At 32.7% G+C, this 115343-nt stretch carries 102 protein-coding genes (1 of these 102 running past the window's edge); 22 read left to right on the top strand and 80 right to left on the bottom strand.

The genetic code is table 11. The features are described from left to right. The 4 genes from PW52_RS14215 to PW52_RS14200 form a co-directional block, all read right to left on the bottom strand. A protein-coding gene (locus PW52_RS14215) for a glycoside hydrolase family 3 N-terminal domain-containing protein (protein WP_044633638.1) crosses the window boundary here: on the bottom strand, positions 1-2764 show its 5' portion. 146 nt of this gene lie to the left of the window's left edge; only the first 2764 of its 2910 coding nucleotides appear in the window; the start codon lies at positions 2762-2764; its stop codon lies off the left edge, out of view. A gap of 194 nt (positions 2765-2958) precedes the next feature. Continuing rightward, the gene (locus tag PW52_RS14210) at positions 2959-4143 is read right to left on the bottom strand and encodes an exo-beta-N-acetylmuramidase NamZ family protein (protein WP_044633637.1); all 1185 of its coding nucleotides are present in this window, start codon (positions 4141-4143) and stop codon (positions 2959-2961) included. A gap of 99 nt (positions 4144-4242) precedes the next feature. Further along, complete coding sequence (locus PW52_RS14205; RefSeq protein WP_044633636.1) at positions 4243-5589, bottom strand: RagB/SusD family nutrient uptake outer membrane protein; 1347 nt, start codon at positions 5587-5589, stop codon at positions 4243-4245. A gap of 25 nt (positions 5590-5614) precedes the next feature. Further along, positions 5615-8587, bottom strand: coding sequence for a SusC/RagA family TonB-linked outer membrane protein (locus tag PW52_RS14200; RefSeq protein ID WP_165586780.1), 2973 nt, complete (start codon positions 8585-8587; stop codon positions 5615-5617). A 457-nt stretch (positions 8588-9044) separates the two neighbouring features. Here PW52_RS14200 and PW52_RS14195 point away from each other — a divergent pair, with 457 nt between their 5' ends. Then, complete coding sequence (locus tag PW52_RS14195) at positions 9045-9794, top strand: DeoR/GlpR family DNA-binding transcription regulator (protein WP_044633634.1); 750 nt, start codon at positions 9045-9047, stop codon at positions 9792-9794. 11 nt (positions 9795-9805) lie between these two features. On the opposite strand, the gene PW52_RS14190 is transcribed toward PW52_RS14195, so the two are convergent. The 31 genes from PW52_RS14190 to PW52_RS14040 form a co-directional block, all read right to left on the bottom strand. Then, entirely contained in the window at positions 9806-11098 is a 1293-nt protein-coding gene (locus PW52_RS14190; protein ID WP_044633633.1) for a phenylacetate--CoA ligase family protein, read from the bottom strand. Then, positions 11099-12772: an acyl-CoA--6-aminopenicillanic acid acyl-transferase gene (locus tag PW52_RS14185; protein ID WP_044633632.1), complete on the bottom strand. Its 1674-nt coding sequence runs from the start codon at positions 12770-12772 to the stop codon at positions 11099-11101. Positions 12773-12780: 8 nt separating this feature from the next. After that, complete coding sequence (locus tag PW52_RS14180; protein ID WP_044633631.1) at positions 12781-14316, bottom strand: phytoene desaturase family protein; 1536 nt, start codon at positions 14314-14316, stop codon at positions 12781-12783. Positions 14317-14326: 10 nt separating this feature from the next. Next, complete coding sequence (locus tag PW52_RS14175; RefSeq protein ID WP_240475191.1) at positions 14327-17908, bottom strand: MMPL family transporter; 3582 nt, start codon at positions 17906-17908, stop codon at positions 14327-14329. Positions 17909-17996: 88 nt separating this feature from the next. Next, on the bottom strand, positions 17997-19181 hold the full coding sequence (locus tag PW52_RS14170; protein WP_044633629.1) for a DUF2062 domain-containing protein: 1185 nt from the start codon (positions 19179-19181) through the stop codon (positions 17997-17999). A 37-nt stretch (positions 19182-19218) separates the two neighbouring features. After that, positions 19219-19713, bottom strand: a complete 495-nt coding sequence (locus tag PW52_RS14165; RefSeq protein ID WP_044633628.1) for a hypothetical protein — start codon at positions 19711-19713, stop codon at positions 19219-19221. Position 19714: 1 nt separating this feature from the next. Next, entirely contained in the window at positions 19715-20080 is a 366-nt protein-coding gene (locus PW52_RS14160) for a hotdog family protein (RefSeq protein WP_044633627.1), read from the bottom strand. Next, positions 20080-20694 (bottom strand): porin family protein, encoded by a 615-nt coding sequence (locus PW52_RS14155; protein WP_044633626.1) that lies wholly within the window; start codon positions 20692-20694, stop codon positions 20080-20082. The genes PW52_RS14160 and PW52_RS14155 overlap by 1 nt, the downstream gene beginning before the upstream one ends. Before the next feature lie 3 nt (positions 20695-20697). Beyond that, a complete protein-coding gene (locus PW52_RS14150; protein ID WP_044633625.1) occupies positions 20698-21309 on the bottom strand; it encodes a hypothetical protein in 612 nt (203 codons plus the stop codon). Continuing rightward, positions 21290-21907 (bottom strand): LolA family protein, encoded by a 618-nt coding sequence (locus PW52_RS14145; protein WP_044633624.1) that lies wholly within the window; start codon positions 21905-21907, stop codon positions 21290-21292. Before PW52_RS14145 ends, PW52_RS14150 begins: the two co-directional genes overlap by 20 nt. Then, the gene (locus PW52_RS14140; RefSeq protein ID WP_044633623.1) at positions 21900-22664 is read right to left on the bottom strand and encodes a polysaccharide deacetylase family protein; all 765 of its coding nucleotides are present in this window, start codon (positions 22662-22664) and stop codon (positions 21900-21902) included. Before PW52_RS14140 ends, PW52_RS14145 begins: the two co-directional genes overlap by 8 nt. Further along, the gene (locus PW52_RS14135; RefSeq protein ID WP_044633622.1) at positions 22658-23722 is read right to left on the bottom strand and encodes a beta-ketoacyl synthase N-terminal-like domain-containing protein; all 1065 of its coding nucleotides are present in this window, start codon (positions 23720-23722) and stop codon (positions 22658-22660) included. Before PW52_RS14135 ends, PW52_RS14140 begins: the two co-directional genes overlap by 7 nt. Before the next feature lie 2 nt (positions 23723-23724). Then, entirely contained in the window at positions 23725-24924 is a 1200-nt protein-coding gene (locus tag PW52_RS14130) for a beta-ketoacyl-[acyl-carrier-protein] synthase family protein (RefSeq protein ID WP_044633621.1), read from the bottom strand. Between the two features lie 8 nt (positions 24925-24932). Further along, positions 24933-25190, bottom strand: coding sequence for a phosphopantetheine-binding protein (locus tag PW52_RS14125; RefSeq protein WP_044633620.1), 258 nt, complete (start codon positions 25188-25190; stop codon positions 24933-24935). Next, positions 25178-25804 carry a beta-ketoacyl-[acyl-carrier-protein] synthase family protein gene (locus tag PW52_RS14120; RefSeq protein ID WP_117584386.1) on the bottom strand — a complete coding sequence of 209 codons (627 nt, stop codon included), beginning with the start codon at positions 25802-25804 and terminating at the stop codon, positions 25178-25180. The genes PW52_RS14125 and PW52_RS14120 overlap by 13 nt, the downstream gene beginning before the upstream one ends. A gap of 15 nt (positions 25805-25819) precedes the next feature. Beyond that, the gene (locus PW52_RS14115; protein ID WP_044633618.1) at positions 25820-26962 is read right to left on the bottom strand and encodes a beta-ketoacyl-[acyl-carrier-protein] synthase family protein; all 1143 of its coding nucleotides are present in this window, start codon (positions 26960-26962) and stop codon (positions 25820-25822) included. Further along, positions 26955-27395 carry an acyl-CoA thioesterase gene (locus PW52_RS14110; protein WP_044633617.1) on the bottom strand — a complete coding sequence of 147 codons (441 nt, stop codon included), beginning with the start codon at positions 27393-27395 and terminating at the stop codon, positions 26955-26957. Before PW52_RS14110 ends, PW52_RS14115 begins: the two co-directional genes overlap by 8 nt. Further along, complete coding sequence (locus PW52_RS14105; protein ID WP_044633616.1) at positions 27385-28653, bottom strand: ABC transporter permease; 1269 nt, start codon at positions 28651-28653, stop codon at positions 27385-27387. The genes PW52_RS14110 and PW52_RS14105 overlap by 11 nt, the downstream gene beginning before the upstream one ends. Continuing rightward, positions 28646-29389, bottom strand: coding sequence for an ABC transporter ATP-binding protein (locus tag PW52_RS14100; RefSeq protein WP_044633615.1), 744 nt, complete (start codon positions 29387-29389; stop codon positions 28646-28648). Before PW52_RS14100 ends, PW52_RS14105 begins: the two co-directional genes overlap by 8 nt. Positions 29390-29392: 3 nt before the next feature. Next, on the bottom strand, positions 29393-30397 hold the full coding sequence (locus tag PW52_RS14095; protein ID WP_044633614.1) for a BtrH N-terminal domain-containing protein: 1005 nt from the start codon (positions 30395-30397) through the stop codon (positions 29393-29395). Beyond that, positions 30387-30797 carry a hypothetical protein gene (locus tag PW52_RS14090; protein WP_044633613.1) on the bottom strand — a complete coding sequence of 137 codons (411 nt, stop codon included), beginning with the start codon at positions 30795-30797 and terminating at the stop codon, positions 30387-30389. Before PW52_RS14090 ends, PW52_RS14095 begins: the two co-directional genes overlap by 11 nt. A 7-nt stretch (positions 30798-30804) precedes the next feature. Then, positions 30805-31242 (bottom strand): ABC transporter permease, encoded by a 438-nt coding sequence (locus tag PW52_RS14085; protein WP_044633612.1) that lies wholly within the window; start codon positions 31240-31242, stop codon positions 30805-30807. Further along, complete coding sequence (locus PW52_RS14080) at positions 31242-31670, bottom strand: hypothetical protein (protein WP_044633611.1); 429 nt, start codon at positions 31668-31670, stop codon at positions 31242-31244. The genes PW52_RS14085 and PW52_RS14080 overlap by 1 nt, the downstream gene beginning before the upstream one ends. Before the next feature lie 4 nt (positions 31671-31674). Next, positions 31675-32808: a beta-ketoacyl-ACP synthase III gene (locus PW52_RS14075; RefSeq protein ID WP_044633610.1), complete on the bottom strand. Its 1134-nt coding sequence runs from the start codon at positions 32806-32808 to the stop codon at positions 31675-31677. Between the two features lie 3 nt (positions 32809-32811). Beyond that, complete coding sequence (locus PW52_RS14070; RefSeq protein WP_044633609.1) at positions 32812-33747, bottom strand: hypothetical protein; 936 nt, start codon at positions 33745-33747, stop codon at positions 32812-32814. 91 nt (positions 33748-33838) lie between these two features. Continuing rightward, positions 33839-34723 (bottom strand): LpxL/LpxP family acyltransferase, encoded by an 885-nt coding sequence (locus PW52_RS14065; RefSeq protein ID WP_044633608.1) that lies wholly within the window; start codon positions 34721-34723, stop codon positions 33839-33841. Between the two features lie 26 nt (positions 34724-34749). Beyond that, entirely contained in the window at positions 34750-34992 is a 243-nt protein-coding gene (locus PW52_RS14060; RefSeq protein WP_044633607.1) for a phosphopantetheine-binding protein, read from the bottom strand. Positions 34993-34999: 7 nt separating this feature from the next. Beyond that, entirely contained in the window at positions 35000-36217 is a 1218-nt protein-coding gene (locus PW52_RS14055; protein ID WP_044633606.1) for a beta-ketoacyl-[acyl-carrier-protein] synthase family protein, read from the bottom strand. Positions 36218-36227: 10 nt separating this feature from the next. Next, complete coding sequence (gene fabG / locus PW52_RS14050; RefSeq protein ID WP_044633647.1) at positions 36228-36959, bottom strand: 3-oxoacyl-ACP reductase FabG; 732 nt, start codon at positions 36957-36959, stop codon at positions 36228-36230. 29 nt (positions 36960-36988) lie between these two features. Continuing rightward, positions 36989-38116 carry a WG repeat-containing protein gene (locus PW52_RS14045; RefSeq protein ID WP_044633605.1) on the bottom strand — a complete coding sequence of 376 codons (1128 nt, stop codon included), beginning with the start codon at positions 38114-38116 and terminating at the stop codon, positions 36989-36991. An 18-nt stretch (positions 38117-38134) separates the two neighbouring features. Beyond that, on the bottom strand, positions 38135-39658 hold the full coding sequence (locus PW52_RS14040) for an HAL/PAL/TAL family ammonia-lyase (protein WP_044633604.1): 1524 nt from the start codon (positions 39656-39658) through the stop codon (positions 38135-38137). A gap of 100 nt (positions 39659-39758) precedes the next feature. On the opposite strand from PW52_RS14040, the gene PW52_RS14035 reads away from it, so the two are divergent. Continuing rightward, positions 39759-41009 (top strand): NAD(P)/FAD-dependent oxidoreductase, encoded by a 1251-nt coding sequence (locus PW52_RS14035; RefSeq protein WP_044633603.1) that lies wholly within the window; start codon positions 39759-39761, stop codon positions 41007-41009. 57 nt (positions 41010-41066) lie between these two features. Here the strand turns inward: PW52_RS14035 and PW52_RS14030 are convergent, their stop codons facing one another. From PW52_RS14030 to PW52_RS17215, 9 genes are all read right to left on the bottom strand, one after another. Beyond that, entirely contained in the window at positions 41067-41777 is a 711-nt protein-coding gene (locus PW52_RS14030; protein ID WP_044633602.1) for a FadR/GntR family transcriptional regulator, read from the bottom strand. Between the two features lie 152 nt (positions 41778-41929). After that, positions 41930-42841 (bottom strand): polysaccharide lyase family 7 protein, encoded by a 912-nt coding sequence (locus PW52_RS14025; RefSeq protein ID WP_044633601.1) that lies wholly within the window; start codon positions 42839-42841, stop codon positions 41930-41932. Between the two features lie 131 nt (positions 42842-42972). Further along, entirely contained in the window at positions 42973-44448 is a 1476-nt protein-coding gene (locus tag PW52_RS17805) for a PKD domain-containing protein (RefSeq protein WP_052823515.1), read from the bottom strand. 21 nt (positions 44449-44469) lie between these two features. Continuing rightward, positions 44470-45678, bottom strand: a complete 1209-nt coding sequence (locus tag PW52_RS14015) for a hypothetical protein (protein WP_240475190.1) — start codon at positions 45676-45678, stop codon at positions 44470-44472. A 13-nt stretch (positions 45679-45691) separates the two neighbouring features. Further along, a complete protein-coding gene (locus tag PW52_RS14010) occupies positions 45692-47245 on the bottom strand; it encodes a RagB/SusD family nutrient uptake outer membrane protein (protein WP_044633599.1) in 1554 nt (517 codons plus the stop codon). Positions 47246-47251: 6 nt separating this feature from the next. Continuing rightward, complete coding sequence (locus PW52_RS14005; protein WP_044633598.1) at positions 47252-50476, bottom strand: SusC/RagA family TonB-linked outer membrane protein; 3225 nt, start codon at positions 50474-50476, stop codon at positions 47252-47254. Between the two features lie 400 nt (positions 50477-50876). Continuing rightward, positions 50877-53162, bottom strand: a complete 2286-nt coding sequence (locus PW52_RS14000) for a heparinase II/III domain-containing protein (RefSeq protein WP_044633597.1) — start codon at positions 53160-53162, stop codon at positions 50877-50879. 94 nt (positions 53163-53256) lie between these two features. Next, positions 53257-54171 carry a T9SS type A sorting domain-containing protein gene (locus PW52_RS17220; protein WP_052823514.1) on the bottom strand — a complete coding sequence of 305 codons (915 nt, stop codon included), beginning with the start codon at positions 54169-54171 and terminating at the stop codon, positions 53257-53259. A gap of 155 nt (positions 54172-54326) precedes the next feature. Beyond that, positions 54327-56954, bottom strand: a complete 2628-nt coding sequence (locus PW52_RS17215; protein ID WP_082050921.1) for a chondroitinase-B domain-containing protein — start codon at positions 56952-56954, stop codon at positions 54327-54329. A 268-nt stretch (positions 56955-57222) separates the two neighbouring features. Between PW52_RS17215 and PW52_RS13985 the strand changes: the two genes are divergently transcribed. From PW52_RS13985 to PW52_RS13955, 7 genes are all read left to right on the top strand, one after another. Beyond that, positions 57223-57987, top strand: coding sequence for a ParA family protein (locus tag PW52_RS13985; RefSeq protein WP_044633596.1), 765 nt, complete (start codon positions 57223-57225; stop codon positions 57985-57987). A 4-nt stretch (positions 57988-57991) separates the two neighbouring features. Continuing rightward, complete coding sequence (locus tag PW52_RS13980) at positions 57992-58897, top strand: ParB/RepB/Spo0J family partition protein (RefSeq protein WP_044633595.1); 906 nt, start codon at positions 57992-57994, stop codon at positions 58895-58897. Continuing rightward, positions 58887-59513 carry a DUF5683 domain-containing protein gene (locus PW52_RS13975; protein WP_044633643.1) on the top strand — a complete coding sequence of 209 codons (627 nt, stop codon included), beginning with the start codon at positions 58887-58889 and terminating at the stop codon, positions 59511-59513. Before PW52_RS13980 ends, PW52_RS13975 begins: the two co-directional genes overlap by 11 nt. A gap of 32 nt (positions 59514-59545) precedes the next feature. After that, entirely contained in the window at positions 59546-60250 is a 705-nt protein-coding gene (dapB, locus tag PW52_RS13970; RefSeq protein WP_044633594.1) for a 4-hydroxy-tetrahydrodipicolinate reductase, read from the top strand. Positions 60251-60315: 65 nt separating this feature from the next. Continuing rightward, positions 60316-61887: a signal peptidase I gene (lepB, locus tag PW52_RS13965; protein ID WP_044633593.1), complete on the top strand. Its 1572-nt coding sequence runs from the start codon at positions 60316-60318 to the stop codon at positions 61885-61887. Between the two features lie 92 nt (positions 61888-61979). Then, positions 61980-62603 carry a WbqC family protein gene (locus PW52_RS13960; RefSeq protein WP_205618142.1) on the top strand — a complete coding sequence of 208 codons (624 nt, stop codon included), beginning with the start codon at positions 61980-61982 and terminating at the stop codon, positions 62601-62603. Next, positions 62603-62911, top strand: coding sequence for a DUF6122 family protein (locus PW52_RS13955; protein WP_044633591.1), 309 nt, complete (start codon positions 62603-62605; stop codon positions 62909-62911). The genes PW52_RS13960 and PW52_RS13955 overlap by 1 nt, the downstream gene beginning before the upstream one ends. Before the next feature lies 1 nt (position 62912). Here the strand turns inward: PW52_RS13955 and PW52_RS13950 are convergent, their stop codons facing one another. The 9 genes from PW52_RS13950 to PW52_RS13910 form a co-directional block, all read right to left on the bottom strand. Next, positions 62913-63809, bottom strand: a complete 897-nt coding sequence (locus PW52_RS13950; RefSeq protein WP_044633590.1) for a hypothetical protein — start codon at positions 63807-63809, stop codon at positions 62913-62915. 116 nt (positions 63810-63925) lie between these two features. Next, a complete protein-coding gene (locus PW52_RS13945) occupies positions 63926-64951 on the bottom strand; it encodes an endonuclease/exonuclease/phosphatase family protein (protein ID WP_044633589.1) in 1026 nt (341 codons plus the stop codon). A gap of 54 nt (positions 64952-65005) precedes the next feature. Further along, positions 65006-65854: a rhomboid family protein gene (locus PW52_RS13940; RefSeq protein WP_044633588.1), complete on the bottom strand. Its 849-nt coding sequence runs from the start codon at positions 65852-65854 to the stop codon at positions 65006-65008. Further along, on the bottom strand, positions 65854-66582 hold the full coding sequence (locus tag PW52_RS13935) for a rhomboid family intramembrane serine protease (protein WP_044633587.1): 729 nt from the start codon (positions 66580-66582) through the stop codon (positions 65854-65856). Before PW52_RS13935 ends, PW52_RS13940 begins: the two co-directional genes overlap by 1 nt. Positions 66583-66625: 43 nt before the next feature. Continuing rightward, a complete protein-coding gene (gene mutL, locus PW52_RS13930; RefSeq protein ID WP_044633586.1) occupies positions 66626-68506 on the bottom strand; it encodes a DNA mismatch repair endonuclease MutL in 1881 nt (626 codons plus the stop codon). A gap of 6 nt (positions 68507-68512) precedes the next feature. Continuing rightward, complete coding sequence (locus tag PW52_RS13925; protein WP_044633585.1) at positions 68513-68794, bottom strand: hypothetical protein; 282 nt, start codon at positions 68792-68794, stop codon at positions 68513-68515. 16 nt (positions 68795-68810) lie between these two features. Then, positions 68811-69041, bottom strand: a complete 231-nt coding sequence (locus PW52_RS13920) for a hypothetical protein (protein WP_044633584.1) — start codon at positions 69039-69041, stop codon at positions 68811-68813. 124 nt (positions 69042-69165) lie between these two features. Next, positions 69166-69651 carry a 6,7-dimethyl-8-ribityllumazine synthase gene (gene ribH / locus PW52_RS13915; protein ID WP_044633583.1) on the bottom strand — a complete coding sequence of 162 codons (486 nt, stop codon included), beginning with the start codon at positions 69649-69651 and terminating at the stop codon, positions 69166-69168. Between the two features lie 3 nt (positions 69652-69654). Then, positions 69655-70431 (bottom strand): tetratricopeptide repeat protein, encoded by a 777-nt coding sequence (locus PW52_RS13910; protein WP_044633582.1) that lies wholly within the window; start codon positions 70429-70431, stop codon positions 69655-69657. Between the two features lie 138 nt (positions 70432-70569). Between PW52_RS13910 and recF the strand changes: the two genes are divergently transcribed. The 4 genes from recF to PW52_RS13890 all read left to right on the top strand — a co-directional run bounded on the left by recF (position 70570) and on the right by PW52_RS13890 (position 72595). Next, the gene (gene recF, locus PW52_RS13905) at positions 70570-71649 is read left to right on the top strand and encodes a DNA replication/repair protein RecF (RefSeq protein WP_044633581.1); all 1080 of its coding nucleotides are present in this window, start codon (positions 70570-70572) and stop codon (positions 71647-71649) included. A gap of 5 nt (positions 71650-71654) precedes the next feature. Beyond that, the gene (locus PW52_RS13900) at positions 71655-71951 is read left to right on the top strand and encodes a DUF721 domain-containing protein (RefSeq protein ID WP_044633580.1); all 297 of its coding nucleotides are present in this window, start codon (positions 71655-71657) and stop codon (positions 71949-71951) included. 93 nt (positions 71952-72044) lie between these two features. After that, positions 72045-72236, top strand: coding sequence for a cold-shock protein (locus PW52_RS13895; protein ID WP_044633579.1), 192 nt, complete (start codon positions 72045-72047; stop codon positions 72234-72236). A 170-nt stretch (positions 72237-72406) separates the two neighbouring features. Then, entirely contained in the window at positions 72407-72595 is a 189-nt protein-coding gene (locus PW52_RS13890) for a cold-shock protein (RefSeq protein WP_044633578.1), read from the top strand. Between the two features lie 90 nt (positions 72596-72685). On the opposite strand, the gene PW52_RS13885 is transcribed toward PW52_RS13890, so the two are convergent. Next, the gene (locus PW52_RS13885; protein WP_044633577.1) at positions 72686-73105 is read right to left on the bottom strand and encodes a nucleoside-diphosphate kinase; all 420 of its coding nucleotides are present in this window, start codon (positions 73103-73105) and stop codon (positions 72686-72688) included. A gap of 86 nt (positions 73106-73191) precedes the next feature. Here PW52_RS13885 and PW52_RS13880 point away from each other — a divergent pair, with 86 nt between their 5' ends. The 5 genes from PW52_RS13880 to PW52_RS13860 are packed head-to-tail and all read left to right on the top strand — an operon-like array spanning position 73192 to position 77329. Next, a complete protein-coding gene (locus PW52_RS13880; RefSeq protein WP_044633576.1) occupies positions 73192-74211 on the top strand; it encodes a DHH family phosphoesterase in 1020 nt (339 codons plus the stop codon). Next, the gene (gene gldI / locus PW52_RS13875; protein ID WP_044633575.1) at positions 74204-74740 is read left to right on the top strand and encodes a gliding motility-associated peptidyl-prolyl isomerase GldI; all 537 of its coding nucleotides are present in this window, start codon (positions 74204-74206) and stop codon (positions 74738-74740) included. Before PW52_RS13880 ends, gldI begins: the two co-directional genes overlap by 8 nt. Before the next feature lie 2 nt (positions 74741-74742). After that, positions 74743-75870, top strand: a complete 1128-nt coding sequence (locus PW52_RS13870) for a peptidylprolyl isomerase (RefSeq protein ID WP_044633574.1) — start codon at positions 74743-74745, stop codon at positions 75868-75870. 53 nt (positions 75871-75923) lie between these two features. Then, on the top strand, positions 75924-76847 hold the full coding sequence (gene lgt / locus PW52_RS13865; RefSeq protein WP_044633573.1) for a prolipoprotein diacylglyceryl transferase: 924 nt from the start codon (positions 75924-75926) through the stop codon (positions 76845-76847). Further along, entirely contained in the window at positions 76847-77329 is a 483-nt protein-coding gene (locus PW52_RS13860; protein ID WP_044633572.1) for a DUF192 domain-containing protein, read from the top strand. Before lgt ends, PW52_RS13860 begins: the two co-directional genes overlap by 1 nt. A gap of 165 nt (positions 77330-77494) precedes the next feature. Here the strand turns inward: PW52_RS13860 and era are convergent, their stop codons facing one another. The 3 genes from era to PW52_RS13845 form a co-directional block, all read right to left on the bottom strand. Further along, complete coding sequence (gene era / locus PW52_RS13855) at positions 77495-78376, bottom strand: GTPase Era (RefSeq protein ID WP_044633571.1); 882 nt, start codon at positions 78374-78376, stop codon at positions 77495-77497. Between the two features lie 107 nt (positions 78377-78483). Continuing rightward, positions 78484-79179, bottom strand: coding sequence for an FKBP-type peptidyl-prolyl cis-trans isomerase (locus PW52_RS13850; RefSeq protein ID WP_316930150.1), 696 nt, complete (start codon positions 79177-79179; stop codon positions 78484-78486). Between the two features lie 119 nt (positions 79180-79298). After that, positions 79299-80486, bottom strand: a complete 1188-nt coding sequence (locus PW52_RS13845; protein ID WP_044633569.1) for a glycosyltransferase — start codon at positions 80484-80486, stop codon at positions 79299-79301. A gap of 175 nt (positions 80487-80661) precedes the next feature. Here PW52_RS13845 and PW52_RS13840 point away from each other — a divergent pair, with 175 nt between their 5' ends. Genes PW52_RS13840 through PW52_RS13830 form a run of 3 tightly spaced genes read left to right on the top strand, consistent with a single transcriptional unit; the run spans position 80662 to position 86471 of the window. Further along, positions 80662-83754 (top strand): glycosyltransferase family protein, encoded by a 3093-nt coding sequence (locus PW52_RS13840; RefSeq protein ID WP_044633568.1) that lies wholly within the window; start codon positions 80662-80664, stop codon positions 83752-83754. After that, positions 83755-84960, top strand: a complete 1206-nt coding sequence (locus PW52_RS13835; protein WP_044633567.1) for a hypothetical protein — start codon at positions 83755-83757, stop codon at positions 84958-84960. It abuts the gene before it with no gap. Beyond that, complete coding sequence (locus PW52_RS13830) at positions 84954-86471, top strand: glycoside hydrolase family 2 TIM barrel-domain containing protein (protein ID WP_044633566.1); 1518 nt, start codon at positions 84954-84956, stop codon at positions 86469-86471. Before PW52_RS13835 ends, PW52_RS13830 begins: the two co-directional genes overlap by 7 nt. Here the strand turns inward: PW52_RS13830 and PW52_RS13825 are convergent. The 3 genes from PW52_RS13825 to PW52_RS13815 all read right to left on the bottom strand — a co-directional run bounded on the left by PW52_RS13825 (position 86461) and on the right by PW52_RS13815 (position 89342). Next, the gene (locus tag PW52_RS13825) at positions 86461-87681 is read right to left on the bottom strand and encodes a glycosyltransferase (RefSeq protein WP_044633565.1); all 1221 of its coding nucleotides are present in this window, start codon (positions 87679-87681) and stop codon (positions 86461-86463) included. The genes PW52_RS13830 and PW52_RS13825 overlap by 11 nt on opposite strands. A 115-nt stretch (positions 87682-87796) precedes the next feature. After that, on the bottom strand, positions 87797-89035 hold the full coding sequence (locus PW52_RS13820; RefSeq protein ID WP_044633564.1) for an oligosaccharide flippase family protein: 1239 nt from the start codon (positions 89033-89035) through the stop codon (positions 87797-87799). Positions 89036-89078: 43 nt separating this feature from the next. Next, positions 89079-89342, bottom strand: a complete 264-nt coding sequence (locus PW52_RS13815) for an STAS domain-containing protein (RefSeq protein ID WP_165586779.1) — start codon at positions 89340-89342, stop codon at positions 89079-89081. Positions 89343-89504: 162 nt separating this feature from the next. Here PW52_RS13815 and PW52_RS13810 point away from each other — a divergent pair, with 162 nt between their 5' ends. Next, positions 89505-91565 carry a tetratricopeptide repeat protein gene (locus PW52_RS13810; RefSeq protein WP_044633562.1) on the top strand — a complete coding sequence of 687 codons (2061 nt, stop codon included), beginning with the start codon at positions 89505-89507 and terminating at the stop codon, positions 91563-91565. Positions 91566-92118: 553 nt separating this feature from the next. Here the strand turns inward: PW52_RS13810 and PW52_RS13805 are convergent. The 20 genes from PW52_RS13805 to PW52_RS13710 form a co-directional block, all read right to left on the bottom strand. Continuing rightward, positions 92119-94698, bottom strand: a complete 2580-nt coding sequence (locus PW52_RS13805) for a T9SS type A sorting domain-containing protein (protein WP_044633561.1) — start codon at positions 94696-94698, stop codon at positions 92119-92121. A gap of 113 nt (positions 94699-94811) precedes the next feature. After that, the gene (locus PW52_RS13800) at positions 94812-95531 is read right to left on the bottom strand and encodes a LytR/AlgR family response regulator transcription factor (RefSeq protein WP_044633560.1); all 720 of its coding nucleotides are present in this window, start codon (positions 95529-95531) and stop codon (positions 94812-94814) included. A gap of 9 nt (positions 95532-95540) precedes the next feature. After that, positions 95541-95858 carry a hypothetical protein gene (locus PW52_RS13795; RefSeq protein WP_044633559.1) on the bottom strand — a complete coding sequence of 106 codons (318 nt, stop codon included), beginning with the start codon at positions 95856-95858 and terminating at the stop codon, positions 95541-95543. Between the two features lie 4 nt (positions 95859-95862). Then, positions 95863-96912, bottom strand: coding sequence for a sensor histidine kinase (locus PW52_RS13790; protein WP_044633558.1), 1050 nt, complete (start codon positions 96910-96912; stop codon positions 95863-95865). Then, entirely contained in the window at positions 96912-98045 is a 1134-nt protein-coding gene (locus tag PW52_RS13785) for an FIST signal transduction protein (protein WP_044633557.1), read from the bottom strand. Before PW52_RS13785 ends, PW52_RS13790 begins: the two co-directional genes overlap by 1 nt. A 4-nt stretch (positions 98046-98049) precedes the next feature. Beyond that, positions 98050-100029, bottom strand: a complete 1980-nt coding sequence (locus PW52_RS13780; RefSeq protein WP_044633556.1) for a PAS domain S-box protein — start codon at positions 100027-100029, stop codon at positions 98050-98052. Beyond that, complete coding sequence (locus PW52_RS13775) at positions 100030-100569, bottom strand: heme NO-binding domain-containing protein (RefSeq protein WP_044633555.1); 540 nt, start codon at positions 100567-100569, stop codon at positions 100030-100032. Continuing rightward, positions 100569-100982 carry a response regulator gene (locus PW52_RS13770; protein WP_044633554.1) on the bottom strand — a complete coding sequence of 138 codons (414 nt, stop codon included), beginning with the start codon at positions 100980-100982 and terminating at the stop codon, positions 100569-100571. Before PW52_RS13770 ends, PW52_RS13775 begins: the two co-directional genes overlap by 1 nt. 313 nt (positions 100983-101295) lie before the next feature. Further along, positions 101296-102381 (bottom strand): formylglycine-generating enzyme family protein, encoded by a 1086-nt coding sequence (locus tag PW52_RS13765; RefSeq protein WP_082050920.1) that lies wholly within the window; start codon positions 102379-102381, stop codon positions 101296-101298. Positions 102382-102480: 99 nt separating this feature from the next. Further along, positions 102481-102939 carry an RNA methyltransferase gene (locus tag PW52_RS13760; RefSeq protein ID WP_044633553.1) on the bottom strand — a complete coding sequence of 153 codons (459 nt, stop codon included), beginning with the start codon at positions 102937-102939 and terminating at the stop codon, positions 102481-102483. Between the two features lie 70 nt (positions 102940-103009). Next, on the bottom strand, positions 103010-104158 hold the full coding sequence (locus tag PW52_RS13755; RefSeq protein ID WP_044633552.1) for an alpha-hydroxy acid oxidase: 1149 nt from the start codon (positions 104156-104158) through the stop codon (positions 103010-103012). A gap of 123 nt (positions 104159-104281) precedes the next feature. Beyond that, positions 104282-105067: an SDR family oxidoreductase gene (locus PW52_RS13750; RefSeq protein WP_044633551.1), complete on the bottom strand. Its 786-nt coding sequence runs from the start codon at positions 105065-105067 to the stop codon at positions 104282-104284. Positions 105068-105083: 16 nt separating this feature from the next. Then, positions 105084-105920 carry an amidohydrolase family protein gene (locus tag PW52_RS13745; RefSeq protein WP_044633550.1) on the bottom strand — a complete coding sequence of 279 codons (837 nt, stop codon included), beginning with the start codon at positions 105918-105920 and terminating at the stop codon, positions 105084-105086. After that, the gene (locus PW52_RS13740; protein ID WP_044633549.1) at positions 105920-106774 is read right to left on the bottom strand and encodes a fumarylacetoacetate hydrolase family protein; all 855 of its coding nucleotides are present in this window, start codon (positions 106772-106774) and stop codon (positions 105920-105922) included. Before PW52_RS13740 ends, PW52_RS13745 begins: the two co-directional genes overlap by 1 nt. Before the next feature lie 25 nt (positions 106775-106799). After that, entirely contained in the window at positions 106800-107582 is a 783-nt protein-coding gene (locus PW52_RS13735; RefSeq protein WP_044633548.1) for an SDR family NAD(P)-dependent oxidoreductase, read from the bottom strand. A 23-nt stretch (positions 107583-107605) separates the two neighbouring features. After that, the gene (locus PW52_RS13730) at positions 107606-109267 is read right to left on the bottom strand and encodes a UxaA family hydrolase (RefSeq protein ID WP_044633547.1); all 1662 of its coding nucleotides are present in this window, start codon (positions 109265-109267) and stop codon (positions 107606-107608) included. 144 nt (positions 109268-109411) lie between these two features. Further along, a complete protein-coding gene (locus PW52_RS13725) occupies positions 109412-110299 on the bottom strand; it encodes an AraC family transcriptional regulator (RefSeq protein ID WP_044633546.1) in 888 nt (295 codons plus the stop codon). A 64-nt stretch (positions 110300-110363) separates the two neighbouring features. Beyond that, the gene (locus PW52_RS13720; protein ID WP_205618141.1) at positions 110364-112715 is read right to left on the bottom strand and encodes a glycoside hydrolase family 3 N-terminal domain-containing protein; all 2352 of its coding nucleotides are present in this window, start codon (positions 112713-112715) and stop codon (positions 110364-110366) included. 76 nt (positions 112716-112791) lie between these two features. Further along, complete coding sequence (locus PW52_RS13715) at positions 112792-113535, bottom strand: DUF6250 domain-containing protein (RefSeq protein WP_052823512.1); 744 nt, start codon at positions 113533-113535, stop codon at positions 112792-112794. A gap of 10 nt (positions 113536-113545) precedes the next feature. Beyond that, positions 113546-115183 carry a GH39 family glycosyl hydrolase gene (locus PW52_RS13710; protein ID WP_082050919.1) on the bottom strand — a complete coding sequence of 546 codons (1638 nt, stop codon included), beginning with the start codon at positions 115181-115183 and terminating at the stop codon, positions 113546-113548. Positions 115184-115343: the final 160 nt, after the last annotated feature.

Below are 115343 nucleotides of genomic sequence, written 5' to 3'. Positions count from 1 at the left end.
TACCAGTAAAACCAGAATGCCCAAAACTATTGGCTGAGGCATACCTACTACTCGCATTTTCTTTTGAGTTTAGTTGTGGTTTATCGAAGCCCAAACCGCGCCTTACTCCGTCGGTTTCAAAATACCTTTTATTGAATTTATGTAACGTTTTTGCTTTTAAATAACGAACTCCTCCATAATAGCCATCTTGCAAATACATTTGCATCATTTTAGCAACGTCGTTAGCGTTTCCAAACAATCCAGCATTACCGCTAACACCATTCATCATGGCAGCGCCCATATCGTGAACATAACCATGAAGTAATTGATGCCTAAAATAGGTATCGTATTCTGTAGGTACAATATCAGATTTTGCAAACTTGTTTAACGGATTATAGGTTAATGTATTTGCTCCTAAAGGCGCATAAAAATTTCTGTTATTTAAAACCGACATATCCTCGCCATAAGTATTATTGAGATATTTTTTAATCAAATAAAACACTAAACCGCTATACTTATAACCAGACTTTGGTTCTTGTGGGACTTCCGCGATTTTATTATAAATAGAATCTGCATACGTACTCATTAAATACAACTGCGAAGCCACTGGCATTGAAAATTCTTCAGTTTTTGTTTTATTATAATATTTGTCGGTTGGTTTTTTAGTTACGCTATCGATAGTTTCGAGATAATACGGAATCCAAGGTTTCATTTTTCCTGTATGAGAAAGTGCTTCTTTTAAGGTAATTGTGTCTTTATTAGAACCTTTTAAATACGGCAAAAATTCACCAAGAGTTGTATTTATATTAAACAGTCCTTGCTCTTCGCTTTTCATAATCATAGGTAGTCCTCCTAGAATTTTAGTAACCGAAGCTAAATCGTAAAGATCTGTTATTTTAACTTTCTGCTTTTTTTCATAGGTGTGATATCCAAAATTTTTATGATAAATCACTTTACCATATCGCGCCACCAGAACTTGTCCGCCTGGTGCAACCTTAGAATCGACAACCTTTTTAGTAATAGCATCTATTTGAGCGAGTTTTTCACTATCCATATCAACCTCTTCGGGAATAGTATAAGACAACCTTGATAAATTTGGTGTTGTTAAACCCGTTCCTTCTGGGAAGGTATTTTTAATAGAAACCGGCAACTTTCCTTTAATTTCTAATGCACCAAAAATCATTTGAGCTGAAATTTCCTGAGCTACCTTACTATTTTGATAGGACACAACAAGCGCATCGATATTAGTAAAATCTTCAATATCTAAAAGTGCATAAGGACTCGCAAAAACATCTAAAATGACCCGGTTTGTTTTTGAAATTTCTTGTAACCAACTCAATTCCTTTTGAGACATTTTAAAAGATTTCCAAGGGTTTTTATTGGATTTATGATACCCTATTATGACCGTATTATAAGGTTTTAATTTATTAATCAATCCTGAAATATTATCATCTGAAACAACATCTACCGAAGTATATTTTTTAAGTGTATTTACAAAGTTATCATTATCTGAATCGCCCAATTTTACATAAACTACTTTAGATGCTTCCAGATTTTGAATAGGAAGTATTTTGTCGTCATTTTTAATTAAAGTAACAGCTTCCTGCATTAAAGCGCGATATAAAACCTCATCTTTTGCTGTTATTATATCGTCTGCAATATTATCTTCTTTAATTGGGCTAAAATCGTGTAATCCTGCCCAGTATTTTGCATTCAAAATTTTTAATACCGAAGCGTCTAAACGAGTTTCAGTTAGCACACCTGTTTTTAATGCTTGTTTAATTTTATTTACTGCAGCTTCCACATTTTCTGGAATAAGCAACATATCATTCCCTGCAATAAACGCAGCCAAATCTATATCGCCAGGTTGTGCATAATTTGCTGCTCCTTTCATATTTAATGCATCGGTAAAAACTAAACCTTTAAAATTCATTCTCTCTTTTAAAAGTTCGGTTACCACTTTATATGAAATAGATGTTGGCACAGCATTTTCAGGCTCCAAAACAGGCACATTTAAATGCGCAACCATAACACTTGCCAAATCTGTTTTAAATAATTTTTTATACGGATATAACTCAATGGAATCTAACCTAGACATACTAAAATCTAAATAAGGCAGGGTTTTATGAGAATCGGTTGATGTATCACCGTGACCGGGAAAATGTTTCGCATTAGCCAAAACACCAACGCTTTGCATACCTTTTGTAAACGCTATGGCTTTTTGAGTGACGTTGTATTTGTTTTCTCCAAAAGACCGATTTCCAATAATCGGATTTTTTGGATTTGTATTTATATCTACAACGGGAGCAAAATTTATATGAATTCCAACGCGTTTACTATGCAACCCCAACTGTACACCAAATTGCTCGATTAAAGTATTGTTTTGCACTGCACCCAAAGTCATATTCCAAGGATAGCGAAAGGTGTTTTTTAACCGCATATTTAATCCCCATTCGCCATCAAACCCAATAAGAAGTGGAATATGTGATTGGGATTGATATTGATTTGTTAACGCCACCTGCTTCTCTGGTGTACCCTGCATAAAAATAAGACCTCCTATTTGAAACTGATTTATCATTTTTTTGATAAAATTAGTTTCGGTTTCACCTCTATTGGAATAGGCTTGCACCATAAAAAGCTGACCAATTTTTTGGTCTAAACTTAGGGTTGAAAACACACTATCTACCCATTTTTTTTGATGCTCAACATTTTTAGTTTGTAATGGTGCTTGTGCGAATAATTGAATGCTTATTAAAATCGCAATAAGACTTACTATTTTTTTCATTTAATTTAGTTTTTTATCTAACTAAGGAAAGCTCGTTAATTTTATAATTGGTTTTATTAAAACCGATGGTATTATTTACAATTGATGCTTAAATATAATTCGAATAAAATTAATACTGAAGTCTTAAAAATCATATAAGGATTCGTCGTTTTTACTTCACCCAAGCTAGATAACTACATTTCTATCAAGAAGTCTTAATAAATTATAATTTCTTTTAATTGCGACTTATAAACCTCTAAATCTTCTAAAGCGTTTAACTTATCTATACTATCGTTATTAACAATCCAATGTCTTATTTTTTCAGAGCCATTAATTATATCGATAGGTTTTTGATCGAAAACATACTCATATGGCGGTTCTTTCCAACCAAAATCATCGCCTAAGTAGTGATATAGCTTTTGCATTAATAATTGCCCAACTCGCCAAGGTTTATAGGTTGATTTATCGGTTACATGAATTTGAACACCGCCACAAACACTATTACCATGTTTTTGAAACGTTGGTAAAAAAGTAATAGGTCGGAACTCAAACCCTGTTAATTTCGATTCTTTTTTAGCTACAGAAAGCACCTCTTCAAAAAACTTATAAGGTTCTATTTTAGGATGACCAACAATCTCTAAAGCCTGAGTTGTACCACGACCTTCACTTAAGGTTGTACCTTCAAACATAACGGTTGCAGGAAACGTGTAAGCACTTTCTATTCTCGCTAAATTTGGCGATGGTAATAACCATGGCAACTTGGTATCTTCAAAATACATACCGCGCTGCCAATTTTTCATTTTAATAACTTTAACTTTGGCTTTCTCTGTTGCCCAAAATTTTTGATGCATTAAGGCTACTTCGCCCATGGTCATGCCATGACGCATTGGTATTGGGTGTCGTCCAACAAAAGACTCGAAACCAGCTTCTAAAATATTTCCTTCTAGTTCCAACCCATTTAATGGATTTGGACGATCTAAAACCACTATTTCTATAGGTTTTGATGCGCATTTCTCTAACAAATGTGTTAAGGTATAAATGTAGGTATACACTCTACAACCAACATCTTGTAAATCGACAAATAAATGATCTATACCAGAAAGCATCTCGTCTGTAGGAATGCGTGTTTCGGAATATAATGAGTAAACAGGTATTTTAAAAAATGGATGCATAACATGATCGGTTTCTACCATATTATCTTGCACATCTGTTGAAAATCCGTGTTGCGGACCAAATAACTTTACAAATCGGTCTCCAAATACAGTTTTAAACTTTAAAGCAGCATGTGTATACGTTGCATCTATTGAAGCATTATGACAAAGTAATGCAACATTTCCCTTAAATTGTTTTTGAATTTCTTTATCGTTTAGCAACACCTCTAAACCTGTTTGTACTTTCATAAATTTTTATTTTAAATATAACCTATTCTTTTTAGTTTTTAAGGGCAGCAATAATGCTACCCTCAAAAAAAACTAAAAAAAAAAATTAACTTTACGCTATTAAATTGTTGGGTCGTCGGGGGTATTAGGATTATTTTCTCGCTCTATACTTGGGTAAGGATAATAATTTCTATTACGCTCATTCGTTGTATTTGCTTCTAAAGGCACATTAAAGTCTGGGTGAAATCTTTTACTATCGCCAAACCTTAAACCTGTTAAAAACAATTCGATACTTCTATTTTTATATATTTCTTCTAAAATATCATCTTTACTTGTTTCATCGCCTGTCCAAGCTGGGAGATTTGCGTTTACCCCAAGTGGATCGGTAGTTTTTTCTCTTACCAAGTTTAATTGAATAACCGCATCATCTAAATCTTCTAATCTAGCATAGGCCTCAGCTTTATTAAGCATCATTTCACCTGGAAGATAAACCGGAATTGAAGCGGTACTTGAACTAAAAAAACCAAGCATTTCGCTAAGCGCCTGTCCTCCAGCATCGGCATTTGCAAAACCGGCATCGGCACCTAAATAAAAATCTATTCGACCATCACCAGCTTCCGGAATATAATCGCCAGTTAAGCCAAAATTAGTTTGAGGATTTAAATCGGCAGAATTAACGGTTCTATTCCAAATAGGGTTTTCGTTATTTGCATCGTAAACCCACATAGAATTTGTTGCATCACTTGAATTTAATACAGCATTAGCAGATGCAATAGACTCGGTATAAAGTCCCGCCATTAATTGATATCTCGATAAAAACGCATTAATCGTTTTTTCTAAACTAAAGCTAGACCAAAGCACAGAGGTTTCAAAATCATCAGACATTGGATCTGCTGCTAAGGCATCATTAGCGTCTTCTAACAACATAATACATTCGGCTAAAACCGTGGCTTTATCGCTAAATGCAGCTGCACCATCGGAAGCATTATCAATTGGAGCTTCTTCAAACATTTCAATTAAAGCACCAAGACACATGGCTTTTATTAAATTACCATAGGCCAAAAGACCACTTTTAGTTCCGCTGGCAAGCTCAACGGTATTTGCACCATCTATTAAAGACTCTGCCATACCTTTTGCTTTTAAAATGGTAGTCCATGGGTTTGTAATCCCTCCACTTTCCGAAGGTAATTCGGCACCACCTTTTGCTAATTCATTAATATTTAAAAATGTATTTGTAACACCTAACTCTCGTGTAGTTATACCTGGAGCCTCAATAACTTGCCTTAAAACAGTAACAGAATAATACTGCCTAATACCTGTAGCTAATGCAAAAAGGCCTTCTTTTGTTCCTAAAACAACATCTTCGGTTGGATTATTTGGGTTTTCAAATTCTGTATCGCAGGCAGTAAACAAACCACTGCTAAGCAGAATCGCCCCAATTATTGTATATATTTTTATATTTTTCATCTTTTATTATTTTTTGTTAATACGCTTAAAAAGTAGCAACTACACCAAATTTAACAACTCTAGGAATTGGTACTAACCCCATAACACCACCACGAGAACCGTTACTTTGTGCATCCATATTTACTTCTGGATCGTAACCAGAATAATTATCGATAGACAACAAGTTTCGTCCTGTTAATGTAAATTTCACACTGTCTACACCTTGAATAGGTTCTCTTAATAAATATGATGTAGATAACTCACGCAGTTTAATATAAGATCCATCTTCTATATAAGATTCTGCAATACTAAAATTAGCAGTTCCTGTGCCTCTTACACTTTCACCTCTTAATTCTTTAGCGGTTTGCTCTCCACCTCCAAATCTATAAAGCATTCGCGTATCCCAACTTAATAAATCGACACCTTGAACAGCATCAAATTGCATTCTAAAAGAGAAGTTTTTATACTTAAATTCATTAATAAGAGAAGCAATAAAATCTGGATTAGGATCTCCAATTACTTTACTTAAATTGGCACCACTAGGTTGCCCATTCGCGTCTCTTTCGGCTACTGGGTTACCATCTGCATCATACGATCCTTTTTCTCTTTGCGGAAGACCAGCATCGGTTAACAACAAGCTACCATCTTCATTTCTGGCATAATATCCTTGATAAAACACACCTAATGCTTCACCATTTTTAGCTACCGAAAAACCAAAATTTCCAATACCAAATTGATCGCCTTCAATATTATTCACTTCATTTTTATTGGTTGAAAAAGTACCAGTAACCGACCAACTAAAATCGTTTGATTGTATTGGTGTTGCTGTTACCAAGGCTTCAAAACCTTTATTGGTCATGGTTCCAACATTTTCTACTCTAGAACCAAAACCTGTAGAAGGCGATAATGTTCTAGCTAATAATAAATCTTCAATATCTTGTTTATAATAGGTAAGCTCAACACCAACTCTATCGTTTAATAAACTCATATCTACCCCAAACTCTATTTCAGTTTGTCTTTCCGGTCTTAGGTTTTCATTTCCTAATTCAGTAGGAGCAATTAACCCCGACGTACCATCTATACTAATAGCTGCATAATTAGACAATCTATCGAATGGGCCAATTGCGGTAAGGTTACCTGCTTGCCCCCAAGCGGCTCTAACTTTAAAACTATTTAGTGTTTCACCAAAGGTATCTTTCCAAAAACTTTCTTCTGAAACTAAATACGACATACTCGCTTTTGGGTAAAATTGATTTCTTTCGTCTGCTCCAAAAACTGACGAACCATCTAACCTAATAGCTCCAGTAACAAAAAGCTTATCGCTTATACCAAATGTTTGTTGTAAAAACCCGCCCCAAAAAGAACGTTCGCTTCTACTTTCGTTTGTTGTAATTGAAGCTGCTCCATTAGTTGTTTTAACACCCAAGGCCAATCCAGAGCCAGATATAGAACTTAAATTAGTTTTATCGGCTTGCCATGAAAACCCTGTAGTTGTTGTTGACGTGAAAATATCATTGATATCAAATTTATAAGATCCATTTAAATCACTATTAAATTGTGAGGTTGTAACTGTAGTATTACTTGCTCGACCTAAATCGATAGTCGTTGTTCCAATTGGCACATACGTGTTTCCCGTTGATTCCGAATTATCGTAACCCAAAATATAACTTACTTTAAGTCCATCGATAGGTTTTAACGTTAATTGTAAATCACTAATATTTCTGTTGTTTTTTTGACTGTAATCGAAAGTTTCTATATACTCTAAAATATTTGGATAAAATGTCATTGTTGGATAATTACCATCTGCATCTGGTGTTGGGTCGATAGTATTATCTGAAAACAAAATAGTTGGCAAAACGCCCGCTACATAACCACCGTTAGGTTGGTCTTTACTTTTACTTGTAGAAAAATAAGTTCCAAATGAAGCCGAAATCCAATCGTTTATTTCTTGATTTACTCTAATTCTTCCCGATTGTCTTTGATAACTCGTGCTTTTTAGAATTCCATCGTTTTCTAAATATGAAAATGACCCGAAATAATCGGTTTTACCTTTACCACCAGACATAGACACATAATGATCGGTTCCTGTAGAATTATTAAATATCATGTCTTGATAATTGTATCGTGTTGCTTCCACTTTATCAAGTACAGTAATATCGGTCGACGCCCATTCGAAAGGCTCGTCGTTATAAGCACGTTCTTTCCTTAATGAATTAAAATTAACACTAGAAGAAACCGTAATAACTGGTTCTCCAGATTGTCCTTTTTTAGTGAAAATTTGCACAACACCATTACTCGCTCTCGATCCATAAATAGCTGCTGCTGCTGCACCTTTTATAACCTCTATCCTATCGATATCTTGTGGACTTATATCGGATAATCTATTTTGAACAACACTCGTTGTACCCAAAACATCCACAGAATTATTGTTTACAATAATGCCATCTACAATATATAAAGGATCGGAACTACCGTTAACCGTACTCGAACTTCTTAAACGCACACTAATTCCTCCAGCAGGATCTCCAGAGTTTTGAGTTACCTGAATACCAGCTAATTTACCCGAAAGCGCTCCAGTTATATCGACCGTGGCCGACTGAGATATATCACCACCTTTAATACTAGAAATTGTATTTCCTAATTGCTTTTTCGACGTTAAAGCTCCTGCCCCTGTAATAACAATTTGGTCTAAGCCTAAAATATCCATGGCCATTTCAACATCGTTTACAACTTCGGTTTGATTAGCTAAAGAAACTTTAACCTCTTGGGTAGACAAGCCCAATTGTCTAAAAACAAGCACATAATCACCTGGCTCTAAACTAACGTTTAATTCGTAATTTCCATCAAAATCTGTAATAGCACCTTGATTCGTGTTTTTTATTTGAACAGTGACACCTGTTGCCGGAGTACCTAAATAATCTTTTACAATACCTTTTAAGGTATAAAGTGATTGACCTTGCACACCAAAACCAAACAATATAAATAGCGAAAAGCTACATATAAGTTTGATTCTCCTCAAAGAAGAGATCGGTTTATTCGTTTTTTTCATAAGGATTAAGATTTTAGTTATTTAGTTAAAAATATAAAAAACAAGCTCAAAAACCGCAATTTACATGCAAAAAAATGCAAGTTTTAACAGTTTTAATTGAAAAAACCTTCAAATAGAGGGTAAAATATTACAAATACCTTTATTTTTATGAATAGTAAAATTTAAAAAAGCAGAAAAAACGATTTTTATAGCAGTGTTCTTTAAGAAAAAAAAGGAGATTAAAGGTAAAACACATTAATACGTCTAAAAAAAGTCTATAAAAGATTATTTATATTTTACATTTTTCTTAAAATTTAACTAAAAGTCATAAATTATATACAATTTTTAATAAAATTGCATATATGAAAATCGGAACATGCATTTTTTTGCTTATTTTAAAAACCTTAACTAAAGTTTTATCATATTCTTATTTTAAGAAGCTATTTCTATGAAGAAAAAAGAGAGGCAACAAAAAGTTATTGACGAAGTTAGTATAAACCGGAAAGTAAGCTCAAGTTATTTATCTGAGAAATTAAATGTTTCGGAAGATACCATTAGGCGTGATATTAAAGAATTAGACAATAAAGGTTTAATAACTAAAGTACACGGTGGCGCTATATCTAACATACAAAAATTGTATCATTATAATGAAGATGTTATTTATAATAGAGAAAGTAAAATTCGAATTGCACAAAAGGCCATTTCTCTATTAGAAGACAATATGGTTATCATTATTAGTGGAGGAACTACTAACTTAATGTTAGCTAAACTTTTACCAAAAAACCTAAAACTTACCGTTTTCACCTATAGCTTACCACTTGCCATGCAATTAACAGAACACCCGTTGGTGGAAACCATTTTTATTGGTGGTAAAATTTATAAAAACTCCATGGTTACTATTGGAATTGATGTTATTCAATACCTATCTAAAATAAGAGCCGATGTTTGTTTTATGGGTGTTAGCGGACTTGATGTAGAATCTGGCATTACAGACGAAGGTTATGAAGTGTCACTTATAAAAAAAGCAATGATTGATGCTTCGGACAAAATCGTTTTCCTTACCACATCTAACAAGTTAAATGTAAGACATAGTTACGATGTTTGCAGCCTGAAACAAATTGACACCATTGTTACAGACCTAGATATTACCGACCCAAGCCTAAATCCGTATATTTCTGCTGGGGTAAGCCTTATTTAACTAAAGTAAAACTAAGCTTTTCTATTATCAATAACCAAAACAGGCTTTCTGCTCATTTTTGGGAAGCGTATTTTTTCTATTATTTCCTTTGGATGCAATTCTATTTTTGGAGTCACTCGAAGTTTGGCTCTAAAATGATCTTTTATAGCGTTTAAAAAATGTTTAGAATTATTAGTAGTCGCTATTTTTATGCAAATCTCATCGGTACCAATACTGTTATGGCTTATCTCGATAACGTAACTTTCAACCTCGGTAAAATCGTTTAAAATATTATCCATTGCTGGCGGATACAACGTAGTGCCTTTGTATTTTATCATTTGTTTTTTTCGACCAACAACAGGACCAAGCCTTGTGGTAGTCCGCCCACATAAACAAGCTTCGGTGTGCGCTTTTACCATATCGCCAGTTTTAAAACGCAATAATGGCATACCTTCTACCCCAAGAGTTGTAATGGTTAATTCGCCAACCTCGCCTGTTGGCACAGGCTTGTTATTATCATCTAAAATTTCTGTAATAATTAATTCTGGATGTTGATGTCCACCTTTGGAATGTTCGCACTCGGTAAATGCCGTATTCATTTCCGTTGAAGCATAAGTGGAATACAAATTAATATCCCATTTTGCCGTAATTTTTTCGGCTAAAGTATTTAAGGTAAAATCTTGATTTCGCAACGATTCACCTATACAAATTGCTCCTTTTACTCCTGATTTATTAACATCGATACCGTGTGATTCGGCATATTCAATAAGTTTTAATAAAAACGATGGCACCACAATTAAATAGGTAGGATTGAATTTTAAAATAGAATCCCATTGCAATTCTGGAACACCAGCGCCTACACGAATTATGGTTGCTCCTAATTTTCTAACACCTAAAAAATAGGCTAAACCTGCCATAAATCGGCGGTCGATGGTGGTCATAAGTTGCACGACATCACCTTCTTTTACACCTGCGCAAGCAAAGGAAATGGCTTCATTATAAGCCAAACGATCTAGATCTTTATCGGTTAAACCAAAAATTACAGGATCGCCCAAAGTACCCGAGGTGGTTACATAATCGCGAATTTTATGTTTTGGCACACATAAAAAATCGTCGTTATACTTTTGTAACTCGTCCTTTGTTGTAACTGGTATTTTTATTAAATCTTCTAAGGTTTTTATATTGGAAACATCGATATTATTTGCAGCAAAAACACGCTGATAATAAGCCGAATTTTCGTTTAAATAAACTAACAACGCTTTTAATTTTTCTTCTTGAAAAACTTTTATTTCCTGTGGAAATGCTTTTTCTATATCGGGAATCATTTACAACTTCCTTTTTATTTTTTTAATATACGTTTTTATACGCTCCTGGTCTGGAACCGTTGTAACTTCTTTAGTTAAGGCCGCTTCAAAATTAAGCAATGCAGCCGTATAATATTTCTTTTCATAAAAATACTTTCCTACTAAATAATACGCTTCCCAAAAATTGGGGTTTAACTGCTTAAAAGCTTCTAAATCGTTCGTGTTAATATGTGTGTTATTTGATATTGCTTCGGATAAATTTCTACTTTCAACACGATAATTTTCATAATTTTTATAAGCTTCAGAATATAAAAACGGGTCGATTTCAATATTTAATTTTGAAGTTTGATGCGACTGAAAACTTGAATCCGCTTCAGTAAAAACTTCATTTAAATTATAAGCTACAAATTCACCTAAATTATAAGGGTTTGAAGACACCCAAACCAAACCTTGTTCCGGTTTAAACACAACGCCATGATGCGCAAGCAATTGGTTTAATGCCTTCTCGTTACCATAACCTAATGCCAAATTATTTAAACCATCGCGATTACGCAACATATTAACAGCCTTTTCTGGCGTTAATTTATCGGTTTCATTTATAAGCTCTTGTAAACGTTCGTACCTATATTTTGAGTGGCTTTCTTGAATATGTTCGGCATTACGCTCATCGGTTTTATAAGCGTTACTTTGAAAATGATTAGTACAAATTAACTGATTAGAATTTGGCACTTGATACACTCCGAAATTTTTAGGTGAAACCTCGATGGTTACCGCATTTTTATCTGCAGCACTGCCTATAAAAATAGATTCTGAAACAAAAACTTGACGTTTTTTAGCAATAGCCACAGCCTCTTCAATGTTTGAAGCATACTGCAAAATTTCGCGTGTTAAAATAGAAATTGGTGTTTTTGCCACCAGAGGAATTTTAGACTTTCCGGCATTTATTGTTACGGTTAAGCCTTTTTCGTTCATTCCAGAAACAACACCAATCATTCCTGGCCAAGTTACAGACATAAAATTGTAACCACTTTCGGGTTTAACAAAGGCTATTATTTTTTGTTTTGCAAAATCGTCGCCTGCATAAAAATCTAAATTCCGCGCTATTAGCATACTGCCATCGCTGGTTTTATCGCCCCAAACCGCAAACGACGAACAACCAACTAAAGCTAAATCTTGAAAGGCATGACCAATATCGTGTGCTCCTTGCAAGTACAAAATGCGCAAATAATCGTCGGCAATATAATCGTAATCATCACCAGCGTATTGGGCTAATCCATAAATTTCGGTTTTAAATTCTTCAGGAATATGCAAATACATTTTACGGTTGTACCATGCCATTAATTTGCGCAATAATTTCTGCTTAAATTTTGAGGGTACCATCGTTTCTACTTTTCCTAAAAAATAAGCTTCTTGTTTAGCAAATAACTCTTGGGTTAGCCGCCCCGTTTTTAAACCTAACTGCAACGGATTTCCGCTAACCAACAACTCCCATTGGCCTTGTTTGTTTTTAGTTAGATAGTTATCGACTAAAGCAAAAGTTGAATCGTTTACAGTTTTTCGAGTTGGTATTTCCGAATTAAACTGAGACACATTTGGCTTATCGTGAAGTGATTTTGATACACCACAAGAAACCAAAAGCACAAGTACTGCTAATATGCAAAACGCTTTATTTATTTGCCCGAATAGCAATTTCATGCCAACAACTAGTTTACAGTTTTAGATATTTGTGTTTCTTCGTTAATTTTATCGACCAAATAATCCATTCCTAAAATTTCCGAACAGGTTATAACACCTCCAATAGTAACGCCTAAAATGCCATGCATATTTAAACTTTGCCCTGTAAAATACAGGTTTTTTATTTTTGTTTTAGGCGAAACGATAGATTGTAATGGCTTGTTTATATCTTTTACATAACCGTACATAGACCCGTTATGACTGCCAATATAATCCCGGTACGACAGCGGTGTGGACGTGTAATATTCTGCAATACAACTTCTAATATTTGGGAATTTTTTCTCTAATTCGTCTATTAATTTTTCAGCTTTTTTAGTTTTAAAAGCTTCATAACTTTCACCTCGGTCGTTTTTCTCTTTTACCGTATTAAAGGTATCGCTCCAGCTTTCAACTTCATCAAAACGCATGTAGGTCATAACCGTTACGCATTCGGCAAATTCCTCGGTATTTTTACCAACACCAAAAGACATCATATAACCTTCTGGCCAAGTTTCCTGAGTATAATCTTGAGAATCCCACATTTTATTTACATCGCGAAAATGATAAAAATTATGGTTATAATATTTAAAACTATCTGGTTTAAAAACAATATACAAACTAAAAGGCGCTATGGTGTTTTCTATTGAATTTATTCTGTTTACATAAGCCTTTTTTAAAGGGCTATCGCCCAACATTTGCAAGGTTAACTTAGGCTCTATGTTAGAAATAAATGTATCTCCGCTTACTACTTTTCCGTTTGCGCAAATCACCTCTGTAACTCTGCCTTCTTCAGTTTTAAAATGACTTACTTTATGGTTTTTATACGCTTCTCCTCCAAACGATTTTAACTGCTTAATAAGCAATTTAGTTATTTGACTTCCTCCATTTACGCAACGGTAAGCGCTTTCTATATACGAATTAACCGATAGCGCATGCACATACAATGGTGTGTTTTCTTTATAGCCTGCATACAAATAATTTGTTCCTGCAAGAACACCTTTTAGCTTTTCGTTATCTGTTAAAGCATCAATAAATCCTTTTGCAGATTCTTGATAAATTTCTATGTCATACGGATTTCCTTTTTTTACCGAATACAAAGGGAACTTTTGGCAAACCTCTATCATTTTATCACAATAGGCTATAATTGCTTTTTCTTCTTCTGGAAATTTTTCAATAAGTTTTTCTCTAAAATTATCGTAGCCTTGTGCATAAGGAAATTCGCCATCGTAATTATCAAAACTAACCACATCGAAACCATCAATATCTAAACGCTTAAGCTTTAAACCATCCATGATACCTATGTACGAGAAATACTTGTGTAAATTTTGTCCTTCAGCCAAACCTCCAATATAATGCACACCTGTATCGAAAATGGTTTTATCTCTTACAAAGGTTTGCAAATTACCACCAAACTGTTGATTTTTTTCTAGAACACATACGCTTTTGCCTTCTTTAGCCAAAATAATAGCACTAACAAGGCCTCCTAATCCGCTTCCAACAATAACTACATCGTAGTGTTCTTTCATTTAAATTTGATTATTTTTTTAATATAACGAGCTCTTTTTCTTGTAAAAACAAGTTAAAACCATGTGTTTTAATTAACATTTGGCTTAATGTACAACTTTCTTTAAGCAGTACCAATGTTTTAATATTTTCTAATGATTTTAATTGATGAATATCAATTTCTGAATCAATTATTAACACCTCTGAAGTGCTTAGTTTTTCTTTGAAGGCATCAAAAGTACCAGAATAATTAATTTTATAATGTGTATTCGATAAATATGAATTTTCTAGAATTTTTCTAACGCTTACATCTTCAATAAAGCTTTCTATTTTTAGTGAAGCATTATTTAATGCCATTAAAAAATCTAACTGACCGTTTTTATCTGAAATATGAGAAACTTGTTTGCTTTCGTGAAGCTGTTGTAAAATTTTATAATACTGATTTTTATAGATTTTTAAATCTGTTTTAACCCATTTGTAAAGCGCATCGCCTTTATATCTAAAATCGCATAACACCAAATGATGAAAATAGGTTGCATCTTCGCTTTCCTTTCTAAACTTAAAAAATTCTGTTTTAAAATGCTGACTAATCAACTTCGTTCTTGCTCTGGTTGTTTCACCGAAAGAAATATTATTAGCCTTTATTCGTTCTAGTACTTTAATGGTAATTTTTCCTTTTCTAATAATAAAATCGCCTTTGGAATTTACTTCAGAATTCCCATGAATCATAATAGGCAACACATCTAAATTAAATTGTTCTGCTAAATAAAATGCGCCCTTATGAAACCTATTTATTTTATTTGTAAACGAGCGAGATCCCTCTGGAAACACCATAATACTGTAACCTTGTGCTACTTTTTCTTTTAATTGTTCGAGTCCATTATCTATACCATCGGACACAGGAAAATAACCCGCTAATTTCATTGCACGAGCATAAACAGGCGAATTATAAACCCAATCGTTAACCAAAAATATAATTTTTGATGATACCATTTCGATTGTTAAAGTATCTAAAAACGACGTATGATTTGCTATAATTACAGCAGGTTTTTCAAAATCTTCACCTACATTATTAATGATTCGCTTTGGCACGAAAGGATTGGATTTTAGCACCGAGGTTAAAAAGCGAGACGTAAATTTATGAAACCCTAACATATAGGCTTCTCTTTTCCCTGGACGTAATTTTATAATAATTGTGGCTACAAACGACAGCAAAATTGTGCCCAACCCATAATACGTAAACGACATGGTGCTGTGCAGTAACTCGAACACCGTTTTTGGTCTAGAAGTTTTACTTCCTATTAATAGTTTAAACAATAGCGGCTGTATAGTAAATGCCATAATCATGGCCGATAAAATACCAATTAAAGACACTACCGAAATGGTATATAAAGCAGGGTGTTTAGCAAAAATAAGCACACCAACACCTAAAATAGTGGTAATTACAGATAAAATTATAGATGTTTTGTGGGTGTTTAACACCGGTTCTCCAGTACGATATTCATGCAATAATCCATTGGTTATAAATATGCCATAATCGATGCCTAAACCAAAAATAAACGAGGAAATTATTATATTAAAAATATTAAATTTAATACCCAAAAGCCCCATTAAGCCAATGGTTACAAACCATGTTAAAGCAATTGGAACAACAGTTATAAAGGTTAAAGAAAAACTCTTGTAAGCCAGCAATAGAATGATAACAACTACTATTAAAGAATATAAAACTAAATGATTAAAATCGGTTTTAAGGTTACCTAAAAATTGTTCGTTTATGCCTTTTCTATCTATAACTACAACATTTTCAATAGTTTTAAATTGATTTGAAAACGCTTCTACATTAGTTTCATCGAGTTTTACTAAAGATGATACGGTATAGAAGTTTTCGCTTTCGCTGATAAAATCATCAACATTTAAAACATTTAATTCTGAAAATTTCGAAGGTTGAATAGCTTGAAAGTCTTCATTAATTAAATTATAAAATTTCTGATGCGTTTCAGGCTTAAATCCTAAAGTTTTACCGCTTTCTATTAAATTTAATTTTACTGAATCTTTATCGTTTTCATTCCAAAATTGCTGCCATTGTTTTATTTTTTCATTCTGATTTTTTTTAGATTGTACCAAAGCTGCAACCGAACTAAAATCTATAATTTCTTTATTTTTCTTTAATCCATTTAATAGATTAAAAACGGAATCGTTTACTCGTAAAGCCTCTTCTAATGTATTACCATGAGCCGCTACATAAACCGATTTTGACGCCACATTTGTAATTTGCTCTAAATTACTTTGCGCTTTCATTAATTTAGGCGGCTCAAAATTTAGCTTACTTAAATCTTTATTAAAACCAACCTTATTATAGGTAAATAACGATACCATTATTGCCAAAGCAATAACTATAAAAGCAAATTTATTTTTATGAAAATTTATGCTTGCAAAAGCATCAATAACCGTATTGGAATATTTTTTTGATTGAGATTTTTTATATAAATGCGGAATTAACAACAAAGCAAAAACAGAAGCTCCTAAAGCGCTCACACCTGCAAATAAGCCTAAATCTTGAAGCGCCTGCGAATCTAAAAACAACAAACAGAAAAAAGCCAACGAGGTGGTTACACTACTCATTAAAACTGGTTTTGTTATTTCTTTGTAAAGCGATTTTATATTGTTATTATCGCGAATATGAGTAAGAATATGCAATGCATAATCTAGCGTTACACCTAATAAAACCGAACCTATACCTAAAGAAATAGCCGATATTTTTTCACGGAACAAAAACAATACGGTAATTGCCAAAAGTCCGCCAAAAATGGTTGGAACAAACAAAATAATTGGCAGCAAGAGCTTACGATAAAATATTATGAGTATTACCAAAAGTATAGTTAAGGTAATGCTAACCGTAAACTGTATATCGTGTTTTATTTGTTTCGCGTTTTCTACAGCTACTAATGCACCCCCAAAATAATCGACACTAACTTTACTTTTAAAACTTGAATTTAAGGTATTTGCTATAGCATATAAATTTTCGGAAAGTTTAGCATTTTGTGCCGTTTCACTCGATTTTAACTTTGGCGAAATAAATAACAAAATATGTTTTTTATCGGCGGTAAGTAAATAACCATTAGACAAATTAAAATCGTTTCCAAGACTTAAACTTTGTAGTTTTTTCAATCCTAAAAAAGATAAACCTAAAGGATCTTTTACTATGGTTTTCTTTAAAACAATTCCCGAAGGCGACACCAAGGTTTTGTAGTTATTTTTAGTAATGGCCGCTAAACTATCTTGTCTTAATTTGTTTTCAATAGTTTTATAATCTTCAGCATTTAAAAAAAGTGGTAAATTGTTGTAAACAAAGTCGAGTGTGTTTACGGTGGCTTCATCATCAATTTTACCCTGAATATTATCAACATATTGACTAGAAGTTGCATTTAAACTATCTAAAAAAGCATCGGCAAATGCGGTTAAATCATTTACATTGCCTTCATTTTCTAAAGCTATATTTACTATAATTTTATCGGCAAACTTCATCGACTTAAACACTTTACTAGCGTTTTCGTTGCCTTTATTTATTGGAATAAGTTTGGTAATATCTTCTTCAAACTCAATTTTAGTTGACACAAAAATTAAGCCTAACAACAGTATTAAAAAACCCGTAAAACCAAGAGTTTTATTTTTTTGGATCGTATTATATATGCCGAAAAAAATCTTAGCCATTATTTACAATTACGTTTTTATTTCTAACTAAATTAAACAATAAAAAACTGAGTGCAGTTAACACTAACGAAGCTATAGTTGCTAAAACGAAACTTCCAACAATGTAGGTTTCCAGGTGTTCTAGAATCACGAAATCTTTAGTTAAATCGTTTAACTTATAACTAAATTCTACACCGTAAATGTACTGCCCTATTTTAGAGCTAGAATAAATTATAAAAGGTATAAACGGAGGTAAACTAACATTGGAAAATGCAAACGCAATGGTTTTATTCAACTTAAAAAGCATGGCTAAAAAGATAACTGTAACCGTATGAAATCCCCAAAGCGGCGATAAACCAATAAAAACACCTAAACCAACCGAAAGTGCCTTCTTTTTTGGAGAATCTTGGCTTCCCAAAAAGTCTTCTAAAAAAAAACGTTTAATGCCTTTTTTTTTTAATCTTCGAAATAAATCTCGAGGTTTTATATAAAGTAAAGTTATAAGAACCAACACCGTATTAAGCACACTAATTCGGGCAAAATCTATTGTTGGCCTGAAATGCGAAACCCGTTCACTCATATCATACAACACTTTTACTGGCATGTTTTTAACTTTAATACCTGCCCAAGCTAAACGTACAATAACTTCAATTTCGAACTCGAATTTATTAGTGAAAAATTTACGTTTTTTTATAGCGTGTAATGGATAAAGTCGGTAACCAGATTGTGTGTCTTCTAATTTTATTCCCGTTTCAAACCAAAACCAAAAATTAGAAAATTTATTACCAAAACTACTTTTTTTAGGCACACCTTCTTGACTCATATTTCTTGAACCAATAAGCAATAAATTCTTATCTGGATGCGCTTCTAAAGCATTAATAAAACTAGGAATATCTTCAGGAAAATGTTGCCCATCAGAATCTATAGTAATGGCAAAATCGTAACCGTTAGTAATGGCAAATTTAAAACCTTCGCGTAGCGCCTTTCCTTTTCCTTTATTTTTTTCAAAGGCTATAACATCAACCTTTTCGGTGTAATTTTTAAGAATATTTGGCGTGCTGTCTGTAGAACCATCATTTACAACAATTATGTTGTTAGTATAGTTTAAAACGCCATCAATAACCCGAACCAATGTTTTTTCATTGTTGTAGGTTGGAATGATTACGCAAATGCTGGTTTTGGTTGATTGGTTTTTCATTTGCTTTTATTTTACTGAAAGTGCTTATTTTTTCAAATTACATTGAAATTTCGGCCTTTTCTTCATCAGTAAAAACTTTCGATTGCAAGATATAATCTTCTATATAATTTTTCAAATGGCTATTGGAAATACTTTTTAAACCATTTAAAAGTTTCGTTTTATCTTCAGTAATATTCTTTTTATATCCTAAAATTTTAGGTGAATTTTCTTGAATACTTAACCGAATTAATCGCGACTCTAAATCGTTTGGGCTTTTTTCAATAGCATGTTCTACCCACGAAACGCCTTCAATAAATCCTTCTTTTTTATCTTTAATTTTCTCGGCATTTTTTGCTTTTAAGGCAATAACCGCGCCTTTATAAGCAACCAACGCTGGTTTATCGTTTTTTGTTACAGCCGTTAAGATCTTATCGAGTTGCTCTGTTTTTTCTTGGCTTGCGGCCGATTGTTTGTACGTTTCTCTAACCGATTTTAAATCGATTTTTTGTGGTACAACAACCAAAAACAATAAAAAAGAAATTAATAGTTTCATTTTAAACCACTTTTAAATTCATGCTAAGTTTTAGTGCAATAGTATCATTAAACTTGGTTACGTTTTTTACTTTATAAACGCCTTCAACTTCGATAATATTCAAAATAAACTCTAAATCTGGAGTAACTTCTGGATTAATAATTTCCATGAATTTTACATTGCTCGACGATTCCATAAAAAGGGATTTCTCAACCACTTTACTCGTAATATCTTTTACAATTTGCATAATACAAACACCCGGAGTAACTGGATTTCCTGGAAAATGTCCTTTAAAAACCTCATGGTTTTTATTAATAGTTACGGCAGCAATAGTTTGCCCGTTTTCGGTTTGTATACTGTTTATTTTATAGAAATCTTGTAATAGCATTAGCGAAATTTAAATTTATAAATTAAACCCAGTTGAAATACTTTATTTAATTTGTTATCGTCGTCGTTATAATATGGGTCATTATTATTGTTGTAATCGTATTCGTTAAACAAATCTAAATCGATTAAACCTTGTTTTATACGAGCTTCTACAGTTAAACCAAACGGAAACTCGTAACCAACGCCACCCAACAGCGAAATATCTATTGGAGAAATGTCGTAATCTGTATCGCCGTTTATAACACTTACCCAATTATAATCTACATTAAAATCTAAACTAGGCCCTAAAATTAAATGTAAACCGGTGCCCTTGGAAATAAAAAATTTATTCGCCAAAGCCACAGTAACGTAATTTAAATCTATATCGCCTTGACTTGAATATGAAGATTTACCGCCTTGGTTGCTATAAACTACTTCCGGTTGTAAAGCGTAAAATTCGGTGAATTTAATTTCGCCAAACAATCCTGCGTAAAAGCTCACTTTCGTGTCTAAAGTCTCCAAATTGGTAACATTCGCAAAATTAGCTCCAAAACGAAGTCCTGGTTTAAAGGTTACTTGCGCAAAACTTATTGAAACCAGTAAAAAAAGCAGCAAACTAAGTAGTTTATTTTTCATTATTTATTGATTTAAGGCGTTTAGTTTAATGTGTAATTTTATAGATTGATGCACAATCTCAATTTGTTGTGCAATATTATTCTTTATTTCGCTGAATAAAAAAATTGTTTTAGCCTTTTGATGTTTTACTTTTTCAATTTTAGATAAATCTGAATTTAAAAAATAATAGTACAAATCGGTTTTAGTACTTTCAGATTTTAAAACATTAAAGTTATCTTTTTTGAAAGCTGCCGTTACCGGAAGATTGGACTTTATTAACGTTGAAAAATCTTCTTGCAAAATATTAATCAGCATTTTTTTATTTAAATCTTCTAAAATAAAGTTTATTTTGAAGTCATCATCAACAAAAGAAAAATCGAAAATTTTATTACCAAACTCGGTAGTAAACGCCATACGATGATTGTTTTCTGCTAGTTTTTTTACAATTAACAAACCACCAAAATTATTACCATAAACCGTTATGTTAGATTTGTAAACATAATCGGTTACTTTGGAGTCGAAATACTTATTTTCAATTGATTTTGTTACAACGGGTTCACTTTGCAACTCGTATTTTTTACTATACGAACCACATGAAACCAACACGAAACAAAAACTAATTATTAAAAATCGCATTGCTAATTGTTGAGTTTAATACACGGTTTGTGAATTCAATTTTTGTATAATCGCCAGAAGGCTCAATCATTTTTATAGTTTCAACATCGCCTTTTTCGCTAAAAACAATATGAAAACTTTTTATGAACTCATTTAGTTTTGGATCTTTAGGCTCAAACTGAACTAAACTACCTTCTTCAATATTAAAATAAGTAATAGCAAACTGCACATCATCAAACATATCGCCTTTTACACTTTTAACGATTAAATTATTAAGCTCTGTAAACATTTTACTTGAGCCAACATCTACTTCACTTTTACTGCCTTCGTTATTTATAAATAGGGTTTTATTTTTAAAAATAACACTGTATTGAAACGGCTTTACATAAGCCCACTTTACAAAATCGGGCGATTTAAAATGTAATTTTCCTTGTGTTACTATATCATTCGATAAAAAATCGAGATGCTTATATTGGGTAAAATCGCTAACAATGGTTTTAGTTTTCGACGCTCTATTTTTCACTAAAGCTTTTAATGTTTCGGCTTCGGTATTTGTCATTTTTTGCTGTGCACCAACTAAAGATGACATAAACAAAAAGACCAATAAAATTTTATTCATAAGGTTGTAAATCGCATAAAGCATCAATAGTTACCGATGCTAAATTTTTCTTTTGTAAAAATAACAATAATTGTTCCAAAACGATGAGCGATTTCTCGCTAGTGTCGTGCAACAGAATAATATCGCCTGCTTTTAAGCGCTTTGTTATTCTATTTAAAACAGATTCCGCACTTCTTGAAGTCGTATCGAGCGAACGTACATTCCAACCTACCGAGGTTACACCTAAAACCTTTACCGCTTTAGCTATGTTAGGATTTGTTACTCCAAATGCAGGTCTGTACAATTTCATTTTTAGTCCTGTAATTTCTTCAATCACTGCATTCGTTTTCTTTAATTCTGAAATGACTTTTTTGGTAGAAAAAAATCCGAAGTTATTCGCATGAGAAAACGTATGATTGCCAATTGTATGACCTTCAGCAATAATTTGTTTTAAAATTTCTGGATGATTTTTAGCCTGTTTACCAATACAAAAAAAAGTGGCTTTTGCATTAAACTGATTTAAGAGCGATAATACTTTAGGCGTGAACTCGGTGTTTGGGCCATCATCAAAAGTAATTGAAACTGCATTTTTAGATATTTCTGCATTTGAAAGCACTGATTTTAAATGATAATTCCAACCAATTAAACCAGAGCCTAAACCTGTAATTACAAACCAAATTACAACTACCAAAACCATGAAAATCCAACTGCTATTACAAATAATTAAACCAAGTAAAGCAATACAACTAACAATGCTTATGGTTTTAAAATTTAGCATGATTTTAATAAATTAAAACTATGATTTTGCCCGCGATACTGGTTGTAAAGTAAAATATATTTTATTTCTGATGGTATACCGCCTTTTAAAACCACAGCTTCTGGAATGGTTTGCGATTTTAATACACCAGCAGCCAACCAAAACGCAAAAGAGGATGCGGTATGAAACTCACCAGACAAATGTTTGTAATATAATTGCGGCGTGTCTTTTAAGCTATTTTCGGCTAAAACATCGTAAAACCCATCGAATTCTACATCGCCATTACAACCTAAAATAACGGCACTTAAATCTTGAATGCTGAGATTTTGTTCTTCTAGAAAAGTATTAAGTTCTGTATTTAATTCATCGGTTTGCAAAGTGTTAATTAATTTCACATCAACAACCTCAGCATAGCTCGTTTCAGATTTTTCATTTGAAACCACAAAGAAATTGGCGCCTTCACTAAACACAGCGCCTTTTGTTTTATTCTCTAATAATTTTGAAGCTTCAACAACTTCAGATTTTATATGATTTACCGCTTTATGAATTTCTATAGTATGTGGTGCCAATTCATCTACTCCACCTATTAAAATAGAATGGCTTTCGTGTGTTTTTATTTGTAAAAGCGCATCTAATAAAGCCGACTCAAACGATACTGAACCATGCACATAGGTAAAATTATAACCTTTGCAACCTATATCTAAAGCTATTTGGCCACCAACTGTATTGTGTGTAGATTGTATAAATGGTGTTGGTGTTAAATATTGCTCGTCATTATCTAAAATAGCACTTAAAAACTTTTCGGAATCTCGAACACAGCCCATACCCGTTCCGGTAATAATGGCGTCCACATTTTCTAAATTCGCTTCTTCTAAAGCTGTTCTTGATGCTGCAATTCCCATTTTAATGCCTTTAGCCATACGTCGTGCAGCTGCTGGCGAAATAAATGCTTTGTAATTAACATCTATTGCCGGAATAACGTTTTCTGTATAAAATTCAACTCTGTTTAAAAACTCAGAATTATCAAACGTATTTTGCGCCGAAATACTTCCTAAACCATTTATGTAAACCTTTTCCATAACTACGCTTGTTTTGAAAATATTAAGGTTGAACAATTCCCTCCAAAACCTAAAGAATTTGATAAAATGTTTGTTATCGGTATTTCCTTTAACTCTAATTCTGGAACAAGATTAAATGCCGTCATCGGTGTTTTATAATTTAAATTTGGATACAACACATTATGTAGTAAAGCCAATACCGAAAACACAGCTTCAATACCACCAGCAGCGGCTAAAGTGTGTCCTGTAAATGGTTTTGTAGAACTAAACGGCGGCATTGTATTAAACACGCGTAAAAAAGCTTTTCCTTCAGATAAATCGTTATTTCCCGTAGCTGTTCCATGAGCATTTACATAATCTATCGCTTCTGCATTTAAATTTGCCACTTTTAAGGCTTGTTGCATAGCTAAAGTAGCACCATCGCCATTCTCTGATGATGCGGTTTGATGAAACGCATCGTTGGCATTACCATAACCTTTTAAATAAGCCAATACGTTTTTATTTTCAGCTTTTACAACAGCATCAGATTCTAACACCAAAAAGGCAGCAGCTTCACCTAAATTTAAACCTTTTCGGTTTTCATCGAAAGGTGTATTATAGGTATCTGATAAAATCATTAAACTTTTAAATCCGTTAATCGTGAATTTCGATAAGCAATCGGCCCCACCAACAATAACACGATCTAATTTACCAGATTTTATAAGTCTTGCTCCCAACATAATGGCATTTGCAGCCGAAGAACAAGCGGTGCTAATAGTTGTTACCAAACTATTTTTAAGCCCCAATTGTTCAGCTATTTTTTGAGTAGAGTCGCCCGCATGATGAGCTTCAATATATTTTTGAACCGTTTTATCTTCTAAATATTCGTAGTAGTATTTCTCGGTCATGTCCATACCACCAACACTGGTTGCCGATATTAAACCGGTTTTGTATTCATTTATATCAGAGATTCGAGCACTTTCAACCGCTTCTTTAGCAGCGACAGCACCTAGCAAAGCGGTTCTTGAATAATTATTAGTTTCGGGTAATTGTAACAGGCTTTCTAGCTGGCTATTGGTATAAGCAATTTCACCAACCATAATTTCGTTTTTATGATTGGTGTTAATTTTAACCACGCGACCAATGCCCGTTTTACCAGCAAAAAGTGCTTCGCGATTTTCGTCTACATTGTTTCCAATAGCAGATATAATACCCATACCTGTAATTGCAACGCCTTTACCCATTTTTGTAATTATTTTGTACGGTGTTCTGCAATGTATGCAGACATGGTGTTAATCGATTCGAAAATAGCGCGACCTTGTTTTGGGTCGGTTAATTTTATGCCGTAAGTTTTATCGAGCATTACAATAAGCTCTAAAGCATCAATAGAATCTAACCCTAAACCATCTCCAAATAACATATCGTCATCAGCAATTTCAGCAGGTGTTATATCTTCTAAATTTAATTGTTCTACAAGGCTTTCTTTCAATTCTTGTTTTAAAGCTTCCATAATTCGTTATATAATGTATTTATTTGTTGTTCTGTATGTTGTAAATTTCCGTTGGGTGTTACAAGATATAAAAAGGCTTCATAATCTTCATCATCTACATTTACCCAACCACATAAAATTTTATCGGCCTTTTTATCGTCAATTAAACTTTGCGTGTAATTATAAAAATAGTTGGTTTTAAAATTTTCGAATACAAAGAAACTGTTTTCTGAGTACAATTTGTATTTAATACTAATTTCTCCCAACATAATATTTGGCAAGGTATACACAAACACCGCAGGACTTGGGTAATAACTTGCTTTATCTTGAATGCTGTCTTGGTGTTTTCTATCGGTATCTAAACTCGATGCTTTATTTCCCATAACCAAGGCTATATTTTCTTGGTTTTCTTCGGAAATATTTTCGTGTTGCAACAAAACATCGGCTGCTAAAAAGGCTAACTGACTTAATTTATCCATTTTAAAAAACTTGGAATAATTAATATCTAAGTCTTTATAAGCTTTCTTTAAAAATTTTGATTCTTCAGCTTCAGCTGAAAAGAAAATAGTTCCGTTAAGGCTAATTTTATTTTGCTTTACATGGCAATAAGACGATATTTTAAACTGATTTTTCATTATTAATTATCAATCTTATTTTACTTTTTTAAAAATAACCGCTGTGTTGCAACCGCCAAAACCCGAAGCTGTTTTTAAAAATTTTGATAACGGCTTTTCTACAGTGTTTTCAATAACATTTATAGGTTGTGTTACACCCATTTCTGCAAAACCTAAGGTTTTTATTAGCACATTTTGATTTAAGGCGTACATACCTATTATGGTTTCCAGTAAACCTGATGCGCCTAGTGTATGTCCAAAATACCCTTTTAAACTATTCATTGGTGTTTTTTCTAAACTTAAACGGTTTAATGCAATCGCTTCCATTTCGTCGTTATACATGGTTGCCGTACCGTGGGCGGAAATATAATCGATGTCTTCTGAAGTTAAATTTGATTGCGCTAAAGCCGATTCTATACTTCTGTACAAGCCTTCGCCAGTACGCGATGGTCCTGAAATATGATTGGCATCGTTACAAGATGCTTCACCTAAAATTTCAACGGCTTCGTCACTTAAATTTTCTTCATTTTTAGTGACTAGAGCGCTCACGGCTACTTCGCCAATGTTAATGCCTATTCTATTTTTATCGTAAGGTTTACAAATTTCTGAGCTTAATGCTTGAAAGGAATTGAAACCCGATAAAATAAACTCGGTAACCAAATCGCCCGCCACAATAAACACTTGATCGAACATATTACTTTTTATGTAACGTTTAGCCACCGCAACCGCCAAAACTCCCGAAACACAAGCATTTGATAACACTATAGGTTCCGATTTAAAATCAAAATAATGGGCTACATTTTTAGCTAAAACATCGAGATAAGCACGTTCTTTTGGGAAATCGTTTTCAGCATCTAAAGCATCTATATTGCCTTTTGTTGTTGAAATAATGAGACCAACACGATCGGTTAACGCAATGTTAGATTGACCTAAAGTATCTTGAAGCGATGTAATAAACATCTTTTCAAGTTTGGTATATTTTTTTTCCGTCTTATTTTTGAAAGCTGCCGTTAACACATCATCATCTATTAAAGATGACATAAAAGGTTCTGGCATTACCGAAGTATCCTTAATTTGTTTCAATCCGGAATTACCAAGCATCACTTCTTTCGCAACCGAAGCGCTATTGAAGCCTAAAGATGAGATGATATTGTTATATGACAGATATACTTTACTCATCTAGCAAACCTACTTTTTTCTTCCAATCTGTAAAAAAATCTGGTGGTGTTAACCACAATTCACCTTGCCCAATATTATCCACAAAAACCTGAACGGTTTCTCCGGTGCAAACCAACTCGTTTTCTTGGTTGTAAATTTCGTATCGAAAAATCATTTTTGCGGCCGAACTATCTACAAAAATGGTTTTTATAGTGGCTACATCGCCATATTTTAAAGGACGTTTATGTTTGGTTTTCGATTCTATTATTGGTGTTGCAAAACCGTATTCTTTTTGATCTAAATATGAAATACCATGATGCCTTCCAAAGTTTTCTCTACCATCTTCGAAATACTGAATGTAATTTCCGTGCCATACAATACCTAACGGATCGGTTTCTACAAACCTTACCCGCACTTTACTTGTATGTTCTATTTCTTTTGGTTTAGACCGCATGTTTCTTCTCGTTAAAAAATATTGATAGCAACGTAGTTACTATAAAAAACAATAACAACAATGCTAATTCTGGCAAAATACTGGCTAAACTGCCGTTGCGTAAAAACACATCGTAATAAGCATTTAATCCCCAGTTCATAGGCGAAATATTCGATAACACTTGCATAAACTTTGGCATTATAAAAACTGGCACCCAAACACCACCAATCGCTGCTAAAATAACCACAAAGGTAGCTCCAAATGGCGCCGACTGTTCCTGGGTTTTTGCAATAGTACCAATTAAAACACCTAAGCCAATTGCTGCTAAGCCAGCAAAAATACTAACTACAAACAACAATGGCAACCTGCCAGAAACATCGAGTGTTGGCAACCCTATTTTTGGAAATACGAATACACCAACAGCGAGCATTAATGCAAATTGAATAAGGCAAACCGCTAAATAAACAACCGTTTTACCACCTAAAACCGTGGCATAACTTACCGGATTTGTACGCAACCTAACAAAGGTACCTTGACTTTTTTCTTTTACAATATTTATTGATAAAGGTACAATTATGAAGAAAATGGCAAATAACGACCAAGCAGGAACGTTATGTTGTGCCGAGTTTGGCATAAATTCTTCATTATCCTTTTTTGGAAGTATTTCTTTAAAGGTTACAAAATTATCGGTTTTAAAAACGACATCGTCTGGATTATCACTTAATTGCTTTTGAAAACTAGTGTAAATGGTTTTCATTTCAATTTTTGAAATCATTTTATCGATACCATTTTTAACCGAATTTTTAAACGATACTTGTGTTGCAGGATCGAAATACAAACGCACTTCTTTACTTGTAACTTCTGGTTGTACTGAAGCTTTAGTTTCTGAATCTATTCCGAAATTTTGCAGTAAATTATCGACGTTGTTATTTACTTTTTTATTTAAATCTGAAGTTAAATAAGATGGAATTATTACTGCTAGTTGATAATCGCCACCAAAGACCAAATCTTTCGCTTCAGCTTCAGTAGCACTCATAATAATTTCAAAAGCTTCCGAAGATTGCAAACCTTCTAACATGGTTTTTGCGACTTCACCTTTATCATTATCTACCACCAAAATAGGAATTTGAGTATTTTCGATGGTTTTAAAGGTGCTATCTTGAATTAAAGTAATGGTAATTATTAACACCAAAGGCATTACAAACAAGATGATAACACTACCAAAATCTCGTTTTAACAATAAAAACTCCTTGTATGCCGATGCGAACAATTTATGCATAATCGCGAAGTTCTTTACCAGTTAAACTTATAAATACATCTTCAAGGTTATGTAAATCATCAGATTTATTAATTAAATCCTTTGGCTTTCCTTCAATAATTATTTTTCCGTGATCTATAATTGCCACTTTTGTACAAAACTGCTCCGCTTCATTAAGATGATGCGAGGTATAAATTATAGTTGTTCCGTTTGCGTTAAGCTCTTTTAAAAAATTAATTATCACGTTTTTAGACTGCACATCTACCCCAACCGTAGGTTCATCTAAAATTAAAACTTTAGGATTATGCAAAATACTCGCTAATAAATTAACGCGACGTTTCATACCTCCCGAAAACGTATCAATTTTCTTGTTTGCAAATTTCTCTAGACCTAAAATTTCTAGGTGACTTAATATTTTTTGGTTTAGCGCTTTTCCTTTTAAACCATACATGCTGCCGAAATATTTTAAATTCTCGAACGCAGTTAAGGTTGGGTACAGCGCATATTCCTGTGGCACAATACCTATAAGTTTTTTTATTTCGGTTTTATGCTGTTTATAGTTTAAATTATTGATGGTAAAATGCCCCGAAGTTGGTTTTACCAAAGCACACAACATAGAAATTAAAGTGGTTTTTCCGGCGCCATTTGGCCCTAAAAGCCCAAAAATTTCTTGATCTTTTATAGACAGACTCAAATTAGACACCGAATAATTATCGGCACCTACATATTTTTTTGAGATTTTATCTATTACTATCATTTTCTATTTTATGGCTTTTTTTAATGCTTTAAAAAACACTTCTTCTTTATCTGCTAACTCAAATAACATTTCTGAAACCTTATCGTACGATCCTGTTGTTGCCTTACGGTTTTTGTATAAACGAGAGGCTTCTAAAGCAAAATCTCTCCATAAATCGCCAATTACAGTCATCTCCTTAGAGAGTTCCATGAGTTTTTCATTATTTAAAATGGCACTAGATTCTTGTAAAAAAGCCGCAAAAATATAACGAAAGCCACCACCACCGGTACCTATTTCTTCTTGCATACGAACAATTTGCCCCAAATAATGATTGGCTACTTTTATACCTTTTTTCTTTGGCCACTTTTTAATAAGTTTTGCAACCATTCGAATGCCTTTTACACCAACAATTGGAATTGGTGCCAACATATCTCGGCAAGTTTGTTTTATACCTTTTACAATGGCTTTTTTATATGGAATCTCACTTTCTTTTGGAAAAGAAATTGGGTAATAAATTTGTCCGTTTGGTGCAAATGGTCCTTTTGCAAAACGTGCTTTTTCAAGTTGTTTTTCGTCTAGTTTTGCAACGTTTTCAATAACTGGGTCGCTTACTAAATAATCAGTCCCTTCTTTGCCATAAACTACAATATTATGGGCGTTAAAATGAAAACGGTAATGATCTGGCAAGTATAACAAATGGTAAATACCCACCTGTAAACCAACCGGATTGTTATTTTTTAAATTGTCGTCTAAACGTTGTTTGGCTTTAGTGGCACTTTTAAATTTTTCGCGTTTAAAGGTTACTCCAATGCGTTTTGCAAAACGCTTAAAAATTAAACCTGGCATAACACGATACGTTACTGCAGGCCCGTGATTTACTTTTAAAAATGGGATATAACAATAAATTAAGCCAGAACCTATTCCAAAAATCATAGGTTCGCTAATGTTTATACCATTATGCTTCATTAAATTTGAAACTACACCATTTTCGCAGTGTGCAGATTGGTGATGTTTAAAATCAATTTTCATTTAAATCTACTTGTTTTAGTTGCTCTAAACTTATATTAAAAGCATCGGCATATTTTTGTAATAATTTATTCGATAATTTTTTAAAGCGTTTCGGGTTAAAATGTCGTTTTACTCGAAATGGCCAAATACCAACATAACCTGCAAGAATGGTAACATCCATTCGGTTTAATTCCATGTAATATTCAATAGGACTTGTTTCGTTATTTAGCACACGTTGTTTGGCTTCTTCGGCGCGCTCTTTAATATCTTCAATAGCATTGTTTAAAGCAATTGTTTTTGGCGTCCAACCACTACTTTTTGTTGTTATGTAATTACCATTTTCGTCGGTCGCGTAGCATAATTCTTTTTGGTTAATAGATTCTAAACTACTTTTATCCTGAGGCACTTCGTTTGCTTTCATACCCTTACTAAATTTCGCGAATAATTAAATTGAGATTGCAAGATACTAATTCTTTATCGTCTTGAGAGATAGCACATTCAATATTACACAAACTGTAATCGTCTGCATCGAATCGAGAAATTAAACTGGCTTGCGATGTAATTGTTGTGTTTATTTTTGGTAAACTGTATATCGTTACTTTTTTAATAGCACTTATAAAACCAATAAGCTTAACAGTGCTTTTATTATCGTAAAACGATTTTCCTACAATACAAGAACAGGTTTGTGCCGCGTGTTCTATTAAACCAGCTTCGGCAAACCTACCATTATCATTAAAAATTGAAGATTCTTTAATAAAAAACTGAGCAGAAACACGTTCGTCATCAATCGAAATTACTTTATCAACCATTAAAAATGGCGGTCGATGAGGCAACAATTCGCTAATGTTTATTTCCGAAAGATTCATTAGGAAGCTAAAACGGTTTTCATTTCAGCAGAAGCAATTTCTACATTTTCAGCATTAAAAACAACAATCTCAACCATGGTTACACCTAATATTTCGTGAAGGATATTCACTTTAGTTGATATGGTTTCGTTTACCCTTGGAAGTTTAGATATACGTGTTTTTTTTATTGAACCAATGTACCCTGTTGGAGCATCTTCACCTTTTACAAAATAATTATAACCGGTATGTAAAGCAATAGTTTGCGCCATGTTTTCTACTAATCCAGGTTCAGTAAAACAGTTATTTTCCACAAAAATATTATGGGCAGGAACAGTAAATGCCGATACCACTTCGGTTTCTGCACAACTTAACAACGAATCTACCATTACAAATGGCACTTTTTGAGGTATTAAGCTTGTGATATCCTTTATTGGAAATTGTGCACTCATAATTTTAGCAAACCGTTAATAAGGCAATTGAATATGAAAATCTTGAACTTTCTGGAACAGATAACAATATTTTTTGTCCTTTTTGTAATTGTCCTGAAGCTACAAGTTCTTCAAGCATTAAATATATAGATGCCGCACCAACATTACCTACGGTTTGTAGATTCATAAACCATTTCTCCCAAGGAATTTCAATACCTGCAGCTTTCATACCTTCGTATAATCCTTCTTTAAAATAATAAGAAGAAATATGAGGTAAATAATAATCGATTTCATCAACCGAAATATTATGTTTTGTTAAAGCGCGTTGTAAACTATCAATACCTTTTTCAAGAATATTAGCACCAAGAAGTTTAACATCTTGTTGCACTGCAAAAAGCGTTTTTTTACTCCATTGGTCTGAAGCGTATTCGCGCCAAGGTTTTAAAAATCCGTCTTCTTGTTTTTCTCCTCCAGAATACATACAAGCATCTAGCTCGAAGGCATATGAGAACCCTTCAATCCAATCTATTCTTAATGGGTTTTCCCCTTTGGGTTCTGCTTCAAGTAAACAAGCGCCAGCACCATCAGAAAGCATCCATCGTAAAAAATCTTTATTAAACGCAATTATAGGGTTTTCTTCTAAAGACTCTAGGTGCTTTACTTCATCTTCAAAAAGATCTGATCGCATCCAAGTAGAACTGCGTTCTGAGCCAGATACGACGGCGTTATGAGATTGCCCACATTTTACTGAAAAATACCCATATTTTAAGGCATTCATTCCTGAACAACATGCACCTGTTGGTGAATTTACCTCTAGATTTCTGTTTTTTAAAAATCCATGCACCATTGAAGCATGAGATGGTAAAATATGATCTGGACTTGAAGTGCCACAAGATAATACTTCTATATCTGTAGTTTTAAAATCATCATCACAAAGCCTATTGATAGCTTCTGCAGTAAGTTGGGCGTTGTTATGCGTAACTTCACCATTTTCGTCAATAGCATAATACCTTGTTTTAATTTGATTATTTCTTAAAACAATGCGTCTTCCTTTGGAGTGTTTACCATTTATTAAACCCAATTTTTCTTCCATCTCATCGTTAGAAACTGGTTTGTTAGGTAAAAATTTTGAAACACGCGTTATATATACTTCTTTCATATGTTATTTAGTATTCTCTAATAGCTCTACGGAAGTGTAATACTTCTTCTGCTTTTTAATTTTTGGGATGTTAAAAACATAAGTAAGCAAAAATAAGACAAAAACAATTGGAGAAACAACCCAAATTGCAATAAACAAATAGACATTAAAAAACTTTAACAAGGTTTCTCGTTTTTTTGTATTTGCCTCGCTATTTTTATGAATAAAATTTGCCCATTTTGTAAATATAACATTCGCCTTGCGATCTACGGTTATTAAAAATGGTTTTATTTCTACAGCATCGTTTTTTAACAAATTATCCTGTAAACTAGCCCAGGTATTTTCCAACAAATGTTGTTTTATTATTGGACCAAATTTAACCGCATTATTAATATCGAGTTGGCTTACTCCTGGCTTAGGAAAGACACCTAAATATTTCTTTTTCTCACCAGAGAACATCCACCTTACAATAGTAATTACACTTATGTAATTACTATGCCTGTCTACCAAAGCAATATTACCCACTAAGCTAGCATTTAATTTTTTCAGGTGTCTTTTTAACTTCTCCTGTGCCATAATCCACATATTTCTGGTGCCACTTACAGTTACAACCTTGGATCCTGAAAACAATGTTTTTGCACTTTCTGACTGTAAAAAAGAGGATATTGGTAAGGACGGCGTTAAATACCATACTTGATAACCAAAAATTATTAAATCGTATGTGTTATTTAAAATGGCATCGGGAACGGGGTTTACCTCTTGGTAATTTTGTAAAAAGGTATCTGGGAATACTCCAAAAAAATCTTTTTTTGTCCACGGAAAAGGAAAGTTTCGTTTTAGCTCGATATTATGATAGTGTAGCTTTACAGCCTCATCATTCTTGAAATTTTCAACTATATTATTTACAATTTCTGTTAGTTGACCAGATTGAGAATAATGCAAAACTAAAACTTGCTTCATGGGTGTTTTTAAAATTATGAGTAAAAATAAATAATTAAAACGTTAAACCTAACTTTTATTATGAAACTAAATAGTTGGTTATAAACAACACCTATTTTTTGAGTTTCCCCCAAAAATCGAAATAGTTAAACCATTGTAATGGATACTTTTTTAAAATCCAGGATAGGCTATCGGTGTAATCTTTTAAAAGAGAATCTACATCGCGATATTTTGCTTTAGATTGTCTTGCGTATAAATGATAGTGTAAATTACTTTCTTTCATTACATACACAAACAACACAGGAACTCTTAATCGTGAAGCTAACATAAAAGGTCCTGCAGGAAATTTAGCTTTTTCACCAAGTAACTCTTTCTCTAAAAACTTTGTGTTTTCTGTGTAACGATCTCCTGTAATACAAACAATTTCGTTTCGTGCCAAGGCAGCGTTTATTTCGAAAACATGAGACAAATCATCTTTTAATATAATGAGGTTGATGTTAGATTTAGTGGTAACACTTTCTAAATACTCTTGAATTGCAGTGTGTTCTTGATTGGTTGTAAGTAAACTAATGGATGCTGACTCGTCTAAATCTCCAAAAAAATGTTCAGCAATTTCAAAATTACCCACATGCGCACTAATTAAAATGCCTCCTTTTTTATTTTTTAAGGCTTGATTTATTAATTCAATACCATCGAACTCGTAAGTGAATTTTTTTCGTAACCCTGAAGAAATGGCTACTTTATCTATAATAGTTTGACCAAAAACAAAGTAACTATTATAAACGTTTTTAAGACTTTTAATTTTAGAAAAACCTTGTCTGTTTTTAAGATAATAGTAAATGGCTTTAAAACTATCTTTGGCAAACAACACAAAGTAAAAAGAAACGAAATAAAGCACAAAATACGCTGCTTTTACGCCTAGTTTTTTTATACAAAATACAAATATTTTGTAACCCAAAACTGTTCCTCTGGATTTACCTTTCCATTCAGCAGCCATATAAAGTTATAATGTTTTAATCAAATTTAGCTAAGCTTATTCTCGATTAAATCATAAAAATCTTGAAGTACTTTAACGTTAACAAAATCTTCGCCAACAAGCTTTACTCCAAAATTAGCTTCAACAGAAACCACTAAATCAACAAAATCTAAACTATCAAGATCTAAGGTTTCTTTTAAATCTGCATCTGGCGAAATATCATCACTTTCTACTTCAAATTCATCAATAAGAAAGTTGTTTATTTTTTCAATAATAACTTCTTTAGTCATCGCGCAATTATATTTTTTTTATTATTAATGCTGAATTGGTTCCACCGAAACCAAAAGAGTTGGACAAAAATACATTAATTTTTTTATCTAAAGTTTTGCTGACTAAATTTAATTTTTTCGCATCCTCATCTGGCGTTTCCAAGTTAATATTTGGTGCTACAAATCCATGCTGCATCATTAACATTGAGTAAATTACCTCGCTAGCACCTGCCATCCAGCACTCATGTCCTGTCATCGATTTTGTTGAACTTACCGCTGGACCATGCTCTCCAAAAACATCAAAAATAGCTTTTGCTTCGTTTGCATCGCCTACAGGTGTTGATGTTGCATGTGCGTTTACATAATCTACGTCACTAGCATTGATACCCGCTTGTTTTAAGGCCATTTTCATAGCATAACTCGGGCCTGCTGCATTTGGTGTTGATATATGTTCGCCATTGGATGAGAAGCCATACCCTATTACTTCTCCTAAAATAGGTGCGCCTCGTTTTATTGCAGAGTCATAAGATTCTAAAATTACAGTTGCAGCACCACCACTTGGTACTAAACCATCTCTGTTAGCATCAAATGGTTTTGAAGCTTGTCCTGGATTTTCTGTATTCATTGAAAACACACCCAAACCATCGAAACTAGACATAACGTATGGATTTATTTCTTGTGCGCCACCACAAATAATACAATCTTGCAATCCACTTTTTATTAATTGATAGGCCATACCAATGGAATGTGATCCACTGGCGCAGGCTGCACTAATGGTAAAATTAACTCCTGTAAGTTTAAATATGGTTGAAAGATTCATGGTAACAGAGGAGTTCATCCCCTTAAAAATTGCACCAGACCCCACTAAGGTTGTATCTTTTTTTTCTCTGACTTTATCTACAGATTCTATTACAGATTTTGTTGTACTATCGTTTCCGTAAAGAATTCCTACTTGATTGGCATCGATAAAATCTTGATCTATTTTAGCGTTTTTAAAAGCTTCAATAGTTGCCATATATGCATACTCACCTTCTTCACCAATACTAATACGCTGTTTGCGCGTTAATATGCCTTTTAGATTTGGTTTAGACACCATTCCTGTTAATGGCGACCGGTAACCAAAATCTATTCTTTCTTTATCTACAACAATACCAGACTTACCTTTGTATAACGATTCTTTAACTTCTGCTAAGTTTTCGCCAATACAAGAATAAATTCCCATTCCTGTTATTACAACTCTGTTCATTAAGTAAAAATTAGGAGTATATCCCGCCGTTAATGTTTAAAACTTCGCCAGTAATATAAGATGCTTTTTTAGAAATTAAAAACGAAACTGCATGAGCAACTTCCTCTGGCTCTCCAAATCGGTTTATTGGAATTAAGCTTTTTAGTTCTTTTTCGTCCAATTCGGCAGTCATATCAGACTTAATAAAACCTGGAGCTACAGCGTTTACAGTAATTTTACGTTTTGCAACTTCTTGTGCTAAAGCTTTTGTTGCACCAATTAATGCCGCTTTTGCTGCAGAATAATTTGTTTGTCCGGCAGTTCCTTTTACACCAGAAACTGAGGCTATATTTACAATACGCCCATAGCGGTTACGAAGTAGTTTTTGAATAAAGAAGTTTGTTACATTGTAAAAACCACTTAAAGATGTGTTTATAACACTATTCCAATCGTCAGCAGGCATCCACATAAATAAACCGTCTTTTGTAATTCCCGCATTGTTTACAATAACCTCAACAATTGCTTTTGGGTTGTTTTCTTGCCAATTTGTTAAAACAGATTGAACTTGTTCTGCATTAGCTACATTAAATTGCAAAATTTCGCCTGTATTACCTTCAGCTTCGACTAGCTTCAAGGTTTCGTTTGCTGCTGCTTCGTTACTATTGTAATTTATTAGGATATGATAATCTGAATCTTTTGCTAACTGAATGCATACCGCTTTACCAATACCTCTAGATCCTCCAGTTATTAGGGCACATTTCATTAAATTTATATTAGTTGGTTTAAACGTTCTTATTTGAATAGTTCCAAGTTTTGAAACCATTTGTTATTTAACACTTCTCCTTTTGTATTTAAGAAACCCCATTGTTTTTTATATTTTACCCGAACTAAACCGTCGATAAATCCTTTTTCAGTTTTTACGCCAAAAAACATACCGAAGTTTCCGGCAGTAATACCGTATTTTTCTTCTATTACTAATTCGCCTTCGGTATTAATAAATCCCCATTCTTTTTTAGTTTTTACAGGTGCTAAACCGTCTTCACTAAACACCTCGGCATCTTTATATTTGGGTTTAATAACTTCTTCTCCTTTTTCATTAATATAGCCCCAAAGTTTATTCTCGTAAAATGGTGCTAAACCTTTTCTAAAACCTCTAACTTTATCATATTTAGGCTCTATAACCCACGCTCCATTGGCATTTATAAAACCTACTAGTTCTCCTTTTTTGGCGTAAGTTACATCTCCATTAAGTGTGAAATCCCAAATTTTTATAGCGCCATCTACAGGTTTGAATTCTTTGTTTTTAATTAATCCCCAAAGCCCATCTTTTTTTGCAACTATTATACCATTGTATACGTTTCCTATTTCTTCGTATTCAATTTTAATATACTCATTACCAGACTTATCAATTAAACCCCATTTTTCATTTTTTTGAACTCTAGAATAGCCATTATGAAAATCGAAGGCTTTGGTATACTCTTTTGGTATTACTGTTTCACCTTTTTTATTTATAAAACCAACCTTCTCTTCGGTTCTAACAACCGCTAAGTCCTCATAAAAATCGTAAACCTTATCGGTAACAACATCTGATAAAATTTTATTTCCTGTTTTATCTATATAATACCAAGAAATACCATCGTTTACAATTGCAATATCACACTGAAAAGCTTTTGTTTTGTTTAATGTTGGTTTTATAACCCATTCTCCACTTCTATTAATGTACCCCCACAGCTTATCGTCTGCCATAGCTTGGGCATAATCGCCTGAGAAACTTTTAGCATTAAGAAATTGAGGTTTTATTACCCAATCCCCAGATTTACTAATGTATCCAAATTTCCCGTCTATTCTTGCTAGAGCTAATTCTTGAGCAAAACTTAAACTAAAACTAAAAAAAGCAACTACAAAAAACAGTTTTTTCATAACTAGAAATAATTTGATTTATTCAATTTTCATTAGATATTGCTTCACCTTATTAACGTAAGGATACATAACAATATCTTCTGTAAATATAGGAACTATTTCTCGTATATCATCGTAAACCTTTTTGGTTTTTGAAGACACTTTTTCTTTAACATCTAGGTACTCAACAGCTTGAACAATAGTAATAATTTCGATAGCCAAAACTTCAAAAGCATTCTCTATAACTTTTTTAGTAATTAAAGCGGCATTCGTACCCATACTTACAATATCTTGATTATCGTTATTATTTGGGATACTATGTACGTACATCGGATTTGAAAGCATTTGATTTTCGGCCGTTGTTGAGGTTGCTGTAAACTGTACGCCTTGCATTCCAAAATTCAAACCTAGTTTACCTAAATTAACAAAAGGAGGCAACATATCGTTTAGTCTGGCATTAAGTAAATAATTTAGCTGTCTTTCGCTAAGCATACTCAATTTAGTAACAGCTATTTTTAGTTTATCCATTTCTAAGGCAACATAATCTCCGTGGAAATTCCCACCATGGTACACATGCTTACGCTTTACATCGACAATTGGATTATCATTAGCTGAATTCACTTCATCTACCAATATATCTTCTACACTATTTAAAGTATCTAAAACAGGTCCCAGAATTTGCGGTACACAACGTAAGGAATAATACTCTTGAACTTTTTCTTTAAAAACCGATACATTTTCGTTTTTAGAATATAAGTAATGCTCACGCTTACGAGTTAATCCGCTATCGGACAAATGATTACGCATAAGTTCAGCTATGTTTTTCTGACCCTTGTGACGTTTAGTTTCGTTAAGCTCTAAACTTAAATGATCGTCGTACGCCCTAACAATTTCGTTAATTGCAGACGAGCAAACAATCATACTATTGAGTAATTCGCGTGTATAAATTACATTTATAAGCCCAATACCTGTCATGGCAGAAGTACCATTCATAAGTGCCAAACCTTCTCGAAGCTCTACCGAAATAGGTTTTAATTTTTCAGTTTTAAAAACGTCGGCTGTATTAACTCTATTGCCTTTATAAAATACTTCTCCTTCACCTATTAAAACCAAAGCTAAATGAGCTAATTGTACTAAATCACCACTAGCACCTACACTACCATGCTCAAAAATCACAGGTGTAATATGTCGATTTATTAACTCTTGCATTAAGAAAATGGCTGATTTATGTATACCCGAATTACCTTTAGACAAGGTGCTTAACCTCGCTAACATTATAGCACGAACATACATAGGAGGTAATGGTTGCCCAACACCCGATGCATGACTCCTAATAAGGTTATATTGCAGTTTTATGCGATGTGAGTCGTCAATTTTATATTGTGCCATTGGACCAAAACCTGTATTTACACCGTAAATAACCTTGTCTTGAGAAAAGTTGACCAAAAATTTAAAACTCTCTTCTACCTTCTGCATTGTAGTATCATCTACTACAAAAGGCTCATCTTTAAAAATAATTTTAAAGAAATCGTCTATTTCTAGACTTCCTTTATAGGTTAGCATATTTATTTTATAAATTTATTGAATAAAATCGTTAATTTCTTGCGCGAAAATAGTTAAGTTCGTTGTAAATATAAAATAATAAACAATTATTCCAATACTTATGGATATTCCTAAAGAATCTGTTGACGTTTTAATAATTGGTGCTGGTCCCTCTGGTATTGTAGCAGCCTCTCACCTTAATAATCAAGGACATAAAATAAAAGTTATTGAAAAATCAAAGTTTCCAAGATTTGTAATAGGTGAAAGTTTATTACCTCGATGCATGGATCATTTTGAAGAAGTTGGCTTAATAGATTGTTTAAAGGCTGAAAAGTTTGAAGTAAAATCTGGTGCAAGGTTTTTAAGTAAAGACATAGTTTGCGATTTTGATTTTAGTAAAAAACATACCGAGGGTTGGAATTGGACCTGGCAAGTACCTCGTGCCGATTTTGATAATGCCCTAGCACAAGAACTTGCAAAACAAGGTGTAAGTATTGAGTTTGAACTTGAGGCTACAGGTGTTTTTTTTAATTCTGATGGCTCTTCAAAAACGACTGTAAAAACTAAAACTAATGAAGAATTAACAATTGAAGCTAAATTTATTATAGATTCTTCTGGTTATGGTCGTGTACTTCCTAGGTTTTTAGGGTTAGACAAACCCTCAAACATCCCTACGCATTCGTCAATTTTTACACATGTTAAAGATATTAAACGCCCAGAAGGAAAAGAGGGTACTTTAATTACTTTTGATGTTATAGATAAAGATACTTGGTTCTGGGTAATTCCGTTTTCTAATGGTATAACAAGCATTGGTTTTGTTGGTAAAAACAGCTTATTTGAATCTTACAAAGGCAATATCACCGAGATAATGAATAAAATGCTAAAACTATCGAATTATTATTATGACAGGTTTAGCAATTTATCTTTTGAGTTTGAACCTGTACATATTAAAAATTATTCTAAAGCGGTAACTAAACTATACGGTAAAGGTTTTGCATTAACAGGAAATAGTGCGGAATTTTTAGACCCCGTATTTTCTTCAGGAGTTACCTTTGCTACAGAATCTGGATTATTAGCCGCTAAATTAATTTCTAAAGAATTAAACGGTGAGTGTGTAAATTGGAAAACTGATTATGCAGACTATATATCTGAAGGCGTTACTGTTTTCTCTTCATATGTAAAAGAATGGTACACTGGAAACTTACAAACTCTATTTTTTCACAGACCAGAAAACTTGGAAGTTAAAAAACAAATTTGTGCTGTACTTGCTGGCTATGTTTGGGATAAAAGTAATCCGTTTGTAAAAAAACATAACCGGATAATTTCTAGCATGGCGCACTTAATAAAAATGCAAAAAGAAGAAGCGACTTAATTGATTCAAAATTTAAAGAGCGCTTCTTCTTGCTGTATATTTAAAACAACCTAATGTTTAAGTTTTACTTTGATAGCAGTATTGATATAACATACTAAAATGCTTTTTCATTTTTTCTTTAGCGACAGTTGGATTTTGAGACTTTATTGCTTCATAAATTTCTTTATGCTCATTTATACCAATAATTGACTTTCGTTTATCACAAACATGAAACTTTTCAAAATTCATAATTATGCCAGGAGTAATTGTCAACATAAAAGTGTTTATCGTAGAGTTCCCACTTGCCTTGGCTATAGCCAAGTGAAACAACAAATCTTCTTGAACAGCATCTTCACCTAAACGAGCTTTTTCTTCATATGCATCCAAAGCATATTTTATGTTTTTTAAATCTTCTTCGGTTCTTCTTAATGAAGCTAATTTTACAGTTTTTAATTCTAATAAAATTCTTGTTTCGACTAAAGATTTAAAATCTTGCTCCTCCAACTCAATAATCTCATCAATCATTCCATTCATAGCAACATTTCCAATATTTGCTATAAATGTCCCGCTTTGAGGTACCGTTTCTAAAATACCATATAATTCTAATGTTTGAATTGCATCTCGTACATTACTTCTCGAAACACCAAACTTTTCAGCGAGCATACGCTCTGAAGGCAATTTATCACCAGGCTCTAAGTTCTTATAATTTATTAATTCACGTAGGTTTAAGATTATACCATTTTGTAAATTATTACTACCCCCTCCTTTTGTTAGTACATCGGTCTTCATATTCTTTCAATTTTCTTTTGGTGAACCAAATTGGTTTTTCAAAAATAAAAACTTTTCCTAATTCTACTTAAAAAGAGTTCTTATTTTTAAAAACCTCAAAATAATTATATATAATTTAATTTTACGCTAAAAATTTATAATATTTTATAATACTAATGACTAACTTCCAACTCATAAAATTTTACTTTTGAAAAAGCACCTTCATCTCTGGTTTGAAAATAATTACCGGCTTTAAAATAATTTTCAAAAACACCCCAGCGTTTCATATGGATATTTTCATATACTTTGTATTCGTTGCCGTTTAATATAATTACCATTTTACCATCTGAAACTTTAACTTCAAGAACAAATTTCCTAAATCCAACTTCTTGTTCAAAATTAAAACCTTCATCATCATCCCATGCATCTTCATGCAGAATTTCAGTATCAGATGCATTTAAATTTTTCAACTCTTTTGTTTTAACTCTAACCTTACCATTATCCCAGTAAATTTTTAAGATAGGCGGCGCATTATTGTCATCTTCACCTATTAAATCACGTTGTTCGTTGGTTAAACGTCCATGAATTTGCATTATAATGGTTCGGTGATATTTTCCATTTGAAGCTTTTGAAGTAGCTTCCATTTGAATTTTCCCTTTCATGTAAGCGCCATCGGCGAAGGTCCAATTCACATTATTATTACCAGGAGTCATTTGTTCGCGTAACTCCGATCTTGTGTATTTAGTATTTCGAGTTTTTGAAGCTGTAGGCATAGCGTGAAACACGATAGCTCCAGCTGTAGAATCGATATACATATATGGTTTAGCGATTTCGTTTGAAGCAAAATCATATATTTCAGGTGGTTCAATTTCGAAAGGCTTCCCTTTTTCGTTTAAAACAGGTAGCGTTACCTTCCAATGGCTTAAATCGATATCTGGAAGTTTGTATTTTTTCTTCTTTTTTTTATTTTTCTTTTTTTCAACTTTTTCGGAAGCATCCGATGTATTGTCTTGTTGAGCATTTAAAACACTAAACGTAAAAAATACAAGAAAAAAACTAAGTAAGATTGGGGTAAACTTTTTCATTTTAAAATAAATTACTAATAATTCAGAGATTGCCTAATTAAACTTTAAATATATTCAACCAACACATATAGGCAACCTCAAAATTATTATTCAATTATTATTCCATTTTAAACCAATTAAACTGCAATTAATTAAAATCCTGGTGTTATAATATCAATATTATCAATAAACACTTCATTACTACTATCTACTGCGTTTAGCGCTCTTACATAAATAACAGCTATATTCGATGATGCTTCAAAAGTAAACGAGGTTGTTGTAAACGTATCACTAGTGCTTGAAGATTTCGAACTGTTAAAGTCGTTAGTAATGTTATAGTAAGCATCGGCAAAATTTTCAATTCCAACCTCGGTAGTTATTTCGGTATTTAAGATATAGACTTCAGTGTTTATACCTTCAGCTTCAGATCTAGTATCAATAGTAAACGTATATTCAACACCCGGCTCAACAGCCACTAATTGGTATAAACGACGACAGTTATTACTTAATTTAACACCTCTACCGCCACCCGCGTTTGGACCAAATTTGTTACCATCACTAGTCGATCCTGGTTGCTCATTTGTACAATAGGTTGCATCGATATAGGCATTTAAATCGGAATTATTCCATAAGGCTCTATACGGACTATCTATTTCTCCTAAAACATCATCAATTACAGTACTATTTGGTGTCATATCCCAAGCATCGGCATTATCGCCAGTATTCGCTGTATGATCATTACAGTCACTATTTTGAACGATAACTTTAAAAGTAGGTTCTACACCACCAACAGGCACTGGTTTAGTAATACTTCTTGATACACCTGCGTCGTTAGTTGTTGTTAAAGTAACATCATAAGTTCCAGCAACGGCGTAAGTATGTGATGGATTAACCTCTGTTGATGTGTTTCCATCTCCAAAATCCCAACTATGTGACACTGCTAAAATAGAAGCATCTGTAAAACTTACATCAAGCGAAGACACATCGAATGTAAAATCTGGCACCGTAGACAACACTAAACCTTCGATATTTTTAGTTACCGATGATTCAACTCCTAAATAATTAGTAGCGGTTAAAGTTACTTGAAAAGTTTCAGCAGTTTTGTACGCATATACTGGATTGTAATCTGGATCATCGGTTGTATCTTCTTCAGTCCAGTCAATAGTTGTACCATCACCAAAATCCCAAACTAAACTGGCAGCACCAGTAGTTAAATTTGTAAATGTTACTTCTGAATCTACAGAAGTAAAACTAAAATCGACAGAAATTGGAGACACCTCGGTAGAAGCCTCAGCAACTAATCCGTCAGAACTAGTAGTTGTTAAAGTTACTAAATACAATCCACCATCGGCATAAGTATAATCTGGGTTTGCATCGGTTGATGTGTTTCCATCACCAAAATCCCATAAATAAGAATCTGCATCGGTAGAGTAACTTCTAAATATTACAGTTAAGTTATCGTCTGCACTTGTACTAGTTGTAAACAATGTGTTTGGTTGTATATTGTTTACATTTCCAGTAGGCGCTTCAAACGGTTCGTAACCGCTATCGTAACAGGATATGAATATTAGCGATAATGCTAAAACAAAAATACCTGCAACATATTTTCTATTTGTTTTGAAAGTCATAATACTTTAATTTAAAACTTATTATTGTTTAACGGTTATAGCAAAAGCATCTAATCTTGCTTCATCTCCAGAATTGGTAGCAAAAATGATTACTGATTCGTGTTCACCTGCTTCGAAAGTAATAGCATGCTGTTTAAATACATCTACAACTCTACCATCATTAGTATCGGTTCTTGAAGCAATAATATTAGCTTCTAATTGAGCATCTGCATAAGATGCTGTATTTGGCGCTAAAATAGACACCTTCATATCTCCAGTTGCAGCCATATTAAAGGCACTAAAGTAAGTCATTACATATTCGGCTCCTGGTGTTACTTCAATTTCTTGATAAGCAACCCTTGTTCCGTCTGAAGGAAATTTAGCAGCCTGAATACCATCTGGTAAAATACCTTCCTCAGACTTAGAGTTAATTTGAATTACAGTGGTACCTCCACCTACAGGACTCCATGCATCGTTGCTTGGTACTCTCCAAGAATCTCTTCCATCTCCACTTCCATCGAACAAACTATTATCCTCGAAACCAGGCTCTGCTATTTCAGGTACTGGTATTGTTGGAACGGCTTGATTTACTGTTACAATTTTTTCGGTAATATCCGATTTTCCTAAATTATCTGTTACTGTTAAATAAACAATATAATCTCCTGGTTCAGGGAATTCAATAATTAATTCTTGATCTTGTAAAGTTGCTGCATCTAACGCTTCAATTTGTGCCTGATAATTTGCGACATTTTCTAATGTTTCTTCGCTAAGCGCAGCATTGGCAGCTTCCAACTCTACTTCAAGAGCTGCTATTTCATCTTCTATAACTGCTGCTTTTGCGGCATCAGCTTCACATGGTAATTTAAATTCTAAATCAGCAATATCTTCTTCAATAGCCACCACTGTTGCTAATTCTGCATCAATTAATAATTCTAAAATTTTTAAATCTGGGTTAACCAAATTAAAATTAGTTACCGCATCACCATTACTATCTGTAAAAGCCCATTGATATTGCGTACCATTTACAGCAAGATTAGATCCTGCTTGAAAATTGTATTCGTACTTTGCCCAAAGCTCAACATCTTCACAATTAAATTGTGAGGTTGTAATATCTGTAAAATTATAAAATGGTGTTGGCCCTGTAAAATCTTCTAAATCGCCAACATCGGCTAAATCATCACTTACACAAGAAGCTATTGTTATAAAAGCAACTAAAGTGAAGCATTTAATGTTTAATAAGTATCTTTTCATAATTTTCTTTTTTTTAGTAGCCACTATTTTGTGTGTAAAAATTAGGTAAATTATCTATTTCTCTTTGCGGGAAAGGAAGATATTTCATGTCCGGATTATAGTTCAAACTATTGGCATCAGAGAAGGCTTGTAAAACAGCATCGGCTTGCCCAAATCGAATTAAATCGTATAATCTTTGGTTTTCGTATACAAACTCTAAACGACGTTCGTTTAACAAATCAGCTTTTGATAAATTTGCCAATTCATCTTTTCCCGCTCTTAACCTCACCTTATTAAAGGCGTCAAGAGCTCGAGTATCTGTTGTGCTATCTGAATCACCTAAAATAGCTTCCGCATAAAGTAATAATACATCTGCGTAACGTAACACAATCCAATCATTATCTCCAATTTCGCCATCGGTTGGATATTTAGAGTTAAATGTATCTGTTGTTATTTCAAAAGGATTGTAAGTTATAACATCTATAGTTCCATAAAAACGAACTGGTTCAAGCTCTGGCGTCATAATTTCTAACAAATCTAATGTTGCAAGATTTACACCATTTGATCCACCTTGAAGTGTCATAGCAAAACTAAACGATTCTGAGTCTGTTTCAATTTGATCATCTAAACCACTATCACTAGTTACATAATTATCGCTACTTTCGTAATCATATGCAATAGAAAATATAACTTCATTATTCTTTTCTAATCCAGAATTGTTTGTCCATGATCCATCTGGAGTTCCATCGGCATCAGAATAAGACCCAACGAATTCGTTACCAAATACATTTCCAAAATTTATAACCTGGTTGTAATTATTTTCACCTGCAGACAATGAGGCATCGTAATCTGTGTATAAAAGATCATAACCATAAGAAGAACTATTCTCAATAACAGATGCTAAAAGCAACTCTGCCTCTGTATAATTTGGATTTGGCTGGCTTAAATAAGCCTTTGCTGCCAAACAAATTGCCGCTCCTTCTGATGGACGATACTTATCTGCTGTTACTCCACTTAAATATGCAATTGATGTTTTAAAATCGGCAATAATTTTTTCATAAACCTCAGCTTCTGGTAATTGTGGGTAATCTAAAGCTTCATCTGATGCCACATCTAAAACTTTATCGATATATGGCACATTTTGGTAGGCTCTAACAAGATTGAAATGACACAAAGCACGCATAAAATAAGCTTCACCTACCGCATATTGGTAACTTTCTGGCGCTAAAAACCTGTTACTAATAATAGTATTTGCATGTTTAATAGTTGCCATATTATTTGAATAATAGGTAGCAACGTCACCATTGTTAGGATCGACTAAATAGGCACTAATATTAGGCAAGTTACCATTTGCAGAGTTTGCTCTACTATTATCAGTTCTAAGTTCAACAAGTAAAAACTCATTAGCCGGAACTTTTTGATAGGCATCTAAAACACCATTTGCTAATAATTCGAAACCATTATTTGTTTGTAACAACTCCTCTAGCGATAAGGCTGTCGGATTATTAAGATCAAGTTCTTCTTCACAGCTTGAAAATAACGCCAATAAAGAAAAACAAAGTATAATATTTTTGAATATCTTTTTCATAACTAATTAAAATTGAAAGTTAATTCCCGCTGAAATTGTTCGTACTACAGGACCATCTCCTCTTTGGTAACCTGTGGTTAACGGTGTATTTGCATTATTCGAGGTTTGCCCCTGAGCTTCTGGATTAAAACCTTCGTAACCACTAGCAGTAAAGAATAACAAATTCTCTCCTGTTAAATAAAATCTTAACCTATCTATGCTATATTTAGATGTAAATGACTCAGGAATGGTATACCCAATAGTAACATTACGTAAAGCAACAAATGATGCGTCTTGAATATGATCGTCTGTATACCTTCTATGAACCGTTAAATCTAAATCTGGAAAATTTGAAACCGGATTTACAGCTGATTCACTAGCGTAGTACAATTGATCTAAATCGGCTACTCTAACCTCTGCACCATGCGACCCTTGCCACTGAAAAGCAAAGTCGAAAGCATTCCAAGTTATATCAGAGTTAAAGCCCCATGTAAAATCTGGGTATGGACTACCTAATTCGGTTCTATCTTCATCATCAATAATTCCATCGTTATTTAAATCTTTCACATAAACATGTGCAAAATCGTTATTAAAACGGTTGAAGGGATTATCGATCCATTCTAAAGGAATTTCTTTTTCATAAACCCATCCATAAAAACTTGTAATAGGCTGACCAACTTTAGCAATGAACTCGGTAGGTCTGGTATCTTGATCGATTCTAGAAATGATTTGTTCGTTGTTTCCTAAACTTATTACTTCGTTTCTATTTAGCGCAAACTGCCCAGAAAGTCTCCAGCTAAAGTTTTCTGATGTTAAAATTCTAGAGTCAAGCTCTAATTCTACACCCGAGTTTTTAACTTCACCAATATTTTGAAGCCAGTTATCTGTTCCATAAACTGCTGAAACTGGTGCAAACAGAATTAAATCTTCACTTGTTCTGGTATAATAATCGGCCGAAAAGTTCAATAAACCTCTACCAAACGTAATATCAACACCAGGATTAAATTCTATTAATTTTTCCCATCCTAAATTAGGGTTTGCTAATGTAATTGCTTTTACTGCTGCTAATGAGTTATAACCTACAGAACTAAATGTTTCGTCGAATCTGTAAAGCGAATCATAAATATTTGAAGAAATTTCATTAGAACCAGATATACCATAACTTGCTCTTAACTTAAGAAATGAAATAACATCGCTTGATGACAAGAAATCTTCACCCGACACAATCCAACCTACAGAAGCTGCTGGGAAAAACCCAAAACGTGTATTAGAACCAAAGCGAGTACTACCGTCGGTACGTGCAGAAATTTGTAATAAATATTTTTCGTCGTAATTATAATCTAATCTTCCAAAGTAAGACACTAATTTATCTGTACCGTTATCTGTAAATGTTGTTCCGCCATCGGCAAGAGCAATATTATTATTAAAATCATTTGTATAACCAACAGCTTCAGAATCTTGAGAGAAAAAGTCTCTTCTAGTATATTCAAATCCTAGAACCGTGTTTAAATTATGTTTACCAAAACTTTTATTATATTTTAATATAGATTCGAACGCATATTGATTTAATTCATCCCTACTTACAAATCTATAAGCCTCTTGGTCTCTGTTTTCTTGACCATAGTAATAATCGGCTTCGTTAGTTTTATTATGTCTAAATACACCAGAAATGCTTTGTCTGAAGTTAAGTCCTTCAGCTAATTCAAAATCAATATAAGACGATGCATTTAAGCTTAATTTTCTTTTAGTTCTTGAACGCTCTAAGAAATGCACTAATGGATGAACGTTTTTAGTAGTAGAAAGCGTTAAACCACCAGAAGTTAAAGCACTTGCAAGAGGCAATCCTGTGTTAGGATCGATAGCGATAGATTGTGGATTGTCTGGATCGACAGTAAAAACGTGATCGAAAGCTCTTGAAAACCCGTAACTACCTTCTTCTAAATTTTCGAACAACTTACCGGCATCGGTAGATACACCAACATCTCTTGAGAAATTAGTAGTGTACTTTAAGTGCTCTTCATTTAAATAAAGTGGAATATGACCATATTGTCTTAACGGATCGGTAAATCTTGCAGGCAATTTGTCTTGATCGTTATAGTTTACACGTAACGTACCACCAAATTTAATTTTCTTGTTTTTAGATTTACTATCAACTTTAATTCTAGCATTATACTTTTTAAAGTTATCTGTTAATGCAATACCTTCATCTTCAAGATATCCTAATGAAGCTGAATAGTTTGTTAACTCAGAACCACCACGAGCGGCAAAAGAGTGGTTTGTAATTGTACCACCATTAAAAATTTCGTCTTGCCAATTTTTCCAGCCACCACCTAAAGAAGCAATAAACTCCATAGCTTCTAACTCGGCATAAGCAGAATTGTAATCGTTAATTACTCGACTATAGTTATCGGCATTGGTAATAGCATTTACCGTAGACTGTAACCCATCTAAACGTAATCTTTCTTGATTGATGGTTGTGTTAAAATTATCATTATTTGTAGCATATTTATAACCAGTAAATGTGTTGTATGAAAACCTTGTTTTACCAACAACACCTTTTTTAAGCGTTAATAATATAACACCATTCGCACCACGCGAACCATAAATAGCAACCGAAGAAGCATCTTTTAAAACACTAATAGATTCGATATTATTATTGTCGATAGACGCTAAAATATCGGCATCGTTTCCTAAAACAACACCATCAACAACAATAAGCGGCGACGATTCACCAGTAATAGAACCAGGACCACGTAATGTAATTTTTGGATCTCCACCAGCTTCCGAAGCCACAGTTTGTATTCTTAAACCCGCTACTTTCCCTCTCAATGCATCTTCTACGCGAGATACAGCAACATCTTCAATATCTTTAGCCGAAACTTTAGTTAAAGCACTAGTTACATTTTTCTGCTTTTGGTCACCATAAGCCACTACAACTATTTCATCTAGTTTAGCCAAATCTTCAACCAAAGCGACATTAATCGTTTTTTGTCCTGAAGCAATAACGCTTTTATTTTGAAATCCTATATAGGAATACTGAATAACTTCGCCGTTAGAAACTTTTATTTGATAATTTCCATCAAAATCGGTAGTCGTTCCTCTTGTAGTATTTAGTATAATGACGTTAACTCCTGGAATAGGAATACCGTCTTTTTCTGAAACGACCGTACCGCTCACAACTGTTTCTTGCGCAAACATTGTTACACTACAAAACAGTATGGCAATAAACGCTAGTTTGTTTTTAAAATTCATAATTAATTTAAGTTTAATAAGTCTGTTTTTATTACTAATAACTTGTTGTAATTAAATAGTTTTCAAATGATTGTTTAAACTCCTTTTTTATTGGTTATAGACATTTTCTGAAGAAAAGAAAAAAGGAAATACTGAGGTAGATAGATATACTATCAATGTTTTTTGTGGCTCATATAGTTTAGTTAAATTATAATTTATTATGGTAAACCAAACTGGTTTTTCAATCTGGTTTACCAAATATATGTTATTTTTCTGTTAAAAAAAAATTATACAGAATTTTAACAATAACTCCTAAAAATCTTCTTGAATTAATGAAAAAAACAGTTTTAAGCTCACCTAATATTTCACAATTTACATATGAAATTCTATTACTATTAATTTAAACTTTTTTTTGAAGAATTTAATTTAAATTCACTAAAGTAAAAACACCCGTCCAATTTATTAGTTGATCCTCAACCTCTAAATTATGCTGTTGATTTTCATCATTATTTTCATTTGAAATAATAAATAATTTTACAGTATTATTTTTAAGGGTTATTTTAACAGCAGTATAATCTGTAGCATTATAAACCGTAGTTATATTTTCAATATTACTATAAGCATTAATAGCTAACTCAGAAACCGGACTGTAGGTTCCATGCGATTCTATTGTAGAAACGAACAGGGCGTTTTTTGCATTTGTCTTCCTTAAAATTAAAGTTGGTTCATTTCTTAAATTATATTCGGGATCGTTGGCACCTATTCGTGCTAAAATAATTTGATCAGACGCATCGGTTTCTGATGTAATGGAATAAAATTTATTTTTATTCAACCAATTTAAAGTTATATTATCTCCATTAGCCACTGCTGAAGCTTCTTTATATAAATGTTGATAACCATAATCACCTCCCAAAATTGTAGGTTGACTTAATTTGTTATATTCAAAACTGGTTTGCATGATTTGTCCCAAGTAATAAAATGGCAAATCGTATTGGTTTGAATTTATTGATTGTACGCGCATAATATCTAACACATAAGGATTCCCCAAAGACTTATCATGGATTATCGCCATGGTGCGATGCATTTTTGTTCCCGGATACGCATTCTCTTCCTTTGCACTCGCCACCTGAATACTATCATTAGATACGTTAAACACATATGAATTAGAATGGTATTTACTACCTATTCCATATTTACCACTAAAATGCGATTTTTCGTTTTGAACCAAGGTATTATGAGCAATGGTTTGTTTTGCCCATGTTTTATTTTCTTTTAAATAATTACCCCCACCTTTTTGCTCAATATTCACATACCTTGCTAAGCCATAATCCTGGAGTACCTCGTCACCATTATCGAACATAGCAAATGAAAGCTTATCAAAATGACCATGACTTAAACCATGTGATGTATATTTAAAAACCACTTCTAAAGGATTGCTTCTTAAAATCCCAACTGCACCTTGTTTACCATTTGGTCCATCTGATAATTCTATAGATTTTTTTTCAAAGGGTTTTGCTTCACGGGCTTTTAATCCAAGCGCAACAGACAAACCTGCATCATCTAAAGTTACCTTATTTTGCTTTTCGGCAATACTTAATAATTCTGGATTTTTACCACCAAATTGATAAGCAATATCCACTGCAGATACCAAAGCACTGTTGTAATACGACATGCCTTTTTGAGAATCGTTTAGCAGAAAAAATTCTCCATCGGCATCGGTTAAATTTATTAATGCATTTACACTTTTAAGCAACACACTATCTTTAAACTTAAATACACCTAGTTCCGATTTTTTGTTTTGAAGCGCTTGAGCGAAAATTAAAAAAGGATACGACGCATAGCGTTGATAATATGGACCTTCGGTATAATAACCATCTGGTGAAAATGGCTCTTCTAAATTGGCGTAAAATCCTGCCTTACCATCTTTATTTATAAACCCGCCATCGTTATCCTTCATATTAGGATCCATTTTTAAATTTTTAATACCATAAAGTGCACGGTTAAGCAAGCTATCATCTTCCATAACCAAAGCAATCATACCTACAGCAACGCTTCCCCAAGTACTATGATTATGAACACGATTAAAAAATTGCGGATTTCCTGTTGATATAAAATTTGCAAAAGGTTTAAATAAATTGTCTTCCAAATCTGCTCGTTCGGTTTCAGATAGAAAATCATAAATACAATCGTAGGCTTGACTGGTATAAACCAACCAATTACTATCATTTAAACATTGCCAAAATAATTTTCCGCGAGCATAACTTCTTGGTTGCGGATGCACAGGTAATGTTGGATACAAATCTTTATAAGCAAACAACATATCCTTAACATAATTTGCATAAGTTTCATCATTTAAAATTTGATATAAAACTCCTGCCTTCTGCATAAAAACAAAGTTCTTTTTATGTCGCTCATGGGTATAGCCCCCTGAATAATCTTTAGGTATAGGCACATTAATACCATTTGTAATCTCGGTATCAACAACTTCCTTTGTTTCTTCAAGTGTTTTATCGAAAATTGGAATTAACCCCAAATTTGCACGAATATCTTTTACTCCTTGCGCTGTTAAAATTAAACTTGGGTGCGAAGCATCAGTTAACGCATTACTGTTATTGGTTTTTGAGTCTTCATTGTTTTTACACGCTAAGACAACAAATAGAAGCATCGCTAAAAAAGATACGCTTTTACAAATTTTAGATAAATTCATTTTATTTTTTGATAAATTTTAATACTCACTTAAAATATAAAAAGAAAGATTTAATACTAAACCTTTCTTTTTAAAGACTAATTCAACTATTCAATTATTCAATAATAATTTTTTTATTTAAGGAACCGTTGTCGGCTTCAATTTTCAATAAGTACAATCCCTTAGTTAAATTGCTAATATTTATCTTTTCCGTTAAAGCATCTCCAGCATAAACCTGTTTACCTATTACATTAAACAAGCTTACAGACTCAACATTAACATTACTTACAGCAGAAATATTTATATAATCTTTAGCTGGGTTAGGGTAGATTTTAAAACTTGAACCTAAAACTTCTTGAGTAGATAAAACAGTTGTATTAACAAGAGCTAAGTTATCTAATCTAATTTCAGAATCCCCATTCATCCATCCTTTATCTTTACTTGAATCACCGTGAGAAGTAGCATCATAAGCTCCAACAGCTCGTATAAAAATAGCGATACTAGTTTCGCTCCCTGTATTAAAAGTTATTTGAGATATTGCATTTGTATCTGTATTTCCTGGAGGTGCAACTTGTGAATAAGCTAACTGATTAGAGGCCATTTCAACGGCTGCAACAGTTTCGTAACCAAAATCTTGCTGTGCAGCAGTAGCCGGCGGCTCATAAGCTGGTGTGTAACCACTAATATAACCACTTCCCTTTAAAACAATTACTTCAATGTAATTGGTCGTTGTACTTGAAAGTTTAAAAGTGTAATCAAGATCTAATGTATAATTGCTATTTGCAACCACTTCAACTTCTTGATAAATTCCATCTGATTCAAAATCATCTAACTTAACAACATCGTTACCGCTTAAGGTAGAAGACTCTGCTTGATCAGCAATATCTTTATTAATCCAACCAGCACATGCACAGTCTGACCCAGAAGATTTTGCAATATTATCGAATGTAGCATTGTGAACCGTAGGCTGCATTTGAGCAAAACCTAGAAAAGTTGTTGTTAAAAACGAAAAGAGTAAAGTTTTTTTCATAATAGTTTAATTTAGTTTAGTTGTTTACTAACAAAGCAAGTTAGCGTTGTGGTGATTTTAGTGGCGAACCAAACTGGATTACCAATTTGGTTTACCAAAAATACATTTATTTTTTGTTTAAACAAAAATTTTAACATTAAACATTGCTCGATCATCTATTTGTATTGAGAAACCACTACACGTTTAGACTCAAGCAACTTATTTTTATTAAAAAAACTTAAAATATAAATTCCTGCAGAAACCTTGGAAACATCAAAACTTGAAACCAATTCTGTTAATTCTTGCTTTAAAATTAATTCTCCATTTAAACTATAAATCTTAACCTCGGTAGCTTCAAAATTTGGATTATTAACAACCAAGTGAGATGCTATAGGGTTAGGATAAATACTTATATTAGTTTTACTAAACACCGGATTAGACAAAGCATTAGATTCACCAAAAAATTCAATTTCTCCAATAGCACTCCAAACACTTGTTCTGACATTTCCTTCAGCGTTGAACCTTCCATAACCTATTAATTTTACATAACGTGCGTTTGCATCAATTTCATATTGATTAAAATCGGTTGTTCCGGTGGCGGTCAAAATTAAATCGCCCGAGCTTGGTAAAACACGTGAAAAATCGGTTGGATTTACTCCTGAAGTTGACACCCAAATTTGATACCCAAAAGATTCGGTTTTGTTTGTAGTTGTAAACTGAATTAAATCGAGCTCGTATTCAGAACCCAAATCATAAATAATATACTCACCATCACCTTTATAGTCGCCAGCAACCACTGCTCCGTCGTCTGCAGCCCAAACCGTACTATTATCTTTATCTAAAGTATTTGTTGCGTAATTAAACTTAGTTGTTTCATTAACTTCTTCCTTAGAAAAAGATTCAACCGAAACCGGATCGTTAAATTGCCCAGTATTTATTAAGGTATACAAACTAGTTAAATCTGCCGCAATTTGGTTTACTGTAATTGTTCGAGAAAGTGTTCCTCCTACAACCTCAATAGATGCCGAACGATCTTCGGTGGTCGTATTCTCATCAACCGTTATAGTAAAACTTCCATTATTACTTCCAGAAGTTGAAGAAATAGACACCCAATCGGCTGTTTCACTTACCGTCCAGTCTAAATTAGATGTTATAGTTACTGTCGCCATTCCACCTTCCACTTCAAATGCCGAAATAGTAGACACATAAAGCGTTTCGGTTTCTTCTCCATCCTCATAAGCAAATGGCCCAACATCGTCGGTTGTTAAAGGCGCATACCTAACACTTTCAGCGCTAAAATTATCGGCTCCTGGATTACTTGCGGTCGCTCTAGATTGCCCTTCGATATCTTCGGTAATAGATTCTGAAATTCCGCTAGCATAAAGCGGCGTATATACAGTGGTTCTGTACACACCTTCTGTCTCATCAAAATCCAAATACGGATTTTCATTTATAACCTCGGTCGTATCAAAGCTCGTGCTTGTAGCGCCAACTAGCAATTGCGCGCTACCTGTTGGATACATTAAATTATTTATCCATGTTATTTTATCGCCTTGGTCGTTATTAGTATCAACAATTTCCACCATTGCATTTTCAGAACCTGTAATTAGGTTATTAGCAATAGTAATATTTTCTAAATCTTTATTATAAGCATCATTATTGTCGTACCCAATTTCAATACCATGACTATTATTAACCAAAGTATTATAGGCAATCACCACGTCTTCAGCCCTAAAATGCTTACTCCAACTGGTGCTTTGCCCATCAATGGCATCTCCTAACGTTAAAGTAATTGGCGCATCCCAACGGGTACCTGTTAAGCCTTCCATATAATTATTAATTATTACATGATCGGTACCATAAATACGAATTCCACCAGTATATAAACTAGATCCTGTACTTGAACTTCCAATAGTTTTTCCGCCTCCAAAAAAGTAATTACCTTCTACTCTATTTCTATTTCCATGTCTTAAGGACAACGTTCCATAACTTTTTAAGAAGGTATTATGCCTAATTAGGTTGTCGCACGATTTTACCGAAATAATTTCGGGGTCGCCATCACAATCTTCAAATAAATTAAATTCTACTGTAGTATAACCACTAGATTGCGACATTTCGCTCCAACCAATTCTAATAGATTCCTGCTCGTTAGTCGCCCTCGGCCCGTTGCTATAAAAATAATTATGATCGATTCTGTCGTATTGCGATTGGTAAGGCGTGTCACTCGCATCGTCTGTAGACCCGTCTATTGTTAAATAATTCCCCAAATTGGATTTATTTTTAAAGATATTATGATCTATACGATTGTTATGACTTGGGTATTGAAACGGATAAACGGTGTCGTCCCAAACACCACCAATATAAAGCCACTTGGCAGAACTGGTTGTACTTTGCTCAAAAACATTTCTGCTAATGCGAATATTATTACAGCCTTCTAGTTTAATAATGGTTCCTGCATCAACCACATTAAACACAAAACCCTCAATAGTTATGTGTGATGATTTTTTTAACACAAATGATGACTCTCCTGTTAATGTAACACCACCAACAGTTTCAGCTTTAATAACAATAGGTTCACTCTCGGATGCCATATTCTCGAAAGTTGCCTCAAAATCTGTATAAGATCCGTTTGAAACTATAAAAGTCCCGCCATTTGTCGCAGCATTAACAGCACTTTTTAAGTCATCGGCATCGGTAAAATTTTGAGAAGTTATGCTCGTAGCAAACAACATTGCGAGCAAAAGCACTAGATTTTGAAATAGTGATTTCGTAGAGAAACCACCAATTAGTCTTCTGATTGTCATTTTAGTTTAAGTTTAGTTTAATTGGTTACCCAATTTGGTTTACCAAAAATAGCTTAAATTTTAATCTCAACAGGTAGATTATGGATATTTTTCACAAAAAAATCGTTTAAGCGCATACTATGCTTAAAAATAACTTCAAAACCATTTTTTCTATTTTAAACCAAGCTAAATTCCTTTGCCATAATTTGTTTACCAATTTGTTAACAAGTTCCGTTTTTATTACTAATAAATAATCGTATTTTTACCCCTAACAAAACCAAACTAATTAATGGGTAAAATTATAGCAATTGCTAACCAAAAAGGTGGTGTTGGAAAAACAACTACCTCAATTAATTTAGCAGCTTCGTTAGGTGTTTTAGAAAAAAAGGTGTTGCTTATAGACGCCGATCCTCAGGCTAATGCCACTTCAGGAATTGGCGTTGATGTAGAATCAGTCGAAATTGGAACTTACCAAATTTTAGAACATTCACACGGGCCTAAAGAAGCCATTGTAAATACTAGCACACCTAATTTAGATATTATACCTGCACATATTGACTTGGTAGCAATTGAAATTGAATTAGTAGATAAAGATAATCGTGAGTACATGTTAAAAAAAGCTTTAAATGACATTAAAAGCGACTACGATTATATTTTAATAGATTGTGCGCCATCGCTTGGTTTATTAACGCTAAACGCACTAACTGCAGCAGATTCCGTAATTATACCTATTCAGTGCGAATATTTTGCACTTGAGGGTCTGGGTAAATTATTAAATACCATAAAAAGTGTACAAAAAATACATAATCAAGATTTAGATATTGAAGGCTTATTACTTACCATGTACGATGCACGTTTAAGACTATCTAATCAAGTGGTAGAAGAAGTACAAAAGCACTTTAATGATATGGTATTTCAAACTATTATTCAGCGTAATGTACGTTTAAGTGAAGCCCCAAGTTATGGTGAAAGTATTATTAATTTTGATGCCTCAAGTAAAGGTGCAAATAATTACTTAAGTTTGGCCAAAGAAATTATTACTAAAAACTCCTAAAATTATGGCGAAGGCAAACAAGAAACAAGCTTTAGGAAGAGGCTTATCGGCCTTATTAAAAGATCCGGATAACGATATCCAGTCAGCACAAGATAAAAATGCTGATAAAGTTATTGGCAATATAGTTGAATTAGATTTAGAGCATATTGAAGTTAATCCGTTTCAACCACGAACAAATTTTAGTGAAGAATCATTACGCGAATTAGCATCTTCAATAAGAGAGTTAGGCATCATTCAACCTATTACGGTTAGAAAGATGGCACATAACAAATACCAATTGGTTTCTGGTGAACGTCGTTTTAGAGCTTCAAAATTAATTAATCTTGAAACTATTCCTGCCTATGTAAGAATAGCCAACGACCAAGAATCGCTAGAAATGGCCTTGGTTGAAAACATTCAACGTCAAGATTTAGATCCTATTGAAATTGCATTATCATACCAACGTTTAATCGACGAGATAAATTTAACCCAAGAACAAATGAGTGAGCGCGTAGGCAAAAAACGCTCAACCATTACTAATTATTTGCGTTTATTAAAATTAGATCCTATTATTCAAACAGGTATGCGTGATGGCTTTATATCTATGGGTCATGGTCGCGCTTTAATTGCCATAGACGACACCAGTATACAGCTTGATATTTACGAAAGTATTCTTACCAAAAAGTTATCGGTTAGAGATACCGAAAATATGGTTCGTAATATAAACTCCCCAAGCAATAATGCTTCTGCAAGTAAAGCAGATAATGACATACCGACGTTTATAAAAACCGGAATTAATTCGTTTTCGGAATACTTTGGGCATAAAATTGACGTTAAAGTCTCTAAAAACGGTAAAGGAAAAATTACTATTCCCTTTCATTCCGAAGAAGATTTTAACCGTATTAAAAAATTAGTTGAAGGTGCTAAATAAAACCGTAATAGCAAGTCTTTTATTTTTATTCTGTAGTTTTTCATTACTAGCTCAAAACGAAAACAAAACCAAAGAATCAAAAAAACAACAACTTCCAGAAGAAGTCGTTATCGATTCTATTTTTGAAATTCGAGAACCTATTGATGCCTTACGACCAGCAAAAGCCGCCTTTTTCTCGGCCATTTTACCAGGTTTAGGCCAAGTGTACAACAAAAAATACTGGAAAGTTCCATTAGTTTATGCGGCACTTGGTACAGGGCTATATTTTTATATTGATAATAACAAACAGTACAATCGTTACCGTGATGCTTATAAAAGTAGACTTGCAGGTTTTACAAATGATGAATTTTATTACGATACCAATGGAACACTATTAGACGAGCCTAGAATATCTACAGACAATCTTGAAACTGCGCAAGATTTTTACAAACAACAAAAAGAAATTTCATTATTAGTAACTATTGGTTTATATGCTTTAAACATAATTGATGCTAATGTTGATGCGCATTTAATGCAATACAACGTAGATGAAAACTTATCTTTGGCCCCACATTACGAGTTTAATGAAATTAACGCTACAAATAATTTAGGCCTTACATTAAATTTTAAGTTTTAGCCTTTATAAAACAGAATTACCATTATAAACATATGAAAATAGCTTTACTAGGATACGGAAAAATGGGCAAAACCATTGAACAAATTGCCATTAACCGCGGACATGAAATTGTTTTAAAAATAGACAAAGACAACACCGATTACGATATTACACTGGCCGATGTTGCTATAGACTTTAGTATTCCAAACGTGGCTTTTAATAATATTTCTAACTGCTTAAATAATGGTGTTCCTGTAATTTCAGGCACTACTGGTTGGCTAGATAATTTCGACAATGCTGTTGCCTTATGTAACGAAAAAAAAGGCGCATTTATTTATGCATCAAATTTTAGTTTAGGAGTTAATATTTTCTTTGAAATGAATAAGTACTTAGCAAAAATGATGAGTAACTTAAAACAATACAACGTTTCAATGGAAGAAATTCATCACACCCAAAAACTTGATGCACCAAGCGGTACTGCTATTTCTTTAGCCAACGATATAATTTCAAACAATAATAATTTTAGCGATTGGAAATTAGATGAAAACGGAGAAAACATAATTCCAATTACAGCAAAACGTATTGAAGATGTTCCAGGTACACATACCATTACTTACGCTAGCGAAGTAGACACCATAACCATAGACCACGTTGCCCATAACCGCCAAGGCTTTGCACTAGGAGCAGTAATCGCTGCCGAATGGATTATTGGCAAAACAGGTGTATTTACTATGAACGACGTGTTAAATATTGGTTAAAACTACTTAAGTTTGTAACTAATAAATTCAGTATAGCACTAACAAAACAATAAAAATTTAAAATTATGACTTGGTCTCAGTGGTTTATTTTCTTTTTAATTATTCAAGTAATTCATGGTTTAGGCACCTGGAAACTTTATATTAAAGCAGGTAAACAAGCTTGGGAAGCATTTGTTCCGGTTTATAATGCCGTAATTTTAATGAAAATAATTAACCGCCCTTGGTGGTGGACAATTTTATTATTCCTACCCATTGTAAACCTAATCATGTTTATTGTAGTTTGGGTAGAAACTGCCAGAAGTTTTGGTAAAAACACTCATTTAGACACTGCCCTTGCTGTTTTAACCTTAGGTTTTTACAACTACTATTTAAATTATGTTGCAGATGTAAGTTATATTGAGAACAGGAGTTTACAACCAAAATCTGGTTCTGGTGAATGGACAAGTTCTATTTTATTCGCTATCGTGGCTGCAACTATTGTACACACTTATTTTATACAGCCATTTACTATTCCGTCGTCGTCCCTAGAAAAATCGTTGCTAGTTGGCGACTTTTTATTTGTTAGTAAATTTCACTACGGTGCGCGTGTACCAAACACAACTGTAGCTGCTCCAATGGTACACGACACTATTCCTATATTACAAAAGAAATCGTATTTATTCGACGACCATAAGGATAGTAAGTCATGGAAAAACTTGTTACAACTACCATATTTACGCATTCCTGGATTTGAAAAAATAGAGCGTAACGATATTGTAGTATTTAACCAACCAGCCGATACGCTTTTAGATATGAATAATTTTCATCCAGATCGTAATTACTACAAGCCAATCGATAAAAAAACCAACTTAGTTAAACGTTGTGTTGGTGTTGCTGGTGATACTTTAGAAGTTCGCGATGGTTTTGTTTATATTAACGGAAAGAAAAACGAACTACCGGATAGAGCTCACTTACAATTTAGCTATTTTGTACAGCCTAAAACGAGTCAGTTTAACCCAAAATACTTAAAAGATCGCTACGATATTACTGATGGTTTTGGAATTATAAATAACCAAAACACCTATTATTTTTCAGCTATTTCAGATGAAGCATTAGCCAAATTTAAAAACAACCCAAATGTAGTTAGCATTACGCCCAACATAAAAGAAAAAGGCGAGCGCGATCCTAGTATTTTTCCGCATGACCCAAATTACAACTGGAATATAGATCAGTTTGGACCACTTTATATTCCTGAAGAAGGAAAAAGTATAGCAATTACAGTAGATAATTTACCACTTTATAAACGTGCCATTACAGAATACGAAGGCAATACCTTAAGCGTAAACGGCAACCAAATTTTAATAAATGGTGAAGTGGCCAACAGCTACACCTTTAAACAAAATTATTATTGGATGATGGGCGATAACCGCCACAACTCTATCGATGCTCGTGCGTGGGGATTTGTACCGTTTAGCCATGTGGTTGGTAAACCGGTGTTTATTTGGATGAGTTGGGATGGCTCTAGCCCACGTTGGAAACGCTTTTTTACAACCGTTTCTGGTACTGGAAAAGCAACCTCTTTCTTAATTCCATTTTTAGTTTTAATAGCTGCTTATTTTGGGTTTAGCCAATGGCGTAAGCGTAAGAAGGCAGAATAACAAAAACTATCGAAACACTTCATACACTTTAAGCGATTTAAAACATTAAGACAACTTCTATTAAGATTCCCACTATAGTGGGAATTTAGATTATGAACATTATTATCCACCCAACATATTTTCCAAACATTAAACACTTTGTTGCTATGGCAAATGCAGACGAAGTATGTTTTGAAATGGATGATAATTTTATAAAACAAACCTACCGTAATCGTACAAATATTTACGGCGCAAACGGAAAACTTACTTTAAATATTCCAGTTAGTTACTCGCAAAAAAACAGACAAAAATACCGCGACGTTAAAATTTTTAATGAAGAAAAATGGCAACTTAATCATTGGAAATCTTTAGAATCGGCTTACAAAACTTCACCTTTTTTTGAATTTTATGAAGATGAATTACAACCATTATTTACAACAAAACAAGACTATATTCTAGATTTTAATTTGAAGTGTTTTGAGGTAATTTGTGATTGTTTACAATTGGATTTAAATTTTACTAAATCTGAAACTTATCAAAAAGAAATAAACGATAAAACAGATTTTAGACCACTAGTTAATGCAAAAAAGGAAAGCACGCCTAACTTTGATAGCTACACCCAAGTTTTTAGCAGTAAACACGGTTTTATACCCAATTTAAGTATTCTGGATTTACTATTTAACGAAGGCCCAAATGCCTTAAATTATTTAGAGTCTCAGCAACTAAATGCAATATAATGCTACAACCCATTGTACATTACGGCACACACTTTTTATTACCACTTGTAATTGCTTTATTGTTTTATAAAGCCAACTGGAAAATTGCCTACCTAACCATGGTTGCTGGAATATTAATAGATTTAGACCATTTATTAGCCACACCAATTTTCGACTCGGGTCGTTGTAGTATTGGCTATCATCCGTTACATTCTGGGTTTACTATTTTGTTTTATATATTTCTTCTAGTACCTAAAAAATCGCGATTAGTGGCCTTAGGCCTCGTAATTCACATTATTGCCGATATTTTAGATTGCCTTTTTATGTAAGCTATATTCCGCCGTAAATTAAATCTTCTTGTAAATCGGTTATTTCAACAAGCGTTTCGTCTACAACTAAGCGCGTACTATAAGCTTTACAAGCCTTCCATTCTTCTTTGTAATATTTTTTAACCTCTTTTAAATCCTTCTTGCTAATAAGTGGTGATTTTGAAAACATGGTATCTGGCAATAATCGCGCACCATGCAGAATTCCATATCGTAATGTTCCTAAATACAGCCTAAATAATAAGTTTAAAAAGCTGTTTTTAAATCCGCGACGTTTGGTCATGTTAATATACTTACCCATAAATTGCATCGCTTTTAATTGTTTTTCGGAATAGGATTTGTGTTTTCTAGATAAATCTAAATTACTTAAATCTACAGTAGCTTCTAAAGCATTTGCAATGCCTCCTATAAATGCTTTAGAATCATTTTTTAAATCGTTGTAAACTAAAACAAGCGGTTTTTTATTAAAGTTTTTTTCTAATATTTTTATTTGTCTATCGTAGTCCATATGTTCTTTTTTAAAGAACCCTGAATCATTTTGTACATCAAAAAAATCTTTAAAACTTCCTGTAAAACCATTTTTTACATACCTGCGATACTCTGATGCTATATAGCTATCATGCCTTCTAAATACAATAATTGCTAAGGTATTTGGGTATGCTTTTGCAAAACGCTCTACTTCTTTTTTAAAAACACGTCGATCTAACTCTCGAGACACTAAATATCGGTTGTGTTCGCCTTTTTTTATAATTTTAATAGCTTTTTTGTAGCGTGTACGTTGAATATATGAAAGGCCTTGTAACTTTGGGAATACGCGATATTGTAAAAAAGTTGTTCCTGTTTTTGCGGTACCTACATGAAAAAAAACTTCAGGTTGTTGTGTATTGTGTTGCGTTTGCATTGTTAAAAACTAAATGGTTATTAATAAACAAACATAGCTTGTAAAGATTATTATAAAGTTATCGGGAAATAGCTATAAAGCTAATTTTTAAGCAAACATGTTAAGTAGAAGTTATGCTATTTTTTTAAACTTAAAGTTGTTGTAATTGGATAATGATCGGAATAGTAGTTATCGTATGTTTTAAAACCATTTACATTAAAAGCTTGATCTGCAAAAATAAAGTCTATACGAATAGGAAAGAATTTAAAATGATATGTACGACCAAAACCAGAACCCGCCTGAATAAATGTATCGTTTAAATCTCCTTTTATAGTTTTATATACATATGAAAAAGCGGTGTTATTAAAATCGCCACAAATAATCATTTTATAATCACATTGCTTTTTGTGCATTAAAAACAATTCCGTTTGAAACTGTTGCATTTTAAATGTATTGCTAATACGATTAAACAAACGCTCGGAGTTCTCCTTTTTTAAACTTTCAACCTGTGTGTTAATTCGCATAGACTCCAAATGAATATTATACACACGAATAGTATCATTTCCTTTAACAACATCGGCATAAATGGCATTATTTGATGTATTTGGAAACTCAATAGAACCCGAGTTTATTATGGGAAACTGAGAGTAAATGGCTTGTCCCGATTTTATTTTTTTACCTGAAAGCTTTTCATACTTATATTTAAAAAAGGATAAATTAACATCCTCCCGAGAATGATATTCTTGAAGGCTTAAAATATCTGGCGATTCTGTCTTAATTAAATCTATAATTTTAGCATCAACATCGGTTCCTGGTAACCATTCGTATAAATTAAACAAACGAACATTATAATTCATCACTTTAAAATTACCGCTATCTTCAATATTTTTAGCAGATGAAAACTTGTAAAGCGAACCAAAGCCAAAATAACCTATGAGCAATACGGTTAAAGACAGCATAAACTTTCGTTTAAACTTAATTAACCAATAAATAAAAAATACAACATTAAGTATTATTAAAAACGAAACCCCTAAATTAAGTACTGCAAGTATGCTAAAGGTTTTAGGTGGCAAAAACGGTAAAATATAAGACAGCAAAAGTAATACAGCAACTACCGTATTTAAAAAATAAACTATTTTATTCGTGAAGCTTAGTTTACTCATAGCTTTCTACTATATATGCCTTAGTTTTTAAACTTTAGCTTCTAGCTTTAACAGTTATTTCCCTGCTCTAAACAGAAATTCTTTCTCTTCTGATGTTAAACTATCGTATCCACTTTTACTTATTTTATCTAGAATTACATCAATCTTTTTTTGATTATTAAACTTATTAAAATCAGCTTTAGTATAACCCCCAACTTTATTTTTATTCTTATGTACTGTTTTTAATGGTCCTTTTTTTGAGGGCTTAAATAAATTAAAAATTTTATCCATAAAGCGCTCAAAGTCTTTACCTATATCCGTTCCATTTTGTAATTGCTTAGCATAAATATATCCAAGAATAGCACCACCTATATGTGCCAAATTACCACCAGCATTAGCTCCAAACAACCCAAAAAAATCTAACAGAATGATACCCAAACCAATATACCACAATTTAATATTGAAAGTAAAAAATCGTACATCTTGATTAGGCATATAAGCACATAAAAATATAAGCAATGCTCTTACACCCGCCGATGCACCAAGCAATCTGGAATAACCACCAAATAAATTTGGCAACAAGGTATATCCTAAAATAAATAAAAATCCTCCTAGAATAACACCTAAAAAATAGATATTTAAAGCCGTTTTAGAACTAAATAAATTTAAAAACATACGCCCTAAAAAATACAACCAAAGCATATTAAATAAAACATGCATAAAATCGAAATGTACAAACGCATAACTTATTATTGTCCATGGTTTAATAATAAATTCGCTAAAACTACTAGGTAATTCTAACCAAACCATTTGATTTTTAAATAAAAGGGTCAAAACAAATACTACCAAATTAATGGCAATAATTTTTTCTAACACATTTAGGTTTGTAAATTTATATTTTAAATCTTGAACAAAAGCGCTCATTAATACCCACGATTTTGGTTAAACTGATTTTTTTTCCAGTACCACATAATGATAAACCCGGTAATAGCACCACCAACGTGAGCCATATAAGCTGTGTTACTTGGACTAAAAAAGGATTGTCCTGTTATACCTGAAACTAAATCTAATATAATAATTCCTGGGATAAAATACTTGGCTTTTATAGGAATTGGAAGAAAAATCATCATAAGTTCTGCATTAGGGTTCATCATTCCAAAAGCAGCTAAAATTCCCATAATACATCCTGAAGCACCAACCATTGAAGCATAATAAATCTCGTTAAACTCTTGTCCTATTGCACGAAATACTTTGCCTTCTTTAAATACTTCTAAAATTTGATCTTGTGTAAAACCTAAAGCCATAGCTTCTTGCTCCATAGGAATATATTTAAAATAATAATACCCTAACTGTAATGCCACAGCACCTAAACCAGCTGATATATAAACAAATAAAAAACGTTTTGATCCTAAAACATTCTCTACAGGCGAACCAAACATCCAAAGCGCAAACATATTAAACAACAAATGTGTAAAGCCACCATGCATAAACATATGTGTTATAATTTGCCAAGGTTTAAAAGCTTCGTTTTTTGGAAAATATAAGGCAAACCATTCATAAAATAATTGACCTCCACCTATTGTTAATGTACCTATAAACACTAATACATTAATAATTATTAAGTGTTTTACGGTATCTGAAATTCTCATCATAATTTAAATTCTCTTTTTATAAACCTATATGCTGTAGGTTACATCATATAAATTTTTTATCTAACTCATCAACACTCATCGTAATAAATGTTGTTTTATTAGTTGGCGAAACGTTTGGCTCTTTACAAGCAAAAAGCTTATTTACCAAGTGTTCTTGTTCATCTTTTTTTAAAGCCTGCCCTGTTTTAATTGCTAAACTTTTAGCCATAGATTTTGCTAGTAAATCGGCCGCACTAAAATTACTATCGGGCACCTCGTTTTCTACATCGCTTATTAACTGTTCTAAAATAATAGACACTTCACTTTCGGGAACACCTACCGGAACTCCAGTAATTTCAACCGTTTCTTTAGTTATTTCTGAAAATAAAAATCCTGTAAATTCTAAATCTTCTTTTAATTGACTGATAATTTCTACATCTTGTTTTGAAAAATGTAGCTGTAGCGGAAATAATAACTGCTGACTTGTAGCTTCTTTTATAGTAAGATTCTTTAAAAAATCTTCATATAAAACCCTTTGATGTGCACGGTATTGATCGATAACCAACATACCAGATTTTATTGTGCTTACAATGTATTTATTGTGAATTTGATAGGTTGTATTAGCTTGTTCTACCTCATTATTATCAAACATTGAAGCCGTTTGCTCTTCACTTTCAAATTGAACTTCACTAAAATCTACAGATGTCTCATTGTTATTATTTATTTCTTTTGAAGCCACACCAATATACAAACTATCCCAATTATTTGGAGTTGGTTTAAACGATGTAGTTTGTCTACCAGAGAAAGACGGTTTAGATTCTGTTTTAATAGGTTCGTTTTTAAACGGATTAAAACTTCTATCAACCTCAATTTGCGGTGCTTTAATATTAATTTTTTGCTGGGTATACGAGGTATCTAAATTAGGATCTCTATCAAAGTCTAAAACTGGCGCTATATTAAATTGCCCTAAACTATGTTTTACAGCCGAACGTAAAATAGCGTAAAGCGTATGCTCGTCGTCAAACTTAATTTCAGTTTTAGTGGGGTGAATATTAATATCTATGGTTTGCGGATCTACATCTAAATTTAAAAAATAGCTCGCGTGTGTTCCGTTTTTTAATAAACCTTCAAACGCGGAGGCAATTGCATGATTTAAATAAGCACTTTTTATAAATCTATTATTCACAAAAAAATACTGCTCACCTCGTGTTTTTTTGGCAAACTCGGGCTTACCAACAAAACCAGAAATTTTAAGTACTTCGGTATCTTCGTTAACTGGCACCAACTTTTCATTGGTTTTACTTCCAAAAATATTTACAATACGTTGCCTAAAATTACTAACCGGCAAATTAAAGGTTTCGCTTCCGTTATTGTAAAAAAGAAAATTTATAGAAGGATGAGCTAAAGCTACACGATGAAACTCATCCATAATATGGCGTAATTCTACCGCATCAGATTTTAAAAAATTACGTCGTGCTGGTATATTAAAAAACAAGTTTTTTACCGCAACCGATGTGCCTTTTGGGGTTACCACAATTTCTTGTGTAATCACCTTGCTACCCTCTATTTGTATGGTGTTACCAACATCGTCTGTTTCTTGTTTTGTTTTAAGCTCTACATGGGCAATGGCTGCAATACTCGCCAGAGCTTCACCACGAAATCCTTTAGTGTTAAGCTGAAATAAATCGTCTGCAGATTTAATTTTTGAAGTAGCATGACGCTCAAAACTTAAACGTGCATCTGTAGTACTCATGCCCTTGCCATCATCTATTACCTGTACTAAGGTTTTACCTGCATCTTTAATAATTAATTTTATAGTATTAGCTCCCGCATCAATAGCATTTTCAAGAAGTTCTTTTACTACCGAAGCTGGGCGCTGTACAACTTCTCCTGCGGCTATTTGGTTTGCTACATGATCGGGTAAAAGTTGTATAATGTCTGCCATAAATAATTATGAAAAAAATATAGATAAATCGAAATCGATTATAAATAAAAATATTAAAACTAAAACTCCAACTATAATTAAAATTCTCCTATTAGCTTCTTTATCTGGATTTTTATAATCGTCTAAAGCTTCGTTAAATCGGGTTTTTATGCTTTTATTAGTTTCAACGGTTTTTCTAAAATTGTCGAATTTATGTTTAATTTCAAACGGATTACCTTCACCTTTATCGTCAAAATAACGTGGTTGATAATTAAATTTTTTGTTTTTACGTGTTTTTAAAAGTCCCATACTGTTTAGCTTTAAGTTACATGTATTTTTTTTCGAGTAAATACATACAAATCAATAATAATACCAAAGCCAAAATTAAAGTACGCATTGGCATAATGCCTTTTACTTTTTTTCTGTTACCAACACTATTTCGCCATTTTGAAGCAAAGTCTTTTTTATCTGTTTCACTTTCGTGAGATTGTTCTTTATTTTCCTTTGAAAATCGAGGTTGATAATTAAAAGTTCTGGGCTTACGTTGTTTAAACAAAATTGTGGTATTTAAACCCCAAAAATACTTAAAAATAGGCAGAAACTAAGTGGAGAAATGCCAAAAATTGTTAACATTAATGCTTAATGACGGGAGACTGTTGATGACTTAAAAAAGTTTACTATTAATTATTTGACCTTAAATTAGCCATTTTTATTGCAGCTATAGCGGCCTCTGTACCTTTATTTCCATGTTTACCTCCAGCACGATCTATGGCTTGCTGCATGGTATTATCGGTAAGTACACAAAATACTACTGGTGTATCTGTAATTATATTTAAATCTTTTATACCTTGAGTAACACCTTCGCAAACAAAATCAAAGTGTTTGGTTTCGCCTTGTATTACACTTCCAATAGCAATTACAGCATCAACATTTTGCTCTATCATTTTTTTGCAGCCATAAATTAGCTCGAAGCTTCCTGGTACATCCCAACGAATTATAGAATTGTGAGGTACACCGTTATCAATTAAGGCATCAAAAGCACCTTGGTATAAACCTTCTGTGATGTTTTCGTTCCACTCTGAAACAACAATCCCAAACCGAAAGTTATTCGCGTTTGGGATTGTGTTTTTATCGTATTGTGATAAGTTTTTATTTTCTGTAGCCATATATTATTTATTAGCCAACACTTGCGCTTTACCAATTAAAACTTCAACCTGCGAAGCTTCAGTTGAATTAGAGTAATCTTCTTTTATAGTCTCGAAGTAACCTAATGCTTTACTTGCTTTTCCTAATTCTAAAGCTATTACACCTGCTTTATACAAATACATTGGTGTAGTGTATTCGTTATCTCGCATATTTGCTGCTTCTTCGTAGTAACTTAAAGCATCTTCTGGTTGATTTAATTGAGCAAAGGCATCACCTATATTTCCTTTTGCTAATGGGGCTAAAACCTCATCTTCACTGCTAAAATCACTTAAATACTCAATAGCATTTTTGTAATCTTTCAAATTTAAGTATGCCGTACCAGCATAATAATTTGCTAAATTAGCAGACGGTGTTCCGCTGTATTCATCAATAATATCTAACATACCGAATTTACCTTCTCCTCCAGTTAATGCTAAATTAAATAATGAATCTTTCGCTGCACCTGCATTATTTACAGCCTCGTTAAAATACTTTTGCGCCTGGAACATATCGTTCATGGCGTTAGTTTGTTTTGGCTTAGCAATAAACTCTTTGTACCCCATAGAACCAAGAACTATTAAGGCTACAACACCAATTATAATAAATATATATTTTTGATTTTTTTCTACAAAAGCCTCTGTTTTCGAAGCTGTTTCATCTAAAGTATTAAATACTTCAGCCGTAGTAGAATCCTCTTCAATATCAATTTGCTTTTCTACTTTTGTTTGTGGTTTCCCACCTTTCTTTTTATAAGTCGCCATGCTATGCTGTCTAAATTAATGTGGCGCAAAAATAAAATTTTTCTTCATAACTAAAAGCCTATTTATTTGATATTTTTCAATAATTTGCGCTTCTTTAAGCTTGCAAGCCTTTAAATGCATTTATAGTTGCCTTTTTTTATGATTTTAAAATCACTTTCTTTACTTAATTACAAAAATTTTGAGAGTAAATCGTTTGTTTTTAACAACAAAATTAACTGTATCGTTGGTAATAATGGTATTGGAAAAACAAATGTACTCGATGCAATTTATCATTTATCTTTCGGAAAAAGTTATTTTAACCCTGTAGCATCGCAAAACATAAAACACGATGAAGATTTTTTTGTAATAAATGGTAATTATGAAAAAATTGAAACGGAAGAAAAAATAACGATAAGCCTAAAACGTGGCCAAAAAAAAATTATTAAACGTAACGGAAAAGCTTACGAAAAATTTAGTGAACATATTGGTTTTTTACCTTTAGTCATTGTTTCGCCGGCCGATAGAGACTTAATTATTGAAGGTAGCGATACCCGCCGAAAATTTATTGACAGTGTAATTTCGCAAAGCGACAAAACTTATTTAAACCAATTAATTAGTTATAATAAAACTCTTGCACAACGTAATGCATTATTAAAATATTTTGCACTAAACCATACGTTTAATCAAGACACACTAGATGTTTATAACAACCAATTAAACGAATACGGCTCTCAAGTTTTTAAAAAACGTGATGCCTTTTTACAAGAATTTATTCCTATTTTTAAGTCGCGCTACAACGCTATTAGTAATGGTAATGAAGAGGTAGATTTGGTATACAATAGCCATTTATTTGATAATGATTTAAACACACTTTTAAAACAAGCCATTAATAAAGATAAAGCACTACAATACACTAGTGTTGGCATACATAAAGACGATTTACAATTTAATATTGAAACGCACCCCATTAAAAAATTCGGGAGCCAAGGACAACAAAAATCATTTTTAATAGCCTTAAAATTAGCACAGTTCGATTTTATAAAAGCCCAAAGCGGAGTTAATCCTATTTTATTACTCGATGATATTTTTGATAAATTAGATGAAAACCGAGTTGCACAAATTATTAAATTAGTTAACGATGAAAATTTTGGCCAGTTATTTATTAGCGATACACATGCTAACAGAACCGAAAATGCTGTAAAACAAGTACACCAAAGCTACGAGATATTTAACCTGTAAAAACTATGGCAAAACGAAACCACGACCACTTAAGTATTAGCGATGCGCTAAAGCAGTTTGTTGAAACTAACAAGTTAGATAAAGGCCTAGATAAAGTAAACGTTGCCAATGCCTGGGAAAATTTAATGGGTAACGGCATAAACAACTATACCACTTCGGTTAGTTTAGATCGTGAAACCCTTTATGTTAGTTTAAGTTCCAGTGTACTTCGTGAAGAATTAAGCTATGGAAAACAAAAAATAATTAACATGCTTAACGAGGAGTTAGGCAAAGAAATTATTAAAAAACTGATTTTAAGATAAATTCATTTAAAAATTTATTTAAAATAAACCACTAAAAAATCACTTACTATACTTATTTACATTACCTTTGCATCTTAATTTAATAAAAATACAATGAGTAAAGGTACCGTAAAATTCTTCAATGATTCAAAAGGATTTGGATTTATCGTAGAAGACGACAACAACAAAGAACATTTCGTACACATTTCAGGACTTATCGATGAAATTCGTGAAGGCGATAATGTTGAATTCGATCTACAAGAAGGTAGAAAAGGATTGAACGCCGTAAACGTAAAAGTAATCTAAACATATACTTTAACAATTACAACTCAAAAAGTCTGTTGAAAATTTATTTTCAACAGGCTTTTTTTTTATCTTTCGGGTGTCTAACTTTTTGTTAAATAGATATCTAATAATTATTATTTGGCACTGAGTTTGCAATAACATAAATAATTAATTTAATATCTTAAAAAAAAATGACAGGAACAGTAAAATTCTTTAACGATTCAAAAGGATTTGGATTTATCGTTGAAGATGGTTCAAAAAAAGAACATTTCGTTCACATCTCTGGTTTAATTGATGAAATTAACCAAGGAGATAATGTAGAATTCGAACTACAAGAAGGAAGAAAAGGTTTAAACGCAGTAAACGTAAAAATTATTTAATATATATAAAATAAATAATTGCTAACCTCTTTAAAAATAAAAACCCGCCAAATAGCGGGTTTTTTAATATTGTATGTTACAAAAATGGGCTTAAAAAGTATCTCTTCCTGCAAAATGGAAAGCACCTTCTATAGCAGCATTATCGTCACTATCGCTGCCATGTACCGCGTTTTCGCTAATAGATGTTGCAAATAATTTTCTAATAGTACCTTCGGCTGCATCTTCTGGATTTGTAGCCCCAATTAAAGTTCTAAAATCTTCAACAGCATTATCTTTTTCAAGAATAGCTGCAACAATTGGACCTCTAGTCATGTATTCAACTAAATCTCCATAAAATGGGCGCTCGCTGTGTATTGCATAAAATTCTTCAGCATCTGCTTTCGTTAACTGTGTTAATTTCATTGCTACAATTTTAAATCCTGAAGCCGAAATTTTTTCTAATATTGCACCAATGTGTCCTTTTTCAACAGCATCAGGCTTAAGCATTGTAAATGTTCTATTCGTTGCCATGTAAGTTATTTATTTGCCTGCAAAAGTAATGTATTTAAAATTAAAAACAAGCTATTCAATTTTAAAAAATTGTATCTTCGCCAACTATGAATAAAACAGATTTAACGCACATAAAACACTTATTTTCAACACCAAAGAAAATTATAATTGTTGCTCATAAAAATCCTGATGGCGATGCCATTGGTTCGTCTCTAGGCTTATTTCATTACTTAAAAAAAATAAATCACGAGGTTCAAGTAATAATGCCAAACGATTACCCAGAATTTTTAAAATGGATTCCGGGAAATGATACTATATTAAAATACGAAGAATCCGTTGAAGCCTGCGACAGTTATATTAACAATGCTGACATCATTTTCACCTTAGATTTTAACGCGTTTCATCGCACTGGAAATATGGAAGAAGCGTTAACAAATTCTAGTGCAATAAAAATAATGATAGATCATCACCAGTCCCCAGACACTTATTCTAATTTCACCTATAGTGATGTAAATATGAGTTCAACCTGTGAAATGGTTTATAATTACATTAATATGTTAGGGCATGAAAATTATATCGACACAAATGTAGCCACCTGCCTATATGTTGGTATTATGACAGATACAGGCTCATTCCGTTTTCCTTCAACCACAGGAAAAACACATCAAATAATTGCCAGTCTAATTGAAAAAGGAGCTAATAATTCGCAAATACATAATAACATATACGACACTAATAGTTATGACCGCCTTCAACTTTTGGGCTGCGCACTTAATAATTTAAGAGTTATTCCCGAGAGTCGCACCGCTTACATTACTCTTTCACAGGAAGAACTTAATCGTTATAACTTTAAAAAAGGGTTTACCGAAGGTTTTGTTAACTACGGCTTATCGCTTCAAGGTATTGTTTTAGCAGCCATTTTTATTGAAGACAAACACGAAGGTATTATTAAAATCTCATTGCGCTCTAAAGGTAATTTTTCAGTTAATTTAATGTCTCGTGAACATTTTAACGGTGGCGGACATACCAATGCTGCCGGTGGCAGAAGCACCTTAACGTTAACCGAAACCGTTGAAAATTTTATTAGTATATTACCAAACTATAAACACGCTCTTAAGAATGAATAAATTTTTAACCTTTTTATTATTAGTTTTTATCTTTGGATGTAAATCGCCCGAAGCCAGACGCCCTGTTTCGGTAAAATCGGGTTCGTTTATAAATGAATCTATTGAGCGAAATAAAAAATTAAACGCCAAAGAACATGCGTTAATTGAAAAACTAATGCAAAAACAAGAGCAAGAATACATTGCTTCAGATAATGGGTTTTGGTATTACTATAACAATAAAATTGAAGCAGATACATTGTCAACACCTCAATTTGGCGATATTGTAAACTATAATTACAATGTAAAAACTTTAAACGGCTATGAAATTTATTCCACCGAGGACATAAAAACTCAAAATTATGCCATGGATAAAGAAGAATTGTTTTCTGGTATGCGAGAAGGTTTAAAACTAATGAAAGCTGGCGAAACAGTTACCTTTATATTTCCATCGCAAAAAGCCTATGGTTATTATGGAGACGAGAATAAAATTCAACATAACACACCTTTAATTTGTAAAGTAACCTTAAACTCCATTACCCAAACCCAATAAAAATGAATATTTATAGCAAATCCGCTTTCATTTTAAGCCTATTATTTTTAATTAACCTAACTTCTTGTAAAGCACAATATCCTGAATTAGAAGATGGTATTTACGCCGAATTTATAACAACTAAAGGCGTTATGGTTGCAAAACTAGAAGTTGAAAAAACTCCCATTACCGTAGCTAATTTTGTATCACTTGCGGAAGGTACAAATACTATGGTGGATAGTGCTTATAAAGGCAAAAAATATTATAACAACCTTATTTTCCATAGAGTTATCGATAAGTTTATGATACAAGGTGGCGACCCAACTACAACAGGTATGGGAAATCCTGGGTATAAATTTAAAGATGAATTTCATCCTGATTTAAAACATGACAAACCCGGTATTTTATCTATGGCAAACTCTGGACCAAACAGCAATGGTAGTCAATTTTTCATAACCGAAGTCCCCAAACCTCACCTCGACAATGTACACAGTGTTTTTGGTAAATTGGTTATTGGCATTAATATTCAAGATTCCATATCAAACGTTGACGTTGATGGTAGGAAACGGCCAAAAGAAGATGTTGTTATTACTGAATTAAATATTATTAGAAAAGGTAAAACAGCAAAAAAATTTAAGGCAAACGATATATTTATTAATCATTTTGCAGAAGAAGAACGACTTGCAAAAGAAAAAGCTGAAAAAGAGGCCGCCATAATAACAGCTTCAAAAACAAAATTTGATGCTCAAAAGTCGCAAGCTGCAACGCTTGAATCAGGTTTAAAATATTTCATTTCAGAAAAAGGTACTGGCGAAAAACTAAGAGATGGCGACATCGTATTGTGTCATTATGCCGTATATTTCGAAAACGCCAAACTACTTGAAACCAGTAAACTTGAAATTGCAGAAGCCCTTGATGCTGTAAACGAAAAACGGAAATTGGCCGATAAGTATGAAGCCGTAGAATTAGAATTAAGTGCAGATGCACCTTTAATTGCAGGTTTAAAAGAAGGCTTAAAACAACTAAGTTTAGGTGATAAAGCCACATTTTTTATTCCATATCATTTAGCCTATGGCGAATATGGAAATAGAGGTATTCCTGGAAAATCGAATTTAATTTTCGAGATAGAAACCATCTCACTTATTAATTAAAAATTAACAAAAAACATTGTATTTACGGTTATCTTTACCCAAAAATTACGCATATGCATTTACTAAAACTCGATTGGAACCCCGTTACTGGTATTGATATTATTGGAAATCTTAAAATCCATTTTTATAGCCTAATGTGGGTTGCTGCCTTTGTAATTGGTTGGTACATAATGAAACGTGTTTTTACGAAAGAAAAAATTTCGTTAGACTACCTAGACCCGTTATTCATATATACGGTTTTAGCCACTATGCTTGGAGCGAGATTAGGCCACGTGTTGTTCTATCAATCGGAATTAATACAAGAAGATTTCTTTAGTATTTTTCTTCCTTTTAGTTTTAAAAACGGTATAGAATTTACAGGTTTCCAAGGTTTAGCCAGTCACGGAGCTGCCATTGGTATTATTATTGGCATGTATTTATACCGTAAAAAATACAACTACAAATCTATTTTATGGATTTTAGATCGCATTGTACTTGCTGTTGCTTCTGGTGCTGTTTTTATTAGAATAGGAAACTTTATAAATTCGGAAATTATTGGTAAAAAGTCTGGCGATTTCCCATTAGGCGTTCGTTTTATTCAAGACTATTATAACAAATATGAAGCAACTCAAATTACAGGTATAAAAGATATTCAAAAAGCCTACGATGCCATTGCCAATAATTCGGCGTTATTAGAAGCTATTCCGTACAGACATCCAGCGCAACTGTACGAATCGTTTTGTTATATTTTTGTTTTCTTAATTTTATTGTATTTCTACGCTAAAACTAAAAAAAGCGAGCAAACCGGATTTTTATTTGGCTTATTTTTAATTTTATTATGGTCCATTCGCTTAGTTATTGAGTTTTTTAAAGAACCACAAGGTGAAGAATATATTAACTGGTTTGGCTTAAACACAGGGCAATGGTTAAGTATTCCGTTTATTTTAATTGGTTTATATTTTATGTTTGTTTACAAACCTAAAACAGCAGTAAAGTAATGACTATTAAAAGCTATTTTTCTGTTTTATTTTTAAGTTTGGTACTTGTTTTTACGTCGTGTAAAGAAGAAAAAAAAGTAATTAAACAAACCGAAGTTACTTTTACTAAAGAAGGTGAGTTAACTATTTTTAAAAAAGATAGCACTCTAGTAAATTTTGATATAGAAATTGCCGAAACCGAATACGAAACTCAAACCGGTTTAATGTATAGAAATAGTATGAAACCAACTCGTGGCATGCTTTTTATTTTTAACAATATGCAACCGCGGTCGTTTTACATGAAGAACACAAAAATAGCTTTAGATCTTATTTTTATTGACGATAAAAATAAAATCGTGAGTTTTCAAAAAAACGCAAAACCCTATAATGAAGCTTCGTTATCATCTAAGGTACCTGCAAAATATGTATTTGAAATCAATACAGGTTTAGTTGATGAAAAACAAATTTCTATTGGAGATAGCATTAGTTTCCAAACACTTTAATAAGTTATAAAAACAAAAAAGCCCTAATTGAAAAGTGAAGAAACATCAATTAAAGCTTTTTTAAAACTAACTAACTCAAAACTTGTCAAATTTTATTTTTTTGACATTGCAAATATGTAGTTATTATATTAACTTATTGTTATCCTAATAAAAACTTACTATTATTTAATTATTATAGCCAAAACGCCTTAATTGGTTTTGATTACTTCTCCAATTCTTATTTACTTTAACATATAAATCGAGGTGAATTTGCTTTCCAAAGAAGGCCTCTAAATCTTTCCTTGCTTCTACTCCTACTCGTTTTAAAGCACTACCTTTATGGCCTATAATAATGCCTTTTTGCGTCTCGCGTTCAACCATTATAACGGAGCGTACTCGAATTATTTTTTCTTCTTCTAAAAACTCTTCAGTATCAACCTCAACAGCATAAGGAATTTCTTTTTTGTAATGTAGCAGAATTTTTTCTCGAATAGTTTCATTAATAAAAAAGCGCTCTGGCTTATCTGTTAATTGATCTTTAGGGTAAAACGGCGGAGACTCTGGAAGCATTTCTATAATTCTATTAAATACTTCTTCCACTTGAAAACCTTCTAAAGCAGAAATAGGAATAATTTCGGCATTTGGTACTTGTTTAGCCCAAAGCTGTACTTGTTCTTCCAATTGTTCCTGGTTTGAAATATCAATTTTATTTAAAAGTAATAAAACAGGTATTTTAGAATTGGTTATCTTATTAAAGAAGGCTTCATCTTTTAAAGCTTTTTCTCCAATTTCCACCATGTAAATAAGCACATCGGCATCTTCGAAGGCCGATTTCACAAAACCCATCATAGATTCTTGTAACTCGTAAGCAGGTTTAATAATACCAGGTGTATCGCTTAAAACTACCTGAAAATCTTCTCCATTAACAATACCTAAAATACGATGACGTGTTGTTTGCGCCTTCGATGTAATAATGGATAGTTTCTCTCCTACAAAAGCATTCATTAGTGTAGATTTACCAACGTTAGGATTTCCAATAATATTAACAAAACCAGCTTTATGCTTCATATTTTAAAATTTTATATACCGCAAAGGTACAATTTGGTAATTTAATGTATGCCATAAAAAAAGGTGCTAAATATATTTAGCACCTTTTTAAAAAGTATAAACTTTAATTATTTTAATATTTCTAGTAATTCTACATCGAAAACTAAAGTTGAATTTGGCTCAATCTTACCACCTGGTCTTGGGTTTGCACCGTATGCTAAATCACCTGGTATAAAAAATTTATATTTTGCACCTTCTTTCATTAGTTGCAACCCTTCAGTCCAGCCTTTTATTACTTGAGTTACGCCAAACTCGGCAGGAGTACCTTTATCTACAGAACTATCGAAAACAGTACCATCTAGTAACGTACCATGGTAGTGTACTTTTACTCTATCGGTAGTTGTTGGTGTTGCTCCTGTTCCTTCCTTTAAAACAATGTATTGTAATCCGCTTTCTGTAGTTACCACGCCATCTTTAGTTTTATTTTCGGCTAAAAACTTTTCGCCAGCTTCTTTATTTTCTTTAGCTTTTTCTTGTCTTTTAGCTATTTCTTCTTGTTGTTTTTTCTGAAAATAAGCTCTAATTAATTGCTGTGCTTTATTAGCATCTAATTGCATATTTGTAGAATCGGTAACATTCATAAAACCTTGAATAAAAAGTTCGCTATCGAACTCATCAAAGCTAGTTTTTACATTTTTGGCCACATCCATACCAATGGCATAGCTTACAGAATCTATTTCTGATGTTAATGTTTTATTTGTAACACCTTGTTTGTTACATGATACAAGTAGCACAGCTACAATTGCTAAACTTAAAAATCTCATTAGTTTCATATTTTTTATTGATTGCCAAAAATAGGAAAAATAATATTGAACGCTGTTAATTTTAAAATAAAAAAGGAATGCTTTCGCATTCCTTTTTTCCAAACAATCAATCAACTTACTTAGTTGTTATTAACAACTATGTGCTTTAAATCTGAATTATTAATTTTTCTTTTTTTTCTGTAAACCCAAGCTATTTGCCCTAATTGCATTACTATTTTAATAGAATCTTTCATAGATAATTTTGATCCATCTGCGTGAACCCATCTTTTTAATGGTTGTTCGCATAAAAGGGTTCTAGCTTTCTTTAAACCGAAATGATGGCTCATTCGTTTAAAAATTTCGACATCGAAAATCCATTGAGTTACAAACTTTTCACCAAAACCTATATTTATAACATCCTTACTAAAAATTTTAGCACCACATTGTGTGTCTTTAAAATCCATTTTTAAGATTTTACGGATAATATAATTGATAGTTAAACTAATAATTTTTCTTGCCGATTCTTTAGTAATATTTGCACCCATTCTAGAAATTCTAGAACCACTAACAATTTTAAAACTTGAAGTTTCTATAGTCTTGACTAAATCATCAAAATCTTCTAAATCTGTAGATAAATCGGCATCTAAAAATCCTATATAATCTAAATCTTCTTTAGTAGCCATGTGCAACATGCCTAAACGCACTGCTTCTGCTTTACCTCCATTTTTTTCACAATCGTAAACCGTGATAAAATCCTCTCTTCCTTTTTGTAAATTCTTTAAAACATCTAAAGTATTATCTTTACTTCCATCATTTACAAAACATAAATGATACCCTGAATATTTATCTATATAACTTAAAAATTCGTCACTTAACAAACGTTCCTCTTCATTATAACATGGTATAACCACACCTACACATCTTTGCTGAATTACAACATCGTTACTCAACGTTTTTTGGGTTTGATTTGAAACTCCAATTAAACGTTTTACACGAGCACAAACCTCGTTTAAACTAAGTGGTTTCTTCATGTAATCATCAATTCCTAAGTCGAAACCTTTTGTTATAACATTATCTTGTGTGTTACCTGAAAGCACCATAACCGATGTATTTGGTCTGTCGGAATTTCGTATAAACTCTACAACCTCTAAACCTGAAATCCCAGGCATATTTATATCAACAATCACTAAATCCGGTATAAAACTTTCAAATACCTCGAGACCTTTTTTAGAGTTCGTTTCAATTTTCACCTCATAACCTAGTTCAGTTAATCTTTTTTCTAAAGGCAATAAAACCAATTGCTGATCATCGATTGCTAAAATTTTCATAATTAAGTTGATTTGTTATTGATTTGGACTACAAATATATTACGATTACTCTCCTAAAAAGTTTAATTTAGTTTAAGCGAATTAATTGTGTAGATGAATGGTATTTTAGTATAGACGAGTGAAAAAGTTTACTAAAAACCATTTTATATCTTTACATCATCTTTAAATTTTCAACTTGAAACCCGAAAAATCTAACAAATATTTAATCGCAGCACTTCTTTTAGGGTTAGCCTTTCATGGCAGTTCTATATTTTTCACTTTAGAAACTACTTATGATGCTTTAATACATTTGTTTTTTGCAGACCATTATGCTAATAGCTGGTTCGAACCTTGGAATTACGAATGGTATACGGGTTTTACCGTGCAAAGCTATCCGCCACTAGTACACCAGTCTATTGGTTTGCTTTCTTATGTTGGCGGCTTAAAATTTGGAATGTTTTCGGTGGCACTTATTGCCATTGTTTTATTTATTACAGGCTCATATCGCTTTTCGTTACTTATTACGGGCAATAGAACTGTTGCTGGTTACGCATCGGTTTTAGCTGTATTTTCGTCATCGTTTGTAGAAACCCTGCATATTTTTGGTCAGTTACCCAGTATAGTTGGCGTTTCGGTTTTAATGCATGCTTTACCTGAAATATACTTATGGATTAAAACGGGTAAAAAATGGTATTTGGCTACGTGTTTATCATTAATTTCTGTAACGGTAACCTCTCACCATGTTACTCCTATTTTTGGAATGGTATTTTTTATATTCCCATTAATTGGCATGGTGATAATGGATGTTTCTCGCGAACAAGTTAACAGCAATAGAGAAGTAACATTTAGAGTTTTTTTAAACAGCTTTTTTAAACTTTTTAAACGCATTGTAATTTTTGGAGGTTGCTCTTTAGTTTTAATTATAGGTTGTATTTTACCTTACTGGATAAACTCTAAAGCCAACCCTATTACTCAAGTACCAATTCCACATGGTTCCCGCGATAATTTTTTAGAAATAACCTCATCTGGATTGGTGTTTTTTCTAATTCCTTGGGGTGTATTGCTAGTACTATTACCTTATATATTTTACAGATATTACAGTAAACGCTATATTTTTTTCGGTTTATCCATTACCATATTAACCATTTTAGGGACAGGAGGCACAACGCCCATTCCACTTAAAGTACTGGGAGAAACTGCATTTAACATTTTAACTCTAGATAGGTTCACACTTTGGGCTTCAATAATGTCGATTCCGCTTATGGGTGAATTTGCCTATCGATTTGTTGAAGGTGATTTAAAAACCCTCATTCAAAATAAACTTGGAGCTATTTATCACAGAATTATTGGAGGTATACTAACTGGACTGTTTGTGTTTATGGTAGTTTTTACAATGAGTTTAAATTATTTTAGGCCATCGCAACCTCAAAAAATTAAAATGCTCCCTATTGTTAATTTTTTAAACCAAGATGACCATGATAAATGGCGCTTTTTAACTTTAGGTTTTGGTGACCAAATGGCGTGGTTAAGTGCCCAAACTAATGCCATGACGGTTGACGGGAATTACCATTCTGCTAGACGCTTACCCGAACTTACTACACGACCAATAGAACGTTTAGAAAATTCAAAATTTAAAGGTGTTGCAGGAATTGGTTCATTACAACAATTTTTAACAACACCCGAGAAATATAATTTAAAATACATTTTCTCTAACGATAAATTTTACGACCCTATTCTCTTTTTCTGTGGCTGGCAACGTTTAAGGCAATTAGAAAATGGTATAATGGTTTGGGAACGTTTAAACATTCCTCCTGTATCTTCCATTTTACCAAAAGAAGATGTTGCAAAATGGCTCAAATTACACTGGGGAATTATGCCTTTTCTTACCGTTTTAATAGCTTTTATTTTAAACATACAAATGCTTTGGGTTAATATGTTAAAAACACGTATTAAACCACCAACCGACTTTTTAAAGTTTCATATTACCTACAGTAAGTTTAATAGAAATGTGTTACGACTTACTCATATTTGGTCGGTTTTTCTTGCTAGTGTCGTATTTTATGGCATCTATTTATTTTACTTAAAAAATGATTCGCAACGCAGCCCTGAAAATGCGATTATTACTTATTATGACGCTTTAGATTTTAAAGAATTTGAAAAAGCTCACAGTTTAATTAATCCTAATAGCAATTTACCAATTGCGCAATATATGTTGGAAATTTCGGTTACAGATGGTTTATTAAGTAGTTATGCTAAAATGGACGCTATTTCCACAGAAATAAAGCTACACAACGACAGTACAGCCACTGCAAAAGTATATACTAACTGGATTACTCCACTAGAAAAAATTGCTAAAACCGATTACAAATCGCTTACTAAAATAAAAGGCAAATGGTACTTACAATCAGATGAGCTTGACAACGATTTACCTCCAGACCAACTCTATTCTAACAATGTTACAAAATACTACAACCAAGGCAGGAGACGCATAACTACAGAGCAAACACACCACGAAGACATTTTAAAACAACCTGTTTTAGAAGTTATAACAGCTAAACTTGTAAAATACGATGGTAGTTATGCCATAATTGGAGAAATTCAAAATATTGATAACGTCCCAGCTGATGTTATTTTAAAAGGCACACTTTATAATGATAACAATAAACAACTGGCCACTTATAACGCCAAATATCATGTAAAGCATAAATTAATGCCAAAAGAAACAAGTAGTTTCAGAATTAATTTTGAAGGCATAGCTTGGTCCAAAACTCAAGATTCTATACCCGATACATTTAATCCCGATGAATTCACGCCTGTAGAGTTTAATGAGCAACCTACAAAATTCAACTTACAAGTAGCCGGAAATGTTGCAGGATCGGATTTATACAAAAGCGTTGTACTTAGCGACCTTAACATAACCCCAAACCAAATAACAGGAAATTTGTTTAATAGTGGAATTCAAGAAATAACAATTCCGCAACTACTTATCACCTATTATGATGAAAACAAATCGATGCTTTGGGTAGATCATTTATTTGTAAAAGAAGGTGTGCGACAAGAACGTAAACAAAATTTTAGTTATTCTATTTTAAACGAAGGGATTGTAAAAACAATTAATTCCAGCATGGAAAACATTTTTGTAAACGGTTTACCAAACGACGACATATCGAATAAAATAGTTCCAAATCGTATTTTTAACCATATAAGTAATGAGCTTCAACCTATAAAACATCCTAATTTTAGTTTTATTAGAATTGAAATTAACACTTATATTGCTAGTCCTTTTTAAATGAATTTTCAGTTTATTCACATATTACTTTTATGCATTGCTTCAGCTATATTTTCTGAAGCTCAGCAAAATTCGTCTATAAAATTACTAACTACTAATACATCATTTAATGTTGGGAACTCTATTGTTTTAAAATTTTCAACCGGCAATAATTCCCAACCACTCTTATATTGTTCAAATAGTTATGGAAGTACTATTATAACTTCTACTTTACAAAACGACACTTTAAAATTTAAAATCCCTGAAAACATTACTAAAAAAATTGGAATAGTAAATTGGAAATTACTCAGCGAACCCGACCATATTTCTGGGCATTTTACAATTACCCCAAAAGCACAAGTGGCCACTATGGAAACTTACATTGGCCCTCCAAGTATAGAAGCCGGTGGAAAAGACTACAGCATGCTTGTAGTAATTCCCACCGATAATTTAGACAATCCGGTTCCTACAAATACGTTGGTAAACATAAAACATCAATTTTTAAATACCGAAGAAAGCAATAATGTATTCACAAAAAACCTAATTGCGTATCGTAAAATTTACTCTCAAGAAAAAGACGGTCGGTTTTTAGTGTCATCAGAAAGTTTAGGAACAAATTCTAAAGAGTTCACTTTAAATGCGCTACCTTCAATTCCTTCAAATTTCACAATTTCTGTAAACCGTCCGCACAATTACGCCGATGGCAACCAAATAACCACTTTTACAACATCAGTAATAAAAGATGAACACAGTAATATTGTAAGTGATGGTACTTTTGTAAACTTTTTTATTACCAATAACAAAGGGAATATTTTAAAATCGTCTGGTTTAACAATTGGCGGTGTTGCAACTGCTAAAATAATTCATCCAGACTATGGCGATACCTGGCGAATCAAAGCCTATGTTGAAGGAATGGCCGAAAGCAATAGCATTTCGGTAAGTTATCAGCAAATTATTGATGATTTCACGGTTACTTTCACCAATAAAAACCGAAATATAAATATTGGTCCTTTACAAAGTTTCATGAAACAAATGATTCCAGATGGAATGCAAGTTAAACTTCAAATTTATCACAAAAACAAGCTCATTGAAACTTACATAAAAACCACTTTTAACGGGTATGTAGCATTTAGTTTAAAACCCGAAATTTTTAAAAATGGTCAATACAATTTTACCTTTGAAACCGCAGGAATTGTAAAAGAATTTAAAAATACAACGCTATGGTAAGCTTAAATAAAAACATAATGCGCACCATACTTATAGCTTCATACATTATGCTTATCGCTTTATTAACATATGGTTTAAGTGCTGTTTTTGGTTATTTAAACACAGGTGCAGATAGAAGTAAAATGCTTCATACCGAAATATCTAAAGTTGAACAATATTTACCAAAAATAGTATGGCAGCCTTTACAAAATGAAGGCAGGCCAATGGATAATGAAAATTTAAACGCCTTACAAAGCGATTATCTCGATGCATGGTATGTAAAACAAATTGCTTATAAAACCAATAAAACAGCCGGTATTAAAGACTACTATACCAAAAGTGCACGCGAAAACCTATTTAATTTTATTGAACACAATAAAAAGAACAATATCACGATTGAATCTACAACGCTAAATCATAATCCGAATTTAGAGTTTTTTAGTGAAGATGGCCAGTTAGCCGTTATTACAGATAAGCATGTAATTGAATACAAGCGTGTTTTTAAGGGTGACAGTATTATACACGAAACCAAAGAAACATCAACCTACAAAATTGTGTTTTTGTTAGAAGATGGTTTTTGGCGAATACGACACATGGTAAAAGAACAGGCTGCAGATTTAAACAGTGATTTTAAAAATATCGTTACCGATAATTTAAAAATAAAAGGAATAAACTACTATCCGCAAGCCACGCCATGGAATATGTTTGGCGAACAATTTTCGACAGATATTATAGCCAAAGATTTCAAGATTATTAAAGATGTGGGGTTAAATTCTATTAGAATTTTTGTGCAATACGACGATTTTGGAGCGGCACGAGTAAATCCGATTAAACTTAACAGACTAATACAAACACTCGATGTAGCCAAGGCTTATAATTTAAAAGTCGTCTTGACTTTATTTGATTTTTATGGTGATTATTCGGTTATGAATTGGACACTTAACCAGCGTCATGCCGAACAAATAATTGAAGCTGTAAAAAACCATGTAGCGATATTGGCTTACGATGTTAAAAATGAACCTAATTTAGATTTTGAGTCTAGAGGAAAGGAAAACGTTATCGCTTGGCTAAGTAATATGATTGATTTAATAAAAAAAGTAGATAACCAACACCCAGTTACTATTGGTTGGTCTAACACACAAAGTGCAACTATTTTATTAGATAAAGTTGATTTCGTTTCGTTTCATTATTACGAAGACTTAAATCTACTTAATGATGCTGTAATATCTTTAAAAAAACACATAAAGAACAAACCTCTTGTTATGCAGGAATTTGGGTTATCGTCTTATAAAGGATTTTGGAAACCCTTTGGCAGCACCGAAGAAGACCAAGGCAATTACCACAAACTGGCGCAAAGCATAATTGCTAAAAACGATTTACAGTTTATGTCTTGGACATTATACGATTTTACTAAAATACCAAAGGAAGTCGTTGGTCGACTTCCATGGCGAAAACGAGTACAAGGACATTTTGGTTTTATAAACCAAAAGGGAGAGACTAAACCCGCTTTTCAATACATTTCTAATGAATAAGTTCTTTTGTAGGTATTTTTTCGTCTCTATTGTTTCGCTTTGACATTATATTTTTAAATGTAGACACATATAATTGTGCAATTTTAGACATTGGATATGCCGTAGCTGCTTTATAATTTGCCTTTCCTAACTGCACTCTATAGTCATCGTTTGTAACAATATTTTCAATAGCTACCGCTAAACTCTCAACCGATGTTGATTCGAAAAATTCACCTCGATAACCTTCATCTTTAATTAACAGGGCTAAATCTCCTAAATCTGGCATAACAACCGCTTTACCATAACTTCCAGCTTGATGTAAAACCCCCGAGCTGCCTGTTGTTGATGTATAAGGAAATACCACCACTGCACTATCGTTAAATAAGCCAGGAACCTCGTATTCCTCAACATAACCCGTAAACCTTAATTGCTTTACATGACTATATTTTTGCTTTACACCTTCTAAATACCCAGGAACATTTGGGTTATCGGTACCAGCAACAACAATTTCTAAATCTGCACCTGTTTTTAATCGCACTTGCTCCACCGCTTCAATCATATGCTCCACTTTTTTATAAGTACCAAACTTGCCAAAAGTCATTATTTGCATGGGTGATTTTGGAATGCGATAATCTGGCTCATCAGCTATTTCAAATGTACCATGCGGAATTAACTTAACATTTTTTGCTTTGTACTTATCTTGTAGAATATCGACATATTTTTGCATGGTTACAGCTACGGTATCGGCCTGAAGAATTAAGCGCGTTAAGGTTGTACCAATAAAGCCATAAATCTTTTGTAAAAGCTTATTACTTGTAAAACCAGCACTTCCTAAATCTACTTCTTCCAATATATTATGCAGTAAAACAATGTTTGGCAAACGTTTTAATTTACAAACAAGTGGTAGCATTAAACCTAAAGCTGCTGCTACTTTTTTATCACCAAATTTCATAAACTGCAAATTAAATAATACTGCATCTGGTTGCGTTATATTTATAGCTTTGGCTACGCTTAAAATATTTTTATAACTATTAAAACTCCAACATTCTTTAACGGTTATTTTACAACCGTTTTCGGTAAAACCTAGGTCTTTTTCTCCTTTTGTTTTATCTGTTAACAATATCAGTTCAGTTACATCTTCAAGCTGTCTAAATTGTTTAACAAGATGATATGCATACTCATTCAAAGTTACTTTACTGGGTGGGTAAGCTGTTACTATAGCTAATTTCATGATATAGATTTTTAGGATTACCGTACAAATTTGAGGATTTCACTAGATTTGTTTAGGTGATTTTAGATAGAACACTATTTAAGTGTAGACGAATGGTAATTTACTTGAGATTAGGCTATTTTTTATGATTTAACTTAAAAAACATTATTTGAATTAACAATAAAAGCAACATCGCAATAATTTGCATATGCACAACCTCCTCTAAACTATCATGGAAAAACACCACTAATCCCATTTGTAAAACACCAAAAACTCCAGATATTATAACTGGCACATACTTATCGAGCGATAAATAATAATATGCGAATATGTTGGATATAGCGAACATAGAAGTTGCTACGCCATATTTCCATAATAATGGCGCCATAGCCAAATAGCTTTTACCAAATAGCAAGGTAATTGCTGTTTTTGGAAATATGGCACATCCCAAAGTAATTAACAAAGCTATACCCGCTATATATGCTACATATTTAAATAAAACGGGCGCCGTTTCTTTTCCTTCTTTTTTCAGCTCAATAACTGCTGGCAATAATAACATTACAAACATCCAAGCAATAAAATAAACTATACGACCAATTAATGCTAAAGACGCATACAAACCAGCTTCATACGACTCAAAATAGTGCTTTACTAATAAAATATCACTATTATTTATAATAATTTGAGTTAGCTCATAAAATGCCGTAATTACAAAAAAACTCCTGATAGCTTTGGTATTAGTTTTACTTAAAGTTAAATGTTTAACCGATAATATTTTAGGCATTTTAAAAGGTAATAAACCGAATAAAAATGATACTAAAATACCTATAGCAATTACTACAGAAGATTGTAAGTTTAAAAAATAAATTAAACTTAGGGTAATTATTAAACGACTTATCATTTCGCCTTGATAGGTTATAGATAATGACTTAAAGGCTTTTTTACCTTGGTACACCCCTCGATTTACACTCATTACGAAATATAGAGGTACTCCAAAACCAAATACCATAAACATACTGGCAGAAGATGTGTTAAAAACTACTTGTAACTGGTTAGCAAAAACAATTATTAGCAGGCCCAAAACAAGTCCTACTAAAGTGGCGTTTTTATAAATTTTACTAATAAAATTATTAAAGGTTTCATTCTCGAATAACACAGAAAATTTTGCCGTCACTAATTGAAATGTCATCGCCGCAAAACTTAAAACTAATAAAAAAGTTATTAATACTGCGGCATCGGCAAACTGAGCAGGTCCTAAAATACGTCCTAAAATTAAATTGTATAAATAATTACCCCCGTTAACAACTAATACGCTAAGCATAAATAATTGTTCAGGAGATATTTTTCGAGACTTTAACGTCGCTAAAAGTTCCATAAGATTTTAAGTTTGTTGATATTTGGGGGTAACTAATAACTTATTAGCTACTAGTATTTTGATTATAAAATTCATTGATTTGTTTTCCTTCTACTGAAAAAACCTTTTTCTTTTCGAAAGCAAACAAATTAAGTTCAATAAAAGCCTTTATCCCAGCCATACTAATTGAACTTACTTTTTCAACATTAATGATGAGCTCGCTATTAAACTTTAAAAGTGTTTTAATTTTTTTCTTAAATTGTGAAACGTTAGAGGCATTTATTTCACCTTCTATCACAAAAATCTTATCTTTTCGTATTATTTCCATAATCATTTTGTGTAATAATAAGTTTATAATTCTGTCATTATTGAAGCAAATATCATCCAATTATCAACAGAGTGCTTTTAAATTTCGGTGAGTGGCAATTTGCTGTAGGTGAATGAAATGGATTTTGGTATTAACTTGCAGAATCTTTAAATAATTAGAATTATGAATATAAAAAAGTCCCTAATCTGCCTTATACTTTTTCTTGTAAATTATACCTACAGTCAGAACATGCAAGAAGGTTTTAATTACTTAGAACGTGGTAATTACAAAGAGGCTGAAACTTTTTTTAAAAATATTTTAAATGATTATCCTTCAAACAAAACTGCTCGATTGTGTTATGGACGCGCCGTAGGCTTAAACGGTAAAGCAGATAAAGCTGAACTACTTTTTATAGATTTATTAAATGATTTTCCAAATGATTTTGAAGTAAAACTTAATTACGGAGAATCATTATTATGGAATAAAAAATTTAAACCCGCAAAAGCTTTTTTTAAAACACTAATAACCGAGGATCCTAAAAGTTTCCCAGCACTTTTAAGTTATGCGAATACACTATCTAACTTAAAAGAATACCCCGACGCTTTAAATTATGTAAATAAAGCTTTAGAAGTTTCTCCAGGAAACCCCAACGCATTAACCTCTAAAAAATATATTTATTTGGGTTATGCCTACCAAAAGCAGCAAGATCAAGAATATAAACAAGCTGAATCTCTTTTAAGAGAAAACCTTAAAACTTTTAATAACGATAAAGACACTCTAATTAATTTGGCGAACCTATATTTAATAGCTAACCAACTCGAAGATGCCGAAGCAACTTATAACATATTAGCTCAAAATCCAGAAAACGAATTAATTGCATTAAACGGATTAGCTTTAGTATCTCATTTAAATAACAAAGAGAAAAAAGCGTTAAAACTAAGTGAACAAGCTTTCTTAAGTTTAAATGAAAACACAGAATCTCACATAACACATTCGACTACAGAGCGTTACATACAAGCATTAATATGGAATAAAAAATATAAAACCGCTAACCAACTTATTTCTAGCTTAGTCGAAGTTTCGCCAAACGAAAACTGGTTATTAGCTTTAAGAGCTACCTTAAATATCTATAAAAGTGATTTTAAAAAGAGTGTAACCGATTACAACCAAATTTTGGTTAACGATAGCACCTCTTTTGATGGCAACTTAGGTAAGGCTAATGCCTTAAAAGCACTCGGTTTTTATAATAATGCCTATACCTCTGCAGAAAACACGTTAAAATTTTATAACAAACAAAAGGATGCTACCAACTTTATAAACAATTTAAACACCACATTTACACCATTCTGGGAAACCAAGACTTCTTATTCCTTCGATAATGGCGATAATAAAGCTTATAATATACAAACTGGTATAGTATTTCCAACCTCAACTAAATTTAAATGGTTAGTAAATTATGCATACCGCAATACAAGTAACAAAGTCACCAATAATGATGCGATTTCGAATACTTTTGATGCTGGTTTCGCTTACCAATTATTAAATAACATAACCCTAAACGCAACTGGTGGTATTACAACCGCAAACGCTAACGGTGAAAATTTTAACCAATTTATCACCAATGTTTCGCTTCAAATCAAACCTTTTAAATTACAAATGCTCGATGTAGGTTACAAACGTGAAATACAAAACTTTAATGCCGAATTAATTGACCGTGAAATTGTAATGAATAATATTTATCTTAACTATAACCTTAATACCAATTTTAATTTAGGCTGGTTTACCCAATACTTTTACACTTGGCAAAACGACGATAACGCAAGAAACCTTTTGTTTACTTCACTCTACTACAATATATTAAGCAAACCAGCATTGAAAGCAGGATTAAACTACCAATACATTACTTTTAAAAACCAAGTTCCTAATATATACTTTAGCCCAGAAAAGTTTAACGCCGGAGAAATTTTTGTAAACGTTGTAAAAGATGAAGGCATTTCAAAACCAAAAGAGTGGTTTTACGAGCTTACTGCAGCTGCGGGTTTACAGTTTATTAATAACGACTCCAGCCAAAGCACATATCGCTTTCAAGGTAAATTAGGTTATAAATTTTCGCAACGTTGTTTGGCCAACATTTATGGCATCCGTAGTAATATTGCATCGGCAACAGCGGCTGGTTTTACTTATACCGAAATTGGGTTACGCTTTAAATGGTATTTGTTTAATTCGCCCGTTTTTAGAAAATAGACATTGTATTCTACTTTTATTAAAGTCATTGCGAAGAATTACATGTAATTACAATTAAACGATTCTTGTCGCATATTCCTGTTTTTTATCACAAAAAGTATAAGGCGTCTTCTTAATAAAATACCAAAACTAGTATTCTTAAATTAGTTGTAGTTAAAAATGAGCAGTTTGTTCGCTTAGTATTTAGGAACGAAACAAATAGATTCTTTTATGCTTATTACGAAATAACTAGAGCATTATGAATATTTTCCCGACTACTTCCCTTAGATCTTAGAAATAAACAATCACCCATAGAGCTTAAACCTAATACTTTCGGTTTGGGTAAATTTGGATTTATTATAACCCATAAGCTATCTTTTAATAATCCCTCATCAATGTTATTATTTGAATCTTAAAATTATTAACCATGTTACTTTTAGACGCTGACTAAAACTATGTGATAATAAAGTTTGAAAAGAAAAAAGTTAAAACAGCCTTCTTTCAAATTTAGCTTTAAATAAAAAAGGGTAAAAACATTACGTTTTTACCCTTTTCAGTAAATAATCACTAAAAATCACTCCTTCATGAACGTACCGGAGTAAACTTTTTTATTGCTATCAATCAATTTAAATTTATATATACCTCTAGATAGATTTGGTGATTGGTAAACCGCTTCATTCCCGTTAGTAGTAATAACTCTCGTATCTACCGTTCTTCCTAACATATCATAAACTTGAATATTAACATTGGTACTAGCACTTTCCAACTTAATTACCGTTGAATTTTTAAAAGGGTTAGGATATGCTGTTAACTCATTTTGACGATTTAGATCTTTAACTGATAATAATTGCTCTTCATTAGAAAAACTTACTTGTTTTAAATTTAAACTTTTAGTTTCAACAACACCGTTTTCGGCAAGCATTGTAAATACTACTGATGTTACATCGGAAGTATCGATACTGTCTCCGTTTAAGTTTTTAAAATCCTCAAAAGAGATAGAAAAATTTTGAAAATCATCTGATAGATCTACAGTTGCTTTATATTGTTGTCCCCAACTTGTTATACTTTCTTTAACCAATCTAATAATTAAACTACCAGTTCCTTTTGCAGTAAAATTAAAAGTATTGTACTCCATTAAATCTATAGGGTTAAACTTTGGTGTTAAAGCTCTATAAACCGCTACATAATCGTCAATTTCTGCTTCAATTGAAATATTTCTTTCAACCGCATATGTATTATCGCTAAATGCCTCGTCATTTTCTTGAACATTATAAGATAGCACCTCAGTACCAGTAGCGGCATCGTCGTAACCCCATGGTCCATCAGATAAAAATAAATCGTCTGGAGTAGCTATGCCATCGCCAATTCTAAAACCAATATCGAATAAGTTTCCTGCATCTACCTCAATAGAAGTAATGTAGTTACCATTTAAATCTATACTTGAAGATACATTTTCAACAGATTTTGTTTCGGTAGTTCTTACACCTCCATCGAAATTAACAGCCTCGGTTTGGTTTGTATTTACTATTTGTAAATCTAGTTTTCCGTTGCGATATTTTCCTTTTCTAATAAAAACCGTTGGCGGTGTAGAATTGTTGTAAGCAACTATTGGTTTTTGAGCGTCTAATAAATTTAAAACTTCTTCACCAAGCACTAACAAATCATCAAGCGAGTTAGACCAAATTTGAAAATTATAAAACCCTACGTTATTCTCATACTTATCTAAAGTCCAATGGCTTTCAACCTCGAAATTAGCATCACCATTTACTGATTTTGCAGAAAGACTTAACACAAATTCTAATGCGCCTTCGGTGTTTCTAATTAATGTTTTTATAAAAGATTGTTCTTTAATTTCGATAGTTGAAACTGAAATTATTTCGGCCCCTAATAATCTATCACAAATATATTTTGTGTGCTCATAAACACCATCTTCGGTTTCTAATAAAAGAATTGAAGCAACTGTTTGATTGTTTTTTTGATAATCTACAGAATAAATATCTACAGCATTGGTAATTCCAATTAAATCTGTTGGTGAGGCTTCCAGAGCATCGTCTTCACTAAGAACTCCTAAAGGAATAAAATCACTTAAACTTAAAGTACTATTACCTTTTGCGGTTGAGCTTTTTCCGTATTTAGATGTTTTAACTAATTTTTTGGCAGTTAATTTATTGAATTTATAACCTGTTTTAGTTCTGTTAAAATTACGTTTAGAAATTTGCATCGCCAAACGATTGTTACTTTCTAAACCACCTTCGTTAGAGCCTGATGTGCTATTTATATCAATTACCGGACAAGCTGCGTAACCAGAGCAAGAAGGATCTTCACAATCTACCAAACCATCACCGTCATCATCAATTCCATTAGTACAATCTTCTTGTGGCACTGGTGCTGTTGGGCATCGAGCACCATCATTTGAAGCACTTGAAGGACCAAATGCAAATAAGTTAGATTCCATGTTATTAGTACCATCTAAATCTTGAACTGATTGAATTACATAAATAGTTCCTGTTTGGTTTGCAGATACATAAAAACGTCCCGAAACATCAAAATAAACCGCTCCATAGGTATAATTTAAACCCGACAATACAGGTACAACACCTAAATTTTTAACAAGGCCAGTTTCAGCATTAATTCGGTACAATTTGTTTGATGACTTTTCAACGGTATATAAATAACCATCTACTGCGTTAAAAGCCCAATCGTGAACATTTATGCTAAAATCTAAATTATGACTTGCAATATACTTACCGTAGTTATCTGATTCTGGATTAACATCTACAGAATAATAAGTTTTACCTCCTGGTTTTAAGTAATAAACTCCCGACGCACTTACGTCTCCTACATACCTATTATTAGTTGGTAATTCATCTATATAAAAGGTAGTTGTTTTAAAATCCTTACCAATTCTAACAATTGATTTTGCAGGCGTACTTAAAGACCCCCAAATAAAGCCATCTGCAGGATTATAGGCTGCTGCATTAATATTACCCGAAGTAACATCGGTGGCAACGGTATAAGAATTTCCAGATGCTAAATCAATAGCATAAACATCATTGTATTGAAATAAGTAAGCGTTATAATCGCAATTAAACGGTTGTTCTTGACTAAAAAGACTCTCTGAAATTAGAATAAAAAAAAGTAATAGTTTTTTCATAATATAAATAGGTTTATATTACAAAATTAGATTATTACTCCAATTTAAAATTTAATATTCGGTGGGTGAAATTTAAGTGTAGACCAATGGTAAAAACAAAACGTTAATAAAACTTAGAGTAAGTTTAAACGTTTCATTAATTCTGGTCGATTAGAACGACTTACAGGAATTACATCCCTCTTTATTAAAACGCTATTATCTTCTATATCAATTATTTTTTTGATATTTATTACGTAAGATCGATGTACTTTTAAAAATAAATCTGTAGGTAGTTTTTCTTCAATTTTTTTTAAGGTAGAATGTACTGTGTAATTTTTATCTTCGGTTTTTACTTGAATATAATCTCCCTTTGCTTCTATAAGATAAATACTTGGTATATCAATTTTTATTAACCGCCTATCTATGTTTATATATAGATGATTATCTGTAGATGAGTCACCTTCATCGGCTACTGTTTCTTCACTCTCGTTGACCTTATTTTGCGAAAATGATTCTGCTTTTTTAATACTTTTCGAGAATCGTTCTTGTGAAATAGGCTTCACTAAATAATCTACAATACAATTGTATTCGAATGCTTGAATTGCAAATTTAGGATCGGAAGTTGTTAAAATTATTTTGGGAGGATTTTTTATAGTATCAATAAAATCGAAACCTGTAAAATCTGGCATATGAATATCTAAAAAGATTAAATCAACTTCATTTTGATTTAAATATTTTATAGCTTGAATTGCATTAGGAAATTCCTCTAAAATATTAAGTGATGGCACACCAGAACATAATTGACTAATGATTGCACGAGCTGTTGCTTCATCATCAATAATAATACAATTCATAAAATTTGGTTATAGTTGATCTAAATACACTGTCATGATTTGTAAAATAGCCTCAAACTCTTTTTTTAGCTCTGTTTTGCCTTCAATTAAGTTTTCTTCGTAGGCTACGGCTACATCATAACTTTTTTCAAGGCCTAAAATACTAATTTTATGTTTAAGTTTGTGTACATTTTCTGCGGTTTCTTTATGTTTTTTTGCAGCTACATTTTTATAGTACACTTCCTTTTCTTGTGGAAACTCCAACTTAATAATATTTATTAATTTTTTTTCGAAGGCTTTATCTCCACCCGACATGCCTTGTATATATGATAAATTTGGTTGTTCCATAATATTATTTTTTAATTGTAAAGTAAAACGTTGAACCCACGCCTACTTTAGATTTTAACCAAATATTACCACCATACATCGTTACAATTTTTTTTGCTATAGATAAGCCCATGCCAATTGCTCCAACTTTAATTTCAAGTTTCTCAAAGGTCTTAAATATTCTATCGAAATACTTCTCTTCAATACCATTACCATTATCTTTTACATAAAACTCCCAATAATCTTCATTATCTGTAAAGCCTATTTCAACCACACCTTGTTTTTTATCATTAAAATTTATAGCGTTGGTTATTAAATTTCTAAAAATTTGTTGGATTCTGTATTTTTCGCCCCTAATTAAAGGTAACTGTTGTGTTTTTTTAATGGTTATATTATCTGGAATTTCAATTCTTCCTAAAATTTCATTAACAGCATAATCTACATCGACATTATATATACTTTCTTGCGTTCTACCAATGGTAGAATACTCTAAAATACCATTAATTAAAAGCTCCATTTTTTCCACATGACTCCTAATTTGATATATAGTGTGCTTATCGCTCTCATTAAAAACATCTTGATTATCATCATAAAGCCACAAAATTAAGGTGTCTATACTTCGTAAGGGCGATTTTAAATCATGCGATATCATATGTGCATAGTCGCTTAGCTCTTGGTTTTGATATGATAATTCTTCTAGCAATTTTTCTCGTTGTAGATTTGCATCTACTATTTTTTGAGCTTGACTTTGTATAAAGTTTGCTAATTTTTGACCATCTAAATTCAATAATTCCTCGCCCTCTTCAGTAGGTAATTGTCCTAAATTTAATGTTTTCGCAACATTATTAAGTTTGTTAATTACAACTTTCTGAGCATCGGCTTCTTCTTGCAGTTTCTGATTTGCACTAAATAACTCCTCCGAACTTAATTGCATAGCACGTTGCTGCATCACAAATTGTTCGTCGAAATTGTTATAGGAATGATTAATGGCTTCTATAAACGCTTTTATTTGTTCGTTTTCAGCAAGATCGCCACTTAAATGTTTTCGTATTTGTCTTTTTAATAATGAATTCATTATTCACTTATTAATGTTACAGTCATGGTTTGATTATGTAACTTACAATTATTTTCGCCGTTAAATGGAGCTATTTCTCCATAAGAATAAAACCCAGAAATTACGGTGTTATCACCAACTACTGATATGACTTCTTCAACTTCTTCTTCTACACGTTGATCTAACACTAACTTTCTTCCAATACAGCTAACTAAGAACGCTAATTCGGGCGCCTTTTTTCGATTTAGGCTGGCCTGTTTTGCGGCACGCTCTGATGCATTGGCTATGTTATCAACATTCGTCATCATGAGCTGTACCTTTGAGTTCTCTGGAATATCACCAGCAAAAATCATGGAATGGTCGTCTTCGTTTATATTAATAATTGTTCTTACAATAGAGTGGTCTTCATTTTCAATTTTGACATTCATCGGGTATAGCAAAGCGGCACCAGGTAAATCTTTCGATTTTTCTCCCAAATATTTTTTATACAAATCTAAAGCTGGTTGATGATCTAACTCGTAAAGTGTATTTCCTTCAGATTTAGTTACAATGCGCTCTGGCCCAAATGGTGTCCAACCACCATAAATTGAAAATGATACTTCTAAAGAATCACCATAAAATCCAACTGCAACAATTTCACCTTCTTTGGGATCTTCGTTATATGATGCTAAGGTTTTTTCGAACCGCGCTGCATCACCACATAACCCGCCTGTAATTAAAACATTATTGCAAACAGCGGCATTCATGCCTTTGGTTAATTGACTACCATTTACAAAACTGCCTTCTGAAACTACAAATATGAATTTTAAATTTTCTTTGTTAAATTTATTAATAATATCGCTTCCTGTTTTAAAACTATCATCTGTTAAAGCAGATATATTACTTGTTTTTATTTCGAACGTACTTTTTTCGAATTCCATAGCCGTAATGGTTATAGAATCATCATCAACCGAATGGGATGTTATATCACCACTGGTTGAGGCAAAAATTATATGGCCATTAGGAAATAACTCACTTACCTCGCTATAAATATTGGTTTGTTCTAATAAAAATCTATTACCAAAAACTAAAACCAAAGGATTATTTAAGGTTATGTTTTTACTTAAATATTCCCAATTGCTATTTTCTTTCTTTTTTAATTGAACTATTTTCATTTGGCTATAATTTTTTTAGTGTAAAATAAAAGGTGGTCCCTTTTGTTGGCTCACTATCCAACCAAATTTCACCTTCATGCATCTCAACAATTTTTTTAACGATAGAAAGCCCTATTCCTGTTGAGTCTTTCCGTTTATTCAGGGATAGAAAAATTTTAAATATTTTATCATGGAATTTTTTATCGATGCCAATACCATTATCTTTTACAGAAAACTGGTAATAATCGTCTTGTGCTTTCACATCAATTTCTACTAGCCCATTTTCTTTATCAATAAATTTTATCGCATTACTCATTAAATTTTGAAACAACTGTTGTAACTTAATGCGGTTGCCGTTAATGCATGGTAAGGTATTTAATACTTTTATATTTATATGACTTGGTTTGTGTAAAATACCAATTAAATCATTTACTAAAATATTTAGATTTACTTCTTCTTTTTCTCCATCATCCGAACCAATGCTTGAATACTCTAAAACATCGGTAATTAATTGTTCCATTTTTTCGAGAGTGGTTTCAATATGAGCTATATTTTGTAGGCTAACCGCATCTAAATTATCTTTATTATCTTCCTTTAGCCAACTAACTAAAGCATTTATGCTGCGTAAAGGCGATTTTAAATCGTGCGAAACAACATGGGCATATTCATAAAGTTCATCGTTGCTTTTTTCTAACTTTTTTAATAATTTTTCTTTTTGAAACTTAAGGTTTTTAATTTCAGTTATATCAAAAATAACGCCTATAGAGCCAATTGTTTCTCCCTGTAAGTTATAGTTTGGCGCGCCGCTTACTAATAAATATCTTACTTCTCCATCTTTTCGTTTTATTGGTACCTCGTAAGAATCTATTTTTCCTTTTTTTCTTTCTGCTACCTTTTCTTCTATTAGCTCTCTGTTTTCACCAAAAGTCATTAAATCTATACCTCTCTTACCTATTAACTCTTCCTCTAAATACCCTGTTATTTCAGAGAAGCTTTTATTGGCCATAAGTATATTGTCGTTTAAGTCAATTTCTATTAATCCTAAATTCATGTTAGAAATAATACTAGAATATTTATATCGTTCTACTTCTAAACTTTTTCTATATTGTCTTCTAATAGTAAAATCGTTATACTTCCACAAGTGACCTTTGTAAATACCATCTCTAAAAATAGGAATATAATCTCGTTCGAAAATTCGACCATCTACGGTTTCCAAATCTTCATTTAAAACTGGCTTTTTTTCATTAAATGCGATATTTATATCATCAATAAACTTTTTAGAATCTTTAAAACTCAGTTTTATTTGTTCTATAACCGTTTTGCAATCTTTCCCAATTAATTCGTTAGGTACTTGTAAACCAAAAAACTCACAAAATTTATTATTTACAAGAATTATTTTTCGATTTTCATCTTCAAGAAGTATACCTTCTTCAAGGTTTTGAATTAATGTAGCTAAACGTTCTTCGGATTTTATTAATTTTTCTTTTTCATATTTTGCTTGCGTAATATCTCGAACAATACCATGAGAAGCAATGGGTAGGCCGTTATCATAAATAACACTAGCATTAATTTGAACAATTAAATCTCGTTGATCTTTAGTAGTAATATTCACAACCAAATTACTTACAGAACCACCTTCTTTATAAACCAAATTAAAAGCATTAAAAACATCTTGGTATTGGTCAGGACGCACTAGTTCCATTAAATTACAGTCATCTTTTATACTTTTTAAGCCTAAAAGTGAAACTGCTGACGCATTCATTTTTAGAATATTTCCTTCAACATCGGCCACTACGTAAGCATCTACAATATGTTCAAAAACGCCTTGTAGTTGCGAATCTGTTTGAGAATAGGTAGATTCTAAATCAGAATATGCTGCTTCTAATTTTTGATTAGATTCGTATAATTCTGCCGACTTTTGCTCTAAAATAGATTCGGCTTGTTTTCTAGCCGCTTTTTCCCGTTTAAGTGCGCGTTGCAGTATGTCAATTTTATCTTGACTCATTTAGTTCTTATTGATAATGAACTTTACTTCGGTAGCGACATCATTAAGTTTTTCAAACTCTATTGTAGCGCTTTCATTAAAATGCTCGAAAGTTTTGTTCATTAGCCCCAAGCCAAAGGCATGCATTGACCTACTAGATTTGTAAATTAAAACTAATCTTTTTGGTGTTTTTTCTAAAACTTGAAACGTAGGCAATTCGGCATCTGGATATATTTTTCTTACTTCAACATGAATATGATTTTCAATTGAAGCTAACATTTCAATAGGATCGGAATACATCTCTAACACTCCTGAATAGCTTCGTTTAATTACACTAAAGAAATGTTCGGCGTAAACTTGTAATAAATCATCAATTGAAATGTTTGTGTTTTCACTTAAATGTGTTAATAATTGTAACATCTCGGAAAACTCGTATGTTCCTACAGATGTGTAAACACCTTCAGATTTTAAATTAGAACTGTTAATAATTGTATCAACCATTTCAATTCCAAATTTATCTTCTACTAAATCTAAAAATTCTGTGAAAACAATACCTTTCATTATATCTGTTTTAACTCATTAATACTCCAATATGCTAAAATATTTTCTATTTTAGTTATGTATTCTTCATATTTTAACGGTTTTAAAACATAACCAGCTATCCCAATTTTATAACACTCTAATAAATCACGCTGGTTACTTGATGTAGTTAAAATTATAGTTGGGATGTATTTTAAAACATCGTCGTTTTTTAAAATACCTAAAAATTCAATCCCATTTAATTTAGGCATGTTTAAATCTAATAAAATTATATCGGGTAATTCACCTTTATTTTGTAAAACATCTAAGGCTTCTTCTCCATTATTTGCTTCTATGATATTATGTTTTAGCTGAAGTGATGCAATTGCTCTGTTTAACTTCATAACTTCAATAACATCGTCTTCTATTAATAAAACATTTAGAACTTTAGACATCATGGTACGTTTTTTTCGTGATTTTGGGATAAAAATATAACTAAACCCTAGACTTTTTTTGATACTTCGTTAATATATAAATATGTGTAGACGAATGGTAAAACGGGATAGATGAATGGCTTTAAAGAAAATAATAAAATGATTAAATAATTCAATAAATTAATACATGCAGATACATTTAATGTAAAACTTAGCTTTTAAAATAACATATATTTATAGAAGTTTTTAACCCATATTTTCGAGTTATCCTAGCTACCAAATTCCCTAAATTTAAAATCTAATAATAATGAAAGCTATTATATAAAATAAGCTATTATTTTTTAAGCATCTCTGTAGTAACTACAGTTCTGAACCCAGAATGGTCTGATCCAGAATCAGTACTTGAACCCATTCTGGCCGAAATTCTAAAACTTGCGCAATATGAAGCATGACATAAAAAAGAACCGCCTTTAATAACGTGCTCTTCCTGATAAGGATTACTAGGACTGTAACTGTTTTTCGCTCCTGTAGGATTAATTAATGTCTTATTTATATTAATTTGTTGATAGTAATTTACATTAAACAAATCGCTTGTTAACTCCCAAACATTCCCCATCATATCGTACAAACCAATACTATTAGGCTCATAAGATTTTACAGGAGCAATAAGTTCAAAACCATCTTGAGATTCGTTCTTAGTTGGAAAAATTCCCTGCCAAGTATTTGCTTTTTGAGTTAGTAATTCTGAATTATTACCCCAAGTATAAATATTATCTTTTAAGGTACCTTGGGCGGCCGCTTCCCATTCTGCTTCTGTTGGTAAACGCCTGTTAGCCCATTTACAATATGCTATAGCATCTTGATATGCTATATGCACTACTGGATAGTTATCCTTACCTTCAATGGTACTTTCTGGCCCTTCAGGATGTTGCCAATTAGCTCCTATTTTCCAAGTCCACCATTGAGTGTAGTTATCCATAGTTGCGACCTGGCTCACATTTTTATTAAAAATTAAGCTTCCTGGTTGTAGCACAGAATCATGAGGCTTTGGTGTTCCTGGAGGTAAGCTCGCTTTCATTTCATTCCAATTAATAGGACGTTCTGCAACGGTTACGTAACCAGTTTCATCAACAAATTTCTTAAACTGCTTATTGGTAACTTCTGTAACATCTATAAAAAAACCATCAACTTTAACTAAATGCCCTGGTTTTTCCCTTGGCATAGCATATTGGTCACCTGGTTTAGCTCCTTGTGTAAACGTTTTTCCGTTTACCCAAATCATACCTTCTGGTGCAGTTGGAGCTAAATCTTTTACAATTTCTTCTTGGTTAATTTGAGATTGCTTCGGGTTTTTACAATTAGATAAAAATATAGAAAGAACTAATAATATAGGAAGAAGAATAGATTTTTTAATGTTCACTGGATAGGTTTTATAATTACTTATTTAAACAAATATAAGGATTGCTTTACTTGGGTAATTTGATTTATAACATTTTAACAAAATACAGCACTTTAACAACTAACTCCTAGCCTTATCAAGCTGTCTATCGTACATTACAATACTTCCAGCTACCGAAACATTTAAACTTAAGGTTGATTTGAATTTTACCAGAAAATGCGATTTCTCGATAGCTTCATTGGTTAAACCATGGTCTTCTGCTCCTAACAAATATACACAGCGTCTTGGATGCTGAAAAGACTCTAGATCTTGCGATTTTTCGTGAAGCTCGACACCAACAATTCTTGCGCCTTTGGGTAAGTTATTAAAAAATTCTTCGAAATTATCATAATGAAAATAGGGCATCGATTTTACAGCGTTATGGGTATCGCAAGCCTGTTTAGCGTATCGATTGCCAATTGTAAAAATAAAACTAGCGCCCATATTTTGAGCCGAACGCCACAAAACACCTAAGTTTTCTGGGGTTTTACCATTTAAAATACCAATACCAAAAAACTCGTTTATAAAGTTGTTGTTCATTTAGTAAAAATATAAAACTTTCACATAAATGAACAACAAAGCTTTTTAGATCTTATATAAAGAATAAATATTATTTTATTAAATGATTCGGCAAATCGGATACTTGTTTACAACATAATTGCTCTAAAATTTGTTGCAATTCGGTTTTAAGCAATCCAATAGTATGATCGCCACCTTGTTTACCTAAAGCACCAACACCGTACATAAAACTTCTACCCATAAAGGTAAATTTAGCTCCACTAGCCATAGTTCTGGCAATATCTGGACCAGTACGAATACCACTATCCATCATAATAGTTATTTGGTCGCCATATTTTTCTACAATTCTTTCTAAAGGCTTTATTGTTGATTCACCAGCGTCTAATTGACGACCACCGTGATTAGAGACAATAATACCATCGAAACCTAAGCGGATAGCAGCTTCGGCATCTTCCATAGATGCAACACCTTTTAAAACCAACTTTCCTTTCCACATATCGCGAATTGGCTTAATGCGTTCTTCATTTAATCTTCCAGAAAAAGTTTCATCCATAAATTTACCTAGCTGTTTTAAATCTAAACCTTTAGGCATATATGGTTTTAAAGTTTCAAAATTTGGCTGTCCGTACTTTAATGTATTTAAAGCCCAGGCAGGTTTTCCTAAAACTTGAATAATATTTTTAAGCGTCATTTTTGGTGGCATAGCCAAACCATTTCGAATATCTCTTGGTCTAAAACCAAAGGTTGGCACATCACACAAAACAACTAAAACCGGACATTCGGCAGCTTCAGCACGCTTAAGGATATCATCTCTAAGTTCTGTTTTAGCTGGATGATATAATTGAAACCATGCCTTACCTTCTGTAATTTCGCTAATACGCTCAATACTACTAGTGGTTACTGTACTTAAACAAAATGGGATGTTATGATTAAAGGCTGCTTTAGCCAAAATTTCTGGCGAATTAGGCCACATTAATCCTTGCAAACCAACCGGAGCAATTCCAAAAGGCGCATCATATTCAATACCGAACAACTCGGTTTTTAAATTCGAGCCTTCGTAATTTCTTAAGTAATTTGGCAATAATTGTACTTCTCGTAACTCTGCCGTATTTCTATGTAAGTTTACATCTTCGTTACAACCACCATCTAAATATTCGAATGCAAATTTTGGCATTCTTTTTTTTGCTTTAGCTTTTAAGTCGTAAATGGAAGGATATTTTGTATTAAAACTAGGTTTCATAATGTTATGGATAGCTATTATTAATTTCCTATATACTTTATAATTTTTAAAAAGATCTTTTTTTTAAAAAGTATAAAAAGCTTCTATGACTCATTTAAAGAAATTAATTATTTATGTTTATAATTAGTTGTTTAACGCTCTATCTAAATGGGTGTAACCACCATCTACATATACCAGTTGACCCGTGGTATGGCTCGATTTTGGAGATAACAAAAAAGCTACAGTGTCTCCTAATTCCTCAGGAGTTGTCATTCTATTTTCTAACGGAATATTTTTAGTAATAGCAGCCAATTTCTCTTCTTTATTAGGGAAAGTGTTTAACCATCTTTCGTATAATGGCGTATAACACTCTGCTACAATTAATGCATTTACACGAACACTATACGGTAGTAATTCTATAGCCCATTCTCTGGTTAAAGCGTTGCGCCCACCGTTTGCAGAGGCATAGCCTGAGGTTCCTCCCTGCCCAGTATCGGCGGTTTTAGAGCCTACATTTACAATAGCACCTTTGCTCTTTTTAAGTTCTGGCAAGGCATATTTGGCCATTAAAAAATAATGTACAAGATTGCGTTTTAATGATTCTATAAAACTTTCGGCATCACCATTTTCTAGTCCAACACCATCATTAACTCCAGCGTTATTTACAAGTCCATCAATACGGCCGTACCTATCGATAGTAGATTGCACGGCATTTTTACATTGTTCTGGATCTGTTAGTTCTGCAATTGCATAAAAAACTTCTGCGCCTTGTACTTTAAAGTTTTTAATAACCTCATCTACACTAGCTTTATTTCTTGTAATTATAACAGGTATAGCTTCCTCTCTAATTAAAGATTCTACAATACCTAAGCCAACTCCTTTAGAGCCACCAGTTACTATAATTACTTTATCTTTTAGTTGTAAATCCATTAATTTAGTTTGTTGATTAGTTGTTTAGCTTATATATTCTAACTGCATTATCTCCCATAATTTTACTAACATCTTCTTTTGAGAATGCACTAAAATATTGTTCTATAATTTGAAGCACATCTTGGTATTCTCCTGCCAATAAACACACTGGCCAATCAGAACCAAAAAGTAATCTGTCTGTGCCAAAAGCTTCAACAACTACATTTAAAAATTCGTAAAAATCTTTTTCTTCCCACTTAAAATCTTGTGTTTCGGTAATCATTCCCGACACTTTACAAGATACATTTTTATACGATGCTAAACGCTTAATATTAGTTTTCCAGTTGGTATTTGCTATTAATCCTTCTGAAATTTTTGGCTTCGCTATATGATCTAGAACAAATTCTTGCTCTGGAAACTTAGCTACCATTTTTATTACATTTTCTAATTGATTTGGAAAAACCAAAATATCGTAAACTAAGTTATATTTACTTAATTTACTAATTCCGTTTAGAAAATCGTTTCGTAAAACAAAATCTTCTGTTTCAGCCTGTACAATATGCCTAACACCTTTAAATAATTTGTTTTGCGTAAAATGCTTTAATCTTTCTTCCACGTTTTCGTTACACAAATCTACCCAACCAACAACACCTTTTATAAAAGGATTATTTAAAGCACATTCTAATAAAAAATTAGTTTCCTTTTCAGATTGATCTGCTTGAACGGCAATGCAACCATCAATATTATTGGCTTTTAAAATGGGCTTTAAATCCTTTGGTAAAAAATCCTTTCTAATAACCAACATAGAATCGTCAATCCAGCTATCTCTAACTGGATTGAAAATCCAAAAATGTTGATGTGCATCAATACGCATTATTTGTATGCTTTTACGTTTTGTTTTGAAACTCCTAAGCCTTCAATACCTAACTCCATAACATCTCCTTCTTTTAAATACATTGGTGGGTTTAAACCTAAACCAACACCAAATGGCGTTCCTGTAGAAATAATATCTCCAGGTAAAAGCGTCATGAATTGGCTAATATGGCTAACCACATGTTGTACGTTAAAAATAAAATCTGAAGTTGTGCTATTTTGCATTACTTCGCCATTTAACTTTAACCATAAGTTTAAGTTATTCGGATCTTCTATTTCGTCGGTTGTAGCAATAAATGGCCCTACTGGTGCGAAGGTGTCGCAACCTTTTCCTTTACACCATTGTCCTGATTTTTCTATTTGAAAAGCACGCTCACTAACATCGTTGTGTAAAACGTATCCGGCTATATGATCGAATGCATCTGCTTCTTCAACATAAGATGCTTTTTTACCAATTACAATAGCTAACTCTACTTCCCAATCGCTTTTTTCGCTGTTTTTTGGGATGATAACATCGTCGTTTGGCCCTACTAATGCTGTTGTAGATTTAAAGAATAACACAGGTTCTTTTGGAATTTCCATACCAGCCTCGGCGGCGTGTTGTGCGTAGTTTAAACCTACACATACTATTTTTGATGGTCTGGTTAATGGCACACCTAAACGTACGCTATCATCAACCTCTGGGCAACTAGCTTGGTTCGCTTCTAACCATGTGGCTAGTTTTTCGATACCGCCGTTTCCAAAAAAATCTTCATCGTAATCTTGTCCAAAAGCAGACACATCTATTTTTGTTCCGTTGGCTAACTGAACCCCTGGCTTTTCTTCGCCTTCGGCTCCAAATCTTATTAATTTCATTTTAAAATATTTTTTTGAGTGTTTTTTAATTCCCGTTTAAAGTAACAAATCCGCCATCGATAGCATAGTTAGATCCTGTTATAAATCCGGCTTCGTCCGAACATAAAAACAATACTAAATCGGCCATTTCTTGTGGTTTTCCCATTCTTCCAATAGGTTGTGTTTGCGATAATTTCGCAAACATTTCGTCTTCTTTTCCTGGATAATTTTTCTTTATAAATCCATCTACAAATGGCGTGTGTACACGACCTGGAGCTATACAATTACAACGAATACCATCCTTTAAATAATCTTTAGCTACGGAATAGGTAATGGTTAACACCGCGCCTTTAGTCATAGAATATGCAAAACGATCGTTAATACCAACCGTTGATGCAATAGATGCTAAATTTAAGATAACGCCATTACCTGATTTTTTTAAGGCCGGTAAACACGATTTGATACAGTTGTAAACCCCTTTAATGTTTACGTTGTATAACCTGTCTAGATCTTCTTCTTCGCAAGCTTCAATATTACCAACGTGGGCAATACCCGCATTGTTTATTAAAATATCGATGTTTCCGTTTTTAGTAATGGTTTCTACAATACTATCTACGTTGGCTTTGCTAGCAACATCGCATTTGTGGGCCGCTGCGTTACCATTTGTGGCTTCAATTTCTTTTACCGTTTCTTCGGCGGCTTCTAAATTAAAATCTAAGATATGTACTGTAGCGCCTTGCTGTGCAAAGGTTAACGATATGGCTTTACCAATACCGCTACCACCACCAGTAACCAAGGCTACTTTATTTTTTAAACTGAATTTTGACATGTGATATTAGTTGGATTAATATTTTATAAGGACATTCCGCGTTTCCATGGAATGAAATCGTCTTGACGTAATTGCTTAGCTTTAGTTAATTTACCGCTAGCCACCTCGATTACAAAGTCTAGCAACTGCTCGCCAGCTTCTTCAATAGAGGTTGTTCCTTCTATTATTGTACCCGCATTAAAATCGATAATATCAGGCATTTTATTGTATAGTTTTGTGTTGGTAGATACCTTTACCACTGGCGTAATTGGGTTACCTGTTGGCGTACCTAAACCTGTTGTAAATAAAATAATGTTACATCCGGAACCTGCTAAACCAGTAGTAGACTCTACATCGTTTCCTGGTGTACATAATAAATTTAAGCCTGGTTTTGTAACTTGTTCTGTGTAATCTAAAACATCTTCAACTGGAGAACTTCCTCCTTTTTTTGCAGCTCCAGCAGATTTTATGGCATCGGTAATTAAACCATCTTTTATATTTCCTGGTGAAGGGTTTGCATAAAAACCTGCCCCTAAAGCATCGGCCTTAGCATTGTAAGTAGACATTATTTTTGAAAACTTTTTAGCGTTTTCAACCTTTGTACATCTATTAATCATTTCTTGCTCAACCCCGTTTAATTCTGGAAATTCAGACAATACACTAGCCCCACCAAGGGCTACGATTAAATCGGAAACATAACCTAAGGTTGGATTTGCAGAAATACCCGAAAAACCATCGGAACCACCACACTCTAAACCTATTACCAATTTACTTAACGGCGCTGGTTTACGTTCATTCTTATTAGCTTCAATTAAACCAACAAATGTTTTTTTAACTGCTTCGGCTAAAAGCACTTCTTCTGAAGCTATATGTTGCTGCTCTAAAACATAAATAGGTTTTTTATGCTCGGGCGACATTTTATTTAAAGCATCTTGAAGAATACTAGCCTGTGCATGTTGGCAACCTAAACTTAAAATGGTTGCTCCTGCAACATTGGGGTTGTTTATATAACCTGCTAATAAGTGACAAAGTGCCACAGAATCTGAAGTTGCACCACCGCAGCCACCTTCGTGCGTTAAGAAATGAATACCATCTACATTAGGAAATAAAGAATTCTTCTCTTTATGTTGAGACGATTTTAAAATATCTTTATTTAAAATAGCTTCGGTTGAAGCGCCGCTTTTATAATCTGCAATTAAAGCATCAACATCTAGTTTTAAATGTTGCTCTTTGCTAAATCCTAATTTTTCTAAAAGGGCGTGTTTTAAAACCTCAACATTTCTATTTTGGCAAAATACTAAGGGTATAATTAGCCAATTATTCTCGGTACCTACTTTGCCATCGGCACGGTGATACCCATTAAATGTTTTAGTTATAAATTTTGAAACATCGGGTTGTTCCCACTCGATTTTATTTTTTTCGTTATTGGCCGCATAAGTTTCGGTATCGTGTTCTAAATTAGTAGTACTAATTAATCCGCCTTGAGCGATATCTTTTTTAGCACGCCCAACCAAAACACCATACATATAAATAGCATCACCTTTTTTAAAAGCTTGTGTTGCAAATTTATGTTTTGCTGAAATTGTATCGCTAAGCGTATATTCTTCAGAATTTAGGACCACTTTTGTGCCTTTTTCAAGATCTCGAAGGGCTACAATAACGTTGTCTTTTGGATGTATTTTTAATACCGTATTCGTTGTACTCATTAGTCGTTGGTTTATTAAAGCAATATTACTACCAAATAAAGATTTAGTCTAATTTATATTTGACAGATACTGGTATTTTTTTTGCTGTTATGAAGTTTTTATTGCAATTAGTGCAAAAATACCCTGTAAAAAATCACCAATAGCTTAATTATTTTCCTCTTGAGAAGCTTCAGATTTATAGTTTTTTAAAAATTCTGAGGGTGTACAATTCATAATAACTTTAAATTGCCTGTTAAAATTTGAGATATTCTTAAAACCAGACTCAAAACAAACGGCAGCAATATTAAATTTGCTTTCAATTAATAATTTACAAGCGTAACCTACCCTAATTTCGGTAACGTATTTAGAAAATGTTTTCCTATTTACACGTTTAAAATATCGGCTAAATGCCGAAGCATTCATATTTGCTATTTTAGCAGCTTCTTCTAAACTTATATCTTTATTAAAGTTATTAAAAATATAGGCTTGTACTTTATCTTGAACAATACTTTTTGTTAATTTAAATGCATTTACAAAACCATAGCTAGTTAACTTTTGCGTGTCCTTATATTTTGCAAGCTGATTTAAAACATTTAAAAATGCTATGGTTTTATTAAAACCATCTAACTCTGGTAGTTTTGTAATTTCGTTAATTAAACGGTTGCTTACATTTAAAAATTTAAGTCCGAATTTGGCACGTTCAAACAATTCTAAAAGATGAATCATTTCTGGTGTTTCAAAAAAATAACTTCCTAAAAAATCTTTTTTAAAATGAACCGAAACAGCTTTAGCTTTTAATTGAGAATCTTCATTGAAATATTCTGGGTCGTTTTGCCACATGTGCGGCAAGTTTTTCCCAATTAAAACAATATCTTTTGGCTTAAACTTTTCAATACTATCGCCAACAAAACAAGTACCTTGACTTTTTAAAATTACAACAAGCTCCATTTCTGGATGATAATGCCAAACTTTTAAAAAATTTGGATACTCGTTAACTCTAGCACTAAATGAGCTATTGTTTAAACTACTTCTATCAAGAAAATGTAATTTCATAAGTTTAAAGAGCCTGTTTCTAAATTAGGTTTTCTCGAAATGTAATACTTATTGATTAATAAAACTAATATACCTCAAAATCTGATTCTAGCCTGATATCGACCGACGAGCTGCCAACCATTATTTTAAACATACCAGGCTCAACCGTCCAATTCATGTTTTTATCTAATATTGCTAAATCGTCTGGTATTAGGGTGAATTCCACAATTTTTTCTTCATTTGGTTTTAAATGAATGCGCTCAAATCCTCTTAAAACCGACTCGTAGGTGGTTACACTACTCACCTTATCCTTTAAATACAATTGTACAACCTCGTCTCCTGCTAATTTCCCCGTATTTTTAACTTTAACAGAAACTTTTAAATTGGCTTGCGATTTTATTTTTAAAGCAGACAACTTTAAATTGGTATAACTAAAAGTAGTATAACTTAACCCGTAACCAAAAGGAAATAATGGCCCAAGTACACGTGTATTTCCGTAGCCATTTGGCCCTTTACCAGGTTGTCCCGCTTGAGACCCTGGCTTAAACGGAAAATTTAATGGAATTTGCCCTACCGTTTTAGGAAAGGTTACCGACAATTTACCTCCCGGATTATAATCTCCAAATAAGGTTTCGGCAACCACCTCGCCTGCCGCAGTGCTAGGAAACCACGCTTCTAAAATAGCTGGTAAATATTTATTCTCCCAATTTATTGTTAGCGGTTGCCCATTTATTAAAACCAATATTACAGGCTTACCTGTTGCATACAATGCTTGCACTAATTGCTGCTGGCGACCTGGTAAACCCAAACTGGTTCTCGACATGGTTTCGCCTACACGTTTGTCGTCTTCTCCAACAACAGCAATAATAACATCGGATTGTTCTGCTTTTTTAACCGCAGCATTTATACTTTCTTGTTCTTGTTCGGTTAACGGGGTTGGGATTATTTCGCTTCCAGGCCAATCTTTATCAACAACATCACAGCCTTTCTCGTAGGCTACGTTTGCCTTACTTCCAACATAGTTTTTAACACCTTTAAACACCGAAACCGATGGGTTAAACGCTGGCCCATAACGACTGTAAGTAAAACTCACTTCGTTTGCCAATGGCCCAGTAACCAAAATATTATTTATTTTATTAAGATTTAATGGCAGTGTATTATTTTCATTTTTAAGCAACACTAGAGACTCTCTATTAATTTGCTTCGATAGCGATTCGGCTTCTTTGGTATGCACCAGTTTATCGGCTTCTTTTGGATTTGCTACATATGGATTATCAAATAATCCTAATTTAAATTTAATCCTTAAAACATCGGCCACACGAGCATCTATGGTTTGCATAGAAAGTTCTCCATTTGCAATAAGTTCTCGAAGTGGTTCGATAAACGATTCTGGGGTTCTAAACGTGGTTCTTACATTTAGTCCAGCTTCAATAACTTGTCTTACAGCTTCTTTATAACTATCGGCAACATGGTGTTTTTCATATACATACTCTACAGCCTCACTATCGGAAACGACATAACCATTAAAACCATACTTTTCGCGAAGCAATTCGGTTAAAAAATAGCGACTTGCCGTTATAGGCTCGCCATCGTAGTCGTTATAACTACTCATAATTCCCATTGGGTTTGCTTCTTTTATAACTCGTTTAAAAGGATACAAATGAAGTTGAAACATTTCTCTAGGTGCCACATGCGGATCGGTTCTAGCATCGCCATCACGCGCTCCTTTTGGAATACTATACACCGCAAAATGTTTTAATGTTGATGCAACACCTTGTTCTTGTATACCAAGCGTCATAGCTTTACCCATTTCGGCAACATGAAAAGGTGATTCGCCGTAGCTCTCTAATACACGCCCCCAACGTTGGTCGCGCGCTACATCTAAAATGGGTGCATAAACATTAGTATAACCTAAAGCTTTAGCTTCGCGCCCAACCATTTCTCCCGCTTGTTTTACTAAATTTTTATTCCAAGTGCTACCAATACCTATTGGTGCAGGAAGTGGCGTTGCTTTTTCATGACACAAACCATGTATTGCTTCATTTGTAAAATCGACTGGAATACCTAACCTAGTTTCTTCAACAAACCATTTTTGAACTTTATTAATAGCTTCTGCATGTGTGCTAAATGGATAAGCGTATTTTGTATGTGTTTTTTCTTGATTCCAAATGGTGTTTAAATGTTCGTCGATATTGGCAATACCATCTTTCCAAACTCTTTGCTTCCATTTTGGATTAGGCAACTCATCTTCTAAAACACGAGCAAACCCATAAAGTGTTGCTAATTGGCATGTTTTTTCGTTAACATTCATTAAACCTATTAGGTTTTGCACACGAGCTTCTAGGGGAGCTTTGCTATCTTCAAAAACATCTTTTTTATTATTCTTATTAAAATCTATCCAACCTTGATGGTAAATAGATTTTGTATCAGACTTCATTGCACTTAATACAATTACGCAACAAACAAGTGCCAACTGCTTAAAATTACGGATATACCTCATTATTAATTTCAGTTTAAGATTTTATTTGGTATACCTTAAAGTTATCAACTTTCATATGGTTTTTAACGGTTCTAAAACCAAAATAGCCTGATGTATATGGTGCATCATCCTCAAAATCAGAAAACAATTCTCCGTTTCTATAATATTGAATTACACCATGGTTAGCAACAATTTTAATATGATAAGTTTTATTGGGTTCTAACATATATTTAGAATCGCTTAAATCATGTTCTGGCAAGAGAGGTCGTTCTCCATTGCCAACATACCTTCTAAATCTGGTAGTTTTATTATGGTTACCGCCAACACCCATGTAATACAATTGTAAGCTATCGTAATTTGAAAATTTACCACCTCTGCTTTTGGAATTTTCGAATAAATTTGATGGGTTTTCTGGATCAGTTGCCATCCAAAAACAATTAAGGTCAGATACTCTATCGTTTACACCTCCGTCTTGTACTATTACCACATCATACTCAATTATTATAGAACCTTCAAACTTTTCTTTTAACCAAACAGTACAACCTTTTTCATCATTAATTTCTAATTTACCGTTATTTAATTCTACAACACCACCTTCCATTTGTTCAACCTGCCAATCACTTAAATCACCATCAAAATCATTTTTATAAATTAAAGATGCTTCCACTTCAGATTCATTTATTGTAAAAACTTTATCATTTTGGCAACCTGAAACAAAAACAGTAAAAAACGTTATAGTCAACAATGCTGCTATTACAGGCAATTTATAATTTTTCATGATATTTAGTTTAGTTAATTTGTTTGATGAGCACCAAACTCCAAGGTGTTATTTCGTGGTTAATATTTAACATGCCATTACTATTGGCTTTTACAAATTTTTTATTCATTGTATTTGCAAAAGCTTTCATGATTTTAATTTGTTCTCTTGTTGGTGGCTCTGGTTTACCCATGGCTTCCCAAAAATTATGAATATTTCCATGATCTTTATCTAAAATTTCTAATTCGAATAAGGTGCCAGGTTTTAAATTTTTTAATGTGAAATTTAATTGTTTTGAAGTGCCGCTTTCTCGTTTATTAGTTCCAGAGGGCACCGCATTTTCGTATTCTTTAGGATAATTATAAGCCAGTGCTACAATTTTTTTATCGTCGGATTTTTTACTGATGAATAAATACTCGTTTTTGTACAATTGTTGATTTCCCAATTGGTTTAACATTCTGTACGCGTGGTATGATGGTTTTACTAATCCCTGATAATTTATCATTCCGAAACCCCCATGAAAAATGCTTGAAGCACCACCTTTTTCTTCAAAAATATCGGTGAAAGTCCAAAATGCTAACGAATTTGTAAGTCCAATACAATCTAAATTAGACTTTACAATATAAGCCGCAGCCGGTAAACGATCGTGCATAGCATCGCGGCTGCTTGGGCTGGTATTCCATTCGGTTAAATGAATTTCGGCATTTGGATAGGCACTTTTTGAAATGGTATTTTTTAACCATATTAAATCTTCTTTTACAGAATGCACGTAACGTGTTAACCCACGACCTTTTCCTGTTTCTGGATTAAAGGCATAATCGGTTGGATAGGGATGTGTTGAAACAAAATCGACCGGTAAATTTTCTTTTTTACAGTATTTTAAAAAGTCTTCAATCCATACGCCATGCCATTTTAATGCATTAATATCTTCAATTTTAAAAATTTCTTCAGAAACATGATTATTTATAATTTCTCCATCAAACCGAGCATCTGGAACAAAATTACTTGTAGATGGACCTCCAATTTTTAAGCGACTATCAATACTTTTTACAGCCAAGGCCGATTGCTTATACATTTCGAAGTACTGCGATTTTGTTCCATGCCAAAAAAACGGATATAAATTAGGCTCATTCCAAACCTCGAAATACCAAGTTAATACTTCTTCTATTCCATAACGATCTACGCAATGCTGGGTAAATGCTTTAATTAAATCGAACCATTGTGCAAATGTATCTTCTTTAGGAGTCACTTTAGCCTTCCACCAGAATACGGTTTTAGAGTCTTCTGCGGCCATACTTGAAGGCAAAAAAGCTAGTTCTACAAAAGGTTTTACATTTAAATCTAATAGTCTATCAAAAACATCGTCGATATATTGCCAGTTATAAACTGTTTTTCCTTTTTCTATTATTACCGGAAACATATCGTCGTGAAACAAACCATGAAATCGAACATATTGGAAACCACAATTTTCTTGTACTTGTTGCATTTGCTCAAGCCAACCTGCCCGAAGTGCCTCGTTCGCTCGACCAGCTCCAACCACTTTACTCCAGTAATGCTCGAATGTAACTCCTTGTTGGTTTACATCAATTTGAATGTTTTTTTGCGCATTTGAAAACAAAAAAGAAAGTAAGACAATAGCGATACAAATTATATTTTTTAAAATTCTCATAATAGTTAAATAACAGTATATGCAATTTGCTAAAAGTTTAAATTTTTACTTATAACTAATTAACCATAAACTATAAATATTGTTTCTTTTATAGCGAAAAAGCCATATCAACACAACATTGATACGGCTCTTTCAAAATAAACTAAAATACTTGCTTACA

Source organism: Neotamlana sedimentorum (genome assembly GCF_000943565.1).
In the GTDB taxonomy this organism is placed as follows: domain Bacteria; phylum Bacteroidota; class Bacteroidia; order Flavobacteriales; family Flavobacteriaceae; genus Neotamlana; species Neotamlana sedimentorum.
The sequence above is the reverse complement of the archived record's forward strand: the minus strand, read 5'-3'. Positions and strand labels throughout refer to the sequence as shown.

Bases quoted from the DNA above. Each gene is read 5' to 3' on its own strand.
- PW52_RS14000 (WP_044633597.1), bottom strand. From the start codon at position 53,162: ATGAATTTATCTAAAATTTGTAAAAGCGTATCTTTTTTAGCGATGCTT.
- PW52_RS13945 (WP_044633589.1), bottom strand. From the start codon at position 64,951: ATGAGTAAACTAAGCTTCACGAATAAAATAGTTTATTTTTTAAATACG.
- PW52_RS14160 (WP_044633627.1), bottom strand. From the start codon at position 20,080: ATGCTATTACAAGATTTCTATAAAATAAACAGTATACAAACCGAAAAC.
- PW52_RS14150 (WP_044633625.1), bottom strand. From the start codon at position 21,309: ATGCGATTTTTAATAATTAGTTTTTGTTTCGTGTTGGTTTCATGTGGT.
- PW52_RS14005 (WP_044633598.1), bottom strand. From the start codon at position 50,476: ATGAATTTTAAAAACAAACTAGCGTTTATTGCCATACTGTTTTGTAGT.
- PW52_RS13715 (WP_052823512.1), bottom strand. From the start codon at position 113,535: ATGAAAAATTATAAATTGCCTGTAATAGCAGCATTGTTGACTATAACG.
- PW52_RS13760 (WP_044633553.1), bottom strand. From the start codon at position 102,939: ATGAACAACAACTTTATAAACGAGTTTTTTGGTATTGGTATTTTAAAT.
- PW52_RS17805 (WP_052823515.1), bottom strand. From the start codon at position 44,448: ATGACTTTCAAAACAAATAGAAAATATGTTGCAGGTATTTTTGTTTTA.
- PW52_RS14100 (WP_044633615.1), bottom strand. From the start codon at position 29,389: ATGATAGTAATAGATAAAATCTCAAAAAAATATGTAGGTGCCGATAAT.
- PW52_RS14165 (WP_044633628.1), bottom strand. From the start codon at position 19,713: ATGAAACTATTAATTTCTTTTTTATTGTTTTTGGTTGTTGTACCACAA.
- PW52_RS13825 (WP_044633565.1), bottom strand. From the start codon at position 87,681: ATGAAATTAGCTATAGTAACAGCTTACCCACCCAGTAAAGTAACTTTG.
- PW52_RS14010 (WP_044633599.1), bottom strand. From the start codon at position 47,245: ATGAAAAAGATATTCAAAAATATTATACTTTGTTTTTCTTTATTGGCG.
- PW52_RS14030 (WP_044633602.1), bottom strand. From the start codon at position 41,777: ATGAAGACCGATGTACTAACAAAAGGAGGGGGTAGTAATAATTTACAA.
- PW52_RS14190 (WP_044633633.1), bottom strand. From the start codon at position 11,098: ATGATTCCCGATATAGAAAAAGCATTTCCACAGGAAATAAAAGTTTTT.
- PW52_RS17220 (WP_052823514.1), bottom strand. From the start codon at position 54,171: ATGAAAAAAACTTTACTCTTTTCGTTTTTAACAACAACTTTTCTAGGT.
- PW52_RS13870 (WP_044633574.1), top strand. From the start codon at position 74,743: ATGAATATTTATAGCAAATCCGCTTTCATTTTAAGCCTATTATTTTTA.
- PW52_RS14080 (WP_044633611.1), bottom strand. From the start codon at position 31,670: ATGAGTGCACAATTTCCAATAAAGGATATCACAAGCTTAATACCTCAA.
- gldI (WP_044633575.1), top strand. From the start codon at position 74,204: ATGAATAAATTTTTAACCTTTTTATTATTAGTTTTTATCTTTGGATGT.
- PW52_RS13900 (WP_044633580.1), top strand. From the start codon at position 71,655: ATGGCAAAACGAAACCACGACCACTTAAGTATTAGCGATGCGCTAAAG.
- PW52_RS14035 (WP_044633603.1), top strand. From the start codon at position 39,759: ATGGATATTCCTAAAGAATCTGTTGACGTTTTAATAATTGGTGCTGGT.
- PW52_RS13880 (WP_044633576.1), top strand. From the start codon at position 73,192: ATGAATAAAACAGATTTAACGCACATAAAACACTTATTTTCAACACCA.
- PW52_RS13830 (WP_044633566.1), top strand. From the start codon at position 84,954: ATGGTAAGCTTAAATAAAAACATAATGCGCACCATACTTATAGCTTCA.
- PW52_RS13710 (WP_082050919.1), bottom strand. From the start codon at position 115,183: ATGAGAATTTTAAAAAATATAATTTGTATCGCTATTGTCTTACTTTCT.
- lgt (WP_044633573.1), top strand. From the start codon at position 75,924: ATGCATTTACTAAAACTCGATTGGAACCCCGTTACTGGTATTGATATT.
- PW52_RS14185 (WP_044633632.1), bottom strand. From the start codon at position 12,772: ATGAAATTGCTATTCGGGCAAATAAATAAAGCGTTTTGCATATTAGCA.
- ribH (WP_044633583.1), bottom strand. From the start codon at position 69,651: ATGGCTACAGAAAATAAAAACTTATCACAATACGATAAAAACACAATC.
- PW52_RS13745 (WP_044633550.1), bottom strand. From the start codon at position 105,920: ATGCGTATTGATGCACATCAACATTTTTGGATTTTCAATCCAGTTAGA.
- PW52_RS13980 (WP_044633595.1), top strand. From the start codon at position 57,992: ATGGCGAAGGCAAACAAGAAACAAGCTTTAGGAAGAGGCTTATCGGCC.
- recF (WP_044633581.1), top strand. From the start codon at position 70,570: ATGATTTTAAAATCACTTTCTTTACTTAATTACAAAAATTTTGAGAGT.
- PW52_RS14040 (WP_044633604.1), bottom strand. From the start codon at position 39,658: ATGCTAACCTATAAAGGAAGTCTAGAAATAGACGATTTCTTTAAAATT.
- PW52_RS13860 (WP_044633572.1), top strand. From the start codon at position 76,847: ATGACTATTAAAAGCTATTTTTCTGTTTTATTTTTAAGTTTGGTACTT.
- PW52_RS14060 (WP_044633607.1), bottom strand. From the start codon at position 34,992: ATGACTAAAGAAGTTATTATTGAAAAAATAAACAACTTTCTTATTGAT.
- PW52_RS13910 (WP_044633582.1), bottom strand. From the start codon at position 70,431: ATGGCGACTTATAAAAAGAAAGGTGGGAAACCACAAACAAAAGTAGAA.
- dapB (WP_044633594.1), top strand. From the start codon at position 59,546: ATGAAAATAGCTTTACTAGGATACGGAAAAATGGGCAAAACCATTGAA.
- PW52_RS14045 (WP_044633605.1), bottom strand. From the start codon at position 38,116: ATGAAAAAACTGTTTTTTGTAGTTGCTTTTTTTAGTTTTAGTTTAAGT.
- PW52_RS14155 (WP_044633626.1), bottom strand. From the start codon at position 20,694: ATGAAAAATAAACTACTTAGTTTGCTGCTTTTTTTACTGGTTTCAATA.
- PW52_RS14135 (WP_044633622.1), bottom strand. From the start codon at position 23,722: ATGGAAAAGGTTTACATAAATGGTTTAGGAAGTATTTCGGCGCAAAAT.
- PW52_RS14145 (WP_044633624.1), bottom strand. From the start codon at position 21,907: ATGAATAAAATTTTATTGGTCTTTTTGTTTATGTCATCTTTAGTTGGT.
- PW52_RS13775 (WP_044633555.1), bottom strand. From the start codon at position 100,569: ATGAAAGGTATTGTTTTCACAGAATTTTTAGATTTAGTAGAAGATAAA.
- PW52_RS14090 (WP_044633613.1), bottom strand. From the start codon at position 30,797: ATGAAAGCAAACGAAGTGCCTCAGGATAAAAGTAGTTTAGAATCTATT.
- PW52_RS13935 (WP_044633587.1), bottom strand. From the start codon at position 66,582: ATGATGAGAATTTCAGATACCGTAAAACACTTAATAATTATTAATGTA.
- PW52_RS13925 (WP_044633585.1), bottom strand. From the start codon at position 68,794: ATGGGACTTTTAAAAACACGTAAAAACAAAAAATTTAATTATCAACCA.
- PW52_RS13985 (WP_044633596.1), top strand. From the start codon at position 57,223: ATGGGTAAAATTATAGCAATTGCTAACCAAAAAGGTGGTGTTGGAAAA.
- PW52_RS13735 (WP_044633548.1), bottom strand. From the start codon at position 107,582: ATGTCAAAATTCAGTTTAAAAAATAAAGTAGCCTTGGTTACTGGTGGT.
- PW52_RS13750 (WP_044633551.1), bottom strand. From the start codon at position 105,067: ATGGATTTACAACTAAAAGATAAAGTAATTATAGTAACTGGTGGCTCT.
- PW52_RS13770 (WP_044633554.1), bottom strand. From the start codon at position 100,982: ATGTCTAAAGTTCTAAATGTTTTATTAATAGAAGACGATGTTATTGAA.
- PW52_RS13960 (WP_205618142.1), top strand. From the start codon at position 61,980: ATGAACATTATTATCCACCCAACATATTTTCCAAACATTAAACACTTT.
- PW52_RS14140 (WP_044633623.1), bottom strand. From the start codon at position 22,664: ATGCTAAATTTTAAAACCATAAGCATTGTTAGTTGTATTGCTTTACTT.
- PW52_RS13850 (WP_316930150.1), bottom strand. From the start codon at position 79,179: ATGAGATTTTTAAGTTTAGCAATTGTAGCTGTGCTACTTGTATCATGT.
- PW52_RS14130 (WP_044633621.1), bottom strand. From the start codon at position 24,924: ATGGGTAAAGGCGTTGCAATTACAGGTATGGGTATTATATCTGCTATT.
- PW52_RS13815 (WP_165586779.1), bottom strand. From the start codon at position 89,342: ATGGAAATAATACGAAAAGATAAGATTTTTGTGATAGAAGGTGAAATA.
- PW52_RS13835 (WP_044633567.1), top strand. From the start codon at position 83,755: ATGAATTTTCAGTTTATTCACATATTACTTTTATGCATTGCTTCAGCT.
- lepB (WP_044633593.1), top strand. From the start codon at position 60,316: ATGACTTGGTCTCAGTGGTTTATTTTCTTTTTAATTATTCAAGTAATT.
- PW52_RS14025 (WP_044633601.1), bottom strand. From the start codon at position 42,841: ATGAAAAAGTTTACCCCAATCTTACTTAGTTTTTTTCTTGTATTTTTT.
- fabG (WP_044633647.1), bottom strand. From the start codon at position 36,959: ATGAAATGTGCCCTAATAACTGGAGGATCTAGAGGTATTGGTAAAGCG.
- PW52_RS13955 (WP_044633591.1), top strand. From the start codon at position 62,603: ATGCTACAACCCATTGTACATTACGGCACACACTTTTTATTACCACTT.
- PW52_RS14125 (WP_044633620.1), bottom strand. From the start codon at position 25,190: ATGGAAGCTTTAAAACAAGAATTGAAAGAAAGCCTTGTAGAACAATTA.
- PW52_RS13940 (WP_044633588.1), bottom strand. From the start codon at position 65,854: ATGAGCGCTTTTGTTCAAGATTTAAAATATAAATTTACAAACCTAAAT.
- PW52_RS14180 (WP_044633631.1), bottom strand. From the start codon at position 14,316: ATGAAAGAACACTACGATGTAGTTATTGTTGGAAGCGGATTAGGAGGC.
- PW52_RS13845 (WP_044633569.1), bottom strand. From the start codon at position 80,486: ATGAAAATTTTAGCAATCGATGATCAGCAATTGGTTTTATTGCCTTTA.
- PW52_RS14085 (WP_044633612.1), bottom strand. From the start codon at position 31,242: ATGAATCTTTCGGAAATAAACATTAGCGAATTGTTGCCTCATCGACCG.
- PW52_RS13800 (WP_044633560.1), bottom strand. From the start codon at position 95,531: ATGAATTGTATTATTATTGATGATGAAGCAACAGCTCGTGCAATCATT.
- PW52_RS14065 (WP_044633608.1), bottom strand. From the start codon at position 34,723: ATGGCTGCTGAATGGAAAGGTAAATCCAGAGGAACAGTTTTGGGTTAC.
- PW52_RS14110 (WP_044633617.1), bottom strand. From the start codon at position 27,395: ATGCGGTCTAAACCAAAAGAAATAGAACATACAAGTAAAGTGCGGGTA.
- PW52_RS14055 (WP_044633606.1), bottom strand. From the start codon at position 36,217: ATGAACAGAGTTGTAATAACAGGAATGGGAATTTATTCTTGTATTGGC.
- PW52_RS14170 (WP_044633629.1), bottom strand. From the start codon at position 19,181: ATGAAAAACCAATCAACCAAAACCAGCATTTGCGTAATCATTCCAACC.
- PW52_RS14115 (WP_044633618.1), bottom strand. From the start codon at position 26,962: ATGAGTAAAGTATATCTGTCATATAACAATATCATCTCATCTTTAGGC.
- PW52_RS14195 (WP_044633634.1), top strand. From the start codon at position 9,045: ATGAAGAAAAAAGAGAGGCAACAAAAAGTTATTGACGAAGTTAGTATA.
- PW52_RS13950 (WP_044633590.1), bottom strand. From the start codon at position 63,809: ATGCAAACGCAACACAATACACAACAACCTGAAGTTTTTTTTCATGTA.
- PW52_RS13785 (WP_044633557.1), bottom strand. From the start codon at position 98,045: ATGAAAATAGTTCAATTAAAAAAGAAAGAAAATAGCAATTGGGAATAT.
- PW52_RS14120 (WP_117584386.1), bottom strand. From the start codon at position 25,804: ATGAAAAATCAGTTTAAAATATCGTCTTATTGCCATGTAAAGCAAAAT.
- PW52_RS14210 (WP_044633637.1), bottom strand. From the start codon at position 4,143: ATGAAAGTACAAACAGGTTTAGAGGTGTTGCTAAACGATAAAGAAATT.
- PW52_RS13895 (WP_044633579.1), top strand. From the start codon at position 72,045: ATGAGTAAAGGTACCGTAAAATTCTTCAATGATTCAAAAGGATTTGGA.
- PW52_RS13720 (WP_205618141.1), bottom strand. From the start codon at position 112,715: ATGAAGTCTGATACAAAATCTATTTACCATCAAGGTTGGATAGATTTT.
- PW52_RS14075 (WP_044633610.1), bottom strand. From the start codon at position 32,808: ATGAAAGAAGTATATATAACGCGTGTTTCAAAATTTTTACCTAACAAA.
- PW52_RS13790 (WP_044633558.1), bottom strand. From the start codon at position 96,912: ATGAATTCATTATTAAAAAGACAAATACGAAAACATTTAAGTGGCGAT.
- PW52_RS14205 (WP_044633636.1), bottom strand. From the start codon at position 5,589: ATGAAAAATATAAAAATATATACAATAATTGGGGCGATTCTGCTTAGC.
- PW52_RS13725 (WP_044633546.1), bottom strand. From the start codon at position 110,299: ATGAAATTACATTTTCTTGATAGAAGTAGTTTAAACAATAGCTCATTT.
- PW52_RS13885 (WP_044633577.1), bottom strand. From the start codon at position 73,105: ATGGCAACGAATAGAACATTTACAATGCTTAAGCCTGATGCTGTTGAA.
- PW52_RS13780 (WP_044633556.1), bottom strand. From the start codon at position 100,029: ATGAGTCAAGATAAAATTGACATACTGCAACGCGCACTTAAACGGGAA.
- PW52_RS13730 (WP_044633547.1), bottom strand. From the start codon at position 109,267: ATGAGTACAACGAATACGGTATTAAAAATACATCCAAAAGACAACGTT.
- PW52_RS17215 (WP_082050921.1), bottom strand. From the start codon at position 56,954: ATGACAATCAGAAGACTAATTGGTGGTTTCTCTACGAAATCACTATTT.
- PW52_RS14070 (WP_044633609.1), bottom strand. From the start codon at position 33,747: ATGAAGCAAGTTTTAGTTTTGCATTATTCTCAATCTGGTCAACTAACA.
- PW52_RS13740 (WP_044633549.1), bottom strand. From the start codon at position 106,774: ATGAAATTAATAAGATTTGGAGCCGAAGGCGAAGAAAAGCCAGGGGTT.
- PW52_RS13890 (WP_044633578.1), top strand. From the start codon at position 72,407: ATGACAGGAACAGTAAAATTCTTTAACGATTCAAAAGGATTTGGATTT.
- PW52_RS13820 (WP_044633564.1), bottom strand. From the start codon at position 89,035: ATGGAACTTTTAGCGACGTTAAAGTCTCGAAAAATATCTCCTGAACAA.
- PW52_RS13755 (WP_044633552.1), bottom strand. From the start codon at position 104,158: ATGAAACCTAGTTTTAATACAAAATATCCTTCCATTTACGACTTAAAA.
- PW52_RS14015 (WP_240475190.1), bottom strand. From the start codon at position 45,678: ATGAAAAGATACTTATTAAACATTAAATGCTTCACTTTAGTTGCTTTT.
- PW52_RS14105 (WP_044633616.1), bottom strand. From the start codon at position 28,653: ATGCATAAATTGTTCGCATCGGCATACAAGGAGTTTTTATTGTTAAAA.
- PW52_RS13810 (WP_044633562.1), top strand. From the start codon at position 89,505: ATGAATATAAAAAAGTCCCTAATCTGCCTTATACTTTTTCTTGTAAAT.
- mutL (WP_044633586.1), bottom strand. From the start codon at position 68,506: ATGGCAGACATTATACAACTTTTACCCGATCATGTAGCAAACCAAATA.
- PW52_RS14095 (WP_044633614.1), bottom strand. From the start codon at position 30,397: ATGAAAATTGATTTTAAACATCACCAATCTGCACACTGCGAAAATGGT.
- PW52_RS13805 (WP_044633561.1), bottom strand. From the start codon at position 94,698: ATGAAAAAACTATTACTTTTTTTTATTCTAATTTCAGAGAGTCTTTTT.
- era (WP_044633571.1), bottom strand. From the start codon at position 78,376: ATGAAGCATAAAGCTGGTTTTGTTAATATTATTGGAAATCCTAACGTT.
- PW52_RS13795 (WP_044633559.1), bottom strand. From the start codon at position 95,858: ATGGAACAACCAAATTTATCATATATACAAGGCATGTCGGGTGGAGAT.